Annotated in this window: 94 protein-coding genes and 8 pseudogenes; 36 read left to right on the top strand and 66 right to left on the bottom strand. The window is 61.1% G+C overall.

Annotated elements, in window-relative coordinates; all coding sequences use genetic code 11:
* Nucleotides 1-10: 10 nt before the first annotated feature.
* A protein-coding gene (locus AC3FOF_RS32505) for an IS5 family transposase (RefSeq protein ID WP_488728592.1) occupies nucleotides 11-828 on the bottom strand; the annotation gives its coding sequence in 2 pieces (ribosomal slippage) (nucleotides 11-480 and nucleotides 480-828; 819 coding nt in all).
* Between the two features lie 274 nt (nucleotides 829-1102).
* Between AC3FOF_RS32505 and AC3FOF_RS32500 the strand changes: the two are divergent.
* A pseudogene (locus tag AC3FOF_RS32500) lies at nucleotides 1103-1642 on the top strand (LysR substrate-binding domain-containing protein); the annotation flags it as partial.
* Between the two features lie 644 nt (nucleotides 1643-2286).
* Here the strand turns inward: AC3FOF_RS32500 and AC3FOF_RS32495 are convergent.
* Nucleotides 2287-2712: a hypothetical protein gene (locus AC3FOF_RS32495; protein WP_488728947.1), complete on the bottom strand. Its 426-nt coding sequence runs from the start codon at nucleotides 2710-2712 to the stop codon at nucleotides 2287-2289.
* Nucleotides 2713-3024: 312 nt separating this feature from the next.
* Here AC3FOF_RS32495 and AC3FOF_RS32490 point away from each other — a divergent pair.
* Nucleotides 3025-3345, top strand: a pseudogene (locus tag AC3FOF_RS32490) (transposase); the annotation flags it as partial.
* Here AC3FOF_RS32490 and AC3FOF_RS32485 read toward each other — a convergent pair.
* Genes AC3FOF_RS32485 through AC3FOF_RS32475 form a run of 3 tightly spaced genes read right to left on the bottom strand, consistent with a single transcriptional unit; the run spans nucleotide 3342 to nucleotide 4602 of the window.
* On the bottom strand, nucleotides 3342-3707 hold the full coding sequence (locus AC3FOF_RS32485) for a beta/alpha barrel domain-containing protein (RefSeq protein WP_488728946.1): 366 nt from the start codon (nucleotides 3705-3707) through the stop codon (nucleotides 3342-3344). The pseudogene AC3FOF_RS32490 and the gene AC3FOF_RS32485 sit on opposite strands and share 4 nt — an antisense overlap.
* The gene (locus tag AC3FOF_RS32480; RefSeq protein WP_488728945.1) at nucleotides 3686-3937 is read right to left on the bottom strand and encodes a hypothetical protein; all 252 of its coding nucleotides are present in this window, start codon (nucleotides 3935-3937) and stop codon (nucleotides 3686-3688) included. The genes AC3FOF_RS32485 and AC3FOF_RS32480 overlap by 22 nt, the downstream gene beginning before the upstream one ends.
* A 14-nt stretch (nucleotides 3938-3951) precedes the next feature.
* Nucleotides 3952-4602, bottom strand: a complete 651-nt coding sequence (locus tag AC3FOF_RS32475) for a TetR/AcrR family transcriptional regulator (protein ID WP_488728944.1) — start codon at nucleotides 4600-4602, stop codon at nucleotides 3952-3954.
* 143 nt (nucleotides 4603-4745) lie between these two features.
* Here AC3FOF_RS32475 and AC3FOF_RS32470 point away from each other — a divergent pair, with 143 nt between their 5' ends.
* The 3 genes and pseudogenes from AC3FOF_RS32470 to AC3FOF_RS32460 form a co-directional block, all read left to right on the top strand.
* Complete coding sequence (locus AC3FOF_RS32470) at nucleotides 4746-5738, top strand: class I SAM-dependent methyltransferase (RefSeq protein WP_488728943.1); 993 nt, start codon at nucleotides 4746-4748, stop codon at nucleotides 5736-5738.
* A 441-nt stretch (nucleotides 5739-6179) separates the two neighbouring features.
* Nucleotides 6180-6340 (top strand): annotated as a pseudogene (locus tag AC3FOF_RS32465) (transposase); the annotation flags it as partial.
* Nucleotides 6334-6715, top strand: a pseudogene (locus AC3FOF_RS32460) (IS110 family RNA-guided transposase); the annotation flags it as partial. The pseudogenes AC3FOF_RS32465 and AC3FOF_RS32460, both read left to right, overlap by 7 nt.
* Nucleotides 6716-6905: 190 nt before the next feature.
* Here the strand turns inward: AC3FOF_RS32460 and AC3FOF_RS32455 are convergent.
* Nucleotides 6906-7238, bottom strand: a complete 333-nt coding sequence (locus AC3FOF_RS32455; RefSeq protein WP_488728942.1) for a hypothetical protein — start codon at nucleotides 7236-7238, stop codon at nucleotides 6906-6908.
* Between the two features lie 99 nt (nucleotides 7239-7337).
* Here AC3FOF_RS32455 and AC3FOF_RS32450 point away from each other — a divergent pair, with 99 nt between their 5' ends.
* Nucleotides 7338-7724: a zinc ribbon domain-containing protein gene (locus AC3FOF_RS32450; RefSeq protein ID WP_488728941.1), complete on the top strand. Its 387-nt coding sequence runs from the start codon at nucleotides 7338-7340 to the stop codon at nucleotides 7722-7724.
* 429 nt (nucleotides 7725-8153) lie between these two features.
* Here the strand turns inward: AC3FOF_RS32450 and AC3FOF_RS32445 are convergent, their stop codons facing one another.
* The 16 genes and pseudogenes from AC3FOF_RS32445 to AC3FOF_RS32370 form a co-directional block, all read right to left on the bottom strand.
* Nucleotides 8154-9218 (bottom strand): ParB/RepB/Spo0J family partition protein, encoded by a 1065-nt coding sequence (locus AC3FOF_RS32445; protein WP_488728940.1) that lies wholly within the window; start codon nucleotides 9216-9218, stop codon nucleotides 8154-8156.
* A complete protein-coding gene (locus AC3FOF_RS32440; RefSeq protein ID WP_276269450.1) occupies nucleotides 9218-9934 on the bottom strand; it encodes a ParA family protein in 717 nt (238 codons plus the stop codon). Before AC3FOF_RS32440 ends, AC3FOF_RS32445 begins: the two co-directional genes overlap by 1 nt.
* 992 nt (nucleotides 9935-10926) lie before the next feature.
* Complete coding sequence (locus tag AC3FOF_RS32435; protein ID WP_488728939.1) at nucleotides 10927-11301, bottom strand: hypothetical protein; 375 nt, start codon at nucleotides 11299-11301, stop codon at nucleotides 10927-10929.
* Between the two features lie 631 nt (nucleotides 11302-11932).
* On the bottom strand, nucleotides 11933-12244 hold the full coding sequence (locus AC3FOF_RS32430; protein WP_488728938.1) for a hypothetical protein: 312 nt from the start codon (nucleotides 12242-12244) through the stop codon (nucleotides 11933-11935).
* A 290-nt stretch (nucleotides 12245-12534) separates the two neighbouring features.
* Nucleotides 12535-13851 carry a replication initiation protein gene (locus AC3FOF_RS32425; protein ID WP_488728937.1) on the bottom strand — a complete coding sequence of 439 codons (1317 nt, stop codon included), beginning with the start codon at nucleotides 13849-13851 and terminating at the stop codon, nucleotides 12535-12537.
* Between the two features lie 2275 nt (nucleotides 13852-16126).
* A pseudogene (locus AC3FOF_RS32420) lies at nucleotides 16127-16390 on the bottom strand (DUF7146 domain-containing protein); the annotation flags it as partial.
* Nucleotides 16391-16444: 54 nt separating this feature from the next.
* The gene (locus tag AC3FOF_RS32415) at nucleotides 16445-16732 is read right to left on the bottom strand and encodes a primase-helicase zinc-binding domain-containing protein (RefSeq protein ID WP_276264677.1); all 288 of its coding nucleotides are present in this window, start codon (nucleotides 16730-16732) and stop codon (nucleotides 16445-16447) included.
* 472 nt (nucleotides 16733-17204) lie between these two features.
* Nucleotides 17205-17585: a BcsR/BcsP family cellulose biosynthesis protein gene (gene bcsR / locus AC3FOF_RS32410; RefSeq protein ID WP_430869519.1), complete on the bottom strand. Its 381-nt coding sequence runs from the start codon at nucleotides 17583-17585 to the stop codon at nucleotides 17205-17207.
* A 47-nt stretch (nucleotides 17586-17632) separates the two neighbouring features.
* A complete protein-coding gene (locus tag AC3FOF_RS32405) occupies nucleotides 17633-18214 on the bottom strand; it encodes a hypothetical protein (RefSeq protein WP_488728936.1) in 582 nt (193 codons plus the stop codon).
* A 282-nt stretch (nucleotides 18215-18496) separates the two neighbouring features.
* On the bottom strand, nucleotides 18497-19660 hold the full coding sequence (locus AC3FOF_RS32400) for a glycosyltransferase family 4 protein (protein WP_488728935.1): 1164 nt from the start codon (nucleotides 19658-19660) through the stop codon (nucleotides 18497-18499).
* Nucleotides 19647-20285 carry a polysaccharide deacetylase family protein gene (locus AC3FOF_RS32395; RefSeq protein WP_488728934.1) on the bottom strand — a complete coding sequence of 213 codons (639 nt, stop codon included), beginning with the start codon at nucleotides 20283-20285 and terminating at the stop codon, nucleotides 19647-19649. The genes AC3FOF_RS32400 and AC3FOF_RS32395 overlap by 14 nt, the downstream gene beginning before the upstream one ends.
* Nucleotides 20286-20535: 250 nt before the next feature.
* Nucleotides 20536-20712 (bottom strand): hypothetical protein, encoded by a 177-nt coding sequence (locus tag AC3FOF_RS32390; protein ID WP_488728933.1) that lies wholly within the window; start codon nucleotides 20710-20712, stop codon nucleotides 20536-20538.
* 136 nt (nucleotides 20713-20848) lie between these two features.
* Nucleotides 20849-21127 (bottom strand): RNA chaperone Hfq, encoded by a 279-nt coding sequence (gene hfq / locus AC3FOF_RS32385; protein ID WP_488728932.1) that lies wholly within the window; start codon nucleotides 21125-21127, stop codon nucleotides 20849-20851.
* 231 nt (nucleotides 21128-21358) lie between these two features.
* On the bottom strand, nucleotides 21359-22009 hold the full coding sequence (locus AC3FOF_RS32380; RefSeq protein WP_488728931.1) for a hypothetical protein: 651 nt from the start codon (nucleotides 22007-22009) through the stop codon (nucleotides 21359-21361).
* A gap of 1000 nt (nucleotides 22010-23009) precedes the next feature.
* Nucleotides 23010-23252 (bottom strand): hypothetical protein, encoded by a 243-nt coding sequence (locus AC3FOF_RS32375; protein ID WP_276264669.1) that lies wholly within the window; start codon nucleotides 23250-23252, stop codon nucleotides 23010-23012.
* 1355 nt (nucleotides 23253-24607) lie between these two features.
* Complete coding sequence (locus tag AC3FOF_RS32370; RefSeq protein ID WP_276264667.1) at nucleotides 24608-24946, bottom strand: hypothetical protein; 339 nt, start codon at nucleotides 24944-24946, stop codon at nucleotides 24608-24610.
* A gap of 633 nt (nucleotides 24947-25579) precedes the next feature.
* Between AC3FOF_RS32370 and AC3FOF_RS32365 the strand changes: the two genes are divergently transcribed.
* Nucleotides 25580-26005, top strand: coding sequence for a transcriptional repressor (locus tag AC3FOF_RS32365; protein ID WP_488728930.1), 426 nt, complete (start codon nucleotides 25580-25582; stop codon nucleotides 26003-26005).
* A gap of 317 nt (nucleotides 26006-26322) precedes the next feature.
* Here the strand turns inward: AC3FOF_RS32365 and AC3FOF_RS32360 are convergent, their stop codons facing one another.
* Nucleotides 26323-27228 (bottom strand): LysR family transcriptional regulator, encoded by a 906-nt coding sequence (locus AC3FOF_RS32360; RefSeq protein ID WP_276264665.1) that lies wholly within the window; start codon nucleotides 27226-27228, stop codon nucleotides 26323-26325.
* A 128-nt stretch (nucleotides 27229-27356) separates the two neighbouring features.
* Between AC3FOF_RS32360 and AC3FOF_RS32355 the strand changes: the two genes are divergently transcribed.
* From AC3FOF_RS32355 to AC3FOF_RS32345, 3 genes are read left to right on the top strand one after another with little or no spacing between them, the layout of a single operon-like run.
* Nucleotides 27357-28358 (top strand): tripartite tricarboxylate transporter substrate binding protein, encoded by a 1002-nt coding sequence (locus AC3FOF_RS32355; RefSeq protein ID WP_488728929.1) that lies wholly within the window; start codon nucleotides 27357-27359, stop codon nucleotides 28356-28358.
* Nucleotides 28359-28369: 11 nt separating this feature from the next.
* Nucleotides 28370-29602: a M20 aminoacylase family protein gene (locus AC3FOF_RS32350; protein ID WP_488728928.1), complete on the top strand. Its 1233-nt coding sequence runs from the start codon at nucleotides 28370-28372 to the stop codon at nucleotides 29600-29602.
* On the top strand, nucleotides 29595-30566 hold the full coding sequence (locus tag AC3FOF_RS32345; RefSeq protein WP_488728927.1) for an AraC family transcriptional regulator: 972 nt from the start codon (nucleotides 29595-29597) through the stop codon (nucleotides 30564-30566). The genes AC3FOF_RS32350 and AC3FOF_RS32345 overlap by 8 nt, the downstream gene beginning before the upstream one ends.
* A 24-nt stretch (nucleotides 30567-30590) precedes the next feature.
* On the opposite strand, the gene AC3FOF_RS32340 is transcribed toward AC3FOF_RS32345, so the two are convergent.
* The 5 genes from AC3FOF_RS32340 to AC3FOF_RS32320 form a co-directional block, all read right to left on the bottom strand.
* A complete protein-coding gene (locus AC3FOF_RS32340; protein ID WP_276264661.1) occupies nucleotides 30591-31280 on the bottom strand; it encodes a response regulator in 690 nt (229 codons plus the stop codon).
* Nucleotides 31281-31872: 592 nt separating this feature from the next.
* Nucleotides 31873-32997, bottom strand: coding sequence for a porin (locus tag AC3FOF_RS32335; RefSeq protein ID WP_276264660.1), 1125 nt, complete (start codon nucleotides 32995-32997; stop codon nucleotides 31873-31875).
* A gap of 752 nt (nucleotides 32998-33749) precedes the next feature.
* Nucleotides 33750-34142, bottom strand: coding sequence for a hypothetical protein (locus AC3FOF_RS32330; protein ID WP_488728926.1), 393 nt, complete (start codon nucleotides 34140-34142; stop codon nucleotides 33750-33752).
* Between the two features lie 92 nt (nucleotides 34143-34234).
* On the bottom strand, nucleotides 34235-34444 hold the full coding sequence (locus tag AC3FOF_RS32325) for a hypothetical protein (protein WP_488728949.1): 210 nt from the start codon (nucleotides 34442-34444) through the stop codon (nucleotides 34235-34237).
* A 215-nt stretch (nucleotides 34445-34659) separates the two neighbouring features.
* The gene (locus AC3FOF_RS32320; protein WP_488728925.1) at nucleotides 34660-35271 is read right to left on the bottom strand and encodes a hypothetical protein; all 612 of its coding nucleotides are present in this window, start codon (nucleotides 35269-35271) and stop codon (nucleotides 34660-34662) included.
* Between the two features lie 550 nt (nucleotides 35272-35821).
* Between AC3FOF_RS32320 and AC3FOF_RS32315 the strand changes: the two genes are divergently transcribed.
* A complete protein-coding gene (locus AC3FOF_RS32315) occupies nucleotides 35822-36568 on the top strand; it encodes a hypothetical protein (protein ID WP_488728924.1) in 747 nt (248 codons plus the stop codon).
* On the opposite strand, the gene AC3FOF_RS32310 is transcribed toward AC3FOF_RS32315, so the two are convergent.
* The 6 genes from AC3FOF_RS32310 to AC3FOF_RS32285 all read right to left on the bottom strand — a co-directional run bounded on the left by AC3FOF_RS32310 (nucleotide 36558) and on the right by AC3FOF_RS32285 (nucleotide 40875).
* Nucleotides 36558-37511, bottom strand: coding sequence for a quinone oxidoreductase family protein (locus AC3FOF_RS32310; RefSeq protein WP_488728923.1), 954 nt, complete (start codon nucleotides 37509-37511; stop codon nucleotides 36558-36560). The two genes, AC3FOF_RS32315 and AC3FOF_RS32310, sit on opposite strands and share 11 nt — an antisense overlap.
* The gene (locus AC3FOF_RS32305) at nucleotides 37508-37900 is read right to left on the bottom strand and encodes an SDR family oxidoreductase (protein ID WP_276264654.1); all 393 of its coding nucleotides are present in this window, start codon (nucleotides 37898-37900) and stop codon (nucleotides 37508-37510) included. Before AC3FOF_RS32305 ends, AC3FOF_RS32310 begins: the two co-directional genes overlap by 4 nt.
* Nucleotides 37901-37910: 10 nt before the next feature.
* Nucleotides 37911-38339 carry an ester cyclase gene (locus AC3FOF_RS32300; protein WP_488728922.1) on the bottom strand — a complete coding sequence of 143 codons (429 nt, stop codon included), beginning with the start codon at nucleotides 38337-38339 and terminating at the stop codon, nucleotides 37911-37913.
* A gap of 31 nt (nucleotides 38340-38370) precedes the next feature.
* Nucleotides 38371-39147, bottom strand: a complete 777-nt coding sequence (locus tag AC3FOF_RS32295) for an SDR family NAD(P)-dependent oxidoreductase (protein WP_488728921.1) — start codon at nucleotides 39145-39147, stop codon at nucleotides 38371-38373.
* A gap of 105 nt (nucleotides 39148-39252) precedes the next feature.
* Nucleotides 39253-39852 carry an NAD(P)H:quinone oxidoreductase gene (wrbA, locus tag AC3FOF_RS32290; protein WP_488728920.1) on the bottom strand — a complete coding sequence of 200 codons (600 nt, stop codon included), beginning with the start codon at nucleotides 39850-39852 and terminating at the stop codon, nucleotides 39253-39255.
* Nucleotides 39853-39966: 114 nt separating this feature from the next.
* Nucleotides 39967-40875, bottom strand: coding sequence for a LysR family transcriptional regulator (locus tag AC3FOF_RS32285; RefSeq protein ID WP_488728919.1), 909 nt, complete (start codon nucleotides 40873-40875; stop codon nucleotides 39967-39969).
* 99 nt (nucleotides 40876-40974) lie between these two features.
* Between AC3FOF_RS32285 and AC3FOF_RS32280 the strand changes: the two genes are divergently transcribed.
* Nucleotides 40975-41847, top strand: a complete 873-nt coding sequence (locus AC3FOF_RS32280; protein ID WP_488728918.1) for a pirin family protein — start codon at nucleotides 40975-40977, stop codon at nucleotides 41845-41847.
* A 155-nt stretch (nucleotides 41848-42002) separates the two neighbouring features.
* Here the strand turns inward: AC3FOF_RS32280 and AC3FOF_RS32275 are convergent, their stop codons facing one another.
* Entirely contained in the window at nucleotides 42003-42926 is a 924-nt protein-coding gene (locus AC3FOF_RS32275; RefSeq protein ID WP_488728917.1) for an AraC family transcriptional regulator, read from the bottom strand.
* 705 nt (nucleotides 42927-43631) lie between these two features.
* Between AC3FOF_RS32275 and AC3FOF_RS32270 the strand changes: the two genes are divergently transcribed.
* The 9 genes and pseudogenes from AC3FOF_RS32270 to AC3FOF_RS32230 all read left to right on the top strand — a co-directional run.
* Entirely contained in the window at nucleotides 43632-44441 is an 810-nt protein-coding gene (locus tag AC3FOF_RS32270) for a carboxymuconolactone decarboxylase family protein (protein WP_488728916.1), read from the top strand.
* Between the two features lie 441 nt (nucleotides 44442-44882).
* Entirely contained in the window at nucleotides 44883-45191 is a 309-nt protein-coding gene (locus tag AC3FOF_RS32265; RefSeq protein WP_488728915.1) for a putative quinol monooxygenase, read from the top strand.
* 127 nt (nucleotides 45192-45318) lie between these two features.
* Nucleotides 45319-45564, top strand: coding sequence for an Atu4866 domain-containing protein (locus AC3FOF_RS32260; protein WP_488728914.1), 246 nt, complete (start codon nucleotides 45319-45321; stop codon nucleotides 45562-45564).
* 16 nt (nucleotides 45565-45580) lie between these two features.
* Nucleotides 45581-46318 (top strand): SDR family oxidoreductase, encoded by a 738-nt coding sequence (locus tag AC3FOF_RS32255; RefSeq protein WP_276264644.1) that lies wholly within the window; start codon nucleotides 45581-45583, stop codon nucleotides 46316-46318.
* Between the two features lie 34 nt (nucleotides 46319-46352).
* Nucleotides 46353-47114: an SDR family NAD(P)-dependent oxidoreductase gene (locus tag AC3FOF_RS32250; RefSeq protein WP_488728913.1), complete on the top strand. Its 762-nt coding sequence runs from the start codon at nucleotides 46353-46355 to the stop codon at nucleotides 47112-47114.
* Between the two features lie 83 nt (nucleotides 47115-47197).
* Nucleotides 47198-48046, top strand: coding sequence for an SDR family oxidoreductase (locus AC3FOF_RS32245; RefSeq protein ID WP_488728912.1), 849 nt, complete (start codon nucleotides 47198-47200; stop codon nucleotides 48044-48046).
* Between the two features lie 79 nt (nucleotides 48047-48125).
* Nucleotides 48126-48683: a flavin reductase family protein gene (locus AC3FOF_RS32240; RefSeq protein ID WP_488728911.1), complete on the top strand. Its 558-nt coding sequence runs from the start codon at nucleotides 48126-48128 to the stop codon at nucleotides 48681-48683.
* Nucleotides 48684-48946: 263 nt separating this feature from the next.
* Nucleotides 48947-49253 (top strand): annotated as a pseudogene (locus AC3FOF_RS32235) (DUF2958 domain-containing protein).
* A 113-nt stretch (nucleotides 49254-49366) separates the two neighbouring features.
* Nucleotides 49367-49825: pseudogene (locus AC3FOF_RS32230) on the top strand (SRPBCC domain-containing protein); the annotation flags it as partial.
* A 124-nt stretch (nucleotides 49826-49949) separates the two neighbouring features.
* Here the strand turns inward: AC3FOF_RS32230 and AC3FOF_RS32225 are convergent.
* Entirely contained in the window at nucleotides 49950-50894 is a 945-nt protein-coding gene (locus tag AC3FOF_RS32225; RefSeq protein WP_488728910.1) for a LysR family transcriptional regulator, read from the bottom strand.
* Nucleotides 50895-51009: 115 nt separating this feature from the next.
* Here AC3FOF_RS32225 and AC3FOF_RS32220 point away from each other — a divergent pair, with 115 nt between their 5' ends.
* The 4 genes from AC3FOF_RS32220 (at nucleotide 51010) to rhmD (ending at nucleotide 55294) form a co-directional block, all read left to right on the top strand.
* Entirely contained in the window at nucleotides 51010-51873 is an 864-nt protein-coding gene (locus AC3FOF_RS32220; RefSeq protein ID WP_488728909.1) for a fumarylacetoacetate hydrolase family protein, read from the top strand.
* Entirely contained in the window at nucleotides 51870-52622 is a 753-nt protein-coding gene (locus tag AC3FOF_RS32215) for an SDR family NAD(P)-dependent oxidoreductase (protein WP_488728908.1), read from the top strand. The genes AC3FOF_RS32220 and AC3FOF_RS32215 overlap by 4 nt, the downstream gene beginning before the upstream one ends.
* A gap of 104 nt (nucleotides 52623-52726) precedes the next feature.
* Nucleotides 52727-54043 carry an MFS transporter gene (locus tag AC3FOF_RS32210; RefSeq protein WP_488728907.1) on the top strand — a complete coding sequence of 439 codons (1317 nt, stop codon included), beginning with the start codon at nucleotides 52727-52729 and terminating at the stop codon, nucleotides 54041-54043.
* 63 nt (nucleotides 54044-54106) lie between these two features.
* Nucleotides 54107-55294, top strand: coding sequence for an L-rhamnonate dehydratase (gene rhmD, locus AC3FOF_RS32205; protein WP_488728906.1), 1188 nt, complete (start codon nucleotides 54107-54109; stop codon nucleotides 55292-55294).
* Between the two features lie 90 nt (nucleotides 55295-55384).
* Here rhmD and AC3FOF_RS32200 read toward each other — a convergent pair whose 3' ends face one another.
* From AC3FOF_RS32200 to AC3FOF_RS32180, 5 genes are all read right to left on the bottom strand, one after another.
* Complete coding sequence (locus AC3FOF_RS32200) at nucleotides 55385-55594, bottom strand: hypothetical protein (protein WP_488728905.1); 210 nt, start codon at nucleotides 55592-55594, stop codon at nucleotides 55385-55387.
* A 45-nt stretch (nucleotides 55595-55639) separates the two neighbouring features.
* Nucleotides 55640-56071 (bottom strand): HU family DNA-binding protein, encoded by a 432-nt coding sequence (locus AC3FOF_RS32195; protein ID WP_488728904.1) that lies wholly within the window; start codon nucleotides 56069-56071, stop codon nucleotides 55640-55642.
* Nucleotides 56072-56214: 143 nt separating this feature from the next.
* Complete coding sequence (locus AC3FOF_RS32190) at nucleotides 56215-57123, bottom strand: tyrosine-type recombinase/integrase (RefSeq protein WP_488728903.1); 909 nt, start codon at nucleotides 57121-57123, stop codon at nucleotides 56215-56217.
* Between the two features lie 91 nt (nucleotides 57124-57214).
* On the bottom strand, nucleotides 57215-57520 hold the full coding sequence (locus AC3FOF_RS32185) for a hypothetical protein (RefSeq protein ID WP_488728902.1): 306 nt from the start codon (nucleotides 57518-57520) through the stop codon (nucleotides 57215-57217).
* A gap of 184 nt (nucleotides 57521-57704) precedes the next feature.
* Nucleotides 57705-58628 carry a LysR family transcriptional regulator gene (locus tag AC3FOF_RS32180; protein WP_488728901.1) on the bottom strand — a complete coding sequence of 308 codons (924 nt, stop codon included), beginning with the start codon at nucleotides 58626-58628 and terminating at the stop codon, nucleotides 57705-57707.
* Between the two features lie 138 nt (nucleotides 58629-58766).
* Between AC3FOF_RS32180 and AC3FOF_RS32175 the strand changes: the two genes are divergently transcribed.
* Genes AC3FOF_RS32175 through AC3FOF_RS32135 form a run of 9 tightly spaced genes read left to right on the top strand, consistent with a single transcriptional unit; the run spans nucleotide 58767 to nucleotide 68926 of the window.
* The gene (locus tag AC3FOF_RS32175; RefSeq protein ID WP_488728900.1) at nucleotides 58767-59753 is read left to right on the top strand and encodes a Bug family tripartite tricarboxylate transporter substrate binding protein; all 987 of its coding nucleotides are present in this window, start codon (nucleotides 58767-58769) and stop codon (nucleotides 59751-59753) included.
* Nucleotides 59754-59792: 39 nt separating this feature from the next.
* Nucleotides 59793-61934, top strand: a complete 2142-nt coding sequence (locus AC3FOF_RS32170) for an acetate--CoA ligase family protein (RefSeq protein WP_488728899.1) — start codon at nucleotides 59793-59795, stop codon at nucleotides 61932-61934.
* Entirely contained in the window at nucleotides 61931-63091 is a 1161-nt protein-coding gene (locus AC3FOF_RS32165; protein ID WP_488728898.1) for an acyl-CoA dehydrogenase family protein, read from the top strand. Before AC3FOF_RS32170 ends, AC3FOF_RS32165 begins: the two co-directional genes overlap by 4 nt.
* 14 nt (nucleotides 63092-63105) lie before the next feature.
* The gene (locus AC3FOF_RS32160; protein ID WP_488728897.1) at nucleotides 63106-63987 is read left to right on the top strand and encodes a MaoC/PaaZ C-terminal domain-containing protein; all 882 of its coding nucleotides are present in this window, start codon (nucleotides 63106-63108) and stop codon (nucleotides 63985-63987) included.
* Between the two features lie 24 nt (nucleotides 63988-64011).
* A complete protein-coding gene (locus AC3FOF_RS32155) occupies nucleotides 64012-64761 on the top strand; it encodes an SDR family NAD(P)-dependent oxidoreductase (protein WP_488728896.1) in 750 nt (249 codons plus the stop codon).
* Nucleotides 64754-65581 carry an enoyl-CoA hydratase/isomerase family protein gene (locus AC3FOF_RS32150; RefSeq protein WP_488728895.1) on the top strand — a complete coding sequence of 276 codons (828 nt, stop codon included), beginning with the start codon at nucleotides 64754-64756 and terminating at the stop codon, nucleotides 65579-65581. Before AC3FOF_RS32155 ends, AC3FOF_RS32150 begins: the two co-directional genes overlap by 8 nt.
* A 4-nt stretch (nucleotides 65582-65585) precedes the next feature.
* Nucleotides 65586-66782, top strand: coding sequence for an acetyl-CoA C-acetyltransferase (locus tag AC3FOF_RS32145; RefSeq protein ID WP_488728894.1), 1197 nt, complete (start codon nucleotides 65586-65588; stop codon nucleotides 66780-66782).
* A gap of 4 nt (nucleotides 66783-66786) precedes the next feature.
* Nucleotides 66787-68040, top strand: coding sequence for a CoA transferase (locus AC3FOF_RS32140; RefSeq protein WP_488728893.1), 1254 nt, complete (start codon nucleotides 66787-66789; stop codon nucleotides 68038-68040).
* Between the two features lies 1 nt (nucleotide 68041).
* Complete coding sequence (locus AC3FOF_RS32135; RefSeq protein ID WP_488728892.1) at nucleotides 68042-68926, top strand: HTD2 family dehydratase; 885 nt, start codon at nucleotides 68042-68044, stop codon at nucleotides 68924-68926.
* Nucleotides 68927-69257: 331 nt separating this feature from the next.
* Here the strand turns inward: AC3FOF_RS32135 and AC3FOF_RS32130 are convergent, their stop codons facing one another.
* The 17 genes and pseudogenes from AC3FOF_RS32130 to AC3FOF_RS32050 form a co-directional block, all read right to left on the bottom strand.
* On the bottom strand, nucleotides 69258-70274 hold the full coding sequence (locus tag AC3FOF_RS32130; protein WP_488728891.1) for a Bug family tripartite tricarboxylate transporter substrate binding protein: 1017 nt from the start codon (nucleotides 70272-70274) through the stop codon (nucleotides 69258-69260).
* Nucleotides 70275-70339: 65 nt separating this feature from the next.
* Nucleotides 70340-71821: an FAD-dependent tricarballylate dehydrogenase TcuA gene (tcuA, locus tag AC3FOF_RS32125; protein ID WP_488728890.1), complete on the bottom strand. Its 1482-nt coding sequence runs from the start codon at nucleotides 71819-71821 to the stop codon at nucleotides 70340-70342.
* 24 nt (nucleotides 71822-71845) lie between these two features.
* Nucleotides 71846-73327, bottom strand: coding sequence for an aldehyde dehydrogenase (locus AC3FOF_RS32120; RefSeq protein ID WP_488728889.1), 1482 nt, complete (start codon nucleotides 73325-73327; stop codon nucleotides 71846-71848).
* 595 nt (nucleotides 73328-73922) lie between these two features.
* Nucleotides 73923-74828 carry a LysR family transcriptional regulator gene (locus tag AC3FOF_RS32115; RefSeq protein ID WP_488728888.1) on the bottom strand — a complete coding sequence of 302 codons (906 nt, stop codon included), beginning with the start codon at nucleotides 74826-74828 and terminating at the stop codon, nucleotides 73923-73925.
* Nucleotides 74829-75098: 270 nt separating this feature from the next.
* Nucleotides 75099-75737, bottom strand: coding sequence for a maleylacetoacetate isomerase (maiA, locus tag AC3FOF_RS32110; protein ID WP_488728887.1), 639 nt, complete (start codon nucleotides 75735-75737; stop codon nucleotides 75099-75101).
* Nucleotides 75738-75741: 4 nt separating this feature from the next.
* On the bottom strand, nucleotides 75742-76461 hold the full coding sequence (locus tag AC3FOF_RS32105) for an ABC transporter ATP-binding protein (protein WP_276264615.1): 720 nt from the start codon (nucleotides 76459-76461) through the stop codon (nucleotides 75742-75744).
* Between the two features lie 10 nt (nucleotides 76462-76471).
* Nucleotides 76472-76549 carry an ABC transporter ATP-binding protein C-terminal domain-containing protein gene (locus AC3FOF_RS32100; protein ID WP_430869522.1) on the bottom strand — a complete coding sequence of 26 codons (78 nt, stop codon included), beginning with the start codon at nucleotides 76547-76549 and terminating at the stop codon, nucleotides 76472-76474.
* Between the two features lie 204 nt (nucleotides 76550-76753).
* A pseudogene (locus AC3FOF_RS32095) lies at nucleotides 76754-77152 on the bottom strand (ATP-binding cassette domain-containing protein); the annotation flags it as partial.
* A 65-nt stretch (nucleotides 77153-77217) separates the two neighbouring features.
* Nucleotides 77218-78225: a branched-chain amino acid ABC transporter permease gene (locus AC3FOF_RS32090; protein ID WP_488728886.1), complete on the bottom strand. Its 1008-nt coding sequence runs from the start codon at nucleotides 78223-78225 to the stop codon at nucleotides 77218-77220.
* A 10-nt stretch (nucleotides 78226-78235) separates the two neighbouring features.
* Nucleotides 78236-79156, bottom strand: coding sequence for a branched-chain amino acid ABC transporter permease (locus AC3FOF_RS32085; protein ID WP_488728885.1), 921 nt, complete (start codon nucleotides 79154-79156; stop codon nucleotides 78236-78238).
* A gap of 10 nt (nucleotides 79157-79166) precedes the next feature.
* The gene (locus AC3FOF_RS32080) at nucleotides 79167-80327 is read right to left on the bottom strand and encodes an ABC transporter substrate-binding protein (RefSeq protein WP_276264612.1); all 1161 of its coding nucleotides are present in this window, start codon (nucleotides 80325-80327) and stop codon (nucleotides 79167-79169) included.
* Nucleotides 80328-80405: 78 nt separating this feature from the next.
* On the bottom strand, nucleotides 80406-80723 hold the full coding sequence (locus AC3FOF_RS32075; RefSeq protein ID WP_488728884.1) for a non-heme iron oxygenase ferredoxin subunit: 318 nt from the start codon (nucleotides 80721-80723) through the stop codon (nucleotides 80406-80408).
* A 7-nt stretch (nucleotides 80724-80730) separates the two neighbouring features.
* Entirely contained in the window at nucleotides 80731-81213 is a 483-nt protein-coding gene (locus tag AC3FOF_RS32070; protein WP_488728883.1) for an aromatic-ring-hydroxylating dioxygenase subunit beta, read from the bottom strand.
* A gap of 3 nt (nucleotides 81214-81216) precedes the next feature.
* Nucleotides 81217-82476, bottom strand: a complete 1260-nt coding sequence (locus AC3FOF_RS32065) for an aromatic ring-hydroxylating dioxygenase subunit alpha (RefSeq protein WP_488728882.1) — start codon at nucleotides 82474-82476, stop codon at nucleotides 81217-81219.
* Between the two features lie 33 nt (nucleotides 82477-82509).
* Nucleotides 82510-83205: a fumarylacetoacetate hydrolase family protein gene (locus tag AC3FOF_RS32060; RefSeq protein ID WP_488728881.1), complete on the bottom strand. Its 696-nt coding sequence runs from the start codon at nucleotides 83203-83205 to the stop codon at nucleotides 82510-82512.
* Between the two features lie 21 nt (nucleotides 83206-83226).
* The gene (gene gtdA, locus AC3FOF_RS32055; RefSeq protein WP_488728880.1) at nucleotides 83227-84273 is read right to left on the bottom strand and encodes a gentisate 1,2-dioxygenase; all 1047 of its coding nucleotides are present in this window, start codon (nucleotides 84271-84273) and stop codon (nucleotides 83227-83229) included.
* A 12-nt stretch (nucleotides 84274-84285) separates the two neighbouring features.
* Nucleotides 84286-85272 carry a 2Fe-2S iron-sulfur cluster-binding protein gene (locus AC3FOF_RS32050; RefSeq protein WP_488728948.1) on the bottom strand — a complete coding sequence of 329 codons (987 nt, stop codon included), beginning with the start codon at nucleotides 85270-85272 and terminating at the stop codon, nucleotides 84286-84288.
* Between the two features lie 203 nt (nucleotides 85273-85475).
* On the opposite strand from AC3FOF_RS32050, the gene AC3FOF_RS32045 reads away from it, so the two are divergent.
* Nucleotides 85476-86402, top strand: coding sequence for a LysR family transcriptional regulator (locus tag AC3FOF_RS32045; protein WP_488728879.1), 927 nt, complete (start codon nucleotides 85476-85478; stop codon nucleotides 86400-86402).
* A gap of 232 nt (nucleotides 86403-86634) precedes the next feature.
* Here the strand turns inward: AC3FOF_RS32045 and AC3FOF_RS32040 are convergent, their stop codons facing one another.
* The 3 genes from AC3FOF_RS32040 to AC3FOF_RS32030 form a co-directional block, all read right to left on the bottom strand.
* Complete coding sequence (locus tag AC3FOF_RS32040; protein ID WP_488728878.1) at nucleotides 86635-87726, bottom strand: porin; 1092 nt, start codon at nucleotides 87724-87726, stop codon at nucleotides 86635-86637.
* A 168-nt stretch (nucleotides 87727-87894) separates the two neighbouring features.
* A complete protein-coding gene (locus AC3FOF_RS32035; RefSeq protein ID WP_488728877.1) occupies nucleotides 87895-88854 on the bottom strand; it encodes a PDR/VanB family oxidoreductase in 960 nt (319 codons plus the stop codon).
* A 119-nt stretch (nucleotides 88855-88973) separates the two neighbouring features.
* Nucleotides 88974-90026 (bottom strand): aromatic ring-hydroxylating dioxygenase subunit alpha, encoded by a 1053-nt coding sequence (locus AC3FOF_RS32030; RefSeq protein ID WP_488728876.1) that lies wholly within the window; start codon nucleotides 90024-90026, stop codon nucleotides 88974-88976.
* A gap of 167 nt (nucleotides 90027-90193) precedes the next feature.
* Between AC3FOF_RS32030 and AC3FOF_RS32025 the strand changes: the two genes are divergently transcribed.
* A complete protein-coding gene (locus AC3FOF_RS32025; protein WP_488728875.1) occupies nucleotides 90194-90883 on the top strand; it encodes a TetR/AcrR family transcriptional regulator in 690 nt (229 codons plus the stop codon).
* 54 nt (nucleotides 90884-90937) lie between these two features.
* On the opposite strand, the gene AC3FOF_RS32020 is transcribed toward AC3FOF_RS32025, so the two are convergent.
* The 5 genes from AC3FOF_RS32020 to AC3FOF_RS32000 form a co-directional block, all read right to left on the bottom strand.
* The gene (locus AC3FOF_RS32020; RefSeq protein WP_488728874.1) at nucleotides 90938-91720 is read right to left on the bottom strand and encodes a transcriptional regulator; all 783 of its coding nucleotides are present in this window, start codon (nucleotides 91718-91720) and stop codon (nucleotides 90938-90940) included.
* Nucleotides 91721-91980: 260 nt separating this feature from the next.
* Complete coding sequence (locus tag AC3FOF_RS32015; protein WP_488728873.1) at nucleotides 91981-92799, bottom strand: transcriptional regulator; 819 nt, start codon at nucleotides 92797-92799, stop codon at nucleotides 91981-91983.
* Between the two features lie 1019 nt (nucleotides 92800-93818).
* Complete coding sequence (locus AC3FOF_RS32010) at nucleotides 93819-94991, bottom strand: fimbrial protein (protein WP_488728872.1); 1173 nt, start codon at nucleotides 94989-94991, stop codon at nucleotides 93819-93821.
* A gap of 49 nt (nucleotides 94992-95040) precedes the next feature.
* Entirely contained in the window at nucleotides 95041-96342 is a 1302-nt protein-coding gene (locus AC3FOF_RS32005; RefSeq protein WP_488728871.1) for a fimbrial protein, read from the bottom strand.
* A gap of 133 nt (nucleotides 96343-96475) precedes the next feature.
* Nucleotides 96476-97192, bottom strand: a 717-nt coding sequence (locus tag AC3FOF_RS32000) for a fimbria/pilus outer membrane usher protein (RefSeq protein WP_488728870.1), incomplete at its 5' end; no start/stop codon positions are given.

Raw genomic sequence — 97192 nt, 5'->3', positions numbered from 1 at the left:
AGAACTCATTTCAAAATGAACTCTCTTCACGCTGAAGGGTGCGCCAGCAAATAAGGCAACAGGCCAGCTTGAGAAGAGCTTCGTGAATGTCTGCGCGACGCTCGAAGCGGGTGCGCAGACGACGGAATGCGTGCAACCAGGCATGAGTACGCTCGACGACCCAGCGGATCTTGCCGAGTCCACTACCGTGGGGCTGACCACGCCGGGCGATCGAAGTCGGGATGCCGGCAGCATGAAGCGGTCGACGATACTTGTCGTGGTCGTATGCGCGGTCTGCGTAGATCCGACCTGGCTTGCGCAAGGGACGGCCTCGACATCCCCGGATCGCAGGAATCGCTTCGATCAGAGGCAAAAGCTGGGTGATATCGTTACGGTTCGCGCCGGTCAGGATGACCGCAATCGGCGTGCCGTTGGCGTCGGTAGCGACGTGGTGCTTGGAACCGGGTCGCGCGCGGTCGGTGGGGTTCGGTCCTGTTTTTGGCCCGCCCCAACCGCCCGAACTGAAGAGGAGTCGATGATGACGCGCGAGAAATCGATGCGGTCCGCTGCACGCAACTTTGCCAGCAAGATCTCGTGCAGGCGATCCCATACCCCCGCGCTTTGCCAGTCGCGCAGCCGCCGCCAGCAACTGACCCCGGAGCCGCAGCCCATTTCGATGGGTAGTTCGTTCCAGCGAATGCCGCTTCTCAGCACAAACAGGATGCCGGTCAATGCGGCCCGGTCCGACACCGGCATACGACCCGGATACCGGAATCGCCGCGGCTTGGCTGGCGGCAGAAGCGGTTCGATCAATGCCCACAATTCGTCGTCGATGATCGGCTTGCCCATCCTCTCTATCCTGTTGTCACAACGGACGAGGTTAACAGCTTCGCCTTGCGGTTAACAGTACCCAGCTGGTCTTTTTGAAACAGGTTCTAAATATCAAAATACCGCACGACACACTCAATATGCGCAAGCATTTCGATTGCCCGATCGATGGCAGGGTAGTCAGCCAGATATGGCACATCTAATATCCGCGCTGCGAGGTTCCTGCTAATAGCGCCCAGACGATCCGTCGCTCCCCGCGGGAGGATCGTCTGGTTTTTTTGCCGGCGGGACGGGATCCTCCCTCAAGGCCGGGGAGCTGGATTTCGTGGTGGGACGCATGGCCGAGCCTTCGATGATGCAGGGGCTCTCGTTCGAGCTGTTGTACGCCGAGTCCCTGGCGGTGGTGGTGAGGCCACACCATCCCCTCCTGGCAGAAACCGGCGGCGGAGCCTCACTGCAAACCGTGCTCGCTTATCCATTGGTCGTAGCGACTACCGGCACCGTGCCACGGCATCACACCGAGACTATGTTCCAGTCGCCCGGGCTGCGCTTACCGGCGGCCTGCACAGAGACACTATCGGCCTCGGTCGCCCGCCTGCCGGCGCCGCGCTCGGATACGGTGTGGATTACGCCGGAGCGCGTCGCGCAGGACGACGTCGATCACGGCTGGTTGGTGAAGCTGCCGCTACCGACGACTGGAAGCGCGGAACCGGTGGGAATCCTGCTCCGCAGCGCGGTGGCACCTAACGAACTGAGTCGTACGCTGCTGGACATTCTCAGGGAATTGGCACAAGCGAGCGCTGCAGGGAAGCCCCATCGCAAGAAATCCGGCTAGGCGCAGCCCCTTGTAACGGAGGAACTCGCTTTGACCGAACTAAGTTGCGCGACGCGATCAGGGCCCGGTGCCGCGGCAGCCATTACTGGGCATGCCCTATTGAAGGCCGCTTTGGTCTATTTTGATGATGCGAAAAAGGACGGCGTGCGAATGGGAAACGATGCGATACGCGGCGGCGTTTCACAGTGAACGGCCCAGCGAATTATGTTGTCGCTGATCCGATCGGTAGTGGGGTTGGCCAAGGCTAGTGGGATCACAGTGGTGCCCATGCGGACATAACGCAATATGGCGGACGGATCCATCCCGCGATGCCAGAGCCCAACGAAGACGGCGCTCGCAAGCGAGGGGCCCCAAAAGAAAGTGCGAGTTACAGGTAGCTACACCCCCACTTGCAGCAACGCCTTAACTCGGCGTCGATACTATCAAGACCTCGGAATGGAAATCCTGCAAGAAACAGAATTCAACGCTCTCTGTACAGAAAATGCGTAATTTTGATATCGCTACCGTTCTCGCATGTAATGTTTTAGTCCGGCTTCGCGCAATTTCATAGGCCACCAACGCGAGAAGAGCCCACCTGCCCGCCGGCTCACTTAGGTGAGCGTCATCGAGTCCTTGGCGAAAGAAGCAATTCACAATACCCTAACTCAGGTTCCCTCCTCATTCGACAACTCAGATAGCGCATCCAATGTAAATTTGATCTGTGCCGTCCTGACAATATCGCTCATCTCCAGATGTGGCAGGCTTGCCGCGTAGGCCCGCAATGCCTCTAGACACTGGCGGCAGCTAACGATATCGATCGATTTCAGTAGTCCGTCATGTTCCAGCGCCTCAGCAAGTCGATGCAACGACTCGGTTCCAGGGCAAGCGGGATCACGTAGACGGGCAATATCAAACATTTCCGCTGTGCCCTGAATAACCCCCACCATGCTGTAGGCCTTGCCATTCCCGGACGCCGTGTAGACAGGCACCCCGTTCTCTGACAACTCAGGTGCCCCGTCACGCTCAATGCGATCCAGCAACGATTCCAGCGGCGCAAAGGCAGCAGACAGCCGCCATGGACGCGTACGCATTGTGGCGCCAGCAATCGTGCGACCGGCGCGATATGGTTTTCTAGGTTTTTTCGACCGACTCATAGCGAGTATTACTCCATTAAATGGGCACCGCCGCAACGAGGCAATAACATCGATAGTCACAGGCCACTATACATACGAATGGTGCTGCATAAATCCGGATGCACCACGGATTGACGCTGTCGCGCAACAGCCAAGGTGGCACCTCCGTTACGGATAATCCGTGCAACGCGAGTCTACGCCGATCTTCGGCAACTCGGCTATTGAACGACCGCTCAGCCCACGTCGCGGTAGTTTGCCGGGTACGACAGTCTATTCAAGCAAGTACAGCAGGGGACAGGCCGTACCGTGAGACTGGCGTTTGCAGACCGGGGCTACACGGGCGAGGGGCCAGCGAAAGCAGCGCAGGATGAAGGCATGGAGTTGGAAGTCATCAAGCTATCGGAAGCGAAAAATGGATTCGTTCCTCTGCCAAGGCGTTGGGTTGTGGAGAACAGTTTTGGCTGGACCAGTCGGATTCGAAGACTCGCACGCGACGATGAACCTTTGCCAGAAACCCGGGCTGGCCTGCATCTCATCGTCTTCGCCATGCTCATGCTCGTACATGCAAGCCCCATATTGCAAAGTGCCTAAGGCGCTCTAGCAGCGAGTGCACGCCAGGCGGCGACGAACTGTCGCGCTCGCGCTCCGACTTCGTACGCCGGCATCTGCAGCGCGTACAGCGCCGAGCCGAGGCCGAAGTCGCTGAGGCCGCTTCGGACGTAGGGAGCCATATTGTCCGGCGTGATTCCTCCCACTGACAACAAGCGCGCTGCGGCCGGCAGCACGGCGCGGACCGCCTTGACAATCGAAGGCGCAATCATTTCCGCAGGGAAGTCCAGCGCATCGGTGCCGGTGTCAAGGACGGCGAAGGCCTCCGTGGGCGTGACAACTCCAGGCACACTCAGCATGCCGGCCGCCTTCGATGCCCGGATCACCGCCTGAAATTCAGGCAACTCGGATAGTGGCGTTCGTCGTCGCGCTGCCTCGATTTGAGCCGGAACTGCGATTGCCTCGCGCAATCGAAGACCGGCAATCCGCGCAGGGAGATCTGGCTGGCCTTGCGGCCCATCTTGGTCGTGACGGCGGCCGATGCGCCAACCGCGAAGGCTAGGCTACGTTTGCAGCGATGCCGTAATCCTGTTCCTTGCCGCGGCAGTTCGTCGATGATGGTGGAAGGCGTCATTGACGCAGGCGGAATCACGACAGAGCATCAAATGCGCCTGCTGATTTGCCGACTTCCCGAGCAGGCGCAGCGGACCCACGACTTACGGATCGGCCCGTCAGTTCATGGACGGCTGACTCGGCAAGGCTCAAGTAGAACCGCTCGACCTCGTCGATCGGGTGCATCGGCCGACTGTCGATCCACCACGAAAGCAGGTCGACGAGCGCACCGGCGAGATAGCTCGTGGCCGCGTCCCGCTTCCACCCAGCGGGGGCAACCACGGCAAGGTTCTCGGCAATGAGCTTCGCCACCATTTCCCGGAAGCGTACCTGTACAGCGTGCGCGCTGCGCCGTCCGAAGACGGACCGGCAAAGGCGTCGCTGCTCGTAGATATGAGCTAGCAACCCGCGCACGAATGCGAGTGGCTGCACGACCTTGGCTTTCGTATCGGTGCTTGCACATGTGCTCTTCAGCACATTGCGCAGGTCATCCAGGCTGCCGATCAACAACTCTTCCTTGCTTGGGAAATGCAGGTAGAACGTTGAACGCCCGATGTCGGCACGCGCACAGATGTCTTGCACGCTGAGTTCATCCCACCCCTTCTCCACTAGCAGCGACAGCAGCGCGTCTCGCAACGCGCGTCGCGTACGTTGCGTACGTCGGTCGACGGTTTTTGGTCTTGTCATATTCTCACCTACTGGACAATACGAGCCCTGATGTCCGGAAATGCGCAGCCGGCAGCCAGCAGTTCTTCTCCCAAACAATCGCGAACGAGATCATGAACACGTGTCCAGTATAGGACATTGATTCACCGAACTTGGAGCCAATCGTGCAATCTCATTCCGCAACAAACAAACCACATAGCCATGTGTGGCTCGTCGGCATCGCCGGCCTCGCCGCCGGTCTGGCTCTGATGGTCTACGTGCCATCCCTCAAGGCGGTCTCACAATCACTGTTTTGGTTCGCCGCCTTTCACCTGATCGGCGGCGTTGTTCTGCTGGGCTCGCTCTATGCCGCTGTCGGTCGACGTCTTCGCCAGCGACCGCACATCGTCGACTTCGGTTGGGCGCCGGCGTGGACGCTGGGGCCGCTGCTAGCGGCCATCGTTTTCCTTGCTGCTGCGGTTGCGCTGCAGATTGCGATGCCTGGGTGGTGGCCGTGCTCGATTGTTCTGACGTTCCTATCCGCTAACGCTTTTGCAGGCCACTTGGCCGCCACGTCAGCCGCGCGGCCAGATCATGCCCCGCTTCCGCTGGTTGATCTGCTGCCCGGCGGCCGAGGCCTCGTGCTCGACGGTGGCTGCGGCGCCGGCCGGACCAGTATCGCCGTCGCACGAGGGGTGTGCGGAGCAAGTATTGTGGCCCTTGACCGATTCGACTCTGATTACATCGAAGAGGGTGGCCGCGCTCTGCTCATGCGCAACCTGAACCTGGCTCGCATAGTGGACCGTGTCCACGTACAGCAAGGCGATCTCACCGATCTGCCGTTCAGTGACGCAAGCTTCGACGCCACCGTCAGCGCGCACGCGATCGACCACCTCGGCGACGCAAAGACAGCCGCCATGCGCGAGATGTGGCGGGTACTGAAGCCTGGTGGCCGATTCCTGCTGGTCGTGTGGGTACGAGGCTGGAGCATGTTCGCGATCGCCAACGTATTATCGTTCGCGCTGGCGACACGCGGTTCCTGGCGGACGCTGGCACTGCGATCCGGCTTCGATATCCAGTTGGACGGTAGCTTCAATGGGCATTTCTTCTTACTGCTCAGCAAACCGGCAGGCTCCGCCCCATTGGAGGATCCCCTTCTCCCAAGCTCCGGCATTTAGGTTACTCCCGACGATTTGCGGAAGATGGCACGGGAGACGTTACATCGGGGGGAAATGTGTGGGTGGAAGTACCCCTGCCGCTTGGACCAGCTCGGCAACCTACGGTCCAAAATCGAATGAACCTCCCGAAAGCAGCTCTAGTTAGTCCGAATCCAGCGCGCGAGTTTTCCGTATGGCCCCATTGTCGTGGATACAAGACGCTTGACATCATCGGACCAGTACAGTCGCCCCAAGACCAAATACGGAGGATCGACGTACGCACGTAAGAACTCGATCAGTGGCTCAGTAGTGTCAGACTTCCGGATTGGGTAATCGCGGCACCTGATCAGCCTATGGTCTGTTTACATTTGCTGAGATGTGTTTGCGTCTTGCCTTTTGTGCGAGCGAGGCAGAATGATCCGAACGTTGTTGAGCAACGCGGTATGAAGCAGAGTCGAACCCATCTCGCTTGGCGAGGAAGGCGACCTCGCTCGTACGGCAGCCGACAGTCGCTGGTTTCTCGAAGCCGTGCTGTGGATCGCCCCTACAGGATCCCCGTGGCGCGACTTGCCGGCGGAGTTTGGCGATAGCATACGGTGTACATGCATTTCTCCCGATGGCGATGCATGTACTGGCGGTGTCACTGGAGCTGGCTACGGCGAAGTGGATGGTTGCACTGCAGGATGGCCAGGGTAACAGTGCGGGATTCCACACGGTGACGCAGGCGGATGCTACGCTGCGCCTGCAAGCAGTGCTGGATCTTGTCGAACGGCACAGGCGGATGTGGTCGTTGCCGATGGATGCGCGGATCGTCGTAAGCTGCGAAGCCGGCAAGGACACGTTTGGATCTACCGCGCGCTGCGGACTCGCGGCATCGAGTGCTACGTGGTCGATCCCTCGAGCATTCCCGTGGAGCGCCAGAGGCGACGCGCGAAGACGGAAGGCATTGATGCCATCAAACTGGTCCCAATCTGTGCGCATGGCTGCGCGGCGAGCGCTGATCGGTGGTTCGCCAGCAACAAGACGGGCCCGGTGTGCGGTCACAGAATTGATATGCCGCCACCTTACTACGTCGCTGCGTGGACGTATCCGGCGTTTGGCGCCTCCTATATCGCCAGGTCAGCGCCCTGATCAATTTGGGAGACTACGCCATGGGTTCCGTCGTGCCTGCCTGTGGAGACGAAGGCGCTAACCTTTACGGCGATGCAAGCGAAACTCGCCTCGGCAGAACGAGAGAGTCAACTTCGTTCCTGTTTGAGCAAAATGAATTATCGGCATTGCAATTTGGTCAACAATTTCGGTCGGATGGATTCTTTCTCGTTGTTTTTTGTTGAAAATCATGCACTTACCGACAGATGGCACAGTGCAGGCAATGTCGGACCAACAGACTGGATTGGGTCGTCTATTGCTGAGCCAGCGCTGCCTAAGGCCTAGGCGCGCGTTCAGCGCATCCACGCCCGCATCGGCCATGCCTGCCGCGACTATCTGCCTGAAGCCACGACCACGATCAGCAATAGCCATGCAATGGTGTGTATCAAGGACCTGAAGGTGAAGAATATGTCCAAATCTGCGACAGGCACGGCGGATGCTCCAAGCAAGAGCGTTCGGGCCTAGTCTGGCTTGAACAAGGCAATCCTGGACCGTTGGTACGAGTTCCGGCTCCAGCTGGACTACAAGCTGACCTGGAACGGTGGCCGGCTCGTCGCCATACTACAGCAGAGCACGAACAGGACTTGCCCGTGCTGCGGACGCGTGGCGGCGGAGAACCGGCCCAACCTAGCCACGTTTGAGTGCGTCGTGTGCGGTTTCGAGGAACACACCGATGTGGTAGGCTCGATCAATGTTTTAAGGGCGGGACAGCCCCAGATAGCCTGTGAAGTGGGCGGTGCGATCATGCCGCCAGTTGCAGGAACCCGCCGAAGTGACTCAGAGGACGGCTCGATGCCGCACTTGAGCGCCGTACGAATCCTCGCCCTTTCCGCGCAACGCGCGGCAGCCGATGGCTGAGTGCAGGGAGGATGTCAGGGGGGTAGCTCATGCCCAGGTGCCCCAAACATTTTCACCTTCGCTCAATCAGCCCTAGGAATCAAACGTTAGGGCGTCGGGCATGCCGAATTATAGGTGAACAGATTTGGGGAAAACTCATGTGCAATCTGGCGCCGTGTGCCAACTCAGCTACGGATCGTATCAGCGACCTTCCTACCCTGACTATAGGTGAACATATTTGGGGGAAGCTTCACTTCCAATCTGGGGCGTCCGCTAGCTCTACTATGGATGGCATGTCCGATCATTTTTAGGTAGCTGCATGGCGGCGACAGCCCCCCCCAAATCCGTTCACCTTTGCGCAGTTTTCATGCGACAAGTAGCAGATGTCTAACGCGACAGTACTTTCACGCATGAAAGCGGCGAAAGCACGACACCCGCCGTGCCAATGATCTATTTCTCTTCCTGGGATGAGGCGAATCGCTCCTTCAACTCATCGACAAGCGCGCGGCGTTGCACTGGATCGAGCAGCGTGATTTCAAATGATACCTTCCCGGAATCCCAATCTTTCAGCACTCCAAGTGGTTTGCCCTCCCGGTCAAGGAGACGATGCTGACGGGAGGTCTCCTTTTGCTTGCGGGGCGGCTTAGATTCGTAACGGGTGCGAGCTTCCTCCACGTCCCTGCAATAAGCTTGTTCCTGGCCAATCTTTGTCGCCATCGCACTTGTGACGGTGTTACCGGCAACCTTCTCCAGCAGAGTCAGTTGATACAGTGTGGTGAGCGCAAATGCCTCCGGCTTTTCACGCACGATCTCAAGCACTGGCTCCGATAACTTGAGGATCGCCAGAGTCTTGTTGATATTAGACAACGACATCCCCGTGACCTCGGCAATGGCCGACTCGTTTGGGTAGACACCGTCGTCAATCAAGGACCTCCAGGCCAGTGCGTTGTCCAGCGGAGATTGGCCTTCCCGCTCGGCATTTTCCTTGTATGACAGTTGATAAAGCTGCTGGTCAGTCAGATTCGGGTGTACCAACAATCGCATGGTAGGCAGACCCGCAACCTTTAGCGCCTTTAAGCGATAGTGCCCACCAGCCAGTACACGGCGGCCGTCCCGAATCGTTGCGATGCCTGGGACCAACTGGCCGTCCGCTCGCATGCTCTCGGCAAGTTCATGAACGCGCTCGGGACGGTAGAGCCGGCGAGCGTTAAATGGATTGTCGTCAATCTGGCCGATATCAGTTTCTTCGTAGTATGGCCCTGCTGCTGAGGCACTGGATACCAATGTCACCGATTTTGCGGATGCCTCCTCTGCGACTTCATGCTTGAAATCCGGCTTCAACACTTCCGCCGAAACAAATTGTCTGGAGACGGAAACATCGGGTTTCTTCTCTGCGAACCCATTAGGCTGGCGCTCGACAAGGGCCTGAGCACGCGCGAAACGATCTGCCGGCGGTGCAGCTGCAACCGCCTTGTTGGCTTGCTCACGCATCAGATCCAGCTTGCTCTTACCCATTATGCGACCTCCCGCTGCTTGACTTCACCGCCCTTCCCTTTCCTGTTTTTTTGCTTTGATTCGATTCCTAGCCTACCGAGTACTACGGTTGCCAATTCCTCCACTTCCTTCACGGCGGCAGATGCCCCCGCAACACCGTGGACGGACAGTCCAAACATTTGGGATTCACCGTAGGCATTCCTCTGTTGCAATCCGGTAGCAAGGAGGGGGATATCGCTGTCCTCCTGCAAGATTTCAGTGCATGCCTTAAATACGTTTCCTCGACGCCCCATCGACGGAACGCAGTAGGTCTGAAGTTCCGAATTCTCTTCGCGAGCCCGTCTTGCCAGCTCTTTGGCTTCCCGACTCGCCCAAACGTTATCCATCAACGGAATCACCGGAATCAATGCCAGGTCAGAGATGTTCAATGCCGCCCACGGGATCGACGATTCAATGGCAGGGGGGCAGTCAATCAAGATGATGTCATGAAGCTCTGCGTGCTTTGCAAGCTCTCCAATTAGCTTCTCACGCAGGGGCGCCAGGCTAATAACCGTTGCAGGGAAAGGTCTTTCGGCCGATGCCTGGCCCGCCCAGATTGTACTGGTGCCCTGCTTGTCCATATCGACCACCATTGTGCGATAGCCTCGGAGTGCGAAGCTTCCGGCTAGCTGCATAGAGACCATGGTCTTGCCGCAACCACCCTTCTGATTGAACACGGTAACAATCTTAGCTGGCATATGCTTTCCAAGGAAATATATAAATATTTCGCGATTTTTCACGGAAGAACTTTAACCTGACATCGTCCTTAATAGGCACTTTTCAGCAAAAAATCCAGAGAATTTTTACATCTGCGTTGCCCAGCAGCAACATCTCATGCGCTTGGCGAGGCTTTCATGCATGAAAGCGGCAAGCGAGTCCGCCCGCACAGCGGGCTACCCTCTGCGTTTTGTTGGCGAAAACATATCTAGACCGGCTTACGAAGGGGTACTTTCACGCATGAAAGTACCCTGGTGCTGCCAGTGGACATGACAAATCCCCTTTCGGGGTGAGATGCACACGCTCGCGCATGAAAGTGCGTTCGTTATTGAAAATGGTCTAGACCCAGTTTTGCTCCGAAGCTCATCCCCCCAAAATTTCGAGAGATTAATTCAACTTACCTACACAAACAAGGCTGTTTTCCCGATCGATCACGAACCTTCACGTCAAAATATTACAGGCCCCTCAATCTGTGTTCTATCCAGGCCATTTTCATGTGTAAGAGCAGTTCACCAACGCTAGTCGGCACAGCAGATTTCCCCCTGGGCTAAGAGAAGCACTTTCATGCGTGAAAGTGCTTCTCTTAGCCCAGGTCGAGAGTCGAGATCCAATTCTGTATTCCGTTTCACTTCGGTCGCCTAACGCTGAAAATGCAGATCGGCACTCAAACAAGAATGTGCGAGAACCTAGCAACGGAACTCACACATGAAGGCGGAATATATCATCGCCATTTGAGAGACAAGTTACCGCCGTGAGATGAGGACTTTCACGTGTGAGAGCGCCCTAATGGGAAAATTCTGTTCCTATGGTTACCGAGTTGAACTTTCATGCATGAAAGTAGCTGATGTCTGCGCGATATCAACCGCGCACCTCGCAGCCCACAGGCATATCTAATCTGCTAAATGCTACCCGCGAATGCAGTTCGCCAGGAATGCTGCATGGCTCATGCGCTTAATGTCAACAAGTCTAGGCATCAGCAACTTTCACGTGTGAAAACGACCAGCCAGTGTACGCAGGAGCGAATATTGAAAGGGGGGTTATTTCCATCAGGCGTAAACAGTTGGCGGCATAGAGTCAGGCGGACGGCAGCGAAACGCGGAAATGAGGCGCGCGTATCAAAACGTTTCGCAAAAATGGGATATCTAGTTATTTTTGTATAAAAATAAATATCAAATTTAATTTTCTCGATGTGCAGCGCTTTCACGTGTGAAAGCGAAATTTCGCTAACGACCTTCGGATGATGAATACTCCAGCCGCCAAAGCCCGCTGCTTCTAGCAGGCTGCTGAAATACCTTTTTTTAATACCCCCAATTTTGGCTGACCAAGGGGGTGCCTTACCCCCAACCAAGTCGGAAAAATCGATTGTGCGCCGTTCTGCGAGGTCGTCAGTTCTGCGGCGAGGTTCGAAAAATAGTATTTCAGCAGCCTGCTAGTGGGCGGTTACCAGGTTCAGCGACTCCTGCATCGAGCAGTTGCCCGTCCGATTTCTTACTGGGGTCCCTCCCAGCGTCGAGGCCCCTCCGGACCTCGGTTCGGAGCATCCCACCCCTGCCTTGGTACTGAGGCTCGTCTTCTTCTTGCTCCTGGTCGAGAGCTCTCCCGCCCGGACCAGCGCCATGCCACGATGCGAATTGCCAGACTCGCATTGTGATCGGTGTTGGTGCAATAGTCGCAACGTTGGCGGACAAACGCTGCCTGCGATGGCCGCTTGTCAGGATAGATGTGGCCGCACGGACTACACTCTGCTGTGATGCGGCGGCACTGCTGGGACGTCGAGCCTATTTCGCCGCAGCGCCTTGTATTGCGCTAGTGTGAGCGTCCTGCCCCAAGTACTCGCCAGAATCCTGCTGTTGAGTCCCGCTTTGGCGCGAGCCTGGTTCTTGAGCCACCTGCCCGCCTCGTCCTGCTTCGCCTTCGACCGCGCACTCATTGCCTTAACGCGTAGTGCCTCGACACCAGCAGTCGCGTTCCCTCGCCAGTCACAAGGCGGCAGCTCTCCTAGCGCGCGAAGTCCTGCCGAACGTTCCGGGCAGATTGCTGACACCGCGCCCCGCGATGTTTGGCCTTGCGCCAGCCTGCGGATCCTTTGACTCGGCACGCCATGCGCCGCTGCCAGCGCTTGCGGGCGCGCTCCTTCTTACGCCATTTTTCTGCATCGCCCAGCCCGGCTGTTCTCCCGAGCTCGCATAGATCTGCACCGTGATGCCACGGTGGACGCCGATTGCAGCAACACGCAGCTCGTTGTCCGGCGAGGTGACCAACTCGGCCGCGACCTCTTCGGACTTCACCACCGGCAGTCCGTCATCCGTACTGAACTAGTCGTACCGGCTGCCTGCATCGAACGTCGCGTGCTGCCCGCCGGCATCGTGTGGGACCGTGCGAGAGTTGGATAACAGCGGAAACGATAACCGATTTGCAGGGGATGACTTTGTCAGCAAACCATTGAAATGCAACCGTGGAATGGCGGTAGGGCGCCGATTAGCATTCGGCGCAAAGAGAGAGCAGCCTAACGACTGCCGCCGACTTGACTCCTCCTGAGCCTTGCGGCCCTAGGAGAGAGGATGCGTCGGCAAAGGACCGTTCAAGCAATCTTCCCAGAGAGAACAAAATCCAAGATATCTTCCGACGTCGGCTCTCCCCATGTTCGCGCCGCGACCCACGTGAAGAAACTGGTCTTAACAAGCTTAGTTGCCTGTTTGGCAGGGACAATCTTAAGTTTTATAGACTCACATTGTTCGTTGTACCGTCCAATCAGGTCATTCTGCTCCTGATCAGACAATTCAGCAAAATACTTCTCAGCTTCAGGTAGTCGTGCTGCCAGGAACGACTCGCGAGCTTCGCCGGCAGTCCTAGCGGCAGATCGCTTCGCAACGACTGGCGGCTGTGCGGTTTCGCTAATGGGCTCCTGGCCCTTCCCCCAATCTTCTACGAGTGATTTCCTGAAGTAGGCCGCGACGTTCTCGACTGGCGTAGAGTGCTTCTTACTCTGCCGAGCCCTCGTGTAATCCACAGCTTGCCGGACTCTCTCAGCGCCATAAGTCCGCACCATCTTCCGGGCCTCTGATACAGGGATGCCAAATTTGCCTACGTTCGCGACAAGATCCACATCGATGTCCTCTTGGATCTCGTCCTCCTTCTTGCGCTCAATCTTGAACTGGAGGTCAACAACCGATCGGCCTACCTTATGTTCTATCAACTCTATATTGTGATCGGAGATCGCATTAATTTCGGCGATGCACGGGATCAAGACTGCGCGCTTAAATATCTTGTACTCCTTGTACTTTGTTTCACCTTCTTCCCGTCCAAGGATTAAACTGCGGAACGTCGACAGCGACATCTTACCTGTCTGACCGACTCGTTCGTATCGCACGGTGTTTTCCCACAGCGCCAGCGTATGGGCCCTTCTGAATAACCGTGCGATCCGCATGTCAATCATCGCGTAACGTTCAGGGTTCAGGAGTTCTTCGCAGATCTGTGGAGCGAACGAATAACTCAGCATTGAGCCTGTGATCTTCGCCCCGGCAATGAGCGTCGACCCAGTCCAGGTCGACGTTCCATCGCTGTTCAATTGATCCCAATCGACGACCGTACGCATGAGAGATTTTGCGGTCTCTTTTATGTACCCCGTATCCTTAGTTGTAAGTCCAAGACCCGCCATCATTTGCGGGATACCTATGCTAAACGTGCTTGCTTGCTCGTTCGTTTGCAGTCGTTGCTCGATGGCGTTCTTGATCAGAGAATTGAACAACCGCCGCTGCTGGAGAGTAATCGCACTACCGACAGGAGAGACATGGATGGCTTGCACTGCCTTCTTGAATGGTTCCGGCGCTTCCTGTTGCTGGAAGAGGGCAATCTGCCCGCTCTTTGACGCGCTGCTGGCTTTGGACATTCGAGGCACCGACGATGGCTAGGTTAGGTGAAATACTAGAGATCAATCGTTCACCTATCAAGCTCTATTAGTTGGAAATTACTTCTGTTGTTCTCGTTCCGAGAACTCTTGCCACACCGATTCCCCAAATATGTTCACCTATCATCTCCCCAAAACTGTTCACCTTTCGCGCACCCCAAAATCATTCACCTTTCTGGCACCCCAAATTTGTTCACCATAGCGTCGCCAAGCATCTGCTTCCTGAAACGTAGCGCTGCAAGTGGAAGTGCTTTATGGGTCATGTGCTAGCGAATTCCCCCTACATTGATAAGGTACGCGATACACCCCCAAAACCATTCACCTCTCTGCCACCCCAAAACTGTTCACCTTATCGCCGCCAGGCATCTGCTTCCTGAAACGTGGTACTGCAAGCAGTCGAACTCTATGGAGCATGGCCTGGCAAGTCCCTCTAGGCTGGCAAGTTACGCGACAAGCCCCAAAACCATTCACCTCTCGGCGGCAGAACACCAGTACTTAGTGTTGGGCCCACAATCCTCCGCTGCGGGCTGAGCGGGCGAGAGCACTCACGAGAAAATCAGCTTCTCCGTCGAGGCGTCCGGTGACACATACGTGCTTCCCCAAAAGTGTTCACCTAATCGGCACCCCAAATCTCTACACCTATCTCACTCGCGGAATTTCTTCATCTGCTTCTTAGTGTAAGCAATCACTTAACCTACTTCCTTTATAAATAGGACTTCTCTTTAGAAGTCCTCACCTTTTGCTTCCCCCAAATCTCTTCACCTGAGATCTTAAGTAAGGGGCCGATACGGCGGCTGTCTGTGCCACACGGAACTCCCCGGCGCAGCGAATTCGCCGCATTTCACCTAACTATGTGCCTCTTGGGGCTCTTCAAAACCGCTGAGCGGACGAAGTATCCCAAATCTGTTCACCTTAACCGTGTTCTTCTCGGGCATGTAACCGTGGCGTTCGCTTCCTCGTGCAGCACCTTGGCTTTTTTCCGCTTGGTATGGTGGTTACAGAGAGAGTGTGCGCTCACAAGTAAACAAGAACGTTAGTCATCCAGACGTAGGCGTAATAGGTGAACTGATTTGGGACCCACTCCAAAATCGCCCCAAAAATGGTCACCTTTTATCTCCCCAAAACCCTTCACCTACCGAGAACGGATGATCTATCCCTATCCTGAATCAGTTCAGTCACAAGATGCAGTGGCTTGGTAAGTACAGCTGGAATCCATCAGAGAGCACTATAGGCCACTTTTCCTTGAAGAGGATCTAAGGGAAGGCACATGTAGTGTTTACGTGTATTTCGTAAACACTGTAAACCTTTAGGTAAACCTTTGACTTCCGGAAACCCGCTCCAGTAAAGGGTTTCCGGGCCATATCGTGCACTGATTTGGGGATTGGGTGAAGAGATTTGGGGGAAAGGGGCTGTGGATTTGGGGAGGTAGGTGAAGCAGATTGGGGCTATAGGGCTGTGGATTTGGGGCATAGGTGAACAGTGTTGGGGAAAACCCTAGAAACGCGGAGGAGCAAGCTGCCGCCGGTGCAGGAGCAAGAGAACACATCACAGGGGTTATGCACATCCGGTCATCCGTCGAGTCTGTACGCTGGACGGGTTCAAGCCGGCCCATAGGACCGGCGTTGGCTTGCAGGATACATCACTGATTTTCCCCTCGTTCTAAGGCTGCCGGCGATAGACTGCGAAACGAATCAGCCCCTCAAGCCGCAGAAGGCGATGCACTGGGCGCCAGCTCGCGGGGGCCCAGCGAGATACCGCTTCCTCGTAGCGCGGGGGGTTGTCGCCCTTATAGAGGGCACGACGTCCTGCTTCGGCCGCATGTAATGCTGTTGGCATTTCAGTCCGAACAGCCTACAGCTCGAGGGGCATGGACACGGCAGATCTGCCTCCCGATACCCATGAGTTTCTCTCCAAGCTTAGACTGCCACACGCAGATGCGACGCGCGAAGCCAAAGGTCCGAATAGTCCAGCCTCTCGGTCTTCCGCACGCGCATTCGCACGGCAAAGCCTTCCGTCACCAAACGTGCTTGCAGCTGCTCCGCAAAATGCTCACCGGGTCGCTAACCGTGTTTCGGATCGAGAGGATCCCGGTCGGAGCAGATGATCACTTCGTCGAAGCGATCCCGCCGGATGTCGGCGGCAGCCAGGTTGCTGGCGTTCAACAGGTACCAGACCTAGATGCGATTGCCGGTGGCGGCCACCAAGGCTAGGCCGGTTTCGATCCCGTCGCAGACGATGGCCTTGCGGCTTCGGGTGGTCGGGCAATTCAGGCGAATGGCGGCGCCGGCGAGCTTTTGGGGCTCGCCATCTGTTTTTTCATATCGACGAAGAGCGCCTTGTAGCCATCTTTGCTCAGGTAGGTGCAGTGGAGCGTGACTGGTGTCCCATCGGCACGTCTTGCCCTGGCCAGCATGACCGGCCAGTCGCCGCAGTTGGCCGGCTTGTCCTGATCGTCTGTATCCCAATAGGCCATGGCCGGGTGATACCGAAGATCGGGTAAGAGCCACGCCAGTCGCAGGCCAGGCCCCTGCTGGCTGAGGTAGACTCATACTGGCAAAGTCTCCGTGATGGCCACCGAACCCGGCTAGGCCGCGTTCAGCTTCGCGCGCTTCTCTCTGGCCTCGGCTTCCGCCTTTGCCTTGAGGCTGCGCTCGTCGTAGTGGGCGGCTGGCCGACAGCCTGATTCTCCCTCCAGGAATTCGAGGGCCTCGCGATCGGTCATGCCGGCGAAGGCGCGCAGGAGCGTGTATCCATTGCCGGCGCCGCAGTGGTTGCAAAAATAGGTGCCGGCATCATTCCTGTTGTCGAAGCGGAAGCGGGTCTTGCCCCCACAGAGCGGGCAGGGGCCTTGACGCTTCGACAGGCATTTCACGTCGAGCTGGGCAGGTGTCAGGACTCTTACCTAGTCGACCTCATTGAGGTTCAAGCGCATTGTGTTCTCCTGCCTCGGAAAGGCGATCAAAAGAGGAAAGCCTCGAGGGGGGCGGGGTTGAAGAAGCAGCCGGAAGGCCCAGAGGCCTTCTGTGCTGTGCGTCACCCGCCAACGGCCCAGCGCGCCGCTGGCGGCTACCGGACCGCATCCAAGCCGATCGACCACATTGACGACCTGCCGGCGTTCAACAAGAAGCTCTATGAAGAAGTCAACCTGCAGGCGTCATCCTGCCATTTCATCTGCCTGGTCGAGACGGAGGCCAACCGCTTCGTGCTGATCCTGACCGAGGACATGATCAATTCGGACATCGCCAACGAGCTGATCAAGGCACTGGCGTTCAAGCGGGAGGCGGCCGATCCCCTCTACTACATTGCGTCCACCGTCGTGATGGTGGAGCTGTGTCGCGATGGGGTCATGGAGAACAAGCCGCAGGCGTGCCAGATCCGCCCAGGCGGGCAAAGACGGTCGCCAACTCGGTGGGAGGCGGCGGTACCGGTGCCGCCGGTGGAGCAATCTTCGGGGCTGCAGGAGGGCGGGCGTATGCGGTACACCGGCGCCGCCGCGCAGAATCGGTGGCAGCTCGTCCTGAGGCCAACAGCGGCCAGCGGCCGCGCGCCTGCAGGACCGAGTCCTCACGCACGATTTGGCGATAGTCTTGGGAGGTGCCGCCAACGCGCTGGAACAGCTTCGATAGATCGTCAGAGTGCACTGGAGAATTTCCTTCGTTGGAATAGCGACTTAGCGAAATTGTCTGCCCGTCCCATGCGTTCGCAACCGGAGCAAAACTCGCCATCCGCGTCTCCCGCCGTTTGTCGGGCGAGCCGATATCGCTCCACCAACTCAATGAAGCTTGTAGCGGATGGTCGGCGCGGCATCCATCGCGCCAATTTTCCAGCGATAGGCCTTGCTAAAGAAACCTGGCTCGTCGTGAGCGTTGTGGTCTACCACTTCGGCATAGGCCGGCAGGCGGACCTCCAGCGTGCCGTCGACCTTGAAGCCGAGCTGCCGCAGCGCATCCAGGTCCTTCTTGCTGATGGGCGCCGGCGCAATAGTGAACACGCCTTCTTTGTCCCGTTTAACCAATACGAAATTCAAAGCGTCCGATGGCTGGCCAGGTTGCAGATCCTGCTCTATGGAGAGTTCATAGCGCCCTTCGCCAACATAGATCGCTTTGCGGACCCCGGGTCTGTCTGCCATCCGTGCGGCGTCCTGCTTAAGCACCTGCAGATCGTTGGGCGAGAGTCTGGCACCTTCCTTGAGCCGGATCGTAGCCGGCACCGACATCGCGGTGCCTTCGTATCTATAGGTATAGGTGCCGTCCCGCTTGACCAAGACCGACACCGTGAGTTTCTCGGGAACGAGGCAGCCGGCCAGGAGTAGCACAACCAGATTGGCCGCCACGACGGAGAAGAGCTTGCGCACGGCACGAATCCGTTAAATAAGGGAAGAGGGGAGGCGCGAGATACCGCCTCGTGTATCCAGCTATCGCCTATCGCTCAGTCGCTCAGTCGTCGCGATGACCAGAATCATTCTTAGCGACCCACCGGACCGCAGTAACGAGGGCGGCGAGGAGAACGGCGACGTATCCTGCAGCAGCTGCGATTTGCATACTGGACTCCGCTCGATACAAATTCTAAGGAACGATTGGCTGGGAAACTATTGGTCGCGAGAGGGGATCGATGTCCGCTCACGGCTTGACGCGGTTTAGCTAGCGCGGTGTTGTCGATGGCGTGCACCCGACAGACAGTCCTGATACAACTGCACCGTTTCGCGGCCCAGAGATGCGAGCGAAAAATTCGCCTCCACCCATAGACGTCCCCGGCTTCCCATGCGCGCCGCGCGCCTCGGGTCCGCTGCCAGCCGGCTCATCGCCACGGCCAGGGCATTGGCGTCGCGCGGCGGCACCAGTACGCCGTGGTCGCCGTCGATGAAGGTCTCTGGAATGCCGTCCAGCGAAGTGGCAACTACCGGCTTGCCGCAACTTAATGCTTCGAGGATGACCAGGCCCAGCGCTTCGCTGCCCACGGGCGGATGCACCAGCACGTCGATCGCCTGCATCAGCGATGCCACATCGTGCTCAAAGGAGCGAAAGTGGAAATTCCTGTCTAGCCCTAGGGAATTCGCCTCACGGCGTAATTGCGGGGTGAGGTCTCCATCACCGACACACAGAAAATGCGAATGAGGATGTCGTTCGAATACCTGCGCTGCGGCCTTGACGAAGTAAGACTGTCCTTTCCCGTCCGGCTTTTGTGCCCCGCCGATAAGTGCATAAATCCATGCCTCATGAGGCACCCCGAGGGCTCTGCGGACCCGATGGCGTTCCGCGGTGCAGGCGCGGAAGCGCTCGGTATCGATGCCGCAGTAGATCCGCCTGAGCTTCAAGGTGCGGTCTGGATCCACAAGACGCAATGCATTCTGTACCGCGTCGGAAACCGCAATCACGCTGGAAGACGCGGCTAGGTATCGGCGCGTCCGCTCCTTGAGGCTTGTCATCAGGTGGCGCGTCACGACGACCGCCGCCTTCCGGCCAGAAAGTATCCATGCCAGGATCGCCACCCAGTAGTCGCGGCCATGATGCGCGTGAATGACATGCATTTGCCGTTCCCGGAGATGCCGTGCCAGTATCTCCGGCCACGCGATGCGCTTGGCGTTCAGCTCCAGCAAGCAGATCCCCTGCATCTCGCGCGCGGCGGCTATCCACCGTGCATCGTGGGGCGCCGCCAGGGTTACCTCGCAGCCCTGCAACTGCAGGGCCCGGCAAAGTGAAAGCGTATGGGAATCGATGCCGCCACCGTCGAGGAGAGAGTTAAGGATCAGCACACGCAACTGGGAGGCGGGCGTCACCGCGCGTTGGTTACCGTGCATCATGGCTGGCCGCGTCCGTACCGCGCTGGTCCTCATAGGCGGTGATTAACTTCTGCAGGAACTGGCCTGGATGCGTGGTGCGCGAAACCGGCACTCTAGGCAGGCGGAACAAGTCGTGCCCTGCGCTAGCGCGACCGCGGTTGGTGGTGACGGCGGTGTGGAAGCCCGCTTCGCGCACCTGGTCCACAATCGCCTTGTCGTACTCGCCGAAGGGGTAGCAGAAATGACGGACCGGCTCGCCAAGCATATCCTCCAGTTCCTGGCGGCAACCTTCGATCTCGTCGCGGGCGGTTGCAGCGTCCGCTTTGGTCAAGTCCATGTGCGTCCGCGTATGCGCGCCGACCTCCATCCCTGCCCGGCCCCACTCGCGCAGCTCGCCCTGCGCCATCAGCGGCTTGGCCGGCACGCCGATCGATGTATCCCACTCGTTCGTCTTGCCGACCAGGCTGCTGACGGCATAGCAGGTGGCGGTAAAGCCGAAGCGCTGCAACACTGGCAAGGCATGCTCGATGTTGTTGCGATAGCCGTCATCCAGCGTGATGCCGGCAACCTTGCCAACCTTCTCGCCATGCAGATAAGGCACTAGCTCGCGTATGCAGAGTCCGTGGAAGCCCATCAGCTTGAGCATGCGCATTTGCCAGGCAAAATCGCGCGGTGCCACCACCAGGCCGCGCAGCGGCGCGCCCCGGGCCGGTGGCACGTCAATCTGGTGATACATGAGGATCGGGATACGCGACGTCACGAGACGAGAAATGCGACGGCGTATTCTGCAGCAGCTACCAATAGCATAACGGCTCCGCCTGACACAAATTATGAGCAATGAAAGGCCGGGAACGTATCGCCTGCGAGAGGAGATCCTCGCGGCGCGTCTTGCCCGCTTAGTCGGGCTGCATGAGCAGCCCTAGCGCTTTCGCCTCCTGCCGGTGCTGACGATCCTCCTGCTCGGCGATGACGCGCAAGGTCGCGTGCTTGAGCAAGGAGCCGTCGGTTGGGGTGGCGGCGAGCGGTCTCAATTCATCGAGCGAAATTCGAACCGGCTGGCAATCTGGCTGCATGTCGATTTTGCTTGGGGCGAAAGGGAACTATTGTCCGCAATGCAAGGCCATGCAAGCGCGGTAGCCTTAATGGTGCGCAAATTTCACAAACTCTGCGCAATCGGGATTCTTTGCTGCGAACAGGCCGTCCTCAGTCTCATATCGGACGGCGTTTTCGCACGGCCACGGCCGGCGCCTTGGGATCGCTCTCCGAGCTCGCCAGACAGCCAAGGTCATCCAACTGGACGGAAGCGATGGCGTGCTTGTAGATTGCCTGCAAGCCGCGAGTTGTGTTCAGCAGCACAACAAAGTTGTCGAACGAATTGATTGAACCAGCTAACCCGACGCCGGAGACCAGATACACCTTGACCCGCCTTCGCTCCTTGCGTGCGACATTGAGCAGCCAATTCTGGGGACCGGGTGCGACAGGTTGCATTTGAAGCCGGGATGACTGGCGAAAAAAAGTCGCCGTCCTAGGATCGGCGACTTAATGGAGTGTCGACCGAGACGGGGGGCCTGGCGACGAATCTAGCATAGACGATTTGATGAGGTCTCTATTCCCACTTGCGGGGGGGTTAATATATTGCGCTATCTGTATATGGCTAGCGCAAAAGAGATTCCAATCGTTCGCGTTGGACAGCGCAATCGAACCTGTCCCAGGTGCGATCTACGGCGCCGGAATTATCCAACCGTCCTCTCTTCGCAACAATTGGCGCGATTTTTCGCGGATACCTCCAGCGCCATATTCCTTGATTTGCTCAAAGGCCGCTTGGACGTCCTGGCGCCGTGCCCATGTCTCGATAGTCACATCCACCTTGTACTTAACCATCTTGGCCTCGTAGCCGAAGAAGTCCGGGGCCTTTTCTGCACCCACGACACCTCGGTATTTCTGTGTCCCAAAGCACAGTCTTCCTTCATCTCCCTTTGCCTCCAAGCCCGGTCTGGACGTGTCATTCTTGTGGAGTTTCTGCCTCCCCAAGTCGGTCAGAGAGTACGTGCGAAAGCCTTGATTAGGACCGATTACATACTCGATCAGACCCGCCGCGGCTAGCGCGTTCAGACGGTCGCCCGCGTTATTCCACTCGTCCCAATGCTTGTCGGTGAAATACCGAACATCAACCTGGGTGGGCCACGTATCGTAGCTATAGCTACTTGGGCCAGCAACGACGCAAAGTTGAGTGTGCTTTGCGACAAACGCTTGCAGCGGCTCATCAAATGGGCTCCTACTGGCAGCCTTCTGATCACATGCTGAGAGTGCGATTACCGAAATCAGCAGGAATGCGAGATGCGAGGGTGTTGGGCGCATAAAGATACCCATTATTGCTGGTTATTGAAATGGAGTGGGTGCGGTGGCACCTAGAGAAAAGGCCCGCCGAAGCGGGCCTGGAACCTACATGACGAAGGGCTTCACTGCGTCGCGAATAACCAACCGCCCAGTTGTAGTACGCAACGCAATCAAGGCGCCACGAAAGACGCTAAGCCCGCCGCGAAAGCCGTGCGGCATCCATAGCTTAGGCGGTCTTTTGCTCCGTATCCTCACTCTCCGTGACATTCATGTGAATGGCGTGCGTGAATGCGATAACCCATGCGTCCACGGGACGTATCACAGACTGTCAACTCAGCTTGCTCCCCAAAATAAGAAGCTCTGCAGATTGTCGCGGGGCCTCCTTCGAACGAGGTAGAGTGCAGGGACTCGCTCGTATGAGCTCCGATCATCTAGTACACGCACCGGTTATCGCAACAGCGCAGCTTTTTACATCATCGTCACAATGACCGGCACTGCGAGCAGGAATAGTGGCCTAATCTAAAAGTGCCGCCGTGCCACGCGGCACCTTCTACGCCCATCGTGGCGTAGGGGTGGAGTCGGTAGCCAGAAGCCTCCCGCTAGTGGTCCCGACGCCGCCTGTATTTTCTGGCAGCACCACGGCCCGCTTCGGCGGGCCGTGTTCTTTTCAGGCTCGGCGGCGAATTGAAAAGGCCCGTCGAAACGGGCCTTCTAAAACGCAGAACCGTCGCTCACTGAGTCGTGAAGCTCCAGGTTTTGTCCACCGGCTGCCAATTGTTCGTGCCAACCAGCTCGGCGGGGTATGTGGTCTTGGCCGCTCGCGGCGCGTCTGGGATGATCACCGCGACGCTGGCGGGAAGCATCTTGTTCGGGTCCGTCGCGTTCGCGAGTAGCGTTGCCTTGAACGTCGCTGTTCCACCGGCGGGGGGAAGCGAGAACTCCGAAACCGTGAGGGTCTGATTGACCCGCACTGCTCGGCGATGGCGGCGTAGTCTATTGTGATTACACACGCATTCCAAGGTATATCGTTGTCTCAGGGCTCGATGGGTGGATCGGTGCGATCGCTGCAGCGGCGCGCCTCGATCCTCCCCTCGTGGAACTCGAGGAGCAGCGCAGCCAGGAGCCCAACCAACAGCAATGCGATCGCCGCTAGTTTCCCGGCCAGGTCAGGCCGAAGCAATAGGATCGCAAACATGCCAACGGCAATCACGGTGCACAGCGCCACCACCCGCTTGACCAGATTCGTTGGGTTTCCGCCCCTTTCTCCGTTTGCCATCGAAAATCCTGAGTACGTATGAGCGAAACGCCGTTATTGATCGGGATGGGCGGCGGCGGGTAGCCGCGCCCCTGCCACACCACCTCGCACGCAGGTCCGCACCAGGCGGATCGAGGAGTTGAGGTCAAATGAATCCGGGGAAGCCAAGTGCGTCGAAGTATGAGATCGTGAGGACGCGGTTCAGACCAGCCTCGCTGTGAGCCCACCAGCGACCGGCACCATCTGCAATGAGGGCTGCCAGCTCATGAGACGCGACGAGACCTCGGAGACGACTGTAGACCGTTGTTCCAACCCGCTGGTGCTTGAGCTGAAGCCGGGATGACTAACGAAAAAAAGTCGCCGTCCTGGGATCGGCGACTTAACACGCACGTCGACCGAGCCGGGGGGCAGGCGACGAATCTAGCATAGAGGATTTGATGAGACCTCTATTCCCGCTTGCGGGGGGATTAATATACTGCGCTATCTGTATATGTACAGCGCAAAAGAGATGCCAATATTTCGCTTTGGACAGCGAAATCCTTGAAGCGCCAAAGAAAAGGCCCGCCGAAGCGGGCCTTCCATTCGTGGGGAGGCACAAATACTTCTCTGGCGCAATGCCCTCTGGATTTTCTGGTCTGGCCGAGTGAGTGCACGGCACAGATCGTTGCAAGAATCCAGCCGATCAGCGTGAGGTGCAAGATCAGGCAGATGAAGCCGGCAAATGGCCGGCCGATGGTGAAGCGCGTACAAGGCCAGGCTGAACGGGACGGTTTCCAGATCTCCTGATGGCGACGGCTGTGTGCAATAGCACCCAACTGGGCGTCATAGGGGGTGCGTGCGACGGCCGCTGTCGGTAAAGCCGGTCTCAGAGCGCGTTGTTAGGCTCGGTCGTTGCCTCCGTGGTTGGATTTTTCCACAACACATCGAGAGCTTTTCGATTGGAGGTCCGTGTCAGCCTTCGTGCCCGTGTAGGCTGCGTTCCTCTCGACTGCGATGGCCTTGGTCGCTATGCTCCTCCTGTTTGCGCCATGTCCGTTCATGCCAGTAATCCTCCTGTTGTTCGCTCTCACTCCTATATGGCGAGTAGCGTGAGCTTGGGACGGCAATATAGACAGGCCGAGGCGCAACATAGACAGGGGTGGGTTCCGCGTGAGCGACGCCAGAAGCGCCAGCGCGAGTATTGACATTCGTTGCGGCAAAGGCCGACGAGGCGATGCAGAATAGTGTGCCTACGAGGACCCTGCCGATTGTGCGGTGCTTCATTCTTGGCTTTCTCCCGGCTTTTCGTGGCCGCCGTCGTTCTACGGACGCACCCTGTCTTTCGGATGGCGGTTACTTGCTAACTCGCGTTATCGGAGCGCGCGTATTCGCCTAGCTCAATCATCTTCATCGTCATGCCCGCGACGCCACCCCCGGTGGTGGATGCGCCACTCGCGCTCGTGCCAGCGCCTTTCTCGCCACTGCCGCTCTTGCCAGGCTCGCGCCCGCCAATCGCCGTAATAGCCGGGCGCAACAATAACCGGCTGCGGTTCGACATAAACGGGGACCGGCTCGTAGTAAACCGGGGGAGGTTCATAGTAAACGGGAGGCGGTGGAGCCACGAACACAGGCCCGGGAATGCCAATCCCAATACCCACATCCACGCGTGCCTCAACGATACCTGGGGTAACAGCAGCGCCCGCAGCCAGTGCGCAAATTGCCAGGACTCTCCGCATGACGATGCTCCCGATGGTTCCATTGGTATTTTATGCGGCCAATTTGGGGGAGCATATTTGTGAACTTATACAGGCGTTACGGCCTGTAACAGGGAGCGACGTGCCAACGGGATCCACGATGACGCCGATGCCTGGTTGTCAGGCAACGCTTCTCGGCACTAAAACATCTTGCTGCGCAGCAGTTGTCGTTCCTGCTGGGCCCGGACAGTGCTCCCGCGGTGCTGGATGCTACCGACGCCGCTAATCGCGGTGTGAAGTTCGTGATAACGCCAGGAACTACCTCCGAGGCCGGCTACCGAGCGGTGCTCGAGATCGAGGCGATCAGAGCGAACAGCGCGCCCCGAAAGCGAGCCTATCGTGCATACGACGCCAGGCCGAATGGGAGGTCTTCCAGATCTCCAGTGGGCGACGGCTGCGTGCAATAGCACCTAACTGGGAGCCATAGGGATTGCGCGTGCGGCGCTCGCTGCCGGAATGGCGGGCTCCGACGCTGCCATGTCGCTACCATGCGGATTGGCGCGGCCAAGTCGAGGCCTGCGTGCCCTGAGAGTTGCCGTGCCAACCGGGACTTCGCCCGCTTTTTGCCCGAGGTCGAGGACGTCCGCCGGAAACCGCAATACGAAGCTTGCATCGATGGGGATTCGCTGTACGGCCGCGTCGCGGCAGTTGCTTGTTCTGTTCGAGCAGGCAGGCCAGGAATTACTGACGCACCCGCAAATCTACAACCGTTTGCGCGAGCAGCGGTTCGACATCAACAGGGTGATCCTGTATCGCCTTCTGGACAGGTTCGTCGCTGCTGGGCTGCTTGAGCGACTCGTCGACCAAGAGAGAGTTGCCCGCTACGGCTGGGTCGCTTGTCCAGGAAGTTCTGCATCGACGCTGAACCTGTCACCGCGTTTTGAGTGCCGAAGCTGTCATCGGCAGTTCCGGCTGATGGAGCTGCCGGAGCTTTGCGACGCGATGCAAGTTGCCCTTGATGCCTGGGCGGCCAAAGGGAGCCGAGGTTTGCAGGCGGAGGTAGCGGTGCGGGGCGTGTGCGAGCGATGCCTTCAGCATTGACGGCGCTCGCCAGCGCTGTCCTGCCTGGATGCGGGGCAACTGCGATTTCGGCAAAGGCGCCCAGGTGCCGTGAAGTAGGAGCGTCGTGGCCAGATCAATCGTGATGCACATAGGTCCGACGACAAGAGCGTACGCCGCTGAAGCCGCAATTGGAAAGGGATGCTTTGCTAAGCCGTAGCGTGCGGCGGGCGGATCACCGAGCTTTGGAGCGCCAACGTCGCATCGCGATCTTCGCCGCGAATTTGCATCGGTATTGGTGCGGGCATGAAACTACATGCGAGATGGTGTGTCGCGCACGGGGAGGTCATACAGATAATTTAATCCCGCAACCGATCAGCCACGAAGCGGCGAAATAGTTGCATTGAAGGGCTTTCGGTACGGCCCACGAGTGTCACCAATGCAAAGCGCGCGCTGGCGATCAAGGGGGGCGAAGTCACCAGTTCGACTAGCTCACCAGACTCGATACCGCTCCGTGCGGCAGCTACGATACCCAGGAAAATTGCATCCGACGCCCGCACGGTCTCGATCAGGCTCGCAATTTCCTCGCAACGCAAGCGCACGGCCTGTTGCGGATCCGCGCGCGGACCGAAATGCCGGACCAGTATACGTGCCGGCTCATCTGCCAATGGTGTGCAGGCCAAAGGGAAGCGTAACAGCTCGTCGAATGCAACGCCCTCCGCAGTAACGGAGAGCAGCGGGTGGCCACACCGGCAGATGAATCCGACCCGCATCTCAGCCACAACTTCGAGGGACAGGTCGGGCGCTGGCGTCACACTGCGAATTTCGATCACCAGAGCATCGAGTGTGCGTTGGCGCAATTGACGTAGTTGTAGCTCAATGGCGCCTCGCGTGATGCTGACGCGCACGTCTGGGTGCCGTTGCGCCACTTCGATGAGGAGCGGTGTCATCAGCATGGCTCCGGGCCCCGAACCCAAACCAACTCGGATCACTCCAGCGTTGCCCGCTTTGAGCAAATCAATGCTGCGACGCATTTCCTCGGCGCCAAACACCAGATGGCGCGCGCGTGTCGCGACGGCTTCGCCGAGCGGCGTGAGTTCGTTTCGCTTGCCCATCCGGTCGATCAGGCGTACGCCCAGGTCGTCTTCCAGCATCTGGATACTGCGGCTCAGGGCTGGCTGCGTCAGATGCAATTGTTCTGCGGCACGGCTGAAGGAGCCGGTTTCGGCTACTGCCAAGAGGTGCTCCAGTTGCTTCAGGTTCATGGGTTCCCCGTATCTATGAGTTTTTTTTTTAGGAATCAGAAAAACTATGCATTGGACAAATATTAGGCGTATTTCTAGGATTCGTGTCGGTCCGACTTTTCCTTGCTTTCACGCCCACGAGACACCCCATGAACGCCCCCCTTGCCTTGCTCAAGAGACTCGGAACGCTGGCGGTTGGTCTGCTGCTGGCCGGTGCCGCCGTGGCTGCCGATCCTTTTCCGTCCAAGTCGGTCATGATAGTGGTGCCCTACCCAGCCGGCGGCCTGTCGGACACGATCGCGCGCGTGGTGAACCATCCTCTGGCCAAGCAGTTGGGGCAGCCGGTTCTGGTGGAGAACCTGAGTGGTGTGAGCGGTGCGATCGCGGCACAAAAAGTGCTGAACGCGCCTGCCGATGGCTACTACCTGTTCCAGGGTTCCCCCAATGAGCTCATTTTGGCGCCGCTGGCCAATGCCGCCATCAAGTTCAAGAGCGAGGACTTCCGGCTGGTACAGATGATCGGCATTGCGCCGATGATGATCTTGGCCCGCAGGGATTTGCCCGCGAACACTGCCGATGAACTGGTCACGCTGGCGCGCAGTGCCGCGACGACCAAGCCGCTGACCTATGGCAGTGTGGGTGTTGGCTCGTTCTACCATGTACTGGGCGAGCATATGGCACACACCGCTGGCACCAGCATGCTTCATATACCCTACAAAGGGGGTGCACCGCTGATGCAGGACCTCAGTGGCGGCCAGTTGGACTTCGCCATCCTGCCGGTGTCGCAGCAGCAATTCGCGCTGGCCGATCAGGGCCGTCTGAAGATCATTGCCAGCATCAACGCTACCCGCACCGACCTGGCCGCCCTCAAGAACATTCCCACGGTCAATGAAGGCAAGTTGCTCAAGGGCTTCAACTTCTCTACCTGGACCGGCTATTTCGTCAGGAAAGACACGCCGGAGGCGATTGTTCAGCGACTGAGCAAGGCACTGGGCGCGGTGCTGGCTGACCCCGCTGTGCTCACCCGGCTCGAAGCGCAGAACACCCTGGTGGCACAGCCGATGCCCCCCGCCGAAGCCAGCAAGGCCTATGAGGCCGAGACCGCGCGTTTCCGCGCGATTGCGAAGACCATCAACCTGCAACCGCAATAAGGGGCGAGTCCATGAATGCCGTACTGGAAGCCCTGCAGGCCCATGCCGACGAATTCATCGCTGTGCGGCGTGACATCCACCGCCATCCCGAGCTCGGTTTCGAGGAATTCCGCACCAGCGAGCTAGTGGCCGACCGGTTGACCCAATGGGGCTACGCCGTGGAGCGCGGCCTCGGGGGCACCGGCGTGGTGGGCCAACTCAAGCGCGGCACAGGTGGCAAGCGTTTGGGGCTGCGCGCCGACATGGACGCACTGCCCATCGTCGAGGCCACGGGCCTGGCGCATGCCAGTTGCCACCATGGCGTCATGCACGCCTGCGGCCACGACGGCCACACGGCCATGCTGCTCGCGGCGGCGCATCACTTGGCCACGCAAGGGCAATTCAACGGCACGCTCAACCTGATCTTCCAACCGGCCGAGGAAGGCCAGGGTGGTGCGAAGAAGATGATGGAAGACGGCCTGTTCACCAAATACCCGTGCGACGCCATCTTCGCCATGCACAACATGCCCGGCCACCCGCAAGGCCAGCTGCTACTGCGAGACGGCGCAGCCATGGCTTCATCCGATAACGTGACCATTACCCTCGAAGGTACCGGCGGCCACGGTGCCATGCCGCACTGCGCTGCCGACCCGGTGGTGGCGGGGGCCGCCATTGTCATGGGCCTACAGTGCATCGTGGCGCGCAACATCGACCCCCTGCACATGGCTGTAATCACGGTCGGCGCATTCAGCGCCGGCACGGCCAACAATGTGATTCCCCAGACCGCCACTCTCAAGCTCAGTGTGCGCTCGCTCGATTGCGGGGTGCGGGACACGTTGGAGCGCCGTATCGTTGAACTGGCGCAGGCCCAGGCGCAGAGCTATGGTGTGCGTGCGCACGTCGACTACCAGCGTAACTATCCGGTGCTGATCAACACGCCTGCCGAGACCGACTTTGCCCGTCAGGTGGCGGTGGAGCTGGTGGGCGCGAACCGCGTCGAGCTGCAGACCCGTGCGCTCACCGGTAGCGAGGACTTCGCCTTCATGCTGGAGCAGGTACCGGGCAGCTACTTGCTGATCGGCAATGGAGATGGTACGGGGGACGGTGTCAACGTCGGCCATGGTGCCTGCATGGTGCACAACCCCGGCTACGACTTCAACGACCACAATTTGCCCATCGGCGGGGCGTACTGGGCCTTGCTGGCGCAGCGCTTTCTCAGCGACTCGTCCGAGCAATGCAGGCGATTAGCGGGCAGAGATGATTGAAAGACCAGAGATCCATGCCGAGACGGTTATCGCAAGCGACGCCGACGAACTTTCGGCGCGCTTGCGACCGATCCGGGGCAACGTCGCGATCGAATCGGGGAGGGGAGACCATCTTGACGTGCGGCTGGCGTCGAGCCTCGCTGGCGGAGCGGTGACGCATCAAATTCAGACGAAAACGGGTGTTCGATTCCGGTTCGACACTCCGTTCGATGGCTACGCGCTGGTGCTGCTCCACGAGGGCGAACTGCGGGCCCGGATTGGTCAACAGGAGCGCACTTGGTCGGCAGGCGCTTGCGCAGTTCTGGAAGCGACGCAGGTCAGACAATGGCAATGGCAGGCCGGCAGCTACGACATACTGCTGGTCGGCGCAACCGATATCACGCAGCGACTATCGACGCTGCTGGAAGCACCGGTGACGCGCCCGGTGACATTCCAGACCGAGGTCTCCCCAGAATCGGATGGGGTGAGACTGGGCCGCGCCGTGATGCAGATGATGCAATTGTGCTTTGGCGATGACGGATCCAGGGTGACGGCGATGGCCACGGCGGCCAGCATACGTGACGTTGCCGTGGGGGCCTTCCTGGAGGGCTTGCCGCACAATTACGCCGACAGGCTGGTAGTCAAGACGCCAGGACCGTCACCACGGCACGTCAGATCCGCGATCGAGTTCATCCATGCCTATGCGCGGGACAGCATCTTTGTCGAGGATATCGCCAAGGCCGCTGGCGTTAGCGTGCGCGCCCTGCAGGTGGGATTCGCCACCTTCAAGAACACCACGCCAATGGCGTACTTGAAGCGGGTTAGGCTGGAGGGCGTGCGCAATGAACTTCTGCAGAGCGATGACGCGTCGGTTGCTGAAGTCGCGATGCACTGGGGGTTCAAGCACCTTGGCATGTTCGCCAAGGTGTATCGCGATGCGTTCGGCGAGCTGCCGTCGCAGACACGCCGCCTTAGCCCCCGCTAGTCTTGTTGTCCATCTCCAGGATATTCATCGGGGCGAGGGACTGGCCTGGACGGATGCTTCGAGCAGGTATCCCAGGCCGCGCAACGTGACGATGGCCACGCCGCTCCCCTCTAACTTCTTGCGCAGGCGGTGCACGTAGATCTCGATGGCGTCGGGGTTCACCATCTCGTCGATGCCGAAGATCTTCTCGGACAACGCTTCCTTGTTGACCGCGCGGCCGCCCTGCAGGAGTAGCACTTCGAGCACATCGCGTTCGCGCCTAGTCAGCGCCAACGGCGCATCATTGAGAGCGAAAATACGGCTGAGGCCGTCGTAGCAGAGCGGGCCGCAGCGAAGCCCCGGGCTGCCGTGGCCAAGGCTGCGCCGGATCAAGGCGCGGGCGCGCGCTTTCAGCTCCGAAAGCTCAAATGGCTTAGTGAGATAGTCGTCAGCGCCCCGGTTGAGGCCGTTGACGCGATCCTCGACCGAGCCTCGCGCGGTTAGGATCATTACCGGCATTGGGTTACGGCGGTGCCGCAGGCGGCGTAGTACTTCAAGTCCGTTGAGCTGAGGCAAGCCGAGATCCAGGATGGCAAGCGCATAGTCCTGGGTCGATAGCAAGTAGTCAGCGGAGCGGCCGTCATGCACACAGTCGACGGTGAACCCGGCCTGCGTCAAGGCTTCGACCAGGGCATTGGCAAGCCTTGTGTTGTCCTCAATAAGCAGGATACGCATGGCGTCGATAGGCTCTTTAGGCGGCCTGGATCCCCTTGCCGTACGAACGATCAGGATCGCATCGTGAGAGGACCATCGGGGCCGGGGTGCAATGCCCTGGAAGGGTCAACGAGAATTTGTGCGTCAATCGAATAATATGTGCGTTATTTAGATATTTTGGTGCCGCGGCTCCCCCATGGTGCAGGTGCAGATACCTCGTACCCGTGAATTGAGGCGGTCTGGTACTCCGATGGGCCCACCTATGAGAAGAGACCCGGTGTGCGCGTCGGAGGGCGCCAACCGTTACGTTGCCGGTCTGACGGCGCTGAGCCAACAGCTCGGCGCACCTTGCTACAACCTCATCCGACGTTACGTGCCACACATCAATGCCGACTAGGCCGGTTTTCCGCGTGCGCTCGTCGGTGATTCGGCGCGCCGACATGCCGGTTGCCAGCTATTGAGCGCGGCCGGCGATGACCCGGTCTTGAACTGGCCGAGCAGCACGAAGCCCGCTTGCTGGCCGGGATGCTGTCCAGGACAAAAAAACCCGGCTTGTGGCCGGGACAAGGAAAGTTCATTATTGCATCACATCGGCAGCGCGCCAAACTCAGGATCAGAAGCGCGTGCGCATACCCACTGCGAACTCACTCTGGTGCGCAAAGCCGTTGGACTGCGCAGCGTGATAGCCATGCTGCAGGAACATGTAGTCCGCGGCCAGATAGAGCTCGGTACGCTTCGAGAAGTGGTAGAAGATAGAGGCGTACAACGTGTTCTTGCGACCGCTGTCGGTCGCCGTGGAGTTGGCGGTGTTGCCGTACGCGTTGATGGTAAAGCCGTCGGCATTGAGCGCGGCATTGCCGGCCTTCATCATTTGATAGCCGATCTCGTAGTCGAAGGGGCCGGCAGGATCGACCTTGAGCGATACGGTGTAGGCATCGTCCTTGCGCTGGCCCAGTGCACCTTGTTCGGCAGTGTAGTGGAAATAGCCCGCGTTAGCGCGGAAGATGCCCCATACATAATTGCCGCCGACCGAATAGGTGCGGTTGCGCTGGCCATTCACGTTTGCCTGGGTGAACAAGCTCGACACGTGGAAATTGCCGCCGTTGTAGCCCAGCGTGACGGATTCCGTGGTGTTGCGCGAAGGTGAGCCCGGTACCTCGCCGAACTGATAGCCCGCGCCGGCGGTCAAGCCATTGTCGAATAGCTTCTTCCAGACTACGCCGTTGTTCATGCGGGTACCGGAGGCGCTGCCGGCATAGAACACCAATTGCTTGAAATTGTTGTTGTTGGTGTAGCCACCTTCCTCGGTGGTAATCGCCGCCGGGCCGTAGGGATCGGCGTAGATGCCAGTGGCGATAGGATCGCGTCCCAGCGCATTTTGGCGGCCGAAGGTCAGCTTGCCTAAGACATCGTTGTTGATGCCAACCCAGGCGTCACGGTTGAACAGCACGCCGGGCGTATCCATCTTCCCGTCGTAGCTCGTGAATTCGCTTTCCAGCTTGAAAATCACTTTGGTGCCGAAGCCAATGTCTTCCGCGCCGGTCAGGCCCCAGCGATTGCCGCTGAACCAGGCCGGCTGGTGGTAGCCGGTCAGGCGATGACCGCTTGCGTCGGCGTTACTGATGGTGCTGATGGTGGTGTCAATGAGGCCGTATAGCTTTACATTCGATTGAGCGTTGGCCTGATTGGCACAGGCCGCGCAGATTGCCAGCGCGATGGCTGTGTATTTTGTTTTCAAGATGCTCTCCTCGTTGCGCTCTTGTTTTGCCGATGATTATTGGCTTTCTATCGGTCGGAAACGCCTATCGACTTTCCGACTGAAAGAGAAGCCATCGCATCGTAGGCTTGGCAACCCTTCATCTAGCTTTCGCGCCGTTGCGCGGCGGTCTCAGGATATATACCGAGATTCTGTAGTTGGATTAAATTTTTATCTTAAAAGCGCACAAATTAAACAATATACGCTTATTATTAATTTAATCCTGCCAGGGTGGGGTATTCATTTCGGTATGGTCGCCCGATAGTCATTCAGCGGCATTGATCTCCCGCGGTTGATAGACAGGCGATCCGCCACCTCTCAATGGTGGATCGCCTGCTTTTTTCATACCGCGCATCCGCATGCAGGGGTGAGGGCGTCGAAGCTAACCAGGCTGGAGACGCGCTTGCGCACTCAGGTGATCAGGATTGCTTCGGCGTCAGTCGGCATCGACGTTGGCCATCCTGCCGTATACAGGATGGTTGCATGGCTTCCTTCGCTTGGCGCTCTGTAGCGAGCCCCTTCATCTGGTGGCACCCCCGTCATGCGCGATGGTGAACGACCGTTTCGAGTGAAAGGCTGAGTTGAGCCGATATGAGAATTCCGCGAATACTTCGGTCGCCGAACTGTGCGGACTCAACCGTTTTGTCGCTGCAACTCAAATTGGAAATCCCCACAAGAACAGGCGCGCACCAGCGTTCGCGAGGCGAACGCGGTGAGTACATGCTTCGATCTGCTTATATCTGCGGCGAAGAGACAGCCGTTGGCTGCACAAGACTGGCGATGGTGCGATCAATGGCCTGTAGCTTTGCTTCAGTCCCCAACTGTGTATCGCGCAGCGCGAGCGATACATAGCCGATGGTCTCCGCATAGTCTCGGACCAGGGCTTTCAGCCTCTGCAGATCCTCGTTCGGTGCCATCAGCTTCGGGCCAACATCGAGGAAGACGCGGCCGGCATCCCAGTCGAAACCAGGATGGATGGCAACGACAGGTTTAAAGGGGCGCCCACCAGCCACCGCGTATCCCGGGTCGTAGGCAATGGCAAGGATGCTATCGTGGCGAGAAATGACGCGGATTTGCTCGAGCATGAGAATCGCGTCGGTTAGTTGTAGCGGTTGGCGACTGTCCATGGCGGCGCTCCTCTGACGTTTGTTGTGTGCCAGGTATGAAGGTCCTGCTGTGCCGCGACGTCGTGCAGCAGGCGGCCTTCATTCCGGATAGTCTAGGATATGGATCGATTCGATGTGGCAAGAGCTGGGTGCAAGTCGAAGCCTGGAGATTCGCAGAAGAGTTCGGCGGCCCCGCGCAGGTACTCCAGTATCCATTCGGTCACCAGCCGCCGACGCCCCAGCCTCTCTGCCGCCAGCCCGGTCCGGACCGGGCCGCCAAACGGATCCACGACCAGCTCGTCCGGCTCGGTGAGGAAGCGCACGAAGAAATCCGGGATGTCCGTCGGTTGCACCGCCCCATGGATTGGGAGGCCGAGTTCCTTCGCGCGCTGCCGATATAGGGTATCCGCGCAGGCGTGGCCACGCTCGATGCCGTTGCGCGGCAACCGGCCCGCGGTGTCGCTGGCAAAGGAGCCAGGCCCCAGACGGCACGCGCCATCGCCATAGATTGCTGTCCGTGCCTCGCCGCCGGCGGCAATCAGCTTCCTATGCCGTTCGGTATGTGTCTGTAGCACGCGACGGTTGTCTGAGCGTACGCGGGCGGGTTATTCGTGAGCCAATAGACCAGCGCGTGCATGCTGCTTAGCTGGACGCGATTGACGCAAGCCCATGAGGTTCGGCCAGGTGGCCTGCTGTAGGTGACCCATGGAATGCGGTCCATGAGAGAGAGGCCGAGCCGATGATGCAGCGCCAGCAGCAACCGTTCGGCGTAGAGGGACCGCGCAGGACTTCTTGCCAGATGGACGTCGTTCCCAGTATCAATCACGATGCTGCCGCCCGGTACCAGCTCGCGGACGATTGGTTCCAACGCCTCGCAGAGGAAGTCGACGAATTGAGCTTCGTTAGGGTTGCCATAGGCGCGAGCCTGGCGGAGAGGGTAGGGTGGCGACGTTACGCAGAGCGCGATCGGTTCGCCCAGCCTTGGAAACACCTCGCCGGAGCGGGCCCATACTGCGACTCCCAAGTCCGTGCCGAAGGCAACCGGCTTGACCCCGATAGCGGCATTGTGCAGCTTCTGCCGTGCGTTCTCGCTCAGTCGCCAAAGGCCGCGTTCGCCTTCCACGCGCTCAATCATGCCAAGCCGCTTCATTGTCTGCTGTCCCCAGCGGATTTTGCGCTTCGCGGGGCTGTGCATCGCGCTGGCGACGCTTATCGGGATCCGGCCATCAATGTTCCCGAGGTCGAGCCCGGGACGTTGCGCGAGCTGCCGGTAGAGCCGTTATTGCGGAGGGTGAGCCGCAGGAAAGCCATCATGCAGGACGCCGTCGAGCAGGCGACCTGCAGCCTTCTTGCCTACGCGATGGACCATCGCCCAGCCGTCTGCCGCTGTCCCGCCCTTCGGATAGGCTACAGCGTCATAGCCGCCTGGCACCACTCGACCGGAACGTCTTGTATTTGCGAAGGATCATGCTGTCACCTCGCGCTCTGTGACACGATTTCTTACAACTGGAGGAGGTGGTCGTCTGTATCCTTGCGGCAATTCACCCACCTGTAAGCGAAGCTCGCCATGAAACTCCTTTCTGTGCTCGCCTTGGGCACGGCGGCACTTCTTAGTGGCTGTGTCGCTGTTCCATACGACGACGGTTACTACGGCGGCGGATACGCGCGCCCGTACTACGGCGGCGGCTACTTTGATTGGGATGGTGGTGGCTACTCCGGCGGGCGTCGCAATTGGGATCGCGACTGGGATCGGGGTGATAACCGCAACTGGAGCCGTGGCTGGAACCAAGGCGAAAACCGCAGTTGGAGCCGAGGCGGAGATCAAGGGGAGAATCGCGGCGACAAGCGTGGGTGGAATCGCGGTGGTGACCGGGGAGAAAAGCAGGGCTGGAATCGCGGCGGCGAACGCGGGAGTGACCGAGGCGATAGCCGTGGGGGGAACCGGGGCAGCGACGGCGGTAAGGGACGCGGCGGAGATCGCGGCAAGGATTGACATGCCGACGCGGAATGCGGACATCTTGAAACCCTTGGCGCCGCCCAGGCCAGAGCGCATGCCGAAGGTGGTGTATCACCGCAGATCATGCGCGGTTCTCCGTGCTGTCGGTCGCTTGCGAGGCTGCGTTCTCCTCGGCCACCAGGTGGCGAAGGGAGTGGGTGGCCAACATTTCCTCGACCATGCCGATGCTGGCCGCAGTGATGCCGCGCGGATAGTGGATCGTGACGGTGCCGCCTTCCGGCAGAGGAATCCTAATGACTTCGCGAAAGTCGACCTGGAGGCGTCGATCATCCGCGAAATGGAATCCTTCCTCCCGGAACTGGGGTCGGGCTTCACTTCCGTCGCCTGGAAGAAACGCATCCAGATCGATGGAGATCTGCTCAAGAGGAAATGTGGATTGAAGCTTGGCTCGAATACCCGCCTCATCCACACGAACCGCATCACGGAATGAGCACCAGCGATCCTGCCTTTTGCCGTCCGGCGATGTCGGCGTGGGCCTGTGCCGCGTCCTTGAGCGTGTAGCGGGTAGCAGTGACCGCACCGAACAAGCCGCCTCGGTAGGCATCGAACACTGCTGCCGTGGCCTCGTCGACGCGCCCCTGCAAATGGCTAGCCATCGGGCCGCCGACCATGCGGATCTGGCGACGGGCAACCTCGGCCCTGTCGAACTCCGGGGCGCCGGAGGCAGAGCCGATCGAGACGATGGTCCCGCCGTCACGCACTGCAGCCAGCGTGGCTGCGAAAGTCGCCTTGCCGACGAACTCGTAGACCACATCGACGCCCTGCGGCGCCAAGCGCTTCAATTGGGCCGCCAGATCCGCCGCGTCCGAAGGCAATACATGATCGATCGCCGAGGCCAGCGCCGCACGCTTCTCCGGCGATCCCGCCGTGCCGATCACGGCGGCGCCGCGCGCCTTGGCCCAGCGCGCCAGCAGATTGCCCACGCTGCTGGAGGCGCCCTGGACCAGCACGGTCTGTCCGGCCTGGAGCTGGTGGTAGCCGTTCAGGCCCGCCCAAGCGGTCAGGCCCTTGGTCAGCACGGCAGCCACCAGTTCGGCGGACAGATCGTCCGGCACCGGCACCAGATGCTCGGCAGCAATCAGGCGCTGCTGGGTGTAACTGCCTGGCGCCAGGTAGTAGGCCAAGCGCTGGCCTACCTTGATGCCAGCCACACCGGCGCCCAGCGCCTCTACGATGCCCACGCCCTCGACGCCCGGTACCGACGGTAGCGGCACCGGATACATGCCTTGCCGAAACAGCGTGTCGATGAAGTTCACGCCGATGGCCTCATGGCGCAGGCGCACCTCGCCGGCGCCGGGCGTGCCAATCGGGTCGTCCTCGACCTGGAGGACCGAGGGGGCGCCGTACTGATGGAAGCGGATGGTGGTGTTCATGATGAGGAGCCTTGGAAGAGGGTTGGGTTCGAGATGACGGACAGCAGGCCGCCGTCGACCAGCAAGGCAATGCCGGTCACATAGCTGGACAGGTCGGAGCCCAGCCAGGCCACGGCGTCGCCAATCTCGTCGGGGCGGCCCAGGTGGCGCAGCGGCGTGCGCTGGCGAAAGCCCTCGGCCGCCTCGGCGATGCCGGGGCTGGTGCGCAGCAGGTGGGTGTCGATGGTGCCGGGCGCCACTGCATTGACACGGATGCCGTCGGGGCCCAGCGCGTCGGCCATGGCCTTGGCCATCAGTACCACGCCGCCCTTGCTGGTGGAGTAGGCCACCGTCATGCCGGCGCCTGAAATGCCGCCCATGCTGGCCATCAGCAGGATGCTGGTGTTCATGGCCTGCTCCTTACTGCGGCAATGCGCCCAGTTGCTGCAACACTGAGTACAGATTGGCCACGCCCCAGTGTTCGGTGATCTTGCCGTTTTGCACACGCATCGCATCCACCGTTTCGAAATGGATGGCCCGGCCTGTGGGCGCCAGGCCCAGGAAGTTGCCCCGATGCGTGCCGTGGTAAGTCTTGTAGGTGGTCACCACGTCGCCGTCGGCGCGCTGCCAGTGGATGACGGCGTGGAAATCCGGGAAGGCCTCGCGCAGCTTGCGGTATAGGCCTAAGGCGCCGGCCTTGTCCGGCGTGCAGTTAGGCTGCGGCGTGTGGTCGAGGAAATCGTCGGCGAACAATTCGTCGAACAGGGCCCAGTTGCCGCTGCCTTGCACTTCATCGGTGTTGCGGCGAATCACGGCCTTGGCGGCTTCGCTGACATTGACTTGGGTCATGGGTTTCTCCTTGGACAGTGGCTGAAGAAGTTCAGAGTTCGAAGCCGCCGATCGTCATGCCGCCATCGACGACCAGCATCTGGCCCATCACATAGCTGGCGGCATCGGAGGCCAGCCAGACGGCTGCCGCAGCGATCTCGCTGGGACGGGCGCCACGCTTGGCGGGAATGGCGGTGGTTGCCAGTTGGGCAAAGCCCGGGTTCTGGGCGCTGGCCGCGACGACCATGGGCGTCTCGGTCCAGCCGGGGGCCAACGCATTGACGCGCACGCTGTGGGCCGCGTTCTCCATCGCAGCCACCCGGGTCAGACCGTGCACGCCGTGCTTGGATGCCGCATAGGCGCTCATACCGCCAGGTCCAGTCAGGGCTGCGACCGAGGCGGTGTTGACGATGGCGCCGCCCCCGCTGCGCTTGAGCAGAGGCAGCTCATGCTTCATGCCCAGAAACACACTGCGCAGGTTGACCGCGATCACGCGGTCGAAATCGGCTGTCGGGTAGTCCTCGATCCGGTGGGCCTGGCCGGAGATGCCGGCGTTGTTGAATGCCACATCCAGGCGCCCAGCCTCCTTGGCGATGCGCACGATCAGTGCGGCCATCTCGCTTTCGACCGACACATCGACCCGTGCCGCCTGCGCCCTGCCACCGAGTTCGACAATCAGATCCTTGGTTTCGGCCAAGCCATGCGTGCCGACGTCTGCCAAGTAGACCAAGGCGCCCCGATCGGCAAAGACTCGTGCGGCTTCGCGGCCGATGCCGGAGCCAGCCCCCGTGACCAGCACGACCTTGTCAGTGAAATCCTTGATGCTCATGGTGTTCTCCAGAGAAGGGACGAGTGAGCCCCGCCGAGGCCGGAGCCTGCGATGAAAGCCCTTGGTGGATGCGGGCGGCCCGGCCTAGCCGCGGCCGGATAGGCCTTAGCCGAACAGCTTGGCGGCGGTCTTGGCGACCAGTTCGCCCTGGTGGCGTGCGCCGGCCAGATCCATTTCCGAGGGTTGGCGCGAACCGTCACCGCCCGCCACGGTGGTCGCACCGTAAGGTGCGCCGCCCACGATCTCGTCCATGCTCATCTGGCCTTGGTGGCTGTACGGCAGGCCAACGATGGTCATGCCAAAGTGCAGCAGATTGGTGATGATCGAGAACAGCGTGGTTTCCTGGCCGCCGTGCTGGGTGGCCGAAGAACTAAATGCGGCCCCGACCTTGCCATTGAGCGTGCCACGCATCCAGAGGCCACCGGCCTGGTCGAGGAAAGCCGCCATCTGGGACGACATGCGGCCGAAGCGCGTGCCGGTGCCGACGATGATGGCGTCGTAGTGTTCCAGTTCGGCCACTGTCGCGACCGGAGCCGCCTGGTCAAGTTTGAAGTGCGCGTTCTTCGCGATTTCCACCGACACGGTTTCAGGCACGCGCTTGATGTCGACCTGGGCGCCGGTGCTGCGGGCGCCTTCAGCGATGGCCTCGGCCACTTTCTCGATGTGGCCGTATGAGGAGTAGTAGAGAACGAGTACCTTGGTCATGAGAGGCTCCCGGAGTGGACAACTTGGCGAGTTGCATGTACCGAAGATTAGGAGCCATTCACCTATAGCGGAAGCCTGTTTATTTCGATGGAATCCATCCGCCAGAACGATGGATCAGGCGGGCGCGTTGGCGGTGAATTGTTGCAGCCGGTCGATGAACCAGCGCCCTGCCGGTCCGGGCGGCGCGTCCTTGCGGTAGACGGCGTACATGGCGATACCCGGTGTTGCCGGCTGATGGATTTCCAGGCGGATGCGGACCAGTCGCCCTGCCTCCAGGTCTGGCTCCACCATCGCCAGCGGCATATGTCCCCAGCCAAAACCAGCCTTGAGGAAGGCATGCTTCGCACCCAGATCGGCAAGGCGCCAGATCAACGGCGAGAACACGCCGAAGTGGCTGCCTGCAGTCAGCGTGGTGCGGTCGGTCAGCACCAATTGCACATGCCGTTCGAGATCTTTGCTGTGCAGGATGCCTTGGCATTGAGCCAGCGGATGGGCTGGAGCTACGACGGTGACCATAGGCACTTCCGGTAGTTTCTCTGCGTCCAGCCCTTCGGGCACCACTGGCATCGAGCCAATCACACCGATGCGGCAGACACCATCCAGCACCGGTCGGACTACCGCGCCGAGCGCCTCGACATACATGCGCAGTGGCGTCGTCGGAAAGGCCAGGCGAAAGGCGCCGACGGCGTCGGTGAGCGCAGCCATCGGGTACATCACATCGACAGCCACCGACAATTCGGGCTCTAGGCCCTCAGACAAAGTGCGTGCCCGCGCCTTGAATGCATCCATGCCATTCACCACAGTCTTGGCTTCGCCCAGTAGTGCCTTGCCCTCGTCGGTCAGTACTGGGTAGCGTGCGCTACGGTCGAACAGCGATACGCGAAGCTGCGCCTCGAGATTGGCCAGGGTCTGGCTGACCACGGATTGCGCCCGGCGCAGCTTGCGCCCCGCCGCCGAAAAACTGCCTTCCTCCGCTGCCGCGATGAAGGTCCGCAACTGGTCCAAGGACACGCCATCGAGCATCCATCGCTCCTTTGGATGAAATCCATCGAAACATATAGGCTTCTCAGCTGGATGTCCAGTTCCTAAAGTTCCGTTCAACCCATCAGACGGAACTACCCGATGTCCACCTTCACGCCATCGTTGCAACCTGTTAGGCCAATAACCGAATCCCAGGGTGCCCAACGCCACGTCGTCCAGCAAGCCTCCGGCCGGCGCCACGGCCCCGTGACCCGGGTATTCAGTCCCGGAGACATTGGCAACCAAGTCAAGCCCTTAGTATTCCTGGACTACTTCGACTTCCAGGCCACAGGCAGCGCGATGTTCCCAATGCATCCGCACTCGGGCATCGCCATGACGACCGTAGTGCTATCCGGCTCCATGCGCTACGAAGATACGACAGGGGCCTCGAGCGTGCTGGAGGCCGGCAATGTCGAATGGATGCGGGCGGGCCACGGCGTCTGGCACGACGTCTCTCCGGCCAGCATGGGGCGCTTTCGCGGCTACCAGTTGTGGGTTGCCTTGCCGGCGGCACTGGAGCATGCGCCAGCGCAGAGCCAGTACCTGCCGCCCGAAGCCGTGCCGCAATCAGGCCCGGCTCGCGTGATCCTCGGCCGCCATACAGGCGCGCACAGCCAGGTGGCCGCACCCGAAGATCTGCTGGTGCTGCATGTCCGGCTGCGTGATGGCGAACGCTGGCAGCTGACAACGGAGCCGGGCCACAACGTTGGCTGGCTCCATGTCTCCCAAGGTGCGTTGCACTTGGCCGGCGCGCGTATCGCGAACGAACTCGCTGTGCTGAACGAGAGTAGTGCCGGGATCGGCGTAGTCGCCGAAGGCGCGACGGAGTTCATCGTCGGCACCGCGGTCAAGCATCCTCATCCACTGGTGCTCGGGCACTACTCCGTCCATACCAGCCCCGCCGCACTGCAGCGCGGCGAACAAGAAATTGCTCGGCTCGGCGAGCAACTCCGCGCCCGCGGCCGAGTGTGCTGAAGCGCGCGTCAACACCGGGACCCGAGTTTCCACCCCCCTTTTTTGACGTTCGACATTTCTGGAACATGTCGGAGGACTTGGACCAAGGCTCGGTCAAAGGTCCAGGTTTTGCGCTGATACCGTGCAAGCAAGCAAATTCAGTGGGCTACAGCAAGCTACGAGATTTGTGCCGCTGGTGACAGCGCGAATGAGGCTCTCATGTCGCGTACTTCCTCGATAGGACTTCGGCCGAAGAAGCGCTTGAATTCGCGACTGAATTGCGATGGGCTTTCATAGCCGACTCGTGCCGAGGCGGACGCTGCGGTCAAGCCGTCACGAATCATCAATAGCCGTGCCTGGTGCAGCCTGGTCGATTTGATGTACTGAATCGGCGAGGTGTGCGTGACCGCCTTGAAGTGGGCGTGAAAGGCCGGAATGCTCATACCCGCCTCGCCTGCGAGATGCGTGACGTCCAGGCTCTGCGCAAAGTCGACATGGATGCGCCTCAGCGCCTTGGCGACCTTGCCGAATTGCCCTTGATGCGTCAACGCCGCGCGCATGGCGCCGCCTTGCTGCCCCACCAGCACCCGAAAACATATCTCCCGCACGATGGCCGGCCCAAGTATCTGGGCTTCGAGCGGAGATGCCAGGGCTTCGAGCAAGCGCAGCGTTGCATTGGCCAACGGACCTCCCAGCGGGGTCGAAACCATGCCTCGTGGCAAATCACTCGTGTGTTGGTCTGAGCGATCGATCGCCAACATCAAATCGGCCACATCGGTCAGGCTCAGGCGTATGGAAACGGCCAACATGGGTTCAGTCTCGCTGGCCTCGGTCTCGGTGGAAAAGGGCAAGGGAACCGACAACACCAAGTAGTGCTGAGCGTCGTAGACATAGACATCGCTGCCAAGGAAGCCGCGCTTGCGGCCCTGGCAAACGATCACGATGCTGGGTTCATACAGCACCGGCGTGCGTCCCAAGGGACGATCCGAGCGCATGAAACGGACGCTATCGAGCGTCGACAACGTATAGCCCTCGTTTGGCGCCAGTTGCGCCAGGAGTGCCGACATGCGCTGGGAAATAGGCTCATCGATCATCGTCATAGGTCACCGGTCAGGGCAGATTGCGTCGGTGAGGTTCTCCTCGAAGTTCCGGGATTGCCTGCTCCAGGGTAGCGCAGAACGATAGGAATAGGCAAGGAGCGCATAGATGTGGGTATTCGCGCCGCAGGGAGGCGTTCCTACCATGAGTCACCGGTGGACTGTCTCTGCCGACTACCTGCAAAAAGGACATTCCATGAGCTCCGACCAAGACAACGCCGCCCGCATTCGCCGCCTCTACGATGATCGAGGCCGCAGACATGCAAATTCGGGGACTGTCCGGGGATGCCGCCGGGCGACTTCGGGCTGAGCTTCAAGATCTTCAGAAGGCCAATGCTGCAGCACCTCCCAGAACTCCGGCGCGTGGCGAAGCCCTCCGAATGGAATGTGTGACCCAACAGCGTTCTGCCTTGAATGCGATGAGGCTGCGTGGAGAGATCGAGGGCGACGTATTTCAGACGCTTCAGCGCGAACTTGATTGGCTCCAGCTCGCGCATTCTTCTCACGGTGAAATGAAACTTGAGGAAGGGTAGAGGCCGCAGTTCCACTGTCCATGTGCGCCCGGATGCATCGGTTCGGGCACTGGGCCTTGCCACATGGAGTCCACCAAATTGGCTAGCAGTAGCTACCGCGCATCACACCGAGAGGATCGGTCAAATGAGGCTTGGAAGCCTACGCCTCGAATCACACATCACCGAAGGACGGAATATGAATGACGCCTCTGCAAGATACCAGACTGGTTTGGACTATCTCGCGATGATCGAGGGCCAACGCCCCCCTTCGCTGGAAGCCAATCTCAAAGACATCGCGCCTGACTTGGCGAGGCTGGCGATCGAGTTCGCCTACGGCGAGGTCTATCCGCGTCGCCACCTCGACCTGCGGCAACGGCAACTCGCCACTGCGGGTGCGTTGGCTGCGCTGGGACATGCCCGGCCGCAACTGAAGTTCCATCTCGGGGGAGCGCTCAACGTAGGCTGCAAGCCTGAGGAACTCGTCGAGCTAGCAATCCACATGACTGTCTATGCCGGATTCCCTGCAGCGATCAATACGGCGATGGTTCTGAAGGAGTTGTTCGAAGAGAGAGGCATCGCGCTGGTGTGCGACGCGGGCATGACACCTCGGAACCCGGATCAGACGCGATATGAGCAAGGCTGGGAGGGTCTGAAGGACATCGATGGCAATGCCGGCGAGCGCGTGATTTCTGCGTTGCAGGACATTTCGCCGGATCTTGGCCGGTACATCATCGAGTTTGCTTTTGGCGACGTGTACAGCCGCTCGTCCATGGACCTGCCGTCGAGGGAATTGGTGACCGTGGCGGCGCTCACCGCGCTCGGGACGGCTTTCGCTCAGCTAAAGGTTCATATGCACGGTTTCTTGAACGTGGGCGGAACGAAGGATCAACTGATAGAGATCATCACGCACACGGCTGTCTACGCTGGCTTCCCCGCAGCGATCAATGGGGCTTTGGCTGCGAAGGAGGTGATGGCTGAGCGCGAACAGCATCACGCAGCGCCCTGACCGTCTTCGCGGATGAGCACGTCCCTGTTGGCACATGACCAAGCGGGGATCGCTCCTGCCTTTGTGCCCATGGCCGCGCGAACCTGAAAGACTTTCAAGCGTGCGCTGGTTCATGCGCCATTCATTGTCCGCCGCGTGCCAAAGCCGGGGTTGGCTTGAACGGTCGTTGTTGGATACCGTGGCCGATTCTGGTGCATGGCGCTTTCGGGGCCGCCGCAAGCTCCGGCGTCTATCTCCACCGAATACGTCACGCTGCACGGGTGGACAAGTGACTACTCCTTTCGCTGCTTGGTCGCGGTAGCCGACAGCGGCTCGACATTCCTCTCGAAATAGGAATGGGCAAGAACCACATAGGTGCAGGTATTCGCGTAGAGGGGTGTCGTTCCTATCATGAGTTACCGGTTGACGATCTCTTCCGGCAACTCACGCAAAGGACATCTCATGACCATTACCAACGTTGCGTTCATGCGCACCAAGCCCGGACAGGGCACGGCATTGGGCGGCTTGCTGGCCGAGTTGGCGCCGATCTCCCGCGAGGAAGCCGGCTGCATTGACTTCGAGCTGCACAGATCAGTAGACAACCCGGATCTCTGGTTCGTCTACGAAAACTGGACATCCCGCGATGACCTGGACCAGCACTTCAAGACGCCGCATCTCCTGAAATTTGCCGAAGCCGCAGCGCCGCTGCTGGACGGCGAAATGGATCTGCGCCTGTTCTCCAAAGTGGCTGTGGTGGGCGCGAAAGGCTGATGTCATGCGAGCCCACCAGAAAATGATCTCGGTCCTTCTATCGGCTACCGCCATCTCGATCGGCCATGCCCAGCAAGCTCGCGAGACCCCATCAACCCGCGATAGCAGAGCCCAGGAGGCGCGCGCCATGAACCAGAACAAGTACGTCGGCATGTGGGTGACGGCCGATGGAAACATCCGCCACGCGCTGTTGCAGGGAGGCCGCTATGACGAAGCCCGAGGTTCGCGCAAAAGCGCCTATCAGGGTAGCTACCGCATCGAGGGCGACCACATCGACTACCGCGACGACACCGGCTTTACCGCCGGCGGCGATTTCCGTGATGGCGTCCTGTACCACGCCGGCATGGTGCTGTACCGCGAAACCACCCGCTGAAAAGGAGTTCACCAAAATGTCTGCAACCAAAAAACCGAAAATCATCCTCGTCACCGGCGCCAGCAGCGGTATCGGCGAAGCCACCACGCGGCTTCTTGCCAGCCAGGGACATCATCTCGTTGTCGGCGCGCGTCGTACGGAGCGGCTGGCGGCTTTGGCCGGGGAGATCCAGGCAAGCGGCGGATCGGTGCGTTATCGCGCGCTTGATGTCACGTCGGCAAAGGACGTCAATGACTTTGCCGAGTTTGCGAGAGATGCCTTCGGTCGGATCGACGTCATCGTCAATAACGCGGGCGTCATGCCGCTCTCGCCCTTGTCCTCACTCAAGGTGGACGAGTGGAATCGCATGATCGACGTGAACATCCGCGGCGTTCTGCACGGCATCGCGGCCGTGTTGCCCAGCATGGAGCAGCAGGGCCATGGCCAGGTGGTCAATGTTTCTTCCATCGGCGGGCTGGCTGTATCGCCCACGGCCGCGGTGTACTGCGCAACCAAATTCGCGGTGCGCGCCATCTCCGACGGCTTGCGCCAGGAGTCCGACAAGATCCGTGTGACCGTGATCTGCCCCGGCGTCGTCGAGTCCGAGTTGGCCGACACGATCTCCGATGAGACGGCCCGCAATGCCATGCGCGAATACCGCCGCATCGCACTGGCACCGGATGCCATCGCCCGCGCGATCGCCTACGCGATCGAGCAGCCGGCCGATGTGGATGTGAGCGAAATCGTCGTTCGCCCCACGGCCAACTCCCACTGATTCGACCGACTACGTATTTTCCGAAGGAATGAACATGACATCCAACGCATCCATCGCAACGCCGTTCCAGGACAAGGTCGCGATCGTCACAGGCGCTGCCAGCGGCATCGGACTCGCGACGACGAATCTCCTTCACGCGCAGGGCGCAAAGGTCATCGCCGTGGGAAGGAATTCAAACGTCGAAACGCTGGCCCGTCCCGGCATCGTTCCGCTCGTCGCTGATGTCGCGAACGAAGAGAGCGCGATACGCGCAGTCGCCTTGGCGAAGGAGAAGTTCGGAAGGCTCGACATTCTCGTGAACAACGCCGGCATCATCATCAACAAGCCGGTGGTGGAGATGACGCTCGACGATTGGAACGGAATCCTGGCAGTCAATGTGACAGGCGCTTTCCTGTTCTCCCGTGAGGCCATGCGCGCCATGATCCCCGCCAAGCAAGGCGCGATCGTCAACGTCGGCTCCTATGCGTGCTATCAAGCGTTCCCGAGCATCGCTGCCTACGCAGCGTCCAAGGGTGCTCTTGCGCAGTTGACCCGCGCGCTGGCGCTCGAAGCGATCGAAGACGGAATCCGGGTCAACGCGGTGGGATCGGGCGACGTCGTTACCAACATCACCAACAAGATCCATGCGGACGGTCCCGGGTTCCTCGCCGAGCACGGCAAGAACGCGCCTATCAAGCGCGCGGCACAACCCGAGGAAATTGCCGAAGTCATCGCCTTCCTGGCGTCTGACAAGGCCAGCTATCTCGTCGGCTCGGTGGTCATGGCCGACGGTGGAATGAGCGTCGCGCTCAAGTAGCGGAACGGCGGCGCAGCCGTCTGCGGGCCACCAGTCAACCAATCAATTTTTCTATTCCCCTTAAGGGAAATCGAGGGAACATCATGAAGGCAACACGCAAGACATGGTTCATCACGGGCGCCTCGAAGGGCATCGGCCAAACCTTGGCCCGTCATCTGCTGGCACGCGGCGACCGCGTGGCGGTGACCTCGCGAACCGTTGAGTCACTCGAATCCACTGTGGGCACCGCTTCCGACAGCCTGCTTCCGCTGCAAGTGGACCTGGCTGACAATCGCAGCGTTCAAAGCGCCGTCGACAGGACGATCTCGACCTTTGGCCGTCTTGACGTCGTCGTCAACAATGCGGGCTATGGCCAGCAAGGCACGATCGAGGCGCTGTCCGACAGCGAACTGCGCAGGAACTTCGAGGTGAACGTCTTTGCTCCCTTGAACGTGCTGCGGCATGCCCTGCCACATCTGCGGCGCCAGCGCTCGGGGCACATCATCAATATCGCATCCATCGTTGGTTTCCAGGGCGGCTATGCGGGCTGGGGCAGCTATGTGTCCAGCAAGTTTGCCCTGGCCGGCCTGACCGAGTCCCTGGCAGCCGAAGTTGCCGAACTGGGCATCACGGCGACCGTTCTCTATCCAGGGCCGGTGCGCACCGACTTCCTGTCCAGCGGCTCGTTGGTGATAGCACAGCGCAAGATCGATGACTACACCGAAGCCCAGGCCTCGTTGGACTTGCACCTTGGAACCTTCGCAGGACATCAGGCCGGCGATCCCGACAAGCTTGCCCTGTTGATCATGCAGGCCGCGGACGTCGCCAAGCCGCCGCTTCATCTGTTTGCCGGGCATGTCGCCAATGAACTGGCGCTGCAGAAGATGCAAGGCGTACGCCTGGACATCGAGGCATGGAAGGGGTCGGCAGAGGCCATCGATTTCACCGCTTGACCGAGCGCATGCTGAATGTGTTTGATCCGCCAGTGACGGTGTTTGACAACGGGCGCCGTCACACCTTGGAGAATCTACTATGTTCAAAGAAATGCCAGCGTCAAAAGCCTATCGTTTGCTGGAATCCGGCCCCATCGTGATGGTGTCTACGCGGGCGACGAATGGAAGCGATAACCTCATGACCATGGGTTTTCACATGATGGTGCAGCACGAGCCTGCCTTGGTAGGTGCAATCATTGGCCCTTGGGATCACAGCCATGAGGCGCTGCGCCGGACTGGCGAGTGCGTGTTGGCCATTCCGACCGTTGATCTCGCTAGGATCGTCGTTGATGTCGGCAACTGTTCTGGCTCGGAGACTGACAAGTTCAAGCGTTTCGGCCTGACGGCCCTTCCGGCAACTGATGTCCGCGCACCGCTGGTGGGGGAGTGTCTGGCTAACCTCGAATGCCGAGTTGCAGACACCTCCTTGCTTGATCGCTACAGCCTGTTCATCCTGGAGGTCAAAAGGATATGGGTGGATCAGGATCGTAAGGAGCGGCGGCTGATTCATCACGCGGGTGACGGCAAGTTCATTGTGGATGGGGAAACGATCGATTTGGGTGATCGGATGGTGCGCTGGCAGTATCTGATGGATTAGATGGCGTTGATCCCTTGACGCTTGCGGCTCGGCTTGTTGAGCCGAGCCTGCGCGCTGCGCTTGCCGAGAGGCGAGGGTGTGTGGTGGACAGGGTACGGGCGGCTTGCTGTTCCCTTCATCGTGCCACGGCGTTCTCGCCGTCAAGGGCGGTGCGTGCCTTTCACGCTGGCGGCCTATGACCGTCTGCGCCCCTTGACTGCTTGCGCTGTGCCGTGACCCGGAGGAGACGGGCAATTCCGCCCGGCGGCCTTCAGGAGTTCACCATGAACTACGCATTCATCACCGATGAGCAGCGTCTGGTGCTGCTGGCCAATGGCCGCGAATCGTTGCAGAACCCGGACTTCGATCCGCGCACGTGGTCAAGCTGTTCACGCCGGATGCCGGACCCGGCTGCTGACCGAGATTGACCCGGACGAGCATGACCATGCTTTCGGCTTGTGCGACCTGGGCCTGGGGATGCCTGAGCTGGGCTGGATCAGCCTGCAGGAACTGGCGGCCGTGCGCGGACGGCTGGGGTTGCCGATCGAACGCGACTTGCACTCTCGTGCCGGGAAGCGTCTGAGCGCCTAAGCGCGCGATGCTCGGCTGGCGGGGCGGATCGTCATCTGATCGGTTTTTGGGGCGCTTCAATGCGCCCCTTTGTTCTCTTGGTGCTCACCGCTGCTGACTGTGAGAGCAAAGCCATGACCCCTTCGACGGTGCGCCGCGACGCGGCGTCAAGACTCATCAAGGCGTCGCTCGCGGCGATCTACCAGGCTTTCGTGGTGCGCGAGGCTATGGCGAAATGGTCGGCGCCTGAAGGTGCGACTATGGCGATCCAGGTCTTCGAGCCGCGCATCGGCGGGCGGATCCAGATGACATTCACCTTCGCTTCGGCCCCTGGCAAGTCAACGGCCAACGCGGATGTGGTGGTCGGGAGCTTCGTCGCGCTGGTGCCGCAGCAGCGCATCGTCCAGATGTTCGAGTGTACCTCGACCGATCCGACTTTCGCCGGGATGATGACGATGCCCTGGGTGCTGGAGGTGGCAGCGGGCGGTACGGTCGTCACGGTCGTTGCCGAAAACGTTCCGTCCGGCATTTCTCAGACAGACCATGGGATCGGCATGAATTCGTTCCTTGCCCATCTCGCCGCCTACGTCCAGCGAGTCGTCGCCGTGGCTATTGGATCTGCCAGCATCCGTGGATGTATGGGGACTCTCCCCACCCTTCTACCCCCAGTAACTATTCCTGGTCGCGCGCCGCTTGCTTGATGAGCGTCGCGACCGCTTATGGCCCCGCGGCCGCCTTCGACTTTGCTCTGCCTTGAAGATGCGAGATAAATCTCTGCGCCACTTCCGAGAGCGGCTCATCTTTGCGCGTCAGCACGCCGAATGCCTTCAAGTCCAGCCCGATGACGATCGGCAGCGTTGCCAGCAAACTTGCCCTGACGTGATCCCGCACGACCGATTCCGGCAACATCGCGACGGCGTCACCGGACTGCAAGAGTTGCAAGGTTGCAAAAATCGAAGAGCACTCGATCACGTCTTCCGGAGTGGACACGTGCGCCTGCGCGAACTGCTCTTCCAACATCAAGCGCGCAGGGCTGGTCAGTGTCTGTAGCACCCATGGCCAGCGCACCAGCTCTTCCCATTTCAGTTGCTCGCACTGTGCGAGCGGATGTCCCTTGCGAACGACGATGCGTAGCGGTTCGTCGGACAGCGCCGAGAAGTCGAACTTGTTGTGGTCTAGCGGCCCGGTGAATCGGCCCACGGCGAGTTCGATCTCGTGCCTCTCCAGCAGAACGCCAATCTGGTCACTGGTATCGCCAAGGATTCGCACGTTCAGGCGTGGCCGTTCGCGCTTGATATCCGCCACCGCCGCGGCGACGAGATCCGGGGCCGCCCCCATGATCGCGCCGAGAACGAGATGGCCATGGCCACCACGCCGCTTGGTTTCGAGATCCTCCAGAAAGCGAGTCAGGCTAGCCTGCGTTTGCCGCGCGTATGCCACCACCTCCTGCCCCAGCGGCGTCGCCCTCATGCCGCGCGCGTGACGCTCAAAAATGGGGAAGCCAAAGGCTTGCTCGATATCCGCCAGCATCTTCGTGGCGGAAGGCTGGGTCACATTGATGAGCGCCGCAGCCTGATTCAACGTGGGTGTGTCGCTCAATGCACTCAAGAGAGCCCAGTGCTTGAGTTTGAGACGGTTCACCAAGCGGGGCGTCAACGGCATTTTCAGTCTCCTTCATATTCCAAAATGGAATTGCTTCTTCGTATCTTTCGATTGGAATGATATAGCGGCTCCACATACAGTTCAACGCATTCCACACCGACAGACAGGAGACACAATGAAGCTGATCCGCTATGGCGCGGCAGGCCAGGAACGGCCAGGGATGGTCGATGAACAGGGCCGCATCCGCGATCTTTCCGCCCACATTCCCGATGTCACGGGCGCCACCATTTCCCCGGAATCGGTGGCACGCCTGGCGGCCATAGATCCGGCGACCCTGCCGCTAGTGGAGGGCTTGCCCCGCGTTGGCCCTTGCGTTGGCGCGGTGGGCAAGATGGTTTGCGTCGGCCTGAACTATTCCGACCATGCGGCGGAATCCAATATGGCGATACCGACCGAGCCGGTGCTGTTCATGAAAGCCACCAGCGCAATCGTGGGCCCCAATGACGACGTCGAAATCCCGCCTCGCGCTGAGAAGGTGGACTGGGAAGTGGAACTCGGAGTGGTGATCGGAAAGACCGCGCGATATGTGTCGAAGGCGGATGCGCTGGACCACGTGGCCGGCTATTGCATCGTCAACGATGTTTCGGAGCGCGCATACCAACTCGAACGCGGCGGCCAGTGGGACAAGGGCAAGAGCTGCGACACATTTGGCCCGATGGGCCCCTGGCTGGTGACCAGGGACGAAGTCCCCGACGCGCAGGCGCTCGCACTCTGGCTAGAGGTAGACGGCAACTGCTACCAGAATGGAAACACGAGCACGATGATCTTCGACGTGTCGACGCTGGTCTCCTATATCAGCCATTTCATGAGCCTGCAGCCGGGCGATGTGATCTCCACCGGCACGCCTCCGGGTGTAGGCTTCGGCCAGAAGCCTGTTCCAGTCTATCTCGGCGCGGGCCAGGTCATGCGGCTCGGCATCACTGGGCTCGGCGAGCAGCGCCAGCGCACTGTGCCTGCCAATGTGGAGGGCGCGCGATGAACCAGCTCGACATGAAAGGCCGCGTGGCCATCGTCACTGGCGGCGCTCAGGGCATCGGATACGCCGTCGCGGAACGCATGCTGAGGTCGGGCGCCGAGGTGGCACTGTGGGATATCAACGAAGTCCAGCTCACCACGGCTCGTAACGCCCTGGCCCGATTCGGCAAGGTCACCACCGAAGTGGTTGAACTGACTGACGAAGCTTCCGTCGATGCCGCCACGAAGGCGACTCTAGGCAAGTTCGGCCGCATCGATGTCCTGGTCAACAGCGCTGGGATCACGGGCGGCAACGGCTCGACATGGGAACTGGAACCAGATGTGTGGCGCCGCGTGATCGAGGTGAACCTGATCGGCAGCTACCTGACGTGCCGCGCCGTCGCGCCTCAGATGATCAAACAGGCCTACGGGCGCATTGTCAACATCGCATCCGTGGCCGGCAAGGAGGGCAACCCCAACGCTTCACACTACAGCGCTTCCAAGGCTGGCCTGATCGGGCTGACCAAATCGCTCGGCAAGGAATTGGCTAAGAGCGGCGTACTGGTTAACGCGGTTACACCTGCCGCTGCCAAGACGCCGATCTTCAATTCGATGAAAGCCGAACACATCGAGTTCATGCTGTCCAAGATCCCCATGGGGCGCTTCCTTGAAGTTGACGAGGCCGCCTCGATGATCACCTGGCTGACAACCGAAGATTGCGCGTTCAGCACCGGTGCCGTGTTCGACCTCTCTGGCGGGCGCGCCACCTACTGAGCCTGGACGCAGGCCTGCATCAGTCAGGCCGCGATTTCATGGACCAAACATCACAATAAAGGGCGCACAGGCCTGCAGGCCGGCGCGCCCTGGAGACGCACATCATGACTGCCCATCGTCCGGCCCTTGAGTCGGTAACCGCCAAGGCGATCGTACGCCTGGTGCCATTTCTACTGCTGATGTACGTGCTTGCCTTTCTGGACCGCGCCAACGTCGGCTTCGCAAAGAAGGCTTTCCAACTCGACACCGGCATCTCCGATGCAATGTTCGCACTCGGTGCCGGTGTGTTCTTTCTCGGCTACGCGTTACTCGAAGTGCCGAGCAATCTGATCATGCACCGCGTTGGCGCCCGCATCTGGATGTCGCGGATCATGGTGACGTGGGGACTGGTCTCCGCTGCCCTGATGTTTGTCCACAGCGAAACCGGCTTTTATGCGCTGCGCTTCCTTCTAGGGGTTGCGGAGGCGGGATTCTTTCCCGGCGTCATCTACTATTTGACGAAGTGGTTCCCGGCGCGTGCACGCACCCGCGTGATGGGGATGTTCTACCTTGGCGCGCCCCTGGCATTCATCTTCGGCAGCCCCCTCTCTGGCATGCTGCTCGAGCTCGATGGTTTGCTGGGCTTCAAGGGCTGGCAATGGCTTTTCATGGTCGAAGGGCTGCTCGCGACGATTGTGGGCGTGTGGGCGTACTGGTATCTCGACAACGCCCCACGCGATGCGAAATGGCTGTCCCCCTCCGAGCGCGATGTCCTCGCTTCGGCCATCGATAGCGAAGAGCAAATCAAATCCTCGCATGGACCGAGCACGGTATTGCGCGCGTTGGGCAACGGCCGGGTGCTGTTCCTATCGCTCATCTACTTCCTGATTCAGGTCAGTGTGTATGGCGTGGTGTTCTACCTGCCGACGCAAGTGGCAGCGCTGCTGGGTAAGAAGGTCGGCTTCGAAGTCGGCCTGGTAACGGCGATCCCCTGGGTCTGTGCGCTCGCGGCGGCCTACTTCCTTCCGCGAATGGCCGAGCGGCACGGGCACCATGAGCGCATCGCGCTTGCCACGCTGGCCGTGGCGGCCGCCGGCATCGCGCTCTCCGTCAATGCGGCATCGCCGATAGTCGCGCTGATTGCCCTGTGCTTCGCGGCCGCTGGCTTCATCGGGGTGCAGCCGCTGTTCTGGACCTTCCCGACAAACTACCTGGGTGGAGCCGCGGCTGCTGGCGGCATCGCTCTGATCAATTCGCTCGGCGCACTCGGCGGATTTGTCGCGCCGAATGTCAAGACATGGGCGGAGCAGGCCTTCGCATCGCCGAGTGCCGGGCTCAATCTTCTCGCTATCACCACCGCGATCGGCGCACTGCTGTTCCTGAAACTCCGCAGCCCGAGTGCTGCCACTTCCGTGGCAAATCCCGGAACACACTCGGCTTGAACCCAAGCCGCTCGCCCCGACCACTTCCGACCAAACAACCGAGCATTTTGCAGGAGTTCCCAAATGTCCATGCCTACCATCAAGCACGTTCGCGCTTTCACCCTGCGCGGCGCTGGCGCCGACTATCACGACCAAGGTGACGGTCACTGGATCGACGATCACATTGCCACGCCAATGTCCAAGTACCCCGAGTACCGGCAGAGCCGCCGGAGCTTCGGCCTCAACGTGCTTGGCACGCTGGTGGTGGAGCTCGAAGCGAGCGATGGAACCGTGGGCTTTGCTGTCACGACAGGCGGCGACCTCGGCTGCTGGATTGTCGAGAACCACCTCGCCCGCTTCATCGAGGGCCAGAAGGTGACGGACATCGAGAAAATCTGGGACCAGATGTTCAACGCAACACTTTACTACGGACGCAAGGGCATCGTCCTCAACGCCATCTCGGGTGTGGACTTGGCGCTGTGGGACCTGTTGGCCAAGGTCCGCAAGGAGCCTGTTCACGCGCTGCTTGGCGGTCCGGTGCGTGATGAACTTCAGTTCTATATGACTGGCGCGCGGCCCGACTTCGCCAAACAGCAAGGCTTCATCGGCGGCAAGATGCCGTTGCACCACGGCCCTGCGGAAGGCAAGGAGGGCCTGAGGAAGAATCTGGAGTTGCTCGCTGACATGCGCGAAAAATGCGGTCCGGATTTCTGGCTGATGTACGACTGCTGGATGAGCCTGGATGTCGACTATGCTACCCGTCTCGCTCAGTCCGCCTACAACGAGTTCGGGATGAAGTGGATCGAGGAGGCCTTGCCGCCCGACGATTACTGGGGCTATGCCGAGCTACGCCGCAATGTACCGCGCGGCATGCTCGTGAGCACCGGGGAACATGAGGCTACGCGCTGGGGCTTTCGCATGTTGCTGGAAATGGAATGCTGCGACATCCTGCAACCGGATGTCGGCTGGTGCGGCGGCATTACTGAGCTGATAAAGATCACGGCTTTGGCCGATGCGCACGGAAAGCTGGTTGTCCCGCACGGGTCGTCGGTCTACAGCTATCACTTCGTCATCACGCGGCACAACAGTCCGTTTGCTGAATTCCTGAACATGTCGCCGGGCGCGGACGAGATCGTACCGATGTTCCATCCGCAATTGCTTGACGAACCAGTGCCGGTGAACGGGCGCATGAAGGCCTCTGCACTGGATGCGCCCGGCTTCGGCGTGCGCCTCAACCCTGAGCTGCATTTGCATCGGCCCTTCGGGCGCTGAGACTCATCCGAACTCGCTACCGTCGGCTCTGAAGGTGCGATGTGCATACTCGATGCGGCAGCTCATGCCAGTTCTTCCGAATAGGTCAGGCTACAGGGCGGTTCCGTCCAGCGCGCGCGTCTGGACGTGGAACTGCGCGGGCCGGGCACTTGCTTCGGGGTCGTGGTAGCTCCTTGCTGTGAACTGCGCGAACACGCGCCAGGCCGGAGGTGAGGCGAGATCGAACTCGATTCGCCACAGATTCCCGACGGCATCAGCGGGACACTGGGAAACCAGGCTATCTATGTCGACGATGTCCAACTCCTCGAGGAGATAGCCTGCCTTCGTCCGGGAGGTCTGATGCGCCTACAGGGCCGCGTCCTTCAGTTTCTTCAGCGGTCGGACCTTTACCTTCACAGTCGCCGGCTTGGCTGCAAACCACTGGTCGACACCGGTGAATGGGTTCTTGCCGAAACGCTTCTTGGTTGCTGGCACTTGGGTGGCCACCACCTTGAACAGGCCGGGAAGGGTGAACTCGCCTGCGCCCTTCTTGTGCACGGCGCTCAGGACTGTGTTTTCCAGATGAGCCAACACGGTCTTCACGGTCTTGACGTCCAGCTCGGTCTTTGCGACCAAGTGGGCGAGCAGGCTGGACTTGTTGAACTTCTCCGCCAGTGGTTTGGCGACGGGTGCAGCTGCTGCTGCGGTCTTCTTGGCCGGTGCCGCCTTCTTGGCCGGTGCTACTTTTTTGGCCACTGGCGTGGCGTTCTTCGCGACAGGTTTAGTCTTGGTTGCCATATGGACGGGTACTCGTTGTCGATTAAGTGAGGCGCCAGCGTGCCGGCGGCATTGGCGCTGAGTGGAGGATAGCAAAATCCAGGCAAACTGTGATCCACCGTCGTGTTTTCAACACTGCTGCAGGTTCGATCATGCGCCGACGCCTATTCGATCGTGGCGGCAATTCGGTCGCAGGTCCTTGAGCTGACCAAGCCCATCAACTTGCTGACGTCCTCGCTCGAGCGGCCAGCGAGCAGCTGGCGCCGGCAGAATGTATTGCGCAGGATTCGGGGGCTCATGTCGTCCGCCTCGAAAGCGATGGTTTCCAGCGCGGCGCGCACGATCTTGCCCAGGCTCATCTCCGTGATCGGCGTGCCGCTGGCCTTGAGCGAGAACAAGAGATCGCTGGCGATCGGTAGGGTGGCGCGGCGTACGAGCCAGGCCGAAAGGATGGGCACGGCGAACGCGTCCAGATGCACGGTGCGGGCATCACGCGCGCCGTGCGCGGGAACATGCAGATAGGGCGGCGCGGCCGCGGGCTGCAGGTCGGCCACCTCGGCAGCTCGGCCCTCTGCAACCGTGACGCCGGTGCCGAGAAACAAGGCGACGATGGCGCGGCTTCGCAGCGTTGGCAGGTCGTCGCCGGCATGCGGCTGCACATGGGCCTGCAGCTGGGCATCGGCGTCTTCAGGAAGGAAGATCGGCAGAGGATCGTCTTGTGGCCACTGGCCGTCCCGTACCAATTTCTCGGCAGGGTTGCTTTGTCGCACGCCGATGGCCACCAGGTGGCGGCACAGCCTGTCGAGCAGCTTCAGGTATCGCATGCGGGTCGCAGCGGTGTAGCCTTCGGCCTCCGGCGCTTGCCAGAAGGCATCGATGTGGTCGGAGCCGAAGGTGGCCAGGGTGACTCCGACCGCCAGCAGGTGCCGTCGGAAGCGTTCGAACATCGCCTCGTGCTGGACGATGGACCGCGCGGAGAACGGGCGCCGGTCCGCGCCGGCGGCCTCGCGGGCTTGCCAGTCTGCATAGGCAAGAGTGGGATTGGTTAGCCAGAGGCGGTCAAATCTGTCCATGCCAGTATTTATATACTGAAAACCAGGCTGCCCGACACCTTACCGCCTCTGCGAGGCGGCATTGGCTCCCAGGAAGGAGGGGGGTGAAAACTCATCGCATGCGGTGCGTCGACACCCTGTGCCGTGCGTAGCGCGGATAGCGGGCGTCCAGCATGTCCGCTATCGCCTGTGGACGGCACCCGTCTTCGGGCGGGCACTCGAGCAGATGCGTATCTGCGCAGAAATGCAGGATCTCTCGCAGCAACTCGTCGCGCCGCGCGGGCGGGAAATTCAGGTGTCGGGCCTTTGTCCATTGGCGGTAGCCCGCATGCGCGAGTGCCAAGAGGGAACCGGGTGTGCCGTCCAGCGTGGTGGCGAGGGCGTTGGCCTGAAGCTGCAAGGACTTCGTGTTTGTCACCTCGGGGATCTCCTCAGTCGGCTGTTTGACTGACATCTCCAAGTATCGCCCGCGATGAGACCGCTGCAAGCCGATGCCACCTCCAGTCTCCGTTCGTGGGCTGCCGCGTAGCGACTGGCTCCCGCATCCTCTGGCATGGGCCGGAGGCGTTTGATTCGCGCGGTTCGGTGAAATAGCGTCACCGCTATGCCACTCCAGTTTTGCGCCTTGGTTCCACGTTGGCCCGCATGGCAGATATCTCAAGAAACCGCCGCATGACCGGGCTGTCATTGCGGCTGTGGTGCGCAAGGGCGATGCCTATGCGGGCATCCGCCGGTAGATCGGCGATAGGACGAAACACAGCGCCTGAGGAGCGCTGGTAGGGCGTATTGGCGGCGGGCACCATGGCCACGCCCAGTCCGCTGGCCACGAGTCCCAATGCGGTCTGCACCTGTACGGCTTCCTGGGTGATGCGTGGCGCAACGCCCGCGCGTTGCAGCACCAAATTTACCGCCGAGTGTAAGCCACCTACGGGGGAAGGCGCGTAGCCAATGAAGGGCTGCCCTTCCAGCGCAGCCAGAGGGATGGAGGCCTTCTTGGCGAGGGCATGGCTGCGGGGCAGGGCGAGGCACAGGCAGTCTTCCTCGACCAACTGGAAGCGCAAGTCGGGCGGTCGGCTGGCAGGAACGCGAACAAAGCCAAGATCCAGCGTTCCTGCTTCCACCAATGTGAGCAATTCGAGGTTGGTGCCTTCCCGCAATTCCAGTTTCACGTCTGGATACCGTCGGCTGAAGGTCTGAACGAGACCAGGCAGCAGACGCAATGTCACCGAACCACTGAAGCCGATTCGCAGTGTGCCCAGCTCGCCGGCCGCAGCCAAGCGCGCGGCCTCCTTGATTCCTCCGGCTGAGTCAAGGCAACGCCGGGTGGCTTCGAGTGCGGCTTCCCCAGCTGGCGTGAGCCGCACGCCGCGGGAGCCGCGCAGAAAGAGTGGCGTTTCGATCTCTTCTTCCAACTTGCGGATCGCTACCGATAGCGCCGGCTGAGCCATGAACAGGCGCTGCGCGGCAGCGCTGAAGCTGAGTTCTTCGGCCAGCACAACGAATTGACGCAGTTGTCTAAGCTCCATCCTATATACCCCATATATGGGAGAGTGCATCAAAAGTATTGGATTGAATATACCAATCTTCTTACGATTGGGGTTCAAAAACGGTCGGCGCCACAGGACGGAGGTTCAGTGGGCAGCCATTCCAATAGGAGACAAAGCATGAACATCGTCCTACGCCGCGCGTTGGCAACAACCTGCTTGGGCCTGCTGGCGGTCGCAGCAATCCCGAACGCCGCCCAGGCACAGGCTGCCTACCCATCCAAGACCGTCAAGATCGTCGTACCCTATCCGCCGGGCGGCACCAACGACAGTGTGGCGCGCGTGCTCGCACAGCGCCTGAGCGACCGGCTGGGCCAGCCCTTCATCGTAGAGAACAAAGCCGGTGCTTCGGGCAATCTGGGCGCAGAGTTCGTGGCGCGCGCACCAGCCGACGGCTATACGCTGCTCCTCGTGACCATGGGGCACACGATCCACCCGTCGCTGTACAAGCACCTGCGCTACGACATCCGAACCGATCTTGTGCCCATCACGTCGCTGACCAGTGGACCGGCGCTGCTGATGGTGAACCCGAAGCTGGGCATCAACAATCTCAAGGACCTGATCGCACGCGCCAAGGCCAAGCCGGGCGAGCTGAACTTCGCCTCGGCCGGCAACGGCTCGTCCACGCATCTGGGCACGGAGTACCTGAGCGAGCGCGCAGGCATCAAGATGACGCACATTCCGTTCAATGGTAGTGCGCCGGCCATGATGGACGTGATCGCCGGCAATTCGCAGGTAGTGATGGACATGATGTTCTCTGCCGCCCCTCAGGTGAAGGGCGGCAAGCTTAAGGCCATTGCGCAGACTGGCGCCAAGCGCTCGCCCGCGATGCCCGACGTACCCACGGTGGCTGAATCCGGCCTGCCGGGCTTCGAATTGGCGGTATGGAACGGACTGATGGCCCCGGCCGCCACACCCAAGGATGTGATCGCCAAGCTCAACGCCGAGATCAAGCGAGAGCTCGAGAGCGCCGACTTCAAGGAGCGTCTGTCCGTGCAGGGCTACGAGCCCGCATGGTCCACTCCCGAGCAGTTCGGCCAGCGCATCGTCTCCGACATCGACCGCTGGGCCAGGGTGGTCAAGAGCTCCGGCGCCAAAGCCGAGTAAGCCACCACGCAATCCAACCCCACGAAGAAGGTCTTGTTCATGCCTGCGAACGACGCGCTCAGCCGCCTGCTGCATCCCCGTTCCGTCGCCGTGATCGGTGCGTCCGACGACGCGCTACGTATCGGCGGGCGGCCCATCTCCTACATGCTGGCCCAGGGCTACCAGGGCCGGCTGCTGCCGGTGAACCCCAACCGGCAGCAGATCCAGGGCCGGCCCGCCTTCGCCAGCGTAGCGGCGCTGCCCGAGACGCCAGATGTCGCCATCGTCGCTGTGGCCGCGTGGCTCGCCCCGCAGGTGGTGGCCGATCTGGGCGCGCGCGGCACGCCGGCGGCCATCGTCTTCTCCGCCGGTTTTGCGGAGATGGGTGAGGAGGGCGCGCGGCTGGAGCAGCAGATGGTGGCGGCGGCGCGCGCCAGTGGCATCCGCCTGCTCGGACCGAACTCGCTGGGCGTACTGAATCCGCGCATCGGCTTCTACGGCAGCTTCACCTCGGTGGTGGAAATGGGGTTCCCGCAGCCTGGGCGTGTGGGTATCGCAAGCCAGTCCGGCGCCTACGGCAGCCACATCCTCGGTATCGCGCGCGAGTTTGGCATCGGCGTGTCTTCCTGCGTGATGAGCGGCAATGAAAGCGACATCACGCTGGGCGACCTGGTGCAGGCATTCGTCGACGATGGCGACACCGACGTGATCACTGTCTACTCCGAAGGCATCCGCGACGGCGCGGGCCTGCTGGCCGCGCTGGAGGCCGCGCGCCGGGCACGCAAGCCGGTGGTGATGATGAAGGTCGGCACGAGTGCCGTGGGCTGTGCGGCGGCGCAGTCGCATACGGCGTCGATCGCCGGCAACGACGCCGTCACGGACGCTGTGCTCGCCGACCACGGCGTGGTGCGCGCGCGTTCCACCGAGCACATGCTCGACGTGGCGCGCTTGGCCACGCGGCGCATCTACCCGGTGAACAACTCGCTGGGCGTGATCACCGTGAGCGGCGGCGCGGGTGTGATCGTCTCCGACGCCGCGGAAGCCGTCGGCTTGCCCATGCCCGAGATGCCTGCCGCCGCCCAGGATCACTTGAAGGAATTGATCCCCTTCGCCGCGCCGCGCAATCCGGTGGACTGCACGGCGCAGTTCATGAACGATCTCAGCATCGCAGGTCGCTTTGCCGAGGCCGTGGTGGAGGAGGGCGGCTACCAGTCAATTCTCGGTTTCTTCACCTACACCGTGGGTGCGGCGTCCATTGCCGAAGGCCTGCGCGCGCAGCTGAAAGCGGTGCGCGACAAACACCCCGACCGGCTGTTCGTTTTGTCCATTCTGGCCTCGAAGGAACGGGTGCAGCAATACGAAGCCGACGGCTTCACCGTATTCGAAGATCCGGCACGCGCCGTGGTCGCGATTGAGGCCATGGGTCGCTTTGGCCAGGCCTTCGCGCGCCGGCCGGGCCAGCCCGTGCCCGTGGTGCAGCAGGTCGCGCTACCGGCTGAAACCCCCAGCGAGGCTGAGGCCAAGCGCGTGCTCGCCGAAGCCGGGATCGCGGTCGCGCCGGAGCGTTCGTGCGCCACGGCCGATGCGGCGGTGGCCGCGGCGCGGGAACTGGGCTATCCCGTCGTGATGAAGATCCTCTCGCCGGACATCCTGCACAAGTCCGAGATCGGCGGCGTGCTGCTGAACGTGGGTGACGTGGATGCGGTGCGCGCGGGCTTCGCCACGCTGGTCGAACGCGGCCAAAAGGCCGCACCTGGCGCGCGCATCGAAGGCGTACTGGTCGCCAAGCAGCTCTCCGGCGGCGTGGAGTGCATCCTGGGCATCCAGCGGGACCCAGTGTTCGGGCCGATGGCCATGTTCGGCCTGGGTGGCATCTTCGTCGAGGTGATGAAGGACGTGGTGCTGCAGCAATGCCCGTTCGGCGAGGACGTGGCCGAACGGATGATTCGCTCCATCAAGGGCGCGCCGCTGCTGCTGGGCGCGCGCGGCAAGCCGCCGGTGGACGTGAAGGCTCTCGCGGCGATGCTCTCGCGTCTGTCGGTGTTTGCGCACCAGGCCGGCGGGCGCCTGCAATCCATCGACCTGAACCCGGTGTTCGCCCTGCCCGCAGGTCAGGGGGCTTACGCGGCTGACGCGGTGATAGAACTGCTGCCGGCCGCCGCTGCACCCCTTCTCGAGCAGTCTGAAGAGGATGCAGCATGATCCGCGACGCCGATACGCTGCAAGCGCTGCTCGGCAGCATCCGCCGCTTCGTGCGCGAGGTGCTGGTGCCTGCCGAAAAGCAGGTCGACGAGACCGACGAGATCCCGACGCATATCGTGCAGGGCATGAAAGACCTGGGCTTGTGCGGCATGACCATCCCCGAGGACTACGGCGGCCTGGGCCTGACCACCGAAGAAGAGGTGCTGGCCGCCATCGAGCTGTGCCAGACCTCACCTGCCTTCCGCTCGCTGATCGGCACCACCATTGGCATTGGTTCGCAGGGGATCCTGATGGACGGCACCGAGGCGCAGAAGCAGGAGTTCCTGCCGCGCCTGGCCACCGGCGAGATTCTGGCCAGCTTTGCACTGACCGAGCCCGAAGCCGGCTCCGACGCCGCCTCGCTGCGCACCACCGCCCGCCGGGATGGCGACCACTACGTCATTGACGGAACCAAGCGCTACATCACCAACGCGCCCTATGCCGGCATCTTCACCGTGATGGCGCGCACTGACCCTGCTATCCAGGGGGCGGGTGGCATCACCGCCTTCATCATTGACGCGGGCACGCCGGGCATTTCCTTTGGCAAGCGCGACCGCAAGATGGGTCAGAAAGGTTCGCACACCTGCGACGTGATCTTTGACAAGGTGCGTGTGCCGGCCAGCCGCATCATCGGAGGCGCGACCAACACCGGCCAAGGCTTCCGCACCGCGATGAAGGTGCTGGACAAGGGCCGCATCCACATCGCTGCGGTCTGCGTGGGCGCGGCCGAACGCATGCTCGCCGATGCACTGCGCTACGCGATGGAGCGCCGGCAGTTTGGCCAGCCGATCGCCGAGTTCCAGCTGGTGCAGGCAATGCTCGCCGACAGCCAGACCGAGCTCTACGCCGCGCGCAGCATGTTGCTGGACACGGCGCGCCTGCGCGACGAAGGTCAGAATGTGGCCACCGAGGCGGCCTGCTGCAAGCTGTTTGCTTCCGAGATGTGTGGCCGCGTGGCCGACCGCGCGGTGCAGATCTTTGGCGGCGCAGGTTATGTGGCCGACAGCGGTATCGAGCGCTTCTACCGCGATGTGCGGCTGTTCCGCATCTTCGAGGGCACGAGCCAGATCCAGCAGGTCGTCATCGCGCGCAATATGGTGCGCGCGGCGCAAGGCTGATGGAGTAACGCCGTATGCCTATCGACCCCCGGCACTTGCTGAACCGCCCCTTCTCCCCGGTCGAACACGTCTACGCGGCGCACGACAGCATGTGTTATGCGCTGGGCTGCGGCCTCGGCGCTGACCCGTTGGACGCGGGCCAGCTGCGCTACGTGTACGAGCGCGCGCGCGGCGGCCTGCAGGCGCTGCCCACGTTGGCCAATGTGCTGGGCTACACCGGCTTCTGGGCCGACCAGCCCGACACCGGCATCGCCTGGCGCAAGCTCGTCCATGCGGAACAGACCATCGTGCTGTACCGGCCAGTGCCCGCCGAGGGCCGCATCGTCGGCGTCAACCGCGTGGTGGGCCTGCACGACAAGGGCGCTGAGAAGGGCGCGCTCATGCTGCAGGAGCGGCGCGTGATGGATGCCGCGAGTGGCGACCTGATCGCCACCGTCACCCAGACCAGCATGCTGCGCGCCGATGGCGGCTTCGGTGCCGTCCATGGCGCATCGCATGGCCAGCCCCTGGCCGCGCAGCATGCCGTGCCCGACCGCGCGCCCGACGCAGTGTGCGATCTGCCCACGCTGCCGCAGGCCGCGTTGCTCTACCGTCTCAATGGCGACCTGAACCCGCTGCATGCCGATCCGGCAGTGGCGCGGGCCGCGGGTTTCCCGCGCCCCATCCTACACGGCTTGGCCACCATGGGTGTGGCCATGCACGCGGTGCTGAAGGCGCTGCTGGCGTACGACGCCAGCGCCGTGTGCGGCATGCGGGTGCGCTTCACCGCGCCGGTGCTGCCGGGCGAAACCTTGCGTACCGCGTTGTGGCGCGATGGCGGCGTGGTGTCGCTGCGCACCACGGCGCTGGAGCGCGGTGTCGTCGTGCTCGATGCGGGCCGCGTCGAGCTCGCCTGATTCGAATCAACGAAGGAGATTTCCATGGATTTGCAGATCAACGGCAAAGTTGCCATCGTCACCGGCTCGGCCCGTGGCCTGGGCGCGGCCACCGCGCGGCGGCTGGCGGAGGAGGGTGCGAGGGTCGTCATCACCGACATCCTGTCCGAACAGGCCGAGGCCACCGCTGCCGCGCTGCGCGCCGATGGCCTGCAGGCGCATTGCATCATCGCGGACATCACCAAAGGTGCGGAGGTGCAGCGGCTGGTGGACGAAACGGTGGCTCATTTCGGCGGCATCCATATCCTGGTCAACAACGCCGGCTTCCCGCGCGACAAGTACCTCGTGAAGATGAGCGAGGACGACTGGGACCTGGTGATGGAGGTCATGCTCAAGGGCGCCTTCCTCGCCACCAAGGCCGTGATGCCGAAGTTCATCGAGCAGGGCTGGGGCCGGGTCATCAACATCAGTTCGCGCGCGCATTTTGGTAACCCCACCCAGGCGAACTACTCGGCCGCCAAAGCCGGCCTGATCGGCATGGCCAAGGCACTGGCGATCGAGGAAGGGCGCTACGGCGTCACGGTGAACTGCGTGGCGCCCGGCTTCATGGAAACCGAGATGGTGCAAGCGCTGGCGACCTACGAAAACATCAAGGAGCGCGCCGTGGCCATGCAGCCGATCAAGCGCGTGGGCAAGCCGACTGACATTGCTGACGCGGTGGCCTTCTTGGCCTCGGAGCGCGCGGGTTTCATTACGGGTGAAGTACTCCACGTGACGGGCGGCCGCTATGGGTGAGATCACATCCGGCCCGGTGCGTTGCAACGTGCTTGGCGGCGAGTACAGCGGCGTGGCCGTACTCACGCTGGACAACCCACCGCTCAACGTTGTGTTCCGCGGCCTGACCGAGGCGCTGGGCCGCGCGCTCGATGCGCTAGCGGCCAATGCCTCGGTGCGTGCGGTGGTGGTCACCGGCGCCGGCGAGCGCGCGTTCTGCGCGGGCTCGGACATCGCCGAGTTTCAGCCGCTGATGCAGCCTGGTCGCATCGGCCCCGAGAAGCTGGAACTGCAGCACCGGGTGTTCGCCCGACTTGACGACTTCCCCAAGCCCACAGTCGCGGCGATCAACGGGCTGGCCTTTGGCGGCGGGCTGGAGATTGCGGTGTGCTGCGACCTGATCGTGGCCGACGAGCGTGCCCGCTTCGCGCTGCCGGAAATCAAGCTCGGCGTGTTCCCTGGCAGCGGCGGCCCGGTGCGGGTGACGCGCCGCGTGGGCGAGGGCCATGCCAAGGAAATGATGTTCCTTGGCGAGCCCATCGACGCCGTCACCGCGCTGGCCTGGGGCTTGGTCAACCGTGTGGTGTCCCAGGGCACGGCGCTCGATGCCGCGCTGGCCCTCGCCGCCACGCTTGCACAGCGCCCGCCACTGGCGCTGGCGCTGTGCAAGCGGGCCATTGACCTGGCTTTCGACGCCACGGAAGACGTGGCCATTGCCGCCGCATTGCCGCTGTCCGAATGTGTCTTTACCTCGGCCGAATCGAAAGAGGGCGTGCGCGCCTTCCTGGCCAAGGAAACGCCGAGCTTTCCCAACGCATTACATACAGATTCAAAGGACTGACGCCATGAAACGCGCTGCCATCGTCTCCCCACTTCGTACCCCCATCGGCGCTTTCGGCGGCAGCCTGCGCGCCGTGCCTGTCGAGGAACTGGGCGCCGTCGTCGCCCGTGCCGTTGTGGCGCAGACCGGGCTCGACCCGGCGCTGATCGAGGACGTGGTCTTCGCCCATTCGTACGCGAATGGCGAGGTGCCCTGCACCGGCCGCTGGGTCGCGCTGCAGGCGGGCCTTCCCATCGAGGTGGCCGGCATGCAGCTGGACCGCCGCTGCGGCAGCGGCTTGCAGGCCATCGCCACCGCCGCGATGATGGTGCAGACCGGCGCGGCCGACGTGGTCATGGCCGGTGGCGTGGAGAGCATGAGCAATGTCGAGTATTACACCACCGACATGCGCTGGGGCAAGCGCGCCGGCACGGTGAAGTTCCATGACCGCCTGGAGCGCGGCCGCGAGCGCTCGCAGCCGGAGGCACGCTTTGGTCGCATCAGCGGCATGATCGAGACAGCCGAGAACCTGGCACGCGACTATGGCATCAGTCGCGAGGAGGCCGACGCGTTTGCGCTGCGCAGCCACCAGCGCGCGGCGGCGGCGTGGGCGTCGGGCAAATTTTCCGAGGAGGTCGTGCCGGTCCACGTGCCGCAGCGCAAAGGTGACCCGGTGGTCGTGGACCGCGACGAAGGCATCCGCGGCGACCTGACAATCGAGCAACTGGCCAAGCTCGGGCCCCTGACGAAGGATGGCATCGTCACGGCCGGAAACGCCTGCCAGCAGAACGACGCGGCGGCCGCCTGCCTGATCGTGGCCGAGGACAAGCTGGAAGCCCTGGGTCTCACGCCCATCGGCTACCTGCATAGCTGGGCGGCTGCCGGATGCGAGCCGTCGCACATGGGTATCGGCCCAGTGCCGGCGGTCAAGAAGCTGTTTGCCCGCAATGGCCTGGGCTTCGACGACATGGGTCTGGTGGAACTCAACGAAGCTTTCGCCTGCCAGGCACTGGCCTGCGCCAAGGGCTGGGGCTGGAATGATCCGGAACGTTTCAATGTGAACGGTTCGGGCATCTCTCTGGGCCATCCGGTGGGTGCCACCGGCGTGCGCATCATGACATCGCTGCTGCGCGAGATGCAGCGGCGTGGCGCCCGCTACGGGCTGGAGACCATGTGCATCGGCGGCGGCCAGGGCTTGGCGGCGGTGTTCGAGCGGGCCTGATGCCATGACCTACCCTTTCCTGGACAGGCTGCGCGTCATCGAAAGCTCGGCCTTCATCGCCGCGCCGCTGGCAGGTTTGACCCTGGCGCAACACGGCGCCGACGTGATCCGCGTGGACATGATCGGCGGCGGCATCGACTACGCGCGCATGCCGCGCATGCCCCATCCCGAGGGCAAGGGCCGCAGCCTCTACTGGACGGCGCTCAACAAGGGCAAGCGCTCTATCGCCATCGACCTGCGCCGGCCCGAAGGCCGCGAGCTGATTCAGGCGCTGGCCACCGCGCCAGGGCCGGAGGCTGGCGTGCTGCTCACCAACATCGGCACACCCTGGCTGGCGCACGCGGTGCTGGCCGCGCGCCGCTCCGATCTCATCAGTTGCACGATCCAGGGTAACGGCGACGGCAGCACCGCGGTCGACTACACCGTCAATTGCGCTACCGGCTACCCGCTGGTAACCGGTGGCGGTTCAGCGGCGCATCCCGTGAACCACGTGTTACCAGCCTGGGACATCGCCTGCGCCTACCAGGCCGCGTTCAGCATCCTCGCGGCGCTGGATCGGCGCCGCCGCAGCGGCCAGGGTGCGGAGCTCAAGCTCGCGCTCTCCGATATGGCCTTCACGACTTTGTCCCACTTGGGGGTGCTGGCCGAGGCCGAACTGCTGCGGCAGGAGCGACCGTCCATCGGCAACCATCTCTACGGCGCCTTCGGCCGCGACTTCGGCACCGCCGACGGGCAGCGCCTCATGGTGGTGGCGATCTCGGCCGGGCAATGGAACTGCCTGGTCAGCGCCTGCGGCATCGCCGAGGGCGTGAAGGCGCTGGAATTGCGCGTCGGCCTCGATCTGTCGGACGAGGCCCAGCGCTTCGAAGCGCGCGACGCCATCGCGGAACTGGTCGAGCCCTGGTTCGCTGCCCGCACGCGCGTGCAGGCCGTGCATGAACTCAATGCGCACAAGGCGACCTGGGGCGGCTACAACACTGTGGGTGAACTGCTGGCAGGCGACCCGCGCGTGAATGCCGCGACCAACCCGGTCTTCGAGCGCATCGACACCCTGGGCATCGGCCCGCACATCGCCGCCGGCGCCGCCGTGCGCGCACCGGAGATGGAACGCGAACCCACCGTCCCGGCCGCGCTGCTGGGCACGCACACCGACGAGGTGCTGCACGAGGTGCTGGGCTTGGATGGCGGCGCCATCGGACGCCTGCATGACGCGGGCGTGGTAGCTGGACCCGAGCGTGACCCGACGGTAGGAGGCTGAGATGGATACAAGCCTGGACGACTGGACCGGCTGGGTCGGCCGCGAGGAAACGCTGCGCGCGCGCATCGATGCCGCGCCGGTGGCCGCGCTGGCGGCCACGCTCGACCTTGTGGGGGCGCCGACCGAGGGCCAGCCGCTGCCGCCGGGCTGGCACTGGCTGTTCTTTAACCCGGTGGCGCGCCAGAGGGCGCTGGGAGATGACGGCCATCCGCGCCGCGCCGCCAATAGCTTCCTGCCGCCCATCAACTTGCCGCGCCGCATGTGGGCGGGCAGCCGCATCCGCTACCTGGCGTCGCTGCCGGTGGGCGTCGAGGCCGAGCGCTCCAGCCGCATCCTGCGCATTACGCCGAAGGAGGGCAAGAGCGGCCGTATGTGCTTTGTGACCGTAGCGCACAGCGTTGCCAGCGGCGGGCGCACGTGTATCGAAGAGGAGCAAGACATCGTGTACCGCGCGGCCACGCCGCTCGCGCCCGCAAGCGGGGAAAGCACCATTCCTGAGCGCGCAGTTACGCCTGCACCCCTGCTGGCGGCTTGGCAACGTACGGTGAACCCCGATGCCGTGCTGCTGTTCCGCTACTCGGCCCTGACTTTCAACGGGCACCGCATCCACTATGACCTCCCTTATGCACAGGTAGAGGAAGGTTACCGCGGTCTCGTCGTGCACGGACCACTTGCCGCCACGCTGCTGCAGGGCTTCGCGGCATCGCTGCGGCCGAGTCTGTCCCTGGCGGCTTTCGAGTTCCGGGGCATGCAGCCATTGTTTGCAGGCCAGCCGTTCACCCTATGCGCCGACGAGGCCGGGGAGGGTGCGCTGGCGCTGCACGCGGTGGCGCCGGATGGCCGCGTGGCAGTGGAAGCCTTTGCTCGTTTCGCACCACAGAGTTGAAGCCATGTCGACACGACCCCACCGTTGTCCCTTCGTTCCCGGTGATCGGCCCGAGCGTTTCGACAATGCAGCCGCCAGTGGTGCGGGCTGCGTCATCCTGGGTCTCGAGGATGTTGTGGCACCGACCGGAAAGGCTAACGCGCTATAGCGCTATCCAGAGGACATTCTGATTTGGCCTTTGCATGACCTGTTTCGCCGAATCAGCCGTTACGGCAACAGCGGCGTTGAACCGGGCGCGAGCTGTGCTGCTTTGTTCATAGTGGAGCGATGCCAAGAGCCCCCGCCCCTTACCAGCGGAAACTGGAGATGGTGACGCCGGAATCCTTGGTTCCTAATCCTCGATACGAATCCGGGCAGCTTTGACGGCTGCCCCCCAGCGCTGGTTTTCCGCCTGGACGAATTCACCGAACTTCTTCGGGTCGATTGTGATGGGCGTGTAGCCCATGTCTGCCATGCGTGAGCGAAACTCGGCCTGACTGGTGACACGTACAACTTGCGCCTGAATGGTATCGACGATGGCTTGCGGCGTATTGGGCGGCGCTAGGACGCCGAACCACGTATCGGCATCCACGGTGTAACCAATCTCGGTCAGAGTCGGAATGTCCTTGATCGACGGGAACCGCTCGGGAGAGCCCAGCGCGTAGAGGCGCAACTTGGTCTTGTTGGCGACGGCAAGGGGTGTCGGGATGAACGCGTAGTCGATCTGCCCACCCATTACCGCAGTCATGACCGGCGCGGCGCCGCCGAATGGCACTTCCAGCATATTATCGATATGGGCGTTTGTCTTCAGGAGCTCCATCCCCATTTGGGCCATGCTGCCGGGTCCCCAGTGGCCGTACGAGAGCAGATTTGTTTTGGCCTTCGCGACGATATCCTGCACGGTCTTCGTATCGGCGTCCGGACGTCCGGCGAGTACAAAACCCATCTTCGCCACGGGCGCCACCGGGCGGAATCCGTTGGGTTGAAACTGCACCACCTTCTTGTGGATGTAGGGGGCCACCGAGATGAAATCGGCAGCCGCAAAGAGCAGGGTGAGGCCGTCAGGCGGTGAGCCATAGACGACGTTCGCGCCGATCACGCCATTGGCCCCAGGACGGTTCTCGACCACGATCGGTTGCCCGAGGCCGTTGCCGATGCCGGCCACCACCAGCCTTGCCAGCACGTCCGTGCCACCTCCCGGTGCATACGGCACGACCAGTCGGAGGGGTCTGGACGGTGTCCAACCCGGCTGTGCATGGACAGACTGCGCGCCTCCAACCGCGGCTGCGATGGCGAAAGCAGTGGCAGCTACGCGTAGACCTATCCGGACGCCTGTGACGAGGCGCCTCGCTTTTGCTTCGAAAATCATGATCGTCTCCTGGTTTTTGTCTATCGCGCCTTATGCGATGCGCTTTGGTTGCGCTCCTTGCGGCGTCAAGAGTGGCCTGGGCTACCGCGTACCAGCGCAGCAGCATGCTCGCCGGCCAGCTTGCCGAAGACTGCCCCACGCATGACCGAAGTCGCGCCGGTGTACACCTGGTAGTACAGTCCTGAGGCTTCGCCCGCAGCGTAGAGCCCGGGAATCGTCTTGCCGTCGGTGTCCACCACCTGGGCGTTGCGGTTGACCTTGATGCCGCCGAACGTAAAGCAGATGCCGGGCATGATCGGGTAAGCGTAGTACGGTCCTGTATCGATTGGACGAGACCAGTTGGACTTGCATGGCTGAATGCCCACCGTGCAGAGGTGGTCTTCCTGAAGCGGACTGAACTCGCCGGGCTGGCAGGCCGCATTGAAGGCACGCACTGTCTGCTCAAGCCCTTCCTGGGAGATACCGCATTTCTTCGCCAATTCCGCTAGCGTTGCCGCCTGCAGTGGCGGCTGATCGGTACGTATGCCTTTCTTCCAATTCGGTACATCATGGATGCGTTCGTCAAAGATGACGTACGCGATGCCATCTGGCTGATCCTTGAACGAGCGGGAGATATGGTCGTAGTGAACATCGACCGGCCCCGGGGCTTCATCGGTGAATCGTTGTCCGAGCTTATTGACGAGGATGCCGTAGGGAAAATTCATCACCAGGGCTTCCACCTGGGCAGAGCGCGGATCCAGCGGTTCAGCGTGAAAGGAGCTGAAGTCACCCGCGGGCGCTGCGCCCAGGTCCAGTGCCATGCGAATACCCTCCCCCTTGTTGTAGTACCCGCCTCGCGCCACTGGGCGTACATAGCGCGCTGCCTGGCCCAGATACTGGGTCAGCATTTCCTGGTTGCCTTCGAAGCCGCCCGAGGCAACCACCACGTTGCGGCCCCGCAATTCGAAGGCGTTGCCATCGCTGTCCACAAGGCTCAGCCGGAGATCCCCCTCGGCGTCGCGGCGTGCTAGGCGGGTAGCGGTAGTTTCGTAGAAGAACTTCACCCCGAGATCCGACGCGTGCGCGTGCAAGGACTCGATCATGGCTAGTCCGCCGCCTACCGGCATCAGCCTAGGTGCTGCGGCGGTAACGAAATAGGTGGGCAGGGCATCGAAGCGAATACCAAAGGTCTTGAGCCACTGCACTGTCGGCCCTGCCTGGCTCGACAGCGTAGAGAGCAGCTCTGGGTCCGGCATGCCATGCGCCTTGACATAAGACGGCCAGTTCTCGTAGGGCGCCGCCATGCTGCGGATGACATTGGGATCGAGATTGTCGCCCGCGTTTGCGCTGAGCATGTCGTCGAAGTCGTCGCTGACCTCCGAGTCACTCTTCATTCGGAGGTAGGCTTCTGTCCACCGGGTATTGCCGCCGAATTCCTCGCGGGTGGCACGTTCGAGTACGGCGACGCTCACCCCCTGGCTTGCCGCGGCTACTGCGGCCGATAGGCCGGAGATGCCGCAACCGATCACAACTAGGTCGAAGCGGGTGGCACTGTGTGCAGTGCTCATGATGTGTCTCCTCATTGTCGAGTATCAGTACTTGCGGATGAACGGGTCAGGCATTTCCAGGTCGGTGGAGATCCATACGCTCTTGGTCTCCATGAACTCCTTCACCGCTTCCATCCCGCCTTCGCGGCCCAGACCGCTGTCCTTGTAACCGCCGAACGGCGTAGTGAAGCTGGTGGAACGGTAGTTGTTGATCCAGACCGTGCCTGCCTGCAACCGATCCGACATGTACATGGTCCGGTGCAGGCTCTTGGTCCATACCCCTGCAGCCAGGCCAAACCGGATGTCATTGGCGATGCGCAAAGCATCGTCTTCGTCCTTGAACTTCAGCACAGACAGTACTGGGCCGAACACCTCTTCCTGCGCGATACGCATGTCGTTGGTGACATTGGTAAAGATCGTGGGCTCCACGAACTGACCGGCACCAAAATCGGGACCGCTCCGGACATTGCCACCGAACGCGCAGGTTGCACCGTCTTCCTTGGCGATACGGATATAGTCCACCACCTTCTCGAATTGCGGGCGTGTTGCCACCGGTCCCATTTGCACGTCGGCGCGCGACGGATCCCCCAGTTTGGCTTTGCTGGTGATGGAGATCAGGCGATCGACGAATTCATCATGAATGCTCTCCTGCAACAGTAGCCGTGAGCCCGCCATGCAAGTCTGGCCGCCGGCGGAGAAGATGCCGGTGATGACGCCATTCGCCGCGTTCGCCAGGTCGGCATCGTCGAAGACGATGTTCGGCGACTTGCCGCCCAGTTCCAGCGTGACCTTCTTGAAGTGCGCAGCCGCAGCCAGATTGACGCGACGGCCACCTTCGTCCCCACCTGTGAACGCAATCATCGGCACCAGCGGATGCTCGACCAGCGGCTCGCCAACATCCTTGCCGAATCCGGTCACCACATTGAAGACGCCGGGAGGGAAGCCGGCCCTGACAAACAGCTTGGCCAGCTCAAGTAGCGACACCGACGTATGTTCGGAGGGCTTTGCCACGATGGTGTTGCCCGCACACAAGGCGGGAGCCACCTTCCACGCGGTCAGCAGCAGGGAGGAGTTCCACGGCGTAATCGTGCCAACGACGCCTACCGGTTCCATCCGGGTGTAGTTGAACACCTTCGGCTTGTCCATCGGCACCACGGTGCCTTGGATCTTGTCGGCCATACCCGCGTAGTAGTAGAAGTACTTTGCGACATAGCCAACCTGGCCGCGTACTTCGCTGCGCAGTTTGCCGTTGTCGCGGGCTTCCACCTCCGTTAGCAGATCGATGTTGTCTTCGATCAGACCCGCCAGCTTGTAGAGCAGCATGCCACGGTTGGTGGGGGAGAGCTTCGACCAGGGCCCTTTCATGGCGACGGCCGCTGCCTGCGCGGCACGGTCGACATCTTCGCGCGTGCCTCGCGGAATTTCTGCCCACGGCTCGCCAGTGAACGGGTCGAGGGATGCGAACCACTGGCCCTGGCTCGAGTCGACCCATTCGTTGTTGATAAAGAGCTGGTATCGCGTTTGCATGGATGTTGTCCCCTGAGATTGGTAGCAAGGTCAGCGTGCATTTCGCTTCCTGAACGTCATTCTGGTGACAGCGCTTTCCAGCGGCAAACGAGAAGAACTCCAGTGTTGATGAGGTTTTTTCATGATCTTTGCGCGACAGCGCGCAGATGGTGAGCATAGGCCACGTGCTGCAGATCTCGGCTGCTCAGTGCTGCAACGCAGATGCACTCCGAATCGACGCCACATAGATGGCTGCAAGCTCGCGCAAGTACTGCATCTGCGTGGGCTTGGGCGGTGGCGACAGGGCTGCGTTTGTCCCGAATATGATGGGAAGGACTTCATCCTGAACGGCGGTTGGGCTGTCTATCGGCTGATAGCCGCGCAGGCTGCGACGCGACCAGCGCGCCTTCGGCTTCCGCCACACAGCCGAGCAACGGAAGCTTGCCCGCGTCGTCGTAATAGGTGCCCACGGATTGACCGTTTCAGGAAGCGTGTCTTGCGCAAACGGTTCGTTCAGGCCGAGGATGGGATCCCGAGGCTCCATCGAACGCGTGCGCCCGGGGTACAAGAATTCTGGCTATCAAGGTAGCGCATAATGCCCTTTATGGGCGCTGGCCTACTTGACTCCTACCACGAATTCGGCCTCGATGCTCACCACCCAGTTCCGGAAGACCTGTACCAGTTCGGAATCCTTCTTGCGTTCGGGATAGACGAGGCAATAGCGCTTTTCATGCTTGAGGGGCAGGTCAAAAGGGACGACCAGGTCATTGCGTTCGACCTCGTCCTGCACATAGACCTTGGGCACAAGCCCGGCGCCCAAGCCGGCCCGCGCTGCTTCTATCACCATGCCGTATAGCTCGAAGTGCATGCCGGGCACAGGGGTAAAGTCCGAGACGCCGGTTATTTCGAACCAGTGCTTCCAGGCCTCCGGCCGAGTGGACTTATGGAGCAGCGGGAAGCGCGTCAGGTCTGCCGGAGCATTCAGCCGCAGGGTGTCGAAGTAGCGCGGGCTGACGATCGGCACGAGCTCTTCGTCGAACAGATCCACCTTGACCACGTTGGTCCAGGAGGGATGATCGAAATTCAGTGCCGCATCGAAGTTCGTCTCGTCAAAGCTGAACGGCAGCGGGCGCTCCGAAAGATTGAGGATGATGTCAGGATGACGTGCGCGGAAGTCTCGCAGTCTGGGCAGTAGCCAGCGATTGGCGAACGTGGGAATGACGGCGAGTTCCAGTACACCGCCCACGCCTTTATGCGTCATCAGGGCGGCGGTATGCGCCTCGATATCGGAGAGATTGCGGGCGATGTTCTTGAGGTAAAGCCGTCCGGCGTCGTTCAGGACGACCTGTTTGCGCACGCGTGTGAACAGCTTTACGCCGAGGTACGTCTCCAACGTCGCGATTTGTCGGCTGACCGCACTTTCCGTCAAGCAAACCTCATTCGCGGCACGCGCAAAGCTGCCTTGCCTGGCTGCCGCTTCAAACACGGCAAGGGCGATCGTGCTGGGAATCTTCCGTCTCATGGTCCACATTCGCATTGCATGCGCAAATTGCATCAGTGGCTAATTATTACGCAATTGCCAGCCAGGCGTGCCGGCACCGCTACTTGGGAGTTACCCGCAATGCAGCGCGCGCACTATACCCATGCGCCGCATGCGCCTGCCGCCGCCCGAAAATCGCTCACTGAGTGCGGGCGCCGAGGCGGCGGCAGCCTCCACACTGTACCGGGAGATCAAGCCGACGCGCTGCCAAGAACCTCCTTGCGGGTTGGTCTAGCATGTGCTGCGCTGGACTCAGCAGGCATCCGGTTGAACCATTGGTGCAGCACGCTGGAACGCCTCAACCTTTGCGCACGCGGCGTCGATCGCGAGAAGTCTGGGCCAGCGTTCCAAGTCGACCTTGAACCGGCGAGCGCTCTCGATCTGCGGGACAAGGTAGACGTCGGCCAGCGTGGGGCGGTCTCCGAAGGAGAAGTGGCCGGCGGGGCTGCCGGACGCAACCAGAGCCTCGAACGCGTCGAAGCCGGCGCCGATCCACATGCCACACCAGTGGTTCACCGCCGCTTCGTCGGCGCTGAAGCGCTGGCGCAGCGCCTCCAGGATTCTTCGGTTGTTGATCGGATGGATATCGCATCCCACGATCGCCGCCAGCGCACGCACATGTGCCCGCTCTAACGTATCGGAAGGGAGCAGCGGCGGTTCCGGGTAGCGTTCCTCCAGCCATTCGATGATGGCGGGCGATTGGATCAAGGTGGTGTCTTCGATGTCCAGCGCCGGAACCAGTTGCTGTGGGTTAATGGCCCTGTAGGCCTCTCCCAGGTGCTCGTCGCGCCGGATATCGACGGCGAAATGCTCATAGGCGAGCCCCTTGAGGTTGAGCGCAATGCGCAGGCGGTGCGAGCTGCCGCTGCGGAAGAAACTGTAGAGCTTCATGTCGTTAGACTCCAAGATACTGGTGGACGATGTCAGGTTGTGCCTTCAGGGCCTCGGAGTCGCCTTCCCACACGATCCGTCCTTTTTCGAGGACGTAGTGGCGATCCGCCAGGCGTAGCAATCGACTCACGTTCTTGTCGATCACGATCTGGGCCAATCCGTCGCGTTTTAGATCGGCTAGCGTGCGCCAGATCTCCTCGCGGATGACCGGCGCAAGACCCTCGGTAGCCTCGTCGAGGACAAGCAGCCGCGGATTGGTCATCAGCGCCCGCCCGATGGCGAGCATCTGCTGTTCTCCGCCCGAGAGCTGCCAGCCCAAGTTGCTGCGTCGCTCCTTTAGTCTCGGGAAGAAGCTGTAGACACGCTCCAGAGTCCAGGGACTTGCCTTGTTGTCCGCGCGGGCATCCCGAGCCGTAGCGAGCAGGTTCTCCTCGACGGTAAGCTCGGTAAAGATCTGCCTGCCTTCCGGCACCAGCGCGAGACCCTGGCGAGCGATACGGTGCGACGGCAGGGCTGTCGTGCGAAGGCCGCCGACTTCGATCTCGCCGGCCTTGGCGGCCAGCATGCCGAACAGGCACTTGACGGTGGTGGAACGCCCCATTCCATTTCGCCCGAGCAGCGTGATCACTTGACCAGGCAGAACGTCGAACGAAACGTCGAAGAGCACCTGCGCTCGGCCGTAGCTGGCTTGCAGTTCACGCACTGAAAGATACGGTTGACTCATGAGTTCTCCTTCAGACGACTTCTTCGCCGAGATACACTGCGCGCACCTCCGGATGCTCCCGGATCTCGTCTGGCGTGCCGGTGAACATCACGCTGCCATAGACGAGAACGCTGATCCGGTCGGCCAGGGAGAACACGGCATCCATGTCGTGCTCTACAAGAAGGATCGTGTAGCGGCGCTTCAGGTCGCGCAGTAATGCCGTGACAGCTGCGGACTCCTGCACGCTCATGCCGGCCATCGGCTCGTCCAGAAGCAGGAACTTGGGCTGCGCGGCAAGCGTCATGGCTAGCTCCAACTGCCGCCGCTGTCCGTAGGCCAACTCGCCGGCCAGGACATCGGCTTGCGTTGTGAGGCCCGCCGCCGCTACAGCCTCCTCTGCGGCTTGGCGTGCCTTGGCATCCGCGAGCAGCGGCGTCCAAAAGCGCCAGGCATGCCGTTTGGCCGCCACCCCAGCCAGCACGGCGTTTTCCAGAACGGAAAACTCCTCGAAGATCGACGTGATCTGGTACGAGCGCAGCAGTCCGGCCCGAGCCCGCCGATGGACAGGCAGAGGGGTCACCTCTCGCCCATCGAATCGAATGCGCCCCTCGTTGGGTTGCAACTCGCCGCTCAGCTGGTTGATCAAGGTCGTCTTGCCGGCCCCGTTGGGCCCGATCACCGCGTGTAGTTCACCGGGTCGGATGTCCAGTGACACATGGTCCGTCACCAAGAGTGCCCCGTAGCGCTTGACGAGTCCTTCCGTCTGCAGTCCGGTCATCATGCACCTCCTTCGCGAACGACGGCCGGACTCGCCGGCAATGGCTCCTCCTTCGGGCGCAACGCGCGTTCGAGGCTGTCGAGCAGCCCAACGATGCCGCGCCGCCCAACCAACGCGATCATCACGATCAGTGGTCCGAAGATCGCCATCCAGTGTTCGGTAATGCCCTTGAGGATCTCCTCAAGGCCAAGAAACACCAGCGCACCGATTAGAGGACCGAACACCGAACCCATGCCGCCGAGCACGACCATCACGATCAGCTCGCCCGACACTGTCCAGGCAAGGGAACTTGGCGAGGCGAAGGCGTTCAGGTTGGCGAGCAGCAGTCCCGACACCCCGCAGATGGCGCCAGAGATCACGAACGCCACCAGTTGCAACCGCTGGGCTTGCAATCCAATGGCGTTGACGCGGCGGGTGTTCTGGCGAGCACCCCGCAGCGCCATGCCAAAGGCGGCCACGCGCAACCGTGCCATCCACCACGTGACGAGCACAAGCACTGCCAGTGCCGTGCCGTACAACACGAGCGGCGATCCCAGGTTCAGCCCGCCAAAGCGGCTCGTCGCCGAGATGGGAAGCCCATCGTCTCCTCCGTACTGCTTGAGGCTGACAAACAGGAAGTAACTCATCTGCGCGAAGGCGAGCGTGATCATGATGAACGCCATACCCGTGGTCCGCAGGCTGATCGCGCCGACCGCCAGTGCCACCAGGGCGCAGCCACCAATACAGAGAACCAGGTGGACCCAACCGTTGTCGATGCCATGGAAGGCTGGCAGCGCGACGGCGTAGCTGCCAAGGCCGAGAAACAGCGCGTGGCCAAAGCTCACGAGCCCGCCATAGCCAAGTGCCAGATTGAGCGCGGATGCGGCAATGGCGTAGATGACGATGCGCGCGAAGAATGAGATCCAGAACGGCTGTTCGAGGGCGCTCGCGACGAATGGAACCGCGACGAGGCCGACGAACAGCAACAGCGGAATTGCGCTCGTGGGACGTATGAGTTTCGAGATCATTTCCTTCTCCTCAGCCGCGACGGGCCGGAAACAGCCCCTGCGGACGTAGCGCGAGGACCAGTGCCATTAGCAGGTAGACACTCATCGAGGCGAGCGCGGGGCCGGCCGCGTCGGCAATCGAGCGCTCGGCGATCTGGCGCAGCAGGAGAGGCAGGAATACCCGTCCGAGCGTATCCACGATGCCGACGATGAGTGCCGCGTACAGAGCACCGTTGATAGATCCGATGCCGCCGATGACGATCACCACCAGCGTAGTGATGAGTACCGGCTCGCCCATGCCGGATTGGACGGAGAGCACCGGGCCTGCCATCGCACCTGCAATCCCTGCCAGCATCGCGCCTACGCCAAAGAGCATGGCGTTGAGCAGTCCGATGTTGATGCCCAGCGCAGCCACCAACTGTGGGTTCTGCGCACCGGCGCGGATCAACATGCCGACGCGCGTCTTGTGGATCAGCAGGTACGATCCTAGGGCTACCAGCAGTCCAGCGACGATGATGGCGAAACGGTATGAGGGATAGGTGAAGCCGACGATGTCGACCGTTCCGCTCAGGACCTCTGGCACCGGCACGAACAGCGGCTGCGGGCCCCAGACCAGTCGCACAGTTTCGTTGAAGAACATCACTAGACCAAAGGTCGCGAGCACGTGATCCAGGTGGTCGCGCCGGTATAGGCGGGAGACGATCGTTACCTCAAGCACCAGTCCGAGGAACAGGGCCGATCCCGTCGCCGCCAGGATCGCCAGCGCGAATGAGCCGGTGGCTCCGTAGACGACGGCTGCCGCGTAGGCGCCAAGCATGTACAGCGAGCCGTGAGCCAAGTTCACGAAGCTCATGATTCCGAACACCAGCGTCAGCCCAGCCGCCAGCAGAAACAGAAGCACGCCATATTGGAGACCATTGAGCAGCTGCGCCAGCAGCAGTGTTGCACTCATCGTTCGCTCCTCAAGGCAACGTACACTGCGGGGCGTACGGATCGGTGTGCGCAGCCAGCGGCGTGCCGATCAACTTGGTCGCGAGCTTGCCGGCATCCCGCGTTGTCTCGAATGCGTAGTAGTTCTGGATCGGCATGTTGTTTTTGCCGAATCGGAAGGGTCCGCGCACCGACTTGAACTCACTGCCGCCGGCTTTCACTGCGGTCGCGAGCTTCTTGGTGTCTCCTCCCGCTTTGCGCAAAGCGACGTCCAGCAGGTTGGCTGCATCGAAGCCGATCGCCGCGTAGAGACTGGGAATGCGTTTGTACTTTGCCTCGAAGGCGGCGACGAACCTGCGGTTCTCCGGTGTGTCCAGCGCTGCGTCGTACATCGCGCCGCTGATTGTCCCGGCGGCTGCATCCCGCAGCGACGGGAGCGTCGTGCCGTCGACGGTATAAACGGAATACAGCGGCAGCTTACCGACGAGCCCGGCCTGGCTCATCTGCTTGACAAAGTTGATGCCCATGCCCCCCGGATAGAACGCGAAGACCGCATCAGGCTTCGCGGCCTGCAGCTGCGCGATCTCGGCCGAGTAATCGGGTTGATTGACCTGCGTGTAGACTTCGTCGACGACCTGGCCCTTGTAGAAGCGCTTGAATCCAGCCAGTACGTCTTTGCCGGCTTGGTAGTTCGGCGCCATCAGGTAGATCCGCTTGATACCGCGGTCCTGCGCGAATTTGCCCATCGCCTCGGCTGCACCGTCGTTCTGCCACGCAAGCGAGAATACGTTGGCCTTGCATTGCGCCCCAGCTAGCGGCGAAGGGCCGGCATTGGTGGCAATGGCCACCACGCCCGACTCGGCCAGACGTGGCAAGCTGCCCATCAGGACGTTGGAGAACGACAGACCGACGATTGCGTCGACCTTGTCTCTATCGATGAGCTTGCGGACAATCTGCTGGCCGACCTCGGGCTTGAGCTGATCGTCCTCCTTGATCACTTTCACGGAATCGCCGCCAAGCTTGCCTCCGAGTTGCTCAATGGCCAGCATGAAACCGTCGAGCTGATCCTGGCCCACCAGGGCTTGGGGACCCGAGAGCGGTGCCACCAGACCGATGGTCGTGGCCTGTGCAGCGGCGAAGCTGCAGGCGATGGTGGCGGTGAGCGCGACGGCTCGAAATGCTTTGAACGTCATTCTTGTCTCCTTTTATATATGTACCAGCGGAACCCGTGGCGCCCGTCGAGAACGACGCCGGGTTTAAGCGGCTGAGCGTCAGTCGAGGCGTAGGAACACGCGCCGCCCCTCGATCTTTACGGGGTAGCTGTGCAGCGCATCTGTGACCGGATCGCACAAGGGCCTGCCGTCGCGCACGTCAAACTTGCCCTGGTGAAGGGGGCATTCGACCTCATGACCGTCGAGGAATCCGTCGCACAGGCGGGCATTGCCATGCGTGCAAAGATTGTCAGTCGCGTAAACCGCTGTGCCAACCGTGTAGATTGCGATGTCGCGGCCCGCGACTTTGACGCCGAGAACGTCATCAGAGGGCAAATCGTCGGCCGACAAGGCGTCGATCCATTGGGGGGCGCTCATGGTCACCTCAGATTGGGTAGATGATCGAGTTAGAGATCATTTCGCTGTCGTAAATGCACTCACGCGATGCGAACTTCAGCCCGGTAGATGTTCGTTCGACCGTATCGAGGTAGCGGCCGACATTGAACACCGTGGATGTATCCGACAGCTTGGTGCGGAAGACGGCGTAGTTCGCCTCGCAAGTAAAGCGCCCGTTCTCGACGCTGCGGATCACCGGGTTGCCGACCACGTGTCGCTGATAATACGGATCGTGAAACAGTGTTTCCTTGATGCCGTAGACACGGTCTTTCAGCATGCCCTTGCTAGTGAACGACAGGGTTGCAAGAGGGAGGCCGCGTTCGTGGTTTTCGCGTGGCTGCAGGCGATAGACGCACTGGTCGGTGAAGAACTCTGGCCAAAGATCCCAGTTCCCCGAGTCCACCGCGCTCGCGTAATCCGAGTAGAGCTGAGTCAGGGCGAGCCAGTCTTCGAAGTTGACGTTCGTACTCATTGCTCAGGCCTCCATCACGGTGCGCCAGTAGTGGTACATACCGCGGATCAGCGTCTCGGTCACCATGTGCTCGGTGTTCTCTACCTCGCGACCACCCAGTTCAGCGACAGTGCGGTGAAAAGGCTTGCTCTCAAAGCCCTGCTGGGAGAATTCGATTACCTCGCCGTCGTCAGCTGAAACGAAGCCAGCCGGGCCGAACAAGTTGGCCTGTCGCAGGCGGCGCTGCGTCATCTCCTCGGTGTCGTCGTCGAAGCCGAAGTGGGTCCAGACGAAGTCAAAGCTGCCGTGGCCGTTGGGCTGGATGTGGCGGGTCGAGACACTGTTGACCTGCTGCTGCAGGATGACGCTAGGGAAGATGGTTGTCATCACCGCGGTTGGGCCGCCCCACCAGGGCTCGGGCACAATATCCAGGAAGCTGGCATCGTTGAGTTGCATGCTCTCCTTGAAGCTGGACACCTGAGTGACCTGCTCGGCCTTGCCTGCCTGGCCGCGAGTCGAGATCATGGCCGCGTGGCGATGGCGGTCGTCCATCCTCAATTGCGACCTGTTGTCGGCGCGCCAGAGTCCGAAGGTGACGAACCAGGTGTGCAGTAGACCCGGATGGTATGGGTCCTTGATGTTCTCCTGCATCAGCTTCCAGTTGCCCGGGATGCGCTGGCGGTTATAGCCGAGGATCTTCAGCTTGCGACCATTGAAGAGTCGGTCGAAGTAGCCCAGGATCGTTGGCCCAAGATAGTCCTCGATTGGCTCGACCTCGTGGTCGAAGGAGGCAAAGACGACGCCACCGCGGGTGGCCACTTTCAGTTTGGTCAGGCCATGGTCTGCGGTGTTGAAGTCCGCAGGCATACCGCCATGGACCTGGCCGTCCTGCTTGACGCCGCGACGGAAGGGCACACCCTGCAAGTCGCCCTTGAGCGTGTAGCTCCACTGGTGGTATGGGCAGACAAAGTCCTTGCGGTTGCCGTGGCGCTCGCGGCAGAAGCGCATGCCCCGGTGGGCGCAGACGTTCTCGACGACGCGGATCGTGCCGTCGGCATCTCTAACCATGATTACCGAGCGTTCCCCGACCACGGTTCGCTTGTAGTCGCCGGGATTCGGCACTTCTGCCTCGAGTCCGACGTAGCACCAGTGATCTTTGTAGAAGAACCGCTCCAGTTCCCGCTTGTAGAGTTCCTCGCTGGTATAGGTGAGAAAGGGAATGCGGTGGGTTCCGTCCCCTTCCCAGCGGGGCTCGCGCGGGAAGACCGTCGACGTCTCGCTCATGTTGTCTCCTTTGTTTTGACGTGGTGTGGTCAATTACGCCTCGACCTTGACCGCAATCTCGCCTAGGCCGGCAATGGCGCCGTGCATCGTATCGCCGGCCACGACTGCGTTAACACCTTCGGGGGTGCCCGTCATGAGGATGTCCCCGGGTTCGAGCGTCTCGTACGCCGAGAGATGGGAGATGCACTCGGCCACGGTCCAGATCAGCTTGGAAACATCCGACGATTGACGCAACTGGCCATTGACGGCGAGTGTGATGGCCGCCGAACTCGGGTGCCCGATTTCCTCCACGCGGTGCAGCGCGCCGATGGGTGCCGACTGCGCGAAAGACTTGCCGAACTCCCAAGGGCGACCCTTGTCACGGGCTTCGAGCTGGAGGTCGCGCCGGGTCATGTCCAAGCCGACGGCGTAGCCGTAGATGTGATCGAGCGCGTCGGCGATTGCGATGGCGCGTCCGCCCTTGCCGATTGCCACGACGAGCTCGATTTCATGGTGGTAGTTCTCTGTCATGGGCGGGTACGGCACGCAGGTCGGATGCGCGGCGTCCACGACAGCCGCAGCGGGCTTCATGAAGAAGAAGGGGGGCTCTCGGTCCGGATCCTTGCCCATCTCGCGAGCGTGTGCAGCATAGTTGCGGCCGACGCAGAAGATGCGGTTGACCGGAAAGCGCTCGTCACGACCTGCAACGGTCAGCGAATACAGCGGTGGGGGCACGACGGCGAGTTTCATCGGATTCTTCCAGAAGAGATATCACAGGCGCTGCTCGCGCCAGAGGCCGAGCGCTTGCTGCATTGGGCGGTCGGAGAAGCTGAAGAGCAGGGCGGTGCGGTCGGCGCGCATCTGCAGCGTGTGCCACGAGGGCACGACGAAAACGTCGTTCTCCTGGATGCGCCAGGTCTGTTCGCCAACCTTCACTTCAGCGCTGCCCTCGAGGCAGACGTGGACAGTGCCGTCGGAGCAGCGGTACGGCTCCGTCTCGAAGCCTGCCGGGACCCATTGCGCAAAGGAACCGATGGTTGGCATCGGCGAAGCGCCCGTGGCGGGGTTCACGTAGCGCAGCTTGAAGCCGTGGTACGCATCGGGCGTGCCGTGCGCGATGCCCAGTAGCGCCGCGCGCGTGCGCTCGAAGGGGTAGACGAAGACGCGGGTTGGTTCGGCCGGCTTAGGCTGGTAGTCCAATGGCATCATATTGGCTCCGTAGCGGGCCAACGCGTCGCCCTCCGGCCGCTGCGGCTGCTGGCACGACTGCTCGCTTTTCTCGGCGAACCCGGCATCCAGGAAGCGGACGATCGGGATGTCTAGCCCGTCAAGCCAGACAACCGGCTGCTCGCCAAGATTTCCGTGGTCGTGCCAAGTCCAGGCCGGAGTGATGATGAAGTCGCCGCGGCGCATGGTGGTGCGCTCGCCATCTACCGCGGTGTATGCGCCTTCTCCATCCAGCACAAGGCGCAGCGCGGACTGCGTATGACGGTGCGATGGAGCCACTTCACCGGGCAAGATCAGCTGCAGGCCGGCGTACAGCGACTGCGTGATACTGGATTGCCCGCGCAGTGCGGGGTTTTCCAGGATGAGGACCCGACGCTCAGCTTCCTCGGCAGTGATCAGCCGCCCGGCCTCCAGCACCTGTTCGCGCAGTTCGGCATACCGCCACAGGGCCGCGTGCGCCGGGGAGCGGGGCTGAGATGGCACCAGCGCGCCGAGTACCTCCCACAGCGGTGTCATGTTTTGCGACCCGATGCGATCGTAGTAGGCGGCGCGTTCGCGCGTGGCCTCCGGCGAGAGCTTAGCTGCGTGCAAGAGGTGTCTCCTTCAGGTGCCCTGCGTGTAGAACGCGTCGGCGTAAATGTGGGTAGGTGCAATGCCTTTGCGCTTGGCCAGCACCGACGCGGCCTCGACCATGGGTGGTGAACCGCAAAGGTAGGCTCGCCAGCCCTGCAGGCTGTCGATGTCCTGCTCGATGGCCTCCGTGACCAGGCCACAGCGTTGATGGCGAGGGTCTCCGCCCGAGGTGACGACGACATGCAGCTTCAGGGCGGAATGGCGGTTCGCCAACTCGCGCAGCCAGTCGAGCCCGTACACGTCGCGTTGCGACCGGACGCCGAGGTATAGATGGATGGGGTTGACCATCCCGTCCGTGATCGCGCCACGGAGGATGGACAGGATGGGGGCCAGACCCGTACCGCCGGCCACGCACAGCATTGGACCTTCGTGCTTGCGCCGCAGGTAGGCTGAGCCCAGCGGCCCGCTGACTCGGATCGCATCGCCGACTTTCAACTCATTGGCGACATAGCCGGAAACTCTGCCACCGGGTACGATGCGCACGTGGAACTCCAAATTGCCATCCGTCGACAGGCCAGCCATCGAATACGGACGGATCTTGTCGGGCGCGAACTGCAACTGAACGTATTGCCCGGGAGAGAACTCGATTGGCTTGGCAGGCTTGAGGACCAGGCGCTTGATGTCGTGCGTCAGCGTCTCGATCGACTGCACGCTCGCTTTGACGATGCGAGCCGGATGGACGACGACCTCGTCGGGCTCCGGGATCTCGATCGTGCACGGCTCGGTCACGAAGGTCTGGCAGGCCAACACGTATTCGTCGCAGGCTTCGAGGGGGCGCTGCTGCTGGCGCCCCCCGTCAAGAACTTCTCCTTCCATCACTTTGCACCGGCAGGTGCCGCAGCGCCCCGCCATGCAGCTGTAGGACATCGGCACTTGGGCGGCACGGAGTGCCTCAAGCAGGTTGGCGCCGGGCTCGACGTGGATAACGCGTTGAAGGGGCTGTATTAGCAGTTCCATGGCTGGAATGATGGACGCCATCGAGCAATCAGCCAATGGGATTTGGGAAATGTGCTATATCACTATCAGTGATGAATCACCTCCCCTTGTAACGAGACTACGGTGGAAGAAGAATGTCGATACCGGCTTGGTACGGTGTGTTTTGTCCCAACCGGCGCGCGCTTCTTTCGACCGCTATCACTCATCCGAGATGGATCTGACTTATGGAACTCCAGGATCTGGACCTTAATCTCCTCGTCGTCTTCAACCAACTGCTGGTCGAGCGTCGCGTCTCGAGGGTCGCCGACAACCTGGGAATCTCGCAGCCAGCCGTTAGCAACTCGCTGGCCAAGCTGCGCAAGCTTTTTGGCGACGAGCTGTTCCTGCGCACGGCAAAGGGGATGGAGCCGACCCCCTACGCAGACCAACTCGCCGAGTCCGTGAGCTATGCGTTGGCGATGATCCACAGCGGCATCAACCAGCGCAGCAGCTTCGATCCTGCTAGCGCCAGGCAAGCTGTGACGATAGGGATGACCGACATCGGAGAGATTTACTTCCTGCCCGCGCTCATTGAGCGGATGGGGCGCGAGGCGCCGGCGATGACGCTGAGCACCGTGAGGAATACGGCGATCAATCTCAAGGATGAACTGGAGGCCGGCAAGGTGGATCTGGCCATTGGCCTGCTGCCACAACTTAAGGCGGGCTTTTTTCAGCGACGGCTCTTCACACAGAGCTACGTCTGTGTGATGCGCCGCGGGCACCGACTCGACAAGAGGCGGATCTCGCTACCCGAGTTCACCGGCGCGGAGCACCTCGTGGTTGTCTCCGCAGGTACGGGACATGGCAAGGTTGACGAGTTGCTTCAGCGCAGTGGCGTCGAGCGAACCATCCGGCTGACAGTGCCGCACTACGTTGGTGTCGGACATATCCTGCACAACTCCGACCTCATCGCTACCATTCCCGAGCGACTGGCCGACCGACTGATCGAGCCCTTCGATTTGGTGACAGTCCCCCACCCCGCGAAGCTGCCGGACGTTGCGATCAACGTCTTCTGGCACGCAAAGTACCACCGTTCACCGGCGAACCAGTGGCTGCGTGGTGTCGTGTTCGATCTCTTCGGCGACAAGGCAGGGAGCACGCGCAAGGGGTAGCAAGCTAAGGCCGGGGCCAGTCGTATCGCGCTCGGGGGATTTCAAGCGTGCGGCAACACTGTAATATGAGCCGCCGCCGCGGGAGTCCGACCGCGGTGGCAACCCACGGAATTACCTGACGCCAGAGGCGCGGCAAGAATCGGTTGGGCAGAGGAAGTTGTTCGGCAGTACGCCCGGCGAAGCCGACAAGGGCGTGGCACGCACGGGAGGCGAGCACCGGGCGCGGGGACAATCAGAAGATGTGTTTGATGCCGATCATTGTGCCAAATTGGTTGCCACCTGCCTTGGTATTGCTGCCAGCCGCGCCGGTGCTGACCGACAGCGCAAGCTGGCCGCCGTTGTCAATGTAACCAGCCGTCGCGTAGACGGACGTCCGTTTTGATAGCGAGTAGGTGGCCCGTACCGCGCCAAGCCAAGCCTTGTTGGCGCTGTTGTTGTATTTCTGATAGTAGAGTTGCCCAGCAAGGCTAAAGCCTGGGGTAACGTCGTACGAAACGCCGCCATAATACATTTGGCTGTGCGCCGTGGAACTGGCCTCGTTGTTCCGGCTGATCACGCCGAGACCCAGCTTCGCTTTGGACAGCAGCATGTATCCGCCGAGCGACAGTCGGTCGTCCTTCAAGCTGCTCTTGACCAGGGCGCCGAAAGCGCCAGGTCCGCCGCGTAGCGAGTCATAGGCGGCGGCCACACCCCACCAGTTTGTCTCATACTGGAGTAGGGCTGACCACTCCCGGCAGGCCCGACTGTCCGCAGGATTCTCCCCTGCACAGTTGGTACCAGACGGGCTTGGGCCGGCATTGACGGTGTCACGGCCGAAGCTGTATGTTCCGCCAATAGTGAAACCTCCAAACTTGCCCTTGTAGGCAATGGCATTGTCCGCGCGGGCGTTGGGCAGGTAGCTATCCAGGGAGCTCGACCCATATACGTTCGGACCCAGGATATCGGAGTCCAACGTGGCCCAGAACAGCATTGTGTACTGGCGACCAAAGCTGATTTGGCCCCACTTGTTGCTCAGGCCGACGAAAGCCTGGCGACCGAACAAACGTCCGCCTTGGTTGGACGTGCCGGAGTCAGGCGCGAAGCCCGATTCGAGCACGAAGACACTTTTCAGCCCGCCGCCAAGGTCTTCGGTGCCACGCAAGCCCCAGCGCGAAGGGACCGTGCCAGTCAGTGTCGGCATACGTACCAAGCCGTCCTTGGCCGCTCCGACGTTGTTCACATACTCGACACCTGTGTCGACCACACCATAGAGGGTGACAGACTGCGCGGCGGCGAGCAAAGGGGTTGCGGATAGGATACCAACAGCCAATCGTCCAGGTTTCATATCTTGATGTCTCCTCTCGCTTCTATATTTTTTTGCTTACCTAATCGAACCTGCAATTTCGTATCGGAAATATGGATTTGGCTCCTCCAGATATCTAATGAAGTAAGGGAATAGAGAGTGCTAACGGACGGCCTCGGAAACGCTGAGCTCGGCAAACGCGGGACTCGCCTACAGATCAAGCATAAGTTCTGGTGTCAGGGATCGCGAGCAGCAGGGCGTGAACATATTGGCGGCCATGCGCTCGTCTTTGGTCAGATACTGATCTCGGTGGTCGGGTACGCCGGCGCAGATTCGCGTGAGGCACGTGCCGCAGATGCCTTGTTCACACGAGACTGGAATCGAAATTCCGGCGCATTCAAGTGCTTGCACGACTGACGTATCTCCTGCAATCGGGATCCGCTGCCCGCTGCTACGAATCACAACCGTGAACTCGGTTTCCCCTGTGCTTGGGGCTGCAGTGAATCTCTCGAAATGCACCTGTCCAGCCGGCCAGCCGACTCTGCCGCACTCATCAATGACATGATTGATGAACCCGGCAGGTCCGCAAACGTAGACATGCGTATCGCGTGGCGCGCGCCGGAGAAGCTCGGCCACTGTAGGTTTTTCCTGGCTCGGTGCTGAATCGAACCAATGGGAGACGTTCCCCGCTAGCGATGACGTTCGGATTTGCTCGAGAAACGCAGTGCGTTGAGGGCTACGCGTATAGTAGTGCAGGTGATAATTTGCGCGGCGCGCCTCCAAATGCCATGCCATCGCAATCAGCGGTGTTATTCCAATGCCGCCCGCGAGCAGTAGGTGACGCTGTGCATGGTCGGCGAGGGAAAACAGATTCCGCGGGAGGCCGATCGTCAGCACGTCGCCTTCAGTAACCTCCTCGTGAAGCGATTGGGAGCCACCACGCGTTGCAGGGTCCTTGAGCACCCCGATCAAATAGTGGTCACGCACATGCGGGGGATTGCAGAGAGAATACTGTCGAATCATTCCATTCGGCAGATGGACATCAATATGCGCGCCGGCCTGGAAAGCCGGTACCGCAGAGCCATCGACCGGTTGCAAGGCAAATATGCAAATGTCGTCGGCGTCGAACTGCTTCCGAACGACGCGTACAGTAGTGTTATCAGTGTCCATGACAGCGAGAGTCAGCGTGCCGGAGATGTCCGGCTTCCTACCACAGAGAAGGGAGCTAAAGCATTGGCAGCCGACCTTGGCAGCCGACTGGCAGAAATGCTAGTAGCGAAAATGACTGATCAATCGACGCTTGCGGGCTGTGCCGTTTGCCGCTCCGCTGCGATGAGTCGCTCGATCGCGCGGCGCATGCGTACAGGGCCTGCATCGATTGTGAGAAGCACCGGCTTCATTGCCCAGAAGTCCGTCTCGCCCAGCGCCGCTTGTTGTGCGTCAAGAATGGGCTTGTCTTGCTCCTCGAACGCGAAGCGCCGCATCTCGGCAAATTTGGCTGCTTCCGCATCGGTCAAGCGGGTGCCGGCCGGTAATGCTGCCGCAAAGTGATAATGCGTCGTATATCGCGTTTCCGGCGTGAGAATGTGGACGCCGTAATACCACCCGTGGTCCTCGCGCGTGGCGCCGACAGCGTGGACGCCAGAGTCCAGCAAGAAGCAACTGGGTGGCATCCACCGCATCTCCGTCCACATGTCGACCAGACCCTGGTCGCGCCGGTAGAGCATATCGAATACCCCGGGCACGCTGATGCCAGGCATCCACCGGCGGCAAACAATGTGCCCCTCGTCCTCGGTCAAGACCTGATCTGCGCCGACCTGTTCTGGACTGCCCAGGAGACCGTCGTGCAGGTAAGTAATGTGGCTGAGATCGAGTAGATTCTCGGCCATCAATTCATAGTTGGCCTTGATATGGATATACCCGTCCGTGCTCACAAGGTAGCCTGAGGAGGGATCCAGCACACTGTAGTCTGGAAGAAGAGCAAGATCCGCGGGGGCGTCTCCCATCCAGATCCAGAGCATTCCATGGCGCTCCTCCACCGGGTACGCGCGCACTTTGGCGGCTGCGGGAATTTTGCCGTCGCCATGAGGGTTCTTTACACAGGCTCCTGAACAATCGAAGCGCAAGCCGTGATATCCGCACTCGATCTGGTCGCCGCGAATCGTCCCGAGGTGAAGGGGAACAAAGCGGTGTGGGCAGCGGTCTTGCAGAGCCACCGGTGATCCGTCCTGCTTCCTATAGAAGACTACGGCCTCATCAAGCAATGTGCGATGAAACATCTCGCCAGCACGAACTTGATGCGTCAAACACGCCACATACCAAGCATTCTTGAGATAGGTCATTTGGGGTCTCCGCTGTTGTTGTGTCCGTTCAACGAGTTCATTCTATACACAAACAAACAGAGTGAGCGGTTTGTAAATGTAGGGGATTACCCGCCCGTGTTCTGGTATAATTCAACGTAAATAGCTGATTTTTATGGATTTTATGAGAGATTCCCGCGTCGAGCACCATGCCGGAACCTAAGTCTCCGATACGTCGAAGGACGTCCTCCACTGGAGGGGCAGCCGCAGGATCCGGCGTTCCAGTCCGCCGGTCACAGGAGACACGCAGCCGGGAGGCACGTGAGCGACTCCTCGCTGCGACTATCGACGTGCTCATGCGGCGTGGCTACGGTGGCTTGACGACCAAGGAGGTTGCCACCCAGTCAGGGCTCTCCAATGGCGCGCTGATGCACCACTTCGCGACAAAAGCGGAACTCGTGGTGGCAGCCACAGAGTGGATTTACGATGTGGCGACTGAGCGCGGTCAGCGGGTGGCCGAGTCGCCCGAAGCACGCGCGAATCCCATCGAGGGATTCATTGCGGACTGCGTGAGCGTATATCTGGATTGGCCGTTCACAGTGGCGTTGGAGGTACTGATGGTAGCGCGCACCGATCCCGAGTTGATGGAACGGATCATGCCAGTAATGATGCGCTATCGGCAGACGACGAACGCCCGCTGGCTGCAGGTGCTCCAGGCATCAGGCTTGGCCGCGAAGGACGCAGAGCGAGTTCTGAATCTCACGCTAAATCAAGTGCGCGGCATGGCCGTGCACCAGTTGTGGCAGACAGACGAAACCTATGCGCGAGTAAATCTTGACGATTGGAGGCGGCTCATTTCCGAGCACGTGGCGAGGAAAATTCGGGAGAGCGTGCGCTAACAACGCGTCGCCAGGCTTCCGCCAGGTCGCTCGTCGTGCGATTACCCGTGTCAATCAGCCTCTGTCCTTCGGAATATGAAAGTCGGACGGATTGAGGTAAGTGGCAAGCAACCTGCCAAATGCATTCAGCAGTGCATCTGAGTTCATGCCCGATGTGCCTGCCAGAGCGGGACAGATGATCCAGCCGGTTCCACGCCGTTTGAACATGCGCAGGTGTTTCGCCTGATCGGCTGGCTGCAACAGCAGTTCTTCGGCGACCACATCGCCGAGCGCGAAGGCTCGAATAAAGTCTTCCGTATGCCGATGGCCCAAGCACACCACGAGCTTTGGCTGCCAACGCGTGCAGATGTCGGACAGAAAGCGAAAACGCCCGCCATGGCGGCAAAGGTCCAGGTAGCGCTGCTTGGGTACCAACTCCCTTTGTCCGCGGAACACCTTGGACCAAGGCGTTAGGCCATCGAGATGCAATGGCAACGGAAACAGGCTCAGCTTGAACTCGGCGCCCCAGGGCCCATACAGCTGCTGTTCGTAATACTGCTGGCAGTCCGTGGCATACAGGGGGAGGCCCAACACTTCGGCGCGAGCCGCCGCCATGATGCGGGCAATATGCTGATGGCCCAGCCATCTTCCGAGGCTCTCGCGATACGTTGTGCGAAACGCTGTATCCCATGCCGGAGGGGACATGCGCGGCCTCAGCGGCGCGGTCAGATGTTCGAACCACGGATGTGGGCTTCCGTCGCAGAACCACACCGACGCCCCCGGATTCCCCCCTTCCATCCCGACATACGAAGCAAAATAGCCGTCCAATTCCGACCTAGTAAACACGGCATTTTTCATACTGTTCCCCTTACAGCTTAATGCGCCCCGCTAACTCAGCGCTCCAACGTGCTGATCTGCCACCTAACCCGCCGCTGGCGGCGTCTCGCCGGATACCAAACGAGACATGGGCGCGGATGAAGTGTTCCGCTTCAAGGAGTTTCAGGTCTTCCCGAATTGTTTGCCGGTCAGCCCGACTCCAAGTCATGGATCTAGTGGCCCGGAATTCCTGCTTTGGACTCGGCTTGGTTCGGGGTCCGGGTCAATGCGGTGGAGGCTCACTATGGTGCGGAAAGGGATAAGGCGGTCAGCCGTGCGCCCGGATGGGGAGGGAAATCCGATGCGTCCAGCCGCCGCGCCAAGTAGGCTCCCAGCGCGTCAAGAAGCACATTGGAACTCAGCCCTTTGGGGCCGCCGAGTGAAGGACTGAGCACCAGCGCAGTTCGTTCATGTTCAAAGACATACAGCGAATGAGGCACATCTGCAGGCTGCAGAATTTCCTCAATTCCATCGATACCTTCGAAGCCGAACGCACGCAGATAATCGTACCTGTGCCGTTGGCCCAGGCACAGGATGATGCGCGGTTGATGCTGATGGCGCAGCTTGGAGATGAAGCGAAATCGGCCGCCATCGCGGCACAAGTGCAAGTAGGCCGATTTGGAGCGCAGGACGGAATCTTCTTCGAACGCCTCGTTCCATGGCCGGCTGGGACGTGGATTATCTGGAAATGGAAAGAGATTCAGCTTGAACTCCCAGCCATGCGGCGCATAGAGATAGTGGTAGAAATACTCCGTCGCGTCGATTGGGCTATGCTCTGGCGCCAGGGTCGATGCGTGGGCCGCTGCGATGACGCGCGCAATTCGGTAGTGCGTTTGCCATTGCTGGAAGAAGTGAGCATTGGCCCGACGAAAGGCGGCGTTCCAGGAGCCGGGCTGCTTCTCCGGGCGCAGTGCTTTCAGCGGTGGCACGCAGCTGAACAACGGAGCCACATCGCACACCCAGAGGGCAGCATCGGGATTGCCGCCATCCATTCCAATGAACGACGTAAAGACAGCATCAAGCTCCGTACGGCCCGGTGCTGATAATCGAATCTGCTGCATCCCCCTAACCTCCAAGAGAGCGAACTATTTTTTCGCCCACCTTCTACTTACCACCGATTCTTAAACGATTGAGCGCCCGCTATCCTCGTATGGGTCAGCAGCAACTGTGTGGACACGCTACAAATAGCTCATAGTGAAAGCCAGAATGCTGCTGGCTGTTCCAGGACCGACGGTTGCTGCAGTCTGGTAATAGCGCGCCATGAGCGGGACGGCGCAACTGCCCCCGGTGCTGCCGTTGTAGCCCGGGAATGTCTGGGCTGCCCCAAGGGGAAACGGGGTACCGGAGCCGCCGAGCATCTGCACGCCCCTGGCAGAGGACGTGTATCCGGCGCCACGATGGAATTGGCCGGATTGAAAGCGGGTGTGACTGCGTCAATCTGATACCTGATGCGGGAATAGGTGCCGTAGGAGGTTGCAGGTGCGCCGTTGTAGATCCACTGGAACGACAAGCTGATATTGGCGCCATTGACGTAGATTGGAAACAGGGTCGAGCTTAAGCCCGGCTGAGGTTCGATGTTGTCGCGAACCCCGGTCGGGGAAGACGGGTTGCATGTCAAGTTGGTACTGCCCACGGGGGACACATCCGGGGACGTCGCAAGGGTTGTAACCGGGGCCGCAATCCGGGCGACGGTAATCGGAGTGGGAACTGGCATCGTGATGATCCGCCTGTCGCTGCTCGTCAAGAACGGGCAGATGGCCGCGACCGGCCCCGAGCATAGCGACAGGAGAACGGCAAGGGCACCTGCGCTTGCCCAGGCCCTAAGCCAGGTAGGATCGTCAACTTTGCACATAGCCGTTTCCCACATGCTTCGCACATTATCGGGCTCCTGTATTCGAATGGGATCAGATCAACGTCGTTCGACCACGACAGGTGCATCTCCCAAGGATGCTCTCGGCAGCTCGAGGCAACACAGGCCGTCCCGATACGCTGCCGCAGTCGATTCTCTTGCTCGGCCAACGCCATGCAGTGCCCGCTTGGCGATCGCCGACCTCCCCCTGGGTATTGCCGCCGGCAGACGCTACAGATAGGTCATGGTGAATGTCATCACGCTGTTGGCCCTGCCAGGCCCCACCGCAGATCCCGTCTGGTAGTAGCGGGCCCTGAAGGGGATGGTGTAGCTGCCGCCGGTGCCGCTGTTGTAGCCGCTGAAGGTCTGGGCGCTGCCCAGGGGAAAGGGGGTGCCGGAGCCGTTCAGCAACTGCAGTCCGACGCCGCTCGCGGTGGACGAGGCATCCAGCGCTACAACGGAATTCTGCGCGTTGACAATCGGGGTGACCGCGTCGACCTGGTAGCGGATGGTGTTCATTCCCGTCGGGCAATTGTTCAACGCAAGGTTGAAGTTGACCGAGGACGCAAACGTATTTGGGCCGCTGAATTCGGAGGTCCGGTGCGTGCCCAGGTTGACTGTGATGTTCGGCGTGGTGCACGCCAGCACGGTGAATACCGGATTGCCAGTTACCGTCACTGGAAGGATATTGCTGACATTGGCAATCGGGCGTTCGGACATCCCGATGTGGGCAATGGCGCCCAGGGACACCGTACCCGGCGTGATGGGCCCCGTCTTCACGAAGGCGAATGCCATGCCGGGTCCGAAGACGTAGTTGAAGAATGCGGAGCTGGACGCGATGCTGCCGTAGCTTTGCCAACCGGTGGAATTGAGTCCCGATTGCCCGTACCAACCGCTTGGAAGATTGGAGCCGATCTGCATGATCAATCCAACGCCAGCGAGGTTAGTATTGAATACCTGGTAGGTAATTCCGTTCTCCGAGTACGTTTGGCCGGAGGAGGAAAGCAGTGACTGATACACCGGGCCGACGAAGGTGTTGCTCATCGTTTCGTTGCAGCTCCAGACATTTGGATAGTTTGTCTGGAAGCTCGTGAAGGGGGTGATCCGGGTGCCTGTCGGCTTATCCCGCGGAATCGCATAGGTTCCGGTTGGCAGAGTGAAGGTGAGGGCGCTGTAGCTAGTCACGCACGTCAAGAAGCCGAGGGCGGGGGAGCAGGAGGCCACCAGCCACAGCAGGATGGCGGTCTTCAGGCAGATGACGGATCGCTGGATGTTCGGGCTGGAAGTGCGTGGCTCTCGGGAAAACGAAGGTACCATCATTGTGCGCATCATTTGCAGACCAATGCCGTTGCGGAATAGGAGGGAGCGCTGCCGCTGGCCCGTCTCGGGCGGGCTGTAGGCCATCGCGCACTGTTCAGGCAGGCGATGACGCAACGCCGTCTGACGGTCGCGGCTATTGGTAACTCATCGTGAAAGTCGCCAGCCCCTTTACTGTCCCGGGTGTGACTGGGCCAGTCGAAATATACTGTGCGGTCAATGGAATGTGAGTCGTGCTGGCGGACGCACCCACCTTCCACTGATTCGGATTTCCGGCCGCTGCCGAATCGGGGCCATAGCTGACTGCCGATCCGCTGCTATTCAGTACGCGCAGCTTCACCCCCGACGCGGTCGAACCTGTGGCAAGCGTCAGGTTGCTGCTCGTGTTGCCGGTATTGGTTGCATCGGTAAGAGTCACATAGACGCTGGCGCCGGCTTGGCATGATAGTCCGATGTCGAAGCGGGTGTTGCCGGTTGTCGTGCCGACGGGGCTCAGCGCGCTGGCCCTGACGGTCGGCAGTGCGACGCCGACCGATGGCGTCGTCACAGTGCAGGCGGCTGCGACGATCAACGTGTTGTTGACCGAAATCGTCGCCTGCGGCGGCGAAGTCTCGTTCACCGGGATATTGTGGCTGACCAGCGTGAGCAGCTGCGGAATGTTGACTGGGCCGCCACTCCCCACCTGTGCCGCGGTTTTGATCAGTTGATAGGTGAATGTGAAGTTGCCGGTGAACGAAGCGCCGGTCGTGATCGGCGGGGCGAAATCATCCCAACTGCCTACATTGAGGTTTGACAACCTCCTGTTGTTGTAGGTCACGTCGATCACCCGGATGCCGATGCCTGCGACCCCGGTATTCCAGACGCCCGTCACCGGGCTGCCGGTCAATTTTGGGTAGTACTGGAGATACCAGCCGCTGTTGGGCGACCCCGGATTCGACGGACAGGAGGCGGATACCGTCGACGATTGGAGCGGGCCGATCGCGGTGCCGACCGGTGTGTCGCGCGGCACGGTGACCGTGCCGAAGCTGATCGCTGCCGAGCCGGTGATCGTGCATTGCAGGGCCGCTTCTGCGGGCAAGCTGGCGGCGAGTCCGGCGCACCCTGCCGTGCACAGCGTGACGAAACGGAACCACTTGCGCAGGACCGCGCGTGACAGAGAATGGATCATTGTGAATGACCTCCGGCTGGTGAAACCTCCGTTGCCTCGTTCAACGTGCAGTCTCGCGCCGCACACCGCATCGATGCGCGCATCGGATCCGCGATCTTCGTCCCTGGGCGGCAAGCGATAGGCGAGCGCGTATTGCGTCGGCCGCATCGACCCTCTTCCAGGCGACATCCCCTGATCGGGGACACCCCGCACGAAGATCCGGCTGTCCTGGCTGATCGCACCGACGCTTCGCTGCGTGGCGAGAATTCGCAGAGATAACCCAAGCTCCATCGACGGCTTTCCGGGCGATGCACCTTCTTGTCCCTGTGTCGGCCCGCTATCGACAAGCTGGCAGCGCCCCTCCGTCGGTCCCGGCCGAAATCGGGCGGCTTGCGGGCAAGAACGACCATTGCATTCGTGGATATCATTTGCAGACCATTCCCGTCGTCGAATAGGGCGCGACGCTGCTAGTGGCCCCCGCAGGCAAGCTGTAGGCCACCGAACACTGCTCCGATGGGGCGCCGCCCCACTTGACGGTCAGCTCGCCAGCGTCCTTGTGCAATCTGCGCGCGATGATGCGGCTGGCCTGCGCCACGGTGCCAACGCTTTGCCCGCTGACATCGAAAACCTCTGCGCCGAAGGGCAAGGGCTTGCCGTCGCTGGTCCTGGCCTGGAGGATCGCCGTGCGCCCCGTGTTCTCGGTTTCGAACCGCAGCCTCACGACGGCACCTGCTGTTGGTGCGACGTGCTGCTCGGTCGATTTGAGTTCCACATTCAGTGGCAAGCCCTTGGGGTCGATCTCGACGGCGTTGCTGGCGAATGGCGTCAGGCTGGGGACCACCGCACGGCCCCATGGATCGATGCGCAGGCCGCTGGCATTGGCGACGCGGGCGCCGATGGCATCCCTCGCCTCGACGATCGCCAGCGTGTCGCTCATGCTGGGCGCGAAGACGACTCCGCCCGGGTAGGCGACAATCCCGCCGGAGATGCCGGCGCCGACCTGCCGGTAGACGCTGCTCCGGCTCGCGTTGACGTTGACCGAGGCGACGGGCGATACATAGGAGGCATTGCCGCCCACGCTGGTGACATCGCGGGTATCACCGCCACCGCTGTGGCCCACGTTCATGCCGTAGGTGAACGC

The sequence above is a fragment of the Cupriavidus sp. 96C5-1 genome, from assembly GCF_057798855.1.
Note: the sequence above shows the minus strand (reverse complement) of the source record. Positions and strands in the feature narration are given on the sequence as shown.

What these genes read in the sequence shown, in the direction of transcription:
- AC3FOF_RS32495 (WP_488728947.1), bottom strand. Translation starts at nt 2,712, where the DNA reads ATGCGTACGCGTCCATGGCGGCTGTCTGCTGCCTTTGCGCCGCTGGAA.
- AC3FOF_RS32480 (WP_488728945.1), bottom strand. Translation starts at nt 3,937, where the DNA reads ATGACGCCTTCCACCATCATCGACGAACTGCCGCGGCAAGGAACAGGA.
- AC3FOF_RS32475 (WP_488728944.1), bottom strand. Translation starts at nt 4,602, where the DNA reads ATGACAAGACCAAAAACCGTCGACCGACGTACGCAACGTACGCGACGC.
- AC3FOF_RS32455 (WP_488728942.1), bottom strand. Translation starts at nt 7,238, where the DNA reads ATGGCTATTGCTGATCGTGGTCGTGGCTTCAGGCAGATAGTCGCGGCA.
- AC3FOF_RS32445 (WP_488728940.1), bottom strand. Translation starts at nt 9,218, where the DNA reads ATGGGTAAGAGCAAGCTGGATCTGATGCGTGAGCAAGCCAACAAGGCG.
- AC3FOF_RS32440 (WP_276269450.1), bottom strand. Translation starts at nt 9,934, where the DNA reads ATGCCAGCTAAGATTGTTACCGTGTTCAATCAGAAGGGTGGTTGCGGC.
- bcsR (WP_430869519.1), bottom strand. Translation starts at nt 17,585, where the DNA reads ATGGCGAGTTTTGCTCCGGTTGCGAACGCATGGGACGGGCAGACAATT.
- AC3FOF_RS32400 (WP_488728935.1), bottom strand. Translation starts at nt 19,660, where the DNA reads ATGATGCACGGTAACCAACGCGCGGTGACGCCCGCCTCCCAGTTGCGT.
- AC3FOF_RS32395 (WP_488728934.1), bottom strand. Translation starts at nt 20,285, where the DNA reads ATGCTCAAGCTGATGGGCTTCCACGGACTCTGCATACGCGAGCTAGTG.
- AC3FOF_RS32390 (WP_488728933.1), bottom strand. Translation starts at nt 20,712, where the DNA reads ATGCAGCCAGATTGCCAGCCGGTTCGAATTTCGCTCGATGAATTGAGA.
- hfq (WP_488728932.1), bottom strand. Translation starts at nt 21,127, where the DNA reads ATGCAACCTGTCGCACCCGGTCCCCAGAATTGGCTGCTCAATGTCGCA.
- AC3FOF_RS32380 (WP_488728931.1), bottom strand. Translation starts at nt 22,009, where the DNA reads ATGGGTATCTTTATGCGCCCAACACCCTCGCATCTCGCATTCCTGCTG.
- AC3FOF_RS32375 (WP_276264669.1), bottom strand. Translation starts at nt 23,252, where the DNA reads ATGGCAAACGGAGAAAGGGGCGGAAACCCAACGAATCTGGTCAAGCGG.
- AC3FOF_RS32370 (WP_276264667.1), bottom strand. Translation starts at nt 24,946, where the DNA reads ATGCGGAGAGTCCTGGCAATTTGCGCACTGGCTGCGGGCGCTGCTGTT.
- AC3FOF_RS32365 (WP_488728930.1), top strand. Translation starts at nt 25,580, where the DNA reads ATGGGGATTCGCTGTACGGCCGCGTCGCGGCAGTTGCTTGTTCTGTTC.
- AC3FOF_RS32360 (WP_276264665.1), bottom strand. Translation starts at nt 27,228, where the DNA reads ATGAACCTGAAGCAACTGGAGCACCTCTTGGCAGTAGCCGAAACCGGC.
- AC3FOF_RS32355 (WP_488728929.1), top strand. Translation starts at nt 27,357, where the DNA reads ATGAACGCCCCCCTTGCCTTGCTCAAGAGACTCGGAACGCTGGCGGTT.
- AC3FOF_RS32350 (WP_488728928.1), top strand. Translation starts at nt 28,370, where the DNA reads ATGAATGCCGTACTGGAAGCCCTGCAGGCCCATGCCGACGAATTCATC.
- AC3FOF_RS32345 (WP_488728927.1), top strand. Translation starts at nt 29,595, where the DNA reads ATGATTGAAAGACCAGAGATCCATGCCGAGACGGTTATCGCAAGCGAC.
- AC3FOF_RS32340 (WP_276264661.1), bottom strand. Translation starts at nt 31,280, where the DNA reads ATGCGTATCCTGCTTATTGAGGACAACACAAGGCTTGCCAATGCCCTG.
- AC3FOF_RS32330 (WP_488728926.1), bottom strand. Translation starts at nt 34,142, where the DNA reads ATGGACAGTCGCCAACCGCTACAACTAACCGACGCGATTCTCATGCTC.
- AC3FOF_RS32320 (WP_488728925.1), bottom strand. Translation starts at nt 35,271, where the DNA reads ATGAAGCGGCTTGGCATGATTGAGCGCGTGGAAGGCGAACGCGGCCTT.
- AC3FOF_RS32315 (WP_488728924.1), top strand. Translation starts at nt 35,822, where the DNA reads ATGGTGGTGGCTACTCCGGCGGGCGTCGCAATTGGGATCGCGACTGGG.
- AC3FOF_RS32310 (WP_488728923.1), bottom strand. Translation starts at nt 37,511, where the DNA reads ATGAACACCACCATCCGCTTCCATCAGTACGGCGCCCCCTCGGTCCTC.
- AC3FOF_RS32305 (WP_276264654.1), bottom strand. Translation starts at nt 37,900, where the DNA reads ATGAACACCAGCATCCTGCTGATGGCCAGCATGGGCGGCATTTCAGGC.
- AC3FOF_RS32300 (WP_488728922.1), bottom strand. Translation starts at nt 38,339, where the DNA reads ATGACCCAAGTCAATGTCAGCGAAGCCGCCAAGGCCGTGATTCGCCGC.
- AC3FOF_RS32295 (WP_488728921.1), bottom strand. Translation starts at nt 39,147, where the DNA reads ATGAGCATCAAGGATTTCACTGACAAGGTCGTGCTGGTCACGGGGGCT.
- wrbA (WP_488728920.1), bottom strand. Translation starts at nt 39,852, where the DNA reads ATGACCAAGGTACTCGTTCTCTACTACTCCTCATACGGCCACATCGAG.
- AC3FOF_RS32285 (WP_488728919.1), bottom strand. Translation starts at nt 40,875, where the DNA reads ATGCTCGATGGCGTGTCCTTGGACCAGTTGCGGACCTTCATCGCGGCA.
- AC3FOF_RS32280 (WP_488728918.1), top strand. Translation starts at nt 40,975, where the DNA reads ATGTCCACCTTCACGCCATCGTTGCAACCTGTTAGGCCAATAACCGAA.
- AC3FOF_RS32275 (WP_488728917.1), bottom strand. Translation starts at nt 42,926, where the DNA reads ATGACGATGATCGATGAGCCTATTTCCCAGCGCATGTCGGCACTCCTG.
- AC3FOF_RS32270 (WP_488728916.1), top strand. Translation starts at nt 43,632, where the DNA reads ATGAATGACGCCTCTGCAAGATACCAGACTGGTTTGGACTATCTCGCG.
- AC3FOF_RS32265 (WP_488728915.1), top strand. Translation starts at nt 44,883, where the DNA reads ATGACCATTACCAACGTTGCGTTCATGCGCACCAAGCCCGGACAGGGC.
- AC3FOF_RS32260 (WP_488728914.1), top strand. Translation starts at nt 45,319, where the DNA reads ATGAACCAGAACAAGTACGTCGGCATGTGGGTGACGGCCGATGGAAAC.
- AC3FOF_RS32255 (WP_276264644.1), top strand. Translation starts at nt 45,581, where the DNA reads ATGTCTGCAACCAAAAAACCGAAAATCATCCTCGTCACCGGCGCCAGC.
- AC3FOF_RS32250 (WP_488728913.1), top strand. Translation starts at nt 46,353, where the DNA reads ATGACATCCAACGCATCCATCGCAACGCCGTTCCAGGACAAGGTCGCG.
- AC3FOF_RS32245 (WP_488728912.1), top strand. Translation starts at nt 47,198, where the DNA reads ATGAAGGCAACACGCAAGACATGGTTCATCACGGGCGCCTCGAAGGGC.
- AC3FOF_RS32240 (WP_488728911.1), top strand. Translation starts at nt 48,126, where the DNA reads ATGTTCAAAGAAATGCCAGCGTCAAAAGCCTATCGTTTGCTGGAATCC.
- AC3FOF_RS32225 (WP_488728910.1), bottom strand. Translation starts at nt 50,894, where the DNA reads ATGCCGTTGACGCCCCGCTTGGTGAACCGTCTCAAACTCAAGCACTGG.
- AC3FOF_RS32220 (WP_488728909.1), top strand. Translation starts at nt 51,010, where the DNA reads ATGAAGCTGATCCGCTATGGCGCGGCAGGCCAGGAACGGCCAGGGATG.
- AC3FOF_RS32215 (WP_488728908.1), top strand. Translation starts at nt 51,870, where the DNA reads ATGAACCAGCTCGACATGAAAGGCCGCGTGGCCATCGTCACTGGCGGC.
- AC3FOF_RS32210 (WP_488728907.1), top strand. Translation starts at nt 52,727, where the DNA reads ATGACTGCCCATCGTCCGGCCCTTGAGTCGGTAACCGCCAAGGCGATC.
- rhmD (WP_488728906.1), top strand. Translation starts at nt 54,107, where the DNA reads ATGTCCATGCCTACCATCAAGCACGTTCGCGCTTTCACCCTGCGCGGC.
- AC3FOF_RS32195 (WP_488728904.1), bottom strand. Translation starts at nt 56,071, where the DNA reads ATGGCAACCAAGACTAAACCTGTCGCGAAGAACGCCACGCCAGTGGCC.
- AC3FOF_RS32190 (WP_488728903.1), bottom strand. Translation starts at nt 57,123, where the DNA reads ATGGACAGATTTGACCGCCTCTGGCTAACCAATCCCACTCTTGCCTAT.
- AC3FOF_RS32180 (WP_488728901.1), bottom strand. Translation starts at nt 58,628, where the DNA reads ATGGAGCTTAGACAACTGCGTCAATTCGTTGTGCTGGCCGAAGAACTC.
- AC3FOF_RS32175 (WP_488728900.1), top strand. Translation starts at nt 58,767, where the DNA reads ATGAACATCGTCCTACGCCGCGCGTTGGCAACAACCTGCTTGGGCCTG.
- AC3FOF_RS32170 (WP_488728899.1), top strand. Translation starts at nt 59,793, where the DNA reads ATGCCTGCGAACGACGCGCTCAGCCGCCTGCTGCATCCCCGTTCCGTC.
- AC3FOF_RS32165 (WP_488728898.1), top strand. Translation starts at nt 61,931, where the DNA reads ATGATCCGCGACGCCGATACGCTGCAAGCGCTGCTCGGCAGCATCCGC.
- AC3FOF_RS32160 (WP_488728897.1), top strand. Translation starts at nt 63,106, where the DNA reads ATGCCTATCGACCCCCGGCACTTGCTGAACCGCCCCTTCTCCCCGGTC.
- AC3FOF_RS32155 (WP_488728896.1), top strand. Translation starts at nt 64,012, where the DNA reads ATGGATTTGCAGATCAACGGCAAAGTTGCCATCGTCACCGGCTCGGCC.
- AC3FOF_RS32150 (WP_488728895.1), top strand. Translation starts at nt 64,754, where the DNA reads ATGGGTGAGATCACATCCGGCCCGGTGCGTTGCAACGTGCTTGGCGGC.
- AC3FOF_RS32145 (WP_488728894.1), top strand. Translation starts at nt 65,586, where the DNA reads ATGAAACGCGCTGCCATCGTCTCCCCACTTCGTACCCCCATCGGCGCT.
- AC3FOF_RS32140 (WP_488728893.1), top strand. Translation starts at nt 66,787, where the DNA reads ATGACCTACCCTTTCCTGGACAGGCTGCGCGTCATCGAAAGCTCGGCC.
- AC3FOF_RS32135 (WP_488728892.1), top strand. Translation starts at nt 68,042, where the DNA reads ATGGATACAAGCCTGGACGACTGGACCGGCTGGGTCGGCCGCGAGGAA.
- AC3FOF_RS32130 (WP_488728891.1), bottom strand. Translation starts at nt 70,274, where the DNA reads ATGATTTTCGAAGCAAAAGCGAGGCGCCTCGTCACAGGCGTCCGGATA.
- tcuA (WP_488728890.1), bottom strand. Translation starts at nt 71,821, where the DNA reads ATGAGCACTGCACACAGTGCCACCCGCTTCGACCTAGTTGTGATCGGT.
- AC3FOF_RS32120 (WP_488728889.1), bottom strand. Translation starts at nt 73,327, where the DNA reads ATGCAAACGCGATACCAGCTCTTTATCAACAACGAATGGGTCGACTCG.
- AC3FOF_RS32115 (WP_488728888.1), bottom strand. Translation starts at nt 74,828, where the DNA reads ATGAGACGGAAGATTCCCAGCACGATCGCCCTTGCCGTGTTTGAAGCG.
- maiA (WP_488728887.1), bottom strand. Translation starts at nt 75,737, where the DNA reads ATGAAGCTCTACAGTTTCTTCCGCAGCGGCAGCTCGCACCGCCTGCGC.
- AC3FOF_RS32105 (WP_276264615.1), bottom strand. Translation starts at nt 76,461, where the DNA reads ATGAGTCAACCGTATCTTTCAGTGCGTGAACTGCAAGCCAGCTACGGC.
- AC3FOF_RS32100 (WP_430869522.1), bottom strand. Translation starts at nt 76,549, where the DNA reads ATGTTCACCGGCACGCCAGACGAGATCCGGGAGCATCCGGAGGTGCGC.
- AC3FOF_RS32090 (WP_488728886.1), bottom strand. Translation starts at nt 78,225, where the DNA reads ATGATCTCGAAACTCATACGTCCCACGAGCGCAATTCCGCTGTTGCTG.
- AC3FOF_RS32085 (WP_488728885.1), bottom strand. Translation starts at nt 79,156, where the DNA reads ATGAGTGCAACACTGCTGCTGGCGCAGCTGCTCAATGGTCTCCAATAT.
- AC3FOF_RS32080 (WP_276264612.1), bottom strand. Translation starts at nt 80,327, where the DNA reads ATGACGTTCAAAGCATTTCGAGCCGTCGCGCTCACCGCCACCATCGCC.
- AC3FOF_RS32075 (WP_488728884.1), bottom strand. Translation starts at nt 80,723, where the DNA reads ATGAGCGCCCCCCAATGGATCGACGCCTTGTCGGCCGACGATTTGCCC.
- AC3FOF_RS32070 (WP_488728883.1), bottom strand. Translation starts at nt 81,213, where the DNA reads ATGAGTACGAACGTCAACTTCGAAGACTGGCTCGCCCTGACTCAGCTC.
- AC3FOF_RS32065 (WP_488728882.1), bottom strand. Translation starts at nt 82,476, where the DNA reads ATGAGCGAGACGTCGACGGTCTTCCCGCGCGAGCCCCGCTGGGAAGGG.
- AC3FOF_RS32060 (WP_488728881.1), bottom strand. Translation starts at nt 83,205, where the DNA reads ATGAAACTCGCCGTCGTGCCCCCACCGCTGTATTCGCTGACCGTTGCA.
- AC3FOF_RS32050 (WP_488728948.1), bottom strand. Translation starts at nt 85,272, where the DNA reads ATGGAACTGCTAATACAGCCCCTTCAACGCGTTATCCACGTCGAGCCC.
- AC3FOF_RS32045 (WP_488728879.1), top strand. Translation starts at nt 85,476, where the DNA reads ATGGAACTCCAGGATCTGGACCTTAATCTCCTCGTCGTCTTCAACCAA.
- AC3FOF_RS32040 (WP_488728878.1), bottom strand. Translation starts at nt 87,726, where the DNA reads ATGAAACCTGGACGATTGGCTGTTGGTATCCTATCCGCAACCCCTTTG.
- AC3FOF_RS32035 (WP_488728877.1), bottom strand. Translation starts at nt 88,854, where the DNA reads ATGGACACTGATAACACTACTGTACGCGTCGTTCGGAAGCAGTTCGAC.
- AC3FOF_RS32030 (WP_488728876.1), bottom strand. Translation starts at nt 90,026, where the DNA reads ATGACCTATCTCAAGAATGCTTGGTATGTGGCGTGTTTGACGCATCAA.
- AC3FOF_RS32025 (WP_488728875.1), top strand. Translation starts at nt 90,194, where the DNA reads ATGCCGGAACCTAAGTCTCCGATACGTCGAAGGACGTCCTCCACTGGA.
- AC3FOF_RS32020 (WP_488728874.1), bottom strand. Translation starts at nt 91,720, where the DNA reads ATGAAAAATGCCGTGTTTACTAGGTCGGAATTGGACGGCTATTTTGCT.
- AC3FOF_RS32015 (WP_488728873.1), bottom strand. Translation starts at nt 92,799, where the DNA reads ATGCAGCAGATTCGATTATCAGCACCGGGCCGTACGGAGCTTGATGCT.
- AC3FOF_RS32010 (WP_488728872.1), bottom strand. Translation starts at nt 94,991, where the DNA reads ATGGCCTACAGCCCGCCCGAGACGGGCCAGCGGCAGCGCTCCCTCCTA.
- AC3FOF_RS32005 (WP_488728871.1), bottom strand. Translation starts at nt 96,342, where the DNA reads ATGGAGCTTGGGTTATCTCTGCGAATTCTCGCCACGCAGCGAAGCGTC.